Below are 113,961 nucleotides of genomic sequence, written 5' to 3'. Positions count from 1 at the left end.
CCACTCCCAGGTGGGCGATGAAACCCGCGGAGGCCGGGTCGACGCTGACCGGCACGGAGCGGGCGAGGGCGGCGTCCATCGCGGTCCGGGCGGCGCTGCGGCTCGGCTCGGCGAAGAAGAGGTAGCCGGAGAGGTGGAGATGGCCGGCTCCGGCGAGGAGGCCGTCGTCCCAGTCGGCGGGCGACAGCCGTACGACGGCACCGCTGTCGGTGAGGAACGTCCGCTCGCCGTCCGCGCCGACCAGGCAGACGACCGTACCGGTGGGGACCTCGGGATCGACCACCAGATGCGGCCGGACCCCGGCGTCGCGCAGCGCGCGCTCGTGCCCGGCCGCCGCGTCCGCGCCCACCCGGGCCAGGAGGCGGACGTCCGGCGTGCCCGAACGGGCCGCCCAGCAGGCCACGTTGGCGCCCGCGCCGCCGGGGAGGATCGCGATGGCGGCGGCCGTGTCGGTCGCGGGGGCGAGGGGGGTGCGGTGACGGGCGACGACGTCGGTCACCACGTCACCGACGACGAGCAGCGCCCCGGCCCGGACGCCCGTCACGAGGCGTACGCCACGGCGATCTCGGCCGCCAGCCGCGCATTGCCCCGCACCGCGGCCACGTTGGCCTCCAGGGACGCGCCGCCGGTGTGCCGGACGAGGTGGTCGAGGAGGAACGGCGTGACCGCCTGCCCGGTGACGCCCTCCCGCGCACACGCCGCCAGCGCCTCGGCGAGCACCCGGTCGTGCAGGGCCGGGTCGAGCTGCTGAGCCACGGGAACCGGGTTCGCGACGATCAGGGCCGACTCCGGGCCGCCGAGCGCGTCCTGCGCGCGCAGCACGCGGGCCACCTCCGCCGCGGACCCGGCCGTCCAGTCGACCGGCTCGCCGGAACCGCTGAGGTAGAAGCCGGGGAATTCCGCCGTCCGGTACCCCACCACCCCGACGCCCAGCGTCTCCAGGCGCTGCAGCGTCGCCGGCACGTCCAGGACCGACTTCACCCCCGCACAGACCACCGCGATCCGCACCCGCGCCAGCAGGCGCAGGTCCGCCGACTCGTCCTGGGTCTGCGCCCACTCGCGGTGGACGCCGCCCAGGCCGCCCGTCGCGAAGACCCGGATCCCGGCCCGGGCCGCCAGAAAGGCCGTCGCGGACACGGTCGTCGCCCCGCTCGCCCCCGCCGCGACGGCCGGCGCCAGGTCCCGGTGCCCCAGCTTGCGGACGCCGTCCTCACCCGCCACGCGCGCTAGCTGCGCCTTGTCCAGCCCCGCGTAAGGCCGTCCGTCCAGCACGGCGACGGTCGCGGGGACGGCGCCGCCCTCCCGTACGAGCTCCTCCAGTTCCTCCGCCACCTGCAGGTTCCGCGGCCGGGGCAGGCCGTGAGCGATGATCGTCGACTCCAGGGCGACCACCGGCCCGCCGCGCTCCAGCGCCTCCCGCACCTCGTCCGATACGACCGGCCACCGCGGCTGCCCGTCCGGCACCACCGGCCACCGCGGCTGCTCGCCCGACACCTCTGACATCGAAGGCCCCTCCCGTCGCGCCGGACACGGCGTTGCTCACCGGATCCCTGACGCACTCTGACGCACCCTGATGCACAGAGCCGTTCCCCGGCCCATGGCTTCGCAAGCCTGGGAGCACGACGGGTTGACCGGGCCGGGCCGGCCGGCCCGGCTTCCCTCAGTGGCGGCACCCGAGCCCCGGCCGGGCAGGCGGCCCGGCCCCCTCACCCGGACCTCCCGGAAGGCCTCAGGACCGCTTGACCGTGATGGCGCCGCTGCCGGTGCTCAGGTCGAGCCGGTGCGTGCCGGAGGGGTCGTCGTGGACGGCGAGGTCCTTGCCGCCGCTGTCGCTCTCGGCGGTCACGCGGTACCGCCCGTCGGGCGTGGTCAGAGTGAGGGCCCCGCTCCCGGCCTCGGCACGGACGTCCTGCGGCGCGGCCATGGTGAGGTCGATGGCCCCGCTGGAGGTCTTGGCGACGACGGGGCCGCTCTTGAGCCCTTGCCCGGAGATCGCGCCGCTGCCGGCCTGCACTTCGACCGGGCCGTTGACGTCGTCCAGGTCGATGGCGCCGGAACCGGTCCGCACCTTCACCGCGCCCGACTTGGACACGCTGACCGCGCCGCTCCCCGTCCGGCCGGTCACCGGTATGCCCGCCGGCAGGTCGACGGTGTAGGCCACCGAGCAGTCGTCGCCGCAGCCGCCGAGCACCAGGACACCGTTCTCGACGCGGTGCGTGGCACCCTCGGGGCGGTCTCCGCCGTACTCGACGTAGCGGTGCAGACCCACCGTGGTGGTGCCCTCCTTGCCGCGCAGCGTGACGCCGCCGGAGCCGGTGTCGAGCCGTACGGAGGTGATCTTCTGCTCGACGGTCGTGTCGTCGTTGAAGCTCTTCCGCAGCATGCCGCACGCGCTGATCCCGCCCGCGACGAGGGCGGCCGTCGTGACGGCAGTGAGCAGACGGAGGCGCGCACGCATGAAGGTATCCACCGTTCGTGATGAGAGGTCAGAAAATGATGAGACATCAGTGAATGCAGTGCGCTCCTGTGGAGGGAGGTGCCTGCTGAGACGAGGCTATGCACCGGCCCGGACCCCCACCATGGGGTAAACCCCCGGGCCGGGGAGCGGGCGATCAGCAGCAGGGCCGGCGGCGCCCGGTCAGCCCGGCAGGCCGGACACCCTGAGGATCACGAAGCAGCAAGCGCGAGCACCGCGTGGATGACGAACGCGCCCCGGGCGTCCTCGTCCCGGTCACCGGGCCCACCTCATCCCGGCCTCCTCGTCCCTCCTCTCCGGCCTCGTCGCGACGGCGGCCCGCGCCGGAGGGACAGCGGGAGCGGGGGGGGCATCTGGTCGTGCCCGCAGCCGGAAGCCATCATGGGAGCCCGCCGTCGCACTGGCCACCGGGAGGGGAACGCCCATGCAGGACGTGAGGGGCGCAAGGGACGCGAGGGACGCACAGCACCGGAGCCACGACTACATCGTGGTGGGGGCGGGCTCGGCCGGTTGCGTACTGGCCGCGAGGCTGAGCGAGGACCCCGGCGTCCGCGTCCTGCTGGTGGAGGCGGGCCCGCCCGACGACGCCGCGGAGATCCACGTCCCGGCGGCGTTCGCGAAGCTGTTCCGGACCAAGTACGACTGGGACTACACGTCGGAGCCCGAGCCCGGCCTGGGCGGCCGCCGCTGTTTCCTGCCGCGCGGGAAGACCTTCGGCGGTTCGTCGTCCATGAACGCGATGATCTACATCCGCGGCAACCACCGGGACTACGACGCCTGGTCGGACGCCGGCGCCAAGGGGTGGAGCTGGGACGAGGTCCTCCCGTACTTCCTCCGCGCGGAGGACCACCACGGCGGCGCCTCCGCCTGGCACGCCGCCGGCGGCCCGCTCACCGTCAGCCGGGGCCGCTCCCGCCACCCGCTCATGACGGCGTACGTGGAGGCCGCGCAGGAGGCGGGCCACCCGTTCACCCCGGACTTCAACGGCCCCGAGCAGGACGGCTTCGGCTACTACGAACTCACCCAGCGGAACGGCCTCCGGTGCAGCACGGCCGACGCCTACCTGCGCCCCGCCCTGGAGCGGCCGAACCTGACGGTGCTCTCCGGAGCCCAGTGCACCCGGCTGCTCTTCTCCGGCGACCGGGCCGTCGGCGTCGAGGCCGAACGCCACGGGGAGCTGGTGGAACTGCACGCCGAACGGGAGGTCGTCCTCTGCGCGGGCGCGTACAACTCCCCGCAGCTGCTGATGCTCTCGGGGATCGGCATCGCCGCGGAGCTCGAAGCGCACGGCATCACTCCGCGCGCCGACCTCCCCGTGGGCGAGAACCTCCAGGACCACCCGCACCTGCCCCTCATCCACCTCACCGACACCGAGTCGCTGATGACGGCGGCGACCCCGGAGAACCTCGCCCTCCTGGAGGCCGAGGGCCGCGGGCCGCTCACCTCGAACGCGGGGGAGGCGGGCGGGTTCGTCCGCACGCTGGCCGGGCTGGAAGCGCCGGACGTGCAGATCCACGCGCTGCCGGTCATGTTCCACCAGGAGGGCCTCGGCGTTCCGGCCGCCCACGCCTTCCACCACGGTGCGGTCCTGCTGGACACGGCCGGCCGGGGAAAGGTCTCCCTCCGCTCGGCCCTGCCCAGCGCCAAGCCGCGCATCGTGCACAACTACCTGTCCACGGAGGAGGACCGCGCGGCCGCGGTGCGCGCCCTGCGCGTCCTGCTCGACATCGCGGGCCGGCCCGCGCTGCGGGCGCACCGGCGGTCCGACTTCCTCGCGCCGCGCTCGGACAGCGACCGGGACCTCCTCGACCACGCCCGGCGGGAACTGCACACGCTCTACCACCCGGCGGGCACCTGCGCCATGGGGCCGGTCGTCGACAACGAGCTGAGGGTGCACGGGGTGCGGGGCCTGCGGGTGGCCGACGCCTCGGTCATGCCGACCCTGGTGCGCGGCAACACCAACGCACCCACCATCATGATCGCGGAGAAGGCCGCGGACCTGGTCCGGGGCGCGTAGCCCGGCGCCGGCCGGCGGCAGCAGTGGGGGAAACGTGAGCATCGCGCTGTTCGCGCTCGGGGGCACCATATCGGTGTCGGGGCGCGCCAAGGGGGAACGGCTGACCGGGGCCGAGATCACCGCGGCCGTACCCGGACTGGACGAGCTCGGCGTGCCCCTGGACGTACGGGACGTCCACGCCGTCCCCAGCGGAAGCCTGACCTTCGCGCAGGTGCTCGACGTCGTCGGCGCCGCCTCGCGGGCCGTGGCGGACGGGGCCGTCGGCGCCGTCGTCACGCAGGGCACCGACACGCTGGAGGAGACCGCGTTCCTCGCCGACCTCGTGTGGCCGCACGACGCGCCGTTCGTCCTGACCGGGGCGATGCGGCAGCCGGGGATGGCCGGCGCCGACGGCCCGGCCAACGTGCTCGCGGCCGCACGCGTCGCCGTTTCCCCCGCGGCGCGCGGGCTCGGCGCGCTCGTCGCCTTCAACGACGAGGTGCACGCGGCGCGATGGGTGCGCAAGGCCCACAGCACGAGCACGGCGGCCTTCGTGTCACCGAACGCGGGCCCGGCGGGCCGCGTCGTCGAAGGAGAGGTGCGGGTCCTGGCGCCGCCGCCGCGCCGCGCCGTCCTGCCGGCGGGCATCGGCAGAGCACGGCTCGACGCCGCCCGCGTGGCTCTGCACTGCGTCACGCTCGACGACGACCCCGGCCGGCTCGAAGGGCTCGCCGCGACGTACCGGGGCCTGGTGGTCGCCGGATTCGGGGCCGGGCACGTGCCCGCCTCCCTCGCGCCCGTGCTGGGTGCCCTCGCCGACCGCATCCCGGTCGTCCTCACCTCCCGCACCGGCAGCGGCCCGGTGCTCCGGCACACCTACAGCGCGCCCGGCTCCGAGACCGACCTCCAGCAGCGCGGACTGATCAACGGCGGACTGCTCGACCCGTACAAGGCGAGGGTGCTGCTGCGGCTGCTGCTCGCGGCGGGCGCGGGACACGACGAGATCGCCGCGGCGTTCGCCGAGCACGGCTAGGGCGTGTCCGATGGGGTCAGCCCGGTGGCGGCTGGCCGGCGCTACCAGGCGGGACGGATCGGCCCGGTGGGCGCGAGTCCCGTCAGGTCTGCGACGAGGGCGGCGAAGCGGCGTTCGCCGAGCGCCTCGCGCCAGGGGGCGACGGCCGCCCTGGCTGCTTCGTCGGCGGCTCGGGTGGCCGCCCGGCCGCGATCGGTGAGTGCCAGGAGCCTGGCCCGGGCGTCGTGCGGATGCGGGCGGCGTTCCACATACCCCTTGCGGACCAGCTCCTCGACCAGCTGGGCGGCGGCCTGTTTGCTCATGTCCAGGTGTTCGGCCAGGTCGGCGGTGGTGGCGTCGCGGCACGAGATGCGGGCGAAGGCAAAGCCGTGCGCGGGACGCAGATCGGCGAACCCCTGCTCGCGGACCCGAGTGTTGATCTCCTGAACCAGCTGCCCGGACAGGGCCAGCACGAGGGCGGAGAAGGCCAGGGCGTCATCCATGCCTTGACTATAACCGGACAAGGGGCTTGTCTATATGGACAAGGAACTTGTCCACTTCGAGATTCCCGGAGAATTCCATGCCCTTCGTTCGTGGAGACCAGGCCGTGGTCCACGAGATCCACGGCGCCCGCTTCGCCTCCTATGTCCGCCCGGCCACCGGAAGCCGCGATCTGGCGGCATGGCGTGGCGAGATCCCGGCCGGCACGGTGACCCCGGAGCATGTCATCAGCGCCGAGGAGATCTTCTACGTCCTGTCCGGCAGGATCCGTCTTGCCATCGAGGGCGAGACCGCCGAACTGGGTGTCGGCGATGCCGCGTTGGCCCCGGCAGGCGCCACCCTCGCCCTGACCAATCCGACCGACGAGCCCGCCCACTTCTGGGTCACCACCCGGGTCGGCCTCAGCGCGGTGCTGCCCGACGGCAGCACCATCACGCCGCCCTGGGCCAACTAGGGTGCGGATTGAGCGTCAGGCACGTTGACACGTAGCTCGCGGTGCCCATGCCTTACAGGTATCTGTGGGGTGTTCAGGCACGTAGGGCATGTGGGCACCGGCCGCTGCTTTCGGCTCCCACGAACCGAAAGCAGCGGAGCCGGACGTCCTGAAGTGCGCTGCCATGGTGGGGACGGCGGGCGGGATCTACGGGGCGGTCTTCGGCTGGGCCTTGAGGAAGGCGCGCGCGCCTTCAAGGACCGGGTCGGAGGAGCTGGGGACCCGCACCGGGAGCGTGAGCGTCTCGCCGAGTATCTGGGCCGCGCCGCGCGGGTGGGGCCCTGTGAGCACCAGTCCGTTGCTGCCCATGATGTCCCCGGCCAGCTCCGGCGGAGTCTCCTCAAGCACTTCGACGGCCAGATCGACCAGGCGCGCATAGGCGGACCTGAGGGCCTCACGGATCTCCTCCGGCTTGACCTGGATGTCCTTCGGCAGGCCGGTCACCGCGTCCTTGCCGTGCACCGTCAGCGGCCGCTCGTCCGCGTAGGGCGCCAGTGAGCCGGTCTCGGTGCGAATCCGGCGTGCGGTCGCGGCTGCGATCTGCGCGCCGTGCTGGGCACGAACATACTTCGTGATCTCCCCGTCCAGGGACTCCGTGCCCAGGCGCAGCGACTTGGACAGCACGACGCTGCCCGCGTCGATCACGGCGATGTCCGTGGTCCTGCCGCGCAGGAGAACGACCAGCAGTCCCCGGGCCCGGTCTACTTCCTTACCCGCCCCGCGCGCCGCAGCGAGGGCCTCGTCCATCCCCCAGACCGTGATCCCGGGCCACTGGCGACGGACCACCCCCCGAAGGCTTTCCCGCTCCAGTTCCGTCACTTCCTGCGCGGCGACCAGGACGAGCCCGGCCGGCGCGGGCACAGCCGCTATGCCCGGCACCGCGGCCAGCGAGCGCGCCACCTCTTGCAGCCCGTACGAGGACCAGCCCTCGCGCGGGGCCGGGCGGCGCAGCACCTCGCCCACTCCGTCCCCGTACAGCCGGAACTCCTCACTCCCGGCGATCAGCACCGCACCGGCGTTCCCACCCGGCAGCAGACCGCTCACCCGCCCCACCCCTTGCTCAGCCGGCCCCACGCCCTGCTGCACGGCGGCACAGCACATGAGCATCTCCCGGGAGTCGGCCACCAACAGCACCAGATCCGGCCAATGATCATCCGAAAAGGCCCGGCGTCCGCGGACAGTCACCCGGCGGCACCGCCCTGCTGCTCCCGCCCTCCAGCTCGGCCCGTGCAGCCGTCCGGCAACGAGCCGTGCTGCCGAGCCCCAGCCCGCCACGGCCGAACGGGAGTCCAGGAAGGCCTTGCGCCCAAAGCACCGTCCTGGACCACTACAAGCCACACATGCCTAGGGCGTGTCCGGTGGGTCGTGTGTGCAGCTCGATGGTGACAGTTGCGGCAGCGCTGACTGTGGAGCCGGTTCCTCCTCCGGGGGTACGAGGTGGTACGTGGCGAGTTGGCCAGAAGGAATATCGACGAATCCCCCCACGCATTGTCATGCTCTTTTCGGCCGTGTGGCTCCTGCTGCCGGGCCGTCCCCTGTACGTGCGGAGTGGATCTTCCAACCTGAAGACGTCAGTGAAGGGATCTCCCATGCGCAACAGACTTGCCGCGGTCAGCCTCGCTCTGGCTCTGGGTATCGGCGGCGTTGCCGTGGCCCCTGGCGCTGGCGCCGCCACCGTGCACTCCACTCCGCGACCAGTGGCCGTCGCGGCGCCCGGCTTCTATGCCGGTGGTACGTGGGAGCTCTATCAGAGCAACGGGCCTACGGTCACACTCAACCTGACTCAGGACGGCAGCGGGCACCTTTACGGGAGCGGATACTACGGCGGCACTTCCGGGACGGTCGAGTACGGCGCAGTGGTGGACGGCACGAGCATCTACTTCACCATTGGGTGGTCGAACGGCGCCAGAGGCCGTTACACCGGTTCCCTCGGCTCCGACAGGCGGCTATCCGGCCTTACGTATGACCTGAACAACCCTTCAGCCCAGGCATCCTGGTCCACTACCCGCGTCTTCTACTGAGGCATCCGTCGTAGGTCTCTGCTTGGCGCTTCATGCGCGAAGCCACAGGCGGAGCGCGGCAACGGTCACCGTGCCGTGGAAGATATACGCCCGCTTGTCGAAGCGGGTCGCCACAGCCCGGAAGCCCTTGAGGGCATTGATCGTTCGTTCGACTTCGTTGCGGCGCTTGTACATCGCACGGTCGAAGCCGGTGGGCCGACCGCCCGCGCTGCCGCGGCGTTGACGGTTGGCCCTCTGGTTGGCCGGTTCCGGGATGGTGTGCTTGATCTGCCGACGCCGTAGGTAACGCCGGTTGCGACGAGAACTGTAGGCCCTATCCGCACCCAGATGATCGGGCCGCGTGCGCGGTTGTCCACCACCGATTCCGGGGACCCGGACGTGGTCGAGGACGGGGATCAGCTGTGGGGCATCGCCCCACTGGCCCGGTGTGATGACGAACGCAAGGGGACGCCGCCCCCCTTCGCTCGCCAGATGAATCTTGCACGTCAGCCCGCCCCGGGAGCGGCCCAATCCCTTAGTTCTGTGGGTGCAGAGGCTGTAGCAGTGCGAGGATGCTGGTGTGCCTTCTGGGCCTCTTCCTGTTGTGTCCGAAGCTCCCGTTCCGCCGCTGACGCGGCCGCAGTTGGCTGAGGCCCGGCGTATGCGGGCGGTCGAGTTGTTCGAGCAGGGACGCTCTGATGCCGAGGTCGCACGGATGGTGGGGATCCACCCCGAGAGCGTGCGCCGGTGGAAGCGTATGTGGGAGGAGGGCGGGGCTCAGTCGCTGCGGCGGCGTCCGGCCACCGGTCGGCCGCCCAAGCTGGATGACACCCAAGTCGAGGCGGTTCGGACCGCATTGGAGCAGGGTGCCCAGGCGCACGGGTTCGAGGCCGATCTGTGGACCCTGGAGCGGGCAGGCGTCGTGATTGAACGACTGACCGGGGTGAAGCTGGCGCGCGCATCGGTATGGCGGCTGCTGACCGGGCGGTTGGGATGGAGCCTGCAGCGACCCAAGCGCCGGGCGGTCGAGCGGGACGATTCCGAGATCGCCCGGTGGGTCGCCCAGGAGTGGCCGCGCATCAAAAAGGGCGGTGAAGAAACGTGCCTGGATCGTGTTCTTCGACGAATCGGGCGTGTCCTTGCTGCCCCAGATCCGCCGCACCTACGCGCCCTGCGGCCGCACTCCCGTCCTGCGGCACCGGCTGAACTGGAAACGCGTCTCGATGGCCGCAGCCCCGGGCTACTACGCCGCCGACGCCGCCCGCGGTCCGCGGCTGTGCTTCCACCTCAAGCCCGGCAGCTACGACACCGCCTCCCTGATCGAGGTGCTGGAACAGGTCAGAACCTTCTGGGACGGACTGTCCGCGTACTGGAGCCGGGGCACGCGAGCCTGGGCGGCCGAACAGGACTGGCTCACCCTGGAACGGCTGCCCGCCTATGCACCCGAGCTCAACCCCGTGGAACTGCTGTGGTCAGCCATCAAGACCCGCGAGCTCGCCAACCTCGCCGGCGATCACCTCGCTGATGTCGCCGACGCCACCGAACGCGGCATCCACCGCGTCTGCTCCAACGCACAACTCCCCTGGTCCTTTCTCACCCACACCGGACTAACCATTCACCCCAAACCACCACAAAACTAACGAAAACCTCAGTAGGGCTGTGACCGGGAAGGTTCGCCGGGTCGGTGAAGGGTCTTTGGGTTGGTGGCTGATGGATGGATGCCGCTACTGGAATCGGGAGACGTAGTGGCGTTGCCAGGGTGTTTCCACGGCGCGTGGAGCGTAATGCTCCCGGACGTAGGCGACCGCGTGCTGGCTGGGTACTCCGTCGAGCACGGCGAGGCAGGCCAGGGCGGTGCCGGTTCTTCCGTGTCCGCCGGCACAGGCGATCTCGACGCGTTCGGTCTCGGCGCGTGCCCATGCCTCGCGTAGTGCGTCGGCGGTCGCCGCACGGTCGGAAGGCAGCCAGAAGTCGGGCCAGCGGAGCCATCGGCTCTCCCAGACGACGGGTGGCGGCTGGTGGCCCAGCAAATAGAGCGCAAAGGTGGGCCGTGGGCCCTTCGGCAGCGGCCGGCGCAGTCCCCGGCCGCGGATGAGTCGGCCCGAGGGCAGTCGAAGTACGCCTGCCGTCGTGGGCTCCCATATCGCGGTCACGTGGCGAGCGTAGACCTCCCGTCGGTGGGTGGTCAGCCGGCCTTCGGCTGTCGGCCGTCCCAGCAGATGCCCTTCTCGCTGCGGATGCGGGCGCGCTCCTTGCGCTGGGCGGCCAGCACGTCGGGGTGGCGGGCATTGGCGTTGCGCCAGCGCAGGTAGGCGTGCAGCGCGCGGGTCTGGACCGTGTGGTTGGGGTGGTGGGAGTGGGCGGCGGTGAACTGCCGCAGCGGTCCGAAGTGCGCCTCGATCGGGTTGGCCCAGGAGGCGTTGGTCGGGGTGAAGCACAGGAGGTGGACGTTGTTGTTGCTCGCCCAGCGGCGGATCTTCTTGCCGTTGTGTGCGGAGAGGTTGTCCAGGATCGCGTAGACAGGGGCGCCGTCGGGGCGGGCGGCCCGGATGGACCGGAGCGCGGCGAAGGTGTTGGGGCAGTGCCCTTGCGGCGCCGGTTGACGCCCCACAACGTGTCGTCGCCGACGGAGTAGCAGCCATGGAAGCAGGTCACACCGTAGGGGCGGTGATAAGTCGCGGGGAGCCGGTCGGGCCTGCCCTGCTCGGCCCAGCAGCTGCCGGCGGTGGGTCGGATTCCGAGCGGCCGAACTCGTCGAACGCGAACGTCCGGTCAGGGAAGCGTTCCAGGACGTCCTCGGTCCGGTCGAGTCTGGCGTCGTGCTCCGGGGTGGTGGACTCCTTCCACGTCTTGGTGCGCTGGAAGGTGACGCCGCGTCGAGCGAGCAGGCAGCGCAGGGCCTCGCGACCGATGTGGATCACCCGGCCGTGTACCCGCCGCAGGTAGGCGGCGAGTTCGCGGATCGACCAGCGAGTGAAGGGCTGCCCGAGCTTTGCCGGGTGTGTGGTGGCCGTCTGGACGACGAAGTCCTCGTCGTCAGGGCTGAGCAGGCGGGGACGGCCTCCCGCCCAGCGAGGGTCCAGGCAGGCCAGACCGATCTCGTTGAACCGGTGGATCACGTCCGAACAGTGCCCTCGTCGGCCTGGACCAGCCGAGCGATCACCGGTACGCGGTTGCCACCGGCCGAGGCCAGCATCATCGCCCGCCGATAGCGCACCGAGCTGGTGCTGCCCCGACGCACGATCCGCTGTAACTGCTGGCCCTCCTGATCGGTCAGCCTCCGCACCTTGACCGGCTCCGCCACCACGCCTCCCCAAACCGGATCAGATGTCCGCCCACATCCAACCGGCACCACCACCAACCCGGCGAACGTTGTCGGTCACAGCACTAGCGACCGGCGGCGGGGGAGGGGAGCGCAAGGCGCTCCCGGAACTCGGCCTGATCTTGCCGGTGCACCGGCCAATTCCCGCCAAGGGCAGCCGGAACATGATCATTTGGTCCGGGGGAGGGCGTAGGGTGGTCGCCATGCGTTCGACAGTGCTTGCGCCTCCCGCCGCCTGACGCGGGCCGCCACCTCTCCTCAGCGCGCCGGGCCCTTCGAGGCCGACGCGCTTTGTGGGTGTGCCCGCGCACGGGAGTCCCCTGACCATCCGCTCCGTCTGGAGAACGCACTGTGTCCGAATCCGTGTCCGCAACATCCATAGAGCCGTCGTCGGAGCCGTCGTCCCTGACCGGCGATCCCGGCGCGAAGGCGTCGCGTTCCGTGGGGCGCGGTCTCATCTACCTGGCCATTGCAGGCACCACCTGGGGAACGACCGGCGCCGCCGTGGACATCATCTACCGGTCCAGCGACCTGGGCCCCATGGCGGTGTCCTTCTGGCGGTACGTCAGCGGCCTGGCACTGCTGCTCGCCGCCCGTGCCTTCCTCCCCAAGCGGCCCGCCCCCTCCTCCGCACCCCGCGTCCCACAGCCCCGGCTGCGGGGGCAGCGGCTGCTGCTCCTGATCGGCACGGGCATCGGCCTGGCCGTCTTCCAGACCGCCTACTTCGGGGCGGTGCAGGAGACCGGGCTGGCCGTGGGCACCATCGTCACGCTCGGAGCCGGGCCCGTCTTCACCGCGATCGGCGGGCGGCTGCTGCTGAACGAGCGGATAGGCAGGGGCGGGGTCCTCGCCGTGTGCGGGGCCCTGGCCGGCCTGGCCGTGCTCGTCCTGGGCGACCAAGCGGGCACCGTCGACCCCCTCGGGGTGGGCCTGGCGCTGCTGTCCGCCGCCGGATACGCCGTGGCCACGCTTCTGGCCCGCTGGACGGGCCGCCGCGGCGGCGGGGGCGAGGACCCCTACAGCCTGACGATGTGGTCCTTCGGCATCGGTGCGGCGGTCCTGCTGCCCCTCGCCTGGGCCGAGGGCATCATCCCGCACACCGACCACCTCGGGCGCGTCCTGCTGCTCATGGCCTACGTCGCCGCCGTCACCACCGCCCTCGCCTACCCCCTCTACTTCGCCGGCGTCGCGGCCGTCCGCGCGACGACAGCGGCGGTGGTGATGCTGATCGAGCCGGTCAGCGCCGCCATCCTCGCCGTGACGCTCCTCGGCGAACACCTCACCGCGGCCACCATCGCCGGCACGCTCCTCCTGCTTACCGCAGTCGCCGGCCTCGCCGTGGCCGAATCCCGCCTCCCGGAGCCGGCGACCGCCTGAGCGGAGCCCCGCCGGGGCAACCGCAGCAACGAGCCGCCGCCTTCACGCGCACTGGCGGTGAAGGCGGCGGCGAACCGCCCCGGCCGGGGTTTCCCCTGTACGTCGATCCGTCTACGCCCGTACGTCTATGTCCGTACGTCTACGTCGATCCGTCTACGTCTGTACGTCCCAGAGCGCTCCGAAGGCCAGGAGCTCGTCGCGGTACTCGATCCGCCGCACCCAGTCCTGCGGCCCGGCGGAGCGCGGCGACCGGCTCGGTCACGGTCACCCGCCCCATCCAATCCGCTCCCTGTTGCCCGAGCCACTCCTTTACCACTGGACCTCAAGTGGGCTTGAGGTGACAGGGTTCCCTCATGGAGATCGCACAGATGCACCGTCAGCTGCAGGACCTGACCGACCGCGCGGAAATCACCGACCTGATGGACCGCTACCTGCGCTCGCTGGACGAGCGCGTCTTCGACGAGGCCTGGGCCCGTGCCTTCCACACCGAGGACGTCACCGCGGAGATGCCCATCGGCACGGTTCACGGCCGCGAGGCGGTGCTGGCCCACACCCGGCGCGGCATGGCGCTCTTCGACCGCACCGTGCATCTGGGGGCCGGCTTCGTCATCGGGATCGACGGCGACCGCGCCACGGTCCGAGGCGCCCAGCTGAGCACGCACGTCCTCGCCGGAGGTTCGGAGAACCCCTTCGTCTCGGGCGGCCGCACCCTCACCGAGCTGGTCAGGACGGTTGACGGCTGGCGGATCAGCGCCTCGGCGCTGCACGTGGCCTGGACCCGGGGCACGCCGCCGCGGGTGCCGGAGGAGTGGACGGCGCCCCCTGCCACCTGAGGCCGTTCGCCCCCGCCGGCCCGGATTCGGACCCTGACCCTGACCCGGACCCGGAGGTCAGGGAGACCTGTAGGGGATCGGAGCGCCATGATCATTCTTTGTCCTGATCACGCGCGGGGCCCGGACTTCTTACGGTGAGGACATCAACGCACCACGAAGGGAATCCGAACCATGCGCCGCCGAACCGCCGCCGCCTCAGCCCTGCTTGCTGCCGCAGCCGCCCTCGTCCCCGCAGCCGTCCCGGCCGCCGCGGCACCCGCCGGTGCCCACGGCGCCGACCGGGAGGCCGCGAGCCCGGCCGGCAAGGCCGCCGCGCTCCAGCGGGCCCTGGACGGCATCGTTGCCGCAGGCGTGCCCGGTGCGATCGCCGAGGTGCGGGAGGGAGATCGCACCTGGCGGAGGAGCAGCGGTGTCGCCGACCTCCGGGACGGGCGCCGGGCGCAGCCGCAGGACCGGTTCCGGGCCGGGAGCGTGACCAAGAGCTTCGTCGCCACGGTCGTGCTGCAGCTCGTCGCCGAGGGGCGGATCGGCCTGGACGACCCCATTGGGCGCCACCTGCCGGGCCTCGTACCCGACCAGGTCGAGGGCGCGCCCGTCACCGTACGCCAACTGCTCGGTCACACCAGCGGGATCCCCAACTACACCGACGTGCTCCGGCGTGACGGCGACGACCCGATACGCAAGCTCCAGCACTCCCACCACACGCCCCGTGAGCTGGTCGCGATCGCGACGAAGGAAATGAAGGAGACGCAGGGGACGGAGGGAACGCCTGAGGCGAAGGAGCCGCGCGTCCCCGGTCAGCCGAGGAAGTGGGCGTACTCCAACACCAACTACGTCATCCTCGCCATGTTGATCGAGAAGACCGCCGGGCGTCCACTCGGCCAGGAGATCGACCGCCGCATCGTGCGCCCGCTCCACCTCACCGGCACCACCGTCCCGACGACCGAGCGACTGCCCGGCCGGCACATGAACGGTTACGAGCGGCTGCCCGGAGAGACCGCACCGGCCGACTTCACCGACTTCAGCCCCACGGCCTTCTGGGGCCCCGGCAACATCGTCTCCACCACCTCCGACCTCAACCGCTTCTACCGCGCCCTGTCCGGCGGCAGCCTGCTGCCGTCCCATCTGCGGCAGGAGATGCGGACGTTCCAGGAGACCGAGCCCGGGTCGGCGCGGGCGTACGGCCTGGGCTTGGAGAGCAGGTCCGCCTACTGCCCCGGCGAGCAGCCGGTCTGGGGGCACACCGGCAGCGTTCCGGGCTACAGCACCTTCAGCTTCACGTCGGCCGACGGCGACCGGCAGATCACCCTCGCCGTCAACACCAGCCTCACGATCCCGGAGAAGGCCAACGACGCCGCGCTGAAGGCGTTCAGCGCGACGCTGTGCAAGAAGTAGCCGCTCCGAGCGGTCCAAGCGGTCCGAGCGGTCCAAGCGGTCCGAACGGTCCGAGCGGTCCGAGCGGTCCGTTCGGTCTGAGCGTGTTCATGGCGGTGACATCTCTGCGTCGCCCGGACGTCCTTCCGCGCTGCTGATCTTTCTGACCGACAGGTTGATCAGTGGACCACTGGAAGGAACGGGTCGATGTCCGTCAGGAAGTTCCGTATCGCCGCCCTCGCCGCCGTACTGACGGCAGTCGTGCTCCCGGCCGCGTCGCCGGCCGTCGCAGCCCCGGCGGTGGCCACCGCCTCGCTCATCGCCGAGGGGCGGGGAGCGCCGGACTACCGGACCTGGCAGGCCGACGTGCAGAAGGCCGTCGCCCCCGCCGTCCCGTGGCTGCGCGGCCGTTCCGCCGGGCACGGTGGGAAACCGGCCATCGTCCTGGACATCGACAACACCGCGCTGGAGACGTACTACCACCCGGGGCGGGCCGACAAGCCCGTGCTGGAGGTGGCCGAATGGGCGCACGCGCACCACATGGCCGTGCTGTTCGTCACCGCCCGCACCTCCTCGTCGTCCGCCCGGCAGCAACTTGAGGACGCCGGTTATCCGGTGGACGCCATGTGCGTGCGGGAGCACGGCGAGAGCAAGGGGGAGGGCAAGGCGCGCTGCCGGAAGGAGCTCACGCGGAACGGCTATGTCATCACCGCCAACATAGGAAACCGGTCGACCGATTTTGTTGGCGGCTACTATGAAAAGGGCTTCAAGCTGCCCGATTACGACGGCGGGCTTTCCTGACGGCAATTCGGCCGGCCGACCTGTCAAGAACGCCTTTTGCGACAACATTGCCGGGAGTCTTGCCCGCCCGGCAGGCGCACGCGTTGAATTCGATCACTCGATCGAAGGCCACCGCCGGTGAGGACACGCTCACCGCAACACCACCCGTGTCCCCCGGTGGTGGCCCCGCACGTCGCACAGCAAGAGGAGCACAACCCGTGACACTTGACGCAGTGGGCAACAGCGCGAACGAACACACTGCTCAGGCAGAACAGCCCGAAGGCCCCGTGTGTTCCTACACCGAGTGGGACCCGCTGGAGGAAGTGATCGTCGGCATCGTCGACGAAGCGAGCTTCCCGACCTGGCACATGGCCCTGCCGCCCGTACTGCCCGGCAACCAGCACGAGACCTTCCGCCGCAACGCCGGACAGCCCTTCCCCGCCGAGCAGGTCGCCGCGGCGCACAAGGAGCTGGAGGAGTTCGCCCACATCCTCACGAGCGAGGGCGTCAAGGTCCGCCGCCCCGAGCCGATCCCCCAGCGCACCGAGTACAGCACGCTGGACTGGAAGAGCACGGGCATGTACGCGGCGATGCCCCGCGACGCGCTCCTCGTGGTCGGCAACGACATCATCGAGTGCCCGATGGCCTGGCGCTCGCGCTACTACGAGACCCTCGCCTACCGCCCGCTGCTCAAGGAGTACTTCCGCGGCGGCGCCAAGTGGAGCTCCGGCCCCAAGCCCGAGCTGACGGACGAGCAGTTCGACCAGAGCTGGACCGACCCGGGCGAGGACGGCCCGCAGCGGCTCGTGGTCACCGAGTTCGAGCCGACCTTCGACGCCGCCGACTTCACGCGCTGCGGGCGCGACATCATCGCCCAGAAGAGCAACGTCACCAACGACTTCGGCATCGAGTGGCTGCGCCGCCACCTCGGCGACGACTACCGCATCCACGTCTTCGAGTTCAACGACTCGCACCCGATGCACATCGACGCGACGCTGGTCCCGATGGCTCCGGGCAAGCTGCTCATCCACCCCGAGCGCGTCCCCGAGGTGCCCGCCCTCTTCAAGGGCTGGGACGTCATGACCGCGCCCGCGCCGGTCATCCCCGACTCGCACCCGCTGTACATGACCAGCAAGTGGATCAATATGAACATCCTCATGCTGGACGAGGAGCGGGTCATCGTGGAGCGGCAGGACCAGCCGATGATCGACGCGATGAAGAAGTTCGGCTTCAAGCCCATCCCGGTCAACTTCCGCAATTTCAACAGCTTCGGCGGCTCGTTCCACTGCGCCACGCTCGACGTCCGCCGCCGCGGCACCCTGGAGTCGTACTTCTAATGACGACCGGGGGGATATGGAAACACACACCGCGGGACGCGATCCTGCTGGTGTTCAGCGTGGCCCAGTTCACCGTAACGATCTGGCTCGCCACCGCGTGGGACGGGGCTCCGGCCCCCTGGAAGGCCGGCAGCTACGCCCTCCTGGCGGTGATGATGGCCTACAACATCATCGTCATCTCCCACCTGTTCACGCACGTGCCGTGGTTCACCTCGTCCCGGCTCAACGGACTGGTGTCGCTCCTGAACTCGGTCAACATCGGCCAGTCGGTGCAGGCGTACCACCTCACCCACGTACGCAACCACCACCGGTTCAACAACGACCTCAAGGGCGCGGACGGCACGACGCGGGACACCTCGTCCACCTATCGCGACGGCAGGGACGGCGAACACGCGCCGCTGCTCCACTTCGTCGTGAAGGGCGCGCTGGACTCGCTCGTGGCCCGGGGCAGGGAGGTCCTCTACGTGGTGCGGTTGTGGCGCGTAGGGGCCGGCGACGCCAACCTGCTGTCGCTGGCCGCCCGCAGGGAGCCGCGCCGCAGCAAGGAACTGCGCCAGGTGCAGGCGGACCGCGCCGCGCACTGCCTGTCGCTCGTGCTGTTCGCGGTGATCTCCTGGCAGTGGACGCTCTTCTGCTACCTGCCGTCGTTCTTCATCGCCCTGGCGATGGTGAACGTGCAGAACTACTACCGGCACTACGGCGCCGACCCGTCCTCCAGGGCGACGGACTCGGTGAGTCACTACGGCCGCCTGTACAACGCGCTCACCTTCAACGACGGCTACCACCAGGAGCACCACCTCAGCCCGGCGACGCACTGGTCACAGATGCCGGTCGTACGGGAGAGGCGCCGGGGGGAGCTGGACAGCCGGCCGCGCATCATCAGCCCGGTCCCGGCCATGCTCGGCTTCCTCGACCGCAGGCGCCCCCTCCTCCACCACGGCACCGCGACCGGCGGCGCACCGTCCACCGCGACCGAGACCCGTCGGAGGAGCGCATGACCACCGGCACCACGGCACCGCAGATCACCGGCAGCGCCCTGCCGCCGGACCAGTTCCGGGTGCACGAGACGCACGGCAGCCTCGACGTCGAGGCCGTCCTCCAGGTGCTGCGCGGGGAGCTGGCCGCCTACCGGGTGACCGGCTTCGTCCCCGAGCAGGACCGCCGGCGGATCGTGGAGAACTTCTGGGCCTCCACGCACCGCACTCCCCGGTACGGGGAGGGGGAGGACGGCGTCGAGGGGTACATCGTCGGCGCGTCGCACATCGAGAAGACGACGGACGCCTACCTGACCGAGGTGGAACGTTCCGCCGACGCCGTACGCGCCCTGTACGAGGGCACGACCGACCCGGTGGCCGCACTGCGCGACCGGCTGGCCGGGCACGGCGGCCTCGCGGGGGTCCGCCCCGCGGTGCACGAGGGGCGTGCCGCCGGCGACTCGAAGGCCGTGCTCTGGAACAACACCGGCGCCTTCCTGCTCATGCCGCACGACGACCTCGCCCAGCTCCGGGACCCGCTGCAGGCGGGTTTCGAGATCCAGGAGCTGCGCCGGGTGATGGCGGTCAACGTCTACCCGCAGGTGCCCGGGGGAACGGGGCAGATCAAGCTGTGGAACGTCGAGCCCGACGACCGCTCCCGGGAGCGGCTCGGCCTGACCTACAGCGGCTTCCCCTACCCGCCGGAACAGCTGGAGGGCCACCCCAGTGTGGTCGTCCCGGTCGAGAGCGGGGACCTGTGCGTGATCAACGGCAACCTCGCGCACGCCGTCCTGGGCGGGGAGACGCCCGCCGGCGACGCCAAGCGGCTGCTGCTGACCTGCTTCACGGCCCTGAACGACGAGAACGAACTCGTCTGGTGGACGTGACGGCCCGCCTGACGGCGGACCTGGTCACGCGGAAGCGGTGAGGGCCGGGGGCGCGGGGAACGATCCCGCGCCCCCGGGCCCTTTTCAGGCGTTCTTGGCCGAGGCCTGCTGCACGACCTCGAAGGACAGCAGGCTGGAGCCCGTGGCCGCCGGCTTCGGGCGGGCGCCGTCGCCGCCCTGGTGGCCCTGCCGCATCGGGCCGTTCATCCAGTTCTGGTAGTCCTCCTCGCTGCGCCAGCGGGTGTAGACGAAGTAGTCGTCCGTGCCCTCCACGGGCCGCAGGAGCTCGAACCACTCGAAGCCGTCGCTGGACTCCACGAGCCCGGCACGTGCGGAGAAGCGCTCCTCCAGAACGGCGCGCTGCTCGGCGGGGACGGTCAGGACGTTGATCTTGACTACGCTCATGCCCCCATGGTGCCCGATGTCCCCGTTACGGGTGTGGCGGGGGTGGCGTGTGGCAGGGGTGGCGTGTTGCGGGGGCGCCGGCGTGGCGATCAAGCCGTGCCCGCCGCCCGTCACGTGCTGCGGGACCCCGCCGCTGCCGCCGTCGTCGGTCACGCGGACGGTGAGGACCTCCGGGCCGTAGTCCGGCGACAGGGCCACGTGCGCCGGCCCGGCGCGTTTGAGCACGTTCGTCAGCGCCTCCTGGAGGATCCGGTAGGCGCACAGGTCCGGGCCCGGCGCCGGGCAGCCCGCTTCGGGTCACGTCCGGCGCCGACTCTTGTGCCGGGCGCGGCGATGTAGTGCGCTGGCACGCATGGGGAAGCAGAGTGCTCTCGTACTGATGGCCGCAGTGGCGGTGGGGCTGGGGTCTCTCGTGACAGGTGTGCCGGGTGTGCCCGGTGCGGCGGGCGTTCATGCGCAAGCCGCCGAACGCGACGACGCCGGTGGCGCACCGCTGCCGGACGGTCCTCCACCGCCGCTGCGCGCCGACCTCGACAGGGTGACGATCCCGGAGCTGCAGGCCCGCATGGCGGACGGATCGCTCACCGCATCCGCGCTGACCGCCGCCTACCTGCGGCGGATCGCCACCGTCGGTCCCAGGATCAACGCGGTGCTGCGCACCGATCCCACCGCCATGCGCCAGGCGGCCGCCAGCGACGCCCGGCACCGGCGCGGCAGCGCCCGCGGACCGCTCGACGGCATTCCCGTCCTGCTCAAGGACAACATCGACACCCACGACATGCCCACGACGGCCGGATCGCTGGCACTGGCCGGCAGCCCGCCGCACACCGACGCGGCCCTCGTCACCAGGCTGCGGGACGCGGGAGCGGTGATCCTCGGCAAGACCAACCTGTCCGAGTGGGCCAACTTCCGTGCGGCGAAGCCGACGTCGGGGTGGTCGGCCGTGGGCGGGCAGACCAGGAACCCCTACGTACTGGACCGGAATCCGTGCGGATCGTCCTCGGGTTCGGCCGCCGCGCTCGCCGCGTCGCTCGCGCAGGTGGCGATCGGGACCGAGACGGACGGCTCCGTCGTGTGCCCGGCGGGGATGAACGGGGTGGTCGGCCACAAGCCGAGCCTCGGGCTCGTCAGCGGGGCCGGCGTGGTGCCGATCTCGGCCGAGCAGGACACCGCGGGGCCCATGGCGCGCAACGTCACCGACGCCGCCCTCACCCTCGCGGTCCTCCGCGGCGACGGCGCCCCGCGCCCCGGTGCCGTCCTCCCGGACGGGCTGACGCGGCGGCCCGGCGGACTGCGCGGCAAGCGGATCGGCCTGTGGCGGCTGCCCTCGCTCGGGCCGGAGGTCGACGCCCTGATGACCCGTACGGCGGGGAAGCTGCGCGAGGCGGGAGCCGTGGTCGTCGAGGTGACGCCCCCGTACCAGGAACGGCTCGCCCAGCTCGAGTTCCCGGCGCTGCTGAGCGAGTTCCACCGGGACATCGACGCCTACCTCGCCGGCCGCGAGGGGCCGCGCGACCTCGCCGGGCTGATCGCGTTCAACCGCGCCCACGCGGCGGAGCGGACCTGCTTCGCCGGCCAGGAACTGTTCGAGCAGGCCCTCGCCGCGCCCCCGGTCACCGACCCGGGGTACCGGGCCGTGCGCGCCGAGCTGAAGGACCTCTCCCGGCGCTCCGTGGACGAGACCATGGCCGCCCACCGGCTGGACGCCATCGCCGCGCCGGCCAACCCGCCCGCCTGGACGACCGACTGCGCGCGGGGCGACAACGACGTGATCCCGTCCTCGACGCCCGCGGCCGTGGCCGGCTACCCGTCGCTGTCGGTGCCCGCCGGATTCGTGGGCGAACTCCCGGTCGGCCTGCTCCTCATGGCCGGTGACCGGCAGGACGGCGAACTGCTGTCGCTGGGCGCCGCGGTGGAGAACAGGCTGAAGGCCTGGCGCGCACCGCGCTATCTGCCGACCGCGGGGTCGCCCGGCGCCTCCCGCTGAACGCTCACGGGGCCCGGCCGCGGCCCGGCCCCGTGCCGCAGGCCCGGCCCGCGCCCGGCGGCGACGGCTCAGCCGGCTCCGACGGGCAGCGGGCTGACCTGCGCCTCCAGCCAGGCGGGCAGGTCCAGCAGGCGCACGCCCTCCTGCTCGTCCGGATCCGTCCGCGCGACCAGGCACACCATGTCCTCGGTGCCGTTGTTCACCGGCATGTGCGGGGTGTCGGCCGGGATGTAGAGGTAGTCGCCCGCGTGCAGCACCACGTGCTCGGCCAGGCCCTCGCCGTGCCACACGTCGACCCGGCCGGACTGGATGAAGACGGCCGATTCATGGCCCTCGTGCAGGTGAGGCCGGCCCCTGGTGCCGGCGGGCATCACCAGCCGGTGGAGGCACAGCCCCGTGGCCCCCGCCGACTGCGCGCTGATGCCCGCCCCGAACAGACCGCCCTGGATGCCCTCGTACTGCCCGGTGCGGACCACCGTGCACTGCTTCTGATCTTCCATGCGCGCAGTACAACAAGTATGCCTGCGGCGTCCGATCGGTTCGGGCCAGGCACCGTACGGGAGTCCACAGCCCGGCGGCGTGTATGCGGATTGCGCATGGTCATTGGTAGGGTGTGCGGCATGAGCACGGGACTGGAGGAGTCGTTGCGCCTGTCGGTGGCCGCGTTGATGCGGACGACGGGGGAGTCGCAGCGCGTGGTCGCCGGTGTGCTGGGGCTGACGCAGGCACAGGTGTCGCGCAGGCAGTCCGGCACGGCGTCGTGGACGCTGGGCGACGTGGACGCCCTCGCCGTGCATTACGGCATCGGCGCCCTCGACCTGCTGGCCGGCCCGGCCCGCGCGTGCGAGGCGTTGCCGGCCGCCCGGCGCCGGGTCGCCACGACCACGCGGGGGGTGCGGTCCGGTGGCTGACTTCGACGCGATCGACTCGCTGCTCGCCGCCGTCGGCCCGGAGGCCGCCCTGCCCGCCCCCGGGGTGCGCCGGGAACTGCGGGAGCGGGCCCGGCTGTCCAAGGCCCAGGTTGCCCGGGCGCTCGGGGTGAGCCCGTCCACGGTGGCCGGCTGGGAAGGCACCCGGGATCCGTCCGGTGAGATCCGTACCAGGTACGCGTATCTGCTGGACGGACTGGCCGCCAAGTTCGAGGCCGGTGCCGAGCCGGAGGCGACGCCGGAGCCGGATAAGGCCCCCGCTGCCCCCGTCGTTGCACCGGACCCGGGCAAGGACGATGCCGGCGAGGGCGACGACGTCGAGTCGCTCGCCGTGCCGGAGCCGTGCGTGCTGTGCGGGCGTCCGGCCGGGAGCCGGGTGGCGGGCTTCGCGCAGCATCTGGACCCGGCGGACTGCCGAGCCGTGCCCCATGCCGTGACTGCTTCCGCCCCTCCCGCCCCTCCCGCGCCTCCCGCCCCTTCCGCCCCTGGGGCGGCCGAAGCCCCGGCGCGGCAGGACGGCACGCTGCGTACAGTGCGCCCTTCCGGCCGTTCGCAGGGCCCGGCCCGGCGCGCGTTCCAGGAGCCGTCCGGCCCCGTCGACCTGATCGGCGAGGCGGTCCGGGGCGCCCTCGCCGAGCACCAGGGCGACGTGGAAGCGGCCACGGCCGCCCTGCTGAAGCGGGCGATCCCGGATGCGATGCGGCTGCTGGACGAGACGCGCAAGGGCGCCCGCTACGACATCGTCGCCCACCCGTGGATCCCCGACATCCTGCGCAAGCAGACCTCGCGCGGCGCCGACCAGATCTGGGAGGCCCGCCCCAAGTGGACCCGCCACGAGCTGCCGCCGGGCCACCATGAGGTGACCGCGCTCGACATCAACGGCGCCTACCTCTCCGCCCTCAAGACCCACCTGCCCCTCGGGCAGCTGGAGCACTCCGCCGGCCTCGCCCACGACCGCCGCCGCGCCGGCGTCCACCTCATCACCCCACCCGCATGGGAGCACGAGGACGTGCTGCCGAACCCGATCGGCCGGCGCGACGAACCCGGCCCCCTGTGGGTCACCGAACCCACCCTCCGCCTCCTCCTGCGCCTGTCCGGCCCGAAGTACGGGCTGTGCGAGCCGCCCGTGATCCACGAGTCCTACACCTCCGGGGCGACGGAGAACCTGCTGGAGAAGTTCCGCGTCGCCCTCAAGGACGCCCGCGACGCCGCGATCGCCGCCGGGGACGAGGTCACCCTGGAGTACGTGAAGGCGATGTACTCCAAGTTCGTCTCCACCATGGGGGAGTCGAACTACAACCGGGAGCTCTACCGCCCGGACTGGATGCACATCATCCGCTCCCAGGCGTTCGCCAATCTCTGGATGAAGGCCCTCAAGGCCCACGACGAGGGGCTCACGGTGGTCCGTGCGATGGGCACCGACGAGCTCCACGTCATCGGCGACTGGCGCCGTGTCTTCGCCGAGGGCCGGGGCGTTACCGAAGTCAAGGTCAAGGACGCCTATACCGCTGCCGCCGGAACGGGGGAGGAGGAGTAGATGCCGCAGAAGACCATCGACTTCGGCAAGTACGGCGCCCGGGGCGTCAAGGGCAGCGAAGCCGTCGCCCGCAAGCTCGACGAACTCGCCGGCGGCATCACCACCCCCGTGACCGCCCGCCGCGGCCTCATGGCCCGCCTGCACTACCTGACGAGGACGGCCCACGCGCGCAAGGCCGCGCACGACGCCGGCCTGACCGTCACCGACCGCACCCTCAAGGCGTGGCTGGACGGCAGGCGCAGCCCGTCGAAGGCCAACCTGGAACGCATCGAGCGGGCCTACCGCACGGTGCGCCGCCAGAACGTCGCCCGCCACCTCCTGCGTCGCCTGAACGCCTCCGGCGGGACGCGCGTGGAGATCCACCCGCTCAACCAGTCCCAGGTGCCGCGGCCGCTGCAGCGCGTGGTCGAGTACCGGACGATGAACGTCCGGCGCTGGGACCGCATCGTCGCCGCGTGGGCCGCCGGAGACGACCGGGGGCTCGACGACGCCTGGGCGGACACGATCGTCGACCTGGGCTCTCAGTGGGGCCAGTACGAGTACGTCACGAACATCGGTTTCGCCGCCTGAGGACGGACCGGGCGATCGGCGGTCATGTCGTCCACGGCCGGCGCTCCCCCCTGTCGAGCGGGCGTACCGCGTCGGCGCCCTGCAGCTTGTCCGGGTTGCGCATGACGTAGAGGGCGGTGATCCGGCCGTCGTGGATCTCGAAGGCGAGCAGCCAGTCGAGCTCGCCGCCCGTGAGGGAGCGCGCCGCGGGCATGCCGTTGTAGGTGGCGTGTTCGAGGCGGGTCGCCGGGGTGATGCTCGTGCGGGCCACGCCGAGGACGTAGCGGGCGACGTCGACGCTGCCGGTGACCGGCCGGCGGGCGGCGGCCGCCTTCCCGCCGCCGTCGGAGACCTGCACGACGTCGGGCGCCAGCAGGTCCATCAGCGCCTGGACCTCGCCGGTCGCCGCCGCGAGCAGGAACCGCTGGACGACCTCCCGGGCCGCGCCGGAGTCGGGCTCGAAACGGCGGCGGCGCGCGTGGACGTGCCGGCGGGCGCGGTGCGCGATCTGCCGGACGGTCACCTCCGTCTTGCCGATCGACGCGGCGATCTCGCCGTGGGTGTAGCCGAACACGTCGTGCAGCACGAACACCGCGCGCTCGGCCGGGCTCAGCGTCTCCAGGACGAGCATCATGGCCATCGACACCGACTCGGCCAGGATCGCGTCCTCGCTCACCCCGGGCGCCGTACGGATCGGCTCGGGCAGCCACGAGCCGACGTACTCCTCGCGCCGCGCCCTGACCGTGCGCAGGTGGTTGAGGGCCTGCCGGGTGACCACGCGGACCAGGTAGGCCCGCGGGTGCTCGACCGTGGCCGGATCGACCGCGCTCCAGCGCAGGTAGCTCTCCTGCAGGACGTCCTCGGCGTCGGCGGCGCTGCCCAGCATCTCGTAGGCGATGGTGAACAGCAGCGGACGGTGCTCGGTGAAGGCGTCGTCCTCAGTCATGGCCTGCCTTCCTCATGAGGTGCACCGGGTTCCTCTCGTCGGATCGTTGGAACATCGGAGCCTTGGAGTATCGGAGTCTTGGAGCATCGGAGTGCCGGATGCCCATCGAGACACGCCGCACCGGCGGACCGTGACAGTCCGCCGCTGTGATCCCGTTCACCATGCGGGCGCGGTCCGGTGGCTCTGTAGAGTGACCGCCGTGAAATCGAAGATCGTCTCAGTGCTCATAGCAGGTGTGGTGTGTCTCGCGGCCGCCGGATGCGGAGGTGGGAAGTCCGGCGCGGACGGCGTCGGCGGCAAGCCGAAGCCGGCCGGCACCGTCCTGCCGCAGCGGCTGGACGAACCGCCCGCCATGCCCGACGAGAAGCCGCAGCCCTCCCCGGCCGCCGACGCCTCGTTCAGCGAGAACCTGGAGTACGAGCTGCGCCGCAAGACCCGGGACATGGCCAGTGCGACGGGCAGCATCACCGCCGAGTGCCCCGAGGACCTGGCGTCGAAGAGCGGGACGCAGACGACCTGCAAGACCACCTACGAGGGCCTCCAGGTGGAGTGGGACGTGCGCATCGGCGACAAGTCCGCCTGGTCCAGCAGCATGGTGACGTACACGGCGACCCCGCGTCAGGGGATCCTCACGCGCGACGGCGTCGCCCGCCTGCTCTACGGCAACTTCAGGGGCAGCATCGACTACGCCCTCTGCAACGACATCCCCAAGGCTGTGCTGGCACCCTTGAACGCCCCGTCCAAGTACGGCTGCGACGTGGTCATGAAGGGCCAGAAGCCGTCGGGCTTCGCCCAGCCCGTGCGGGCCACCGACTCCGGGCCGCGGTACTACTGATGGTGACGGAAGCGGCGTGGAACGCGGCGGTGCTGCGGCTCCTCGACGACCCCTACACCTTCGTGGCCACCGGCCCCCGCCGGCACGAGGACTGGGCCCACGACGTCCTCGCCGTGCTGTACCGGGCGGTGTCCGACCCGCGCGGCTGGATCCGGCTGGACGGGGAGATCAATGACATCGGGGGTCCCATGCTGCCCGCTTACCCCTTCGACCCGCCGGCCGCGGCGGAGTTCCCCGGCTGCCTGTACCGCCTGGAGGCGGAGGCGGCGGTCGCCGCGCTCGCCGTCATGACGGAGGAGTGGGGGTCGGAACCGGCCCCCGTCCGCTCCCGCCCGGACCGGGACGCCGTGCTGGCGGACGCCCGGACCCTGCTCAGCAGGTACGGCCCCGGCGCGCGGTACTGGACCAACGCGACGGCCGCCGCCTCCGACCCCGCCCCGGACTTCGTCGGGGCGGGCCTGCAGGGCACGCTTTCCCACAGCTTCCTCACCTCCGCGTACCTCTGCGGCCTCGACCTGTTCGACGACCTGGGCCTCATCGCGGTGAGCGACGACGAGGTGGGCGTCTTCTGGTCGATCGGGGCGTACTGACGCCCGGCGCCCCGGTCCCGCCGGTGCTCAGTGTCCCAGCCGGCTCAGGGCCTGCTCCGGGTAGCGCGCGCCGGCCACCGCCTCGGCGGGCACGGCGTCGCCGATCCGCGCCAGCTGCTCCGGCGTCATGACCAGGTCCACGGCCGCGGCGTTCTCTTCGAGGCGGGCGAGGCGTTTGGTGCCGGGGATCGGAATGATGTCGTCGCCCTGGGCGAGCAGCCAGCCGAGCGCCGCCTGCGCGGGAGTGCAGCCGATCTCCCCGGCGACGGCTTCGAGGGCGCGTACGAGCGCGAGGTTGCGCCCGATGTTCTCCGTGGAGAACCGGGGCCAGCGCCGCCGGTTGTCGTCTTCGGAGAGCTCGTCGCGCGAGGAGACGGCGCCGGCGAGCATGCCGCGGCCCAGGGGCGAGTACGCCACCACGGCCGTGCCGAGCTCCCGGCAGGTCGCGAGCATGTCGCCCTCCACCACGTCCCGGGTGGCCAGTGAGTACTCCATCTGCACGGCGCTGACGGGATGCACGGCGTGCGCGTCCCGCAGCGTCCGGGAGCTCACTTCCGACAGCCCGAGGAAACGCACCTTGCCGGCGGCGACGAGTTCCGCCATGGCCCCCACGGTCTCCTCGACCGGCACCTCGGGGGAGCGGCGGTGGACGTAGTACAGGTCGATGTGGTCGACGCCCAGCCTGCGGAGGGAGGCGTCACAGGCCCGCTTCACGTGCTCCGGCGAATTGTCGACCCGGTCGACCCGTCCGCTGACGGGGTCGTGCCGCAGCCCGAACTTGGTGGCGAGGAAGAAGCCCTCGCGCGCCCGGCCCCGCAGCCAGTTCCCCAGGAGTTCCTCGTTGGCGCCGCGCCCGTAGGCGTCCGCCGTGTCGAGGAAGGTGACGCCCAGCTCGGCGGCGCGGTCGAGGGTGCGCCGGGCCTCCGCCGGATCGGCGGGCCCGTAGGCGATGGACATGCCCATGCACCCGAGACCGACGGCCGAGACGGTCGCACCGCTGCCACCGAGTCTGCGGTTCTTCATGACCTGCTTCTCCTCACGCGTCCCATGGTTCACTGCCCCGCTGCGCCGGCCCTGGTTCGCTGCCCGCCGCCCTGGCCCTGTTTCACCAGGGCGGAATAGGCGCGGGCCACCCCGACCAGCCGGGAGACCTCGCCCGCGTAGTCCACGTCCGAAGGAACGAAGGACGTCACGGTCGGCGGCTCCTCGGACAGTTCGACTTCCCGCATCTTCGCATCGATCGCCGCCGCCACGAGGGCCGCCTCGGCATCCGCGGTCGCGCCGTCCGGCTCCTGCGGCATGTACGGGCGCAGGGCGAGGATCCCGTCCTGGATCTCGATGACGCGCCGGTAGAGCCGGTAGTTGATGTCGTACGGCGCGAAGCGGACGAGTCTCGAACGCTCCGGAGGGCTCAGCGCGATGTTCGGGCTGGCGGCGCAGAGGTCGCTCCACAGCCGGTGGAGCTTCTGGTGGGCCAGGAAGTGGTCCGTGCGCTGCCGGGCGGCGGAGAGCCGCGGGCCCCAGGACGGCATGGTGAGCCCGGCGGCGAGGAAGGTGATGCCGATGCCGTTGGCGACGGGGGTGACGGCTTCCCAGTCCAGCGGGGCCAGGCCCAGCTGCACCGCCACGACCGCCCAGGCCCGGTTGAGGCAGTAGACGAGGTAGGCGGCGGCGCCGATCGCCGTGCAGTGCAGACCACGGCGGAGCCACGTGCGGCCGGAGACCCTGCCGTACCGCAGGCTGAGCCGGATGATCTCGACCATGCTCGCACCGAACGCGGTGACGTACAGCAGCAGATAGGCGGCCGTGACGGGCTTGTGCGCGTTCTGCAGCAGGTAGTGCTGCGACCGCTGACCGGACCCGTCGTCACCGGCCCACCACAGGATGATCATGGCCGTGCCGCAGAGGGCGGTCGCGGTCAGGATCATGCGGATCCTGGCACGCGCCACGTCCCGCGGATGGACCCAGTGCACGATCGCGATCAGGAAGGCGGCGCTGGAGGAGGCCCCGCCCATGAGGTGGATGCCGAGGGCTCCCAGGTTCCGGACGCCGAGGCAGGCGTCGACGCCGGCCGACACCGCGGGGGTCGACAGGACGAAGGAGACGCCCTTGCAGAGGAAGGCGGCGAGGAGGGCGATCAGCGCCGGGTCCCGGCTGTCCCTCCGCACGTCGAGGAGCTTGTACAGGAAGGCGACGGCGCAAAGGGCGGCGCAGAAGGGGAAGATGACGCTCTTCAGGCCCAGCACTGCGCCTCCCCGGCGAGGAGCGGTGAGGTCACAGTGACCTCTCTATGCGGGCCACGGTTTCCGCGTCCACCGAGGGGACGGCCCACTTGCTCTCCAGCGGCGGGCGGGTGACGTGCTCCAGGATCAACGACGCCATGATCTCGGCTTCCTGCTCCTCCTCCGTCGAATAGCTGGTCCGGCCGAGGGCCTCGCGCACCCGCTGGGCGTCGAGGTGCGGGAACATCGTGAACAGGCCCGAGGTGCCGGCCGGATCGGTCTCCCCCCGGTGGCTGCAGATCATGTGCGCGAGTTCGTGCGCGATGATGTGGTCCTGGTGGAGCCGGCTGGTGTTGGCCTCGAAGATGACGATGTCGGCCGTGTCCAGCGCGACCCACATCCCGCACGGGTAGGACGCGCCCATGATCACCGGAGCGAGGTGGAGCGGCCGGTCCCGCTCGCGGCTCAGGTGTTCGCACAGCGTCACGATGTCGCAGTGATCCGGTAGTTCGAGCCCGGTCAGCAGGGCTTGGGCGCCTCGGCGTAACCGCCGCAGTGCCCGCCTGGATCCATGGCCGGCAGCCGCGGATCCGGAACTGCCGACGTGGACGTGATGTGCTCCCACTGACTCTCTTTCACCCGCTCGTTGCCAGAAGACCAGAAGACCAAAAACCCGGCGATGCCTGCCGTGCGCTACGCGTCGTCGGTGCGCGGCACCCGCGGCAGCCCCTCCAGCGAGCACACCCCCTCGGCGGGAGAATCTACTCGCCCACCGGTCGGCAAGTCGATACGGTCGGCGCCCCCGCGGAGAAGGGGCGGAGTCCTTGCCGGGGCAGCCGGTGACCAAGGCCCGCACCCCCCCACCACGGATCCTCGTGGAGCCCCGCCGAGGAACGGCGACAATACGGCCAGGGCGCTGACGCTGCTCTCCTATGCCGACGCCCGCAGCCGAGGGAGACGGTCACCTTGACGACCACCCACGGACACCCCGCCCCCGCCTTCCGGATCCGGCCCGCGACGGACGCCCGTCGGCAGGGCATCGGCAGCGCGCTCCTCGCCCGGGTCCGCGAGGCCGCGCCGGGCGCCTTTTCCCCGCACGTCTTCCAGCGCAACGATGCCGCCATCGCCTTCGAGCGGTGCGCGGTCCCGGCCGTTCCTGCCGGTGCTCTCTCCGGTGTCTCCCCGGCCGCCGAGACGTCGCAGGAAGCCCTTCTGCCGAATCTGGACCACAACGTGACCGGATAAACATACACAGCTACATACGGATGAATGTGTCCCGCAATTGCTGTGCAAGGAGCCTCCCGGCCCGTCAGTCTGCTGACCGGAGAACTCCGGTATCGCGGACCACCGTTCGCGATGCCCGCATGCGTAGCGAAGGGACCCCCGGATGCCCCAGCTTGACGGCGCCTCTCCGCTCCAGGCGGGAGCGCGCAGCGCCCTCCGCCCGCACGACGCCGCAGCCGGCGGGGCGGGGCCGGCCCTGGCGGAGGCGGTGCACGGGCTCCTCGCGGGGCCGACGGGGCTGGGGACTTCGGCGGTCCGCCTGTTCCGTACGGCCCCCGCGCCGGCCTCGCCGACCGACGGCGGCCTGCCGTCACAGGCTCCCGCCACCGCACCGGAATCCGCGCCCCCGGCCGAGCAGGACGCCGCCCGCCCCTCGGACGAGGGCTCGGAAGGGTCTTCCGTCGTCGTGCCGCCGCTCTACTGCCCGGACGCCGAGCGGGACGATCCGGCCCTCGGCGAAGAGGTCAACAACCGGCTCGTCGAGTGGGCCGAGGAGATCGGCATCTTCCGGGGCCGCCTCGAACGGCTGCGGTCGCACAACTTCGGGCGGCTGTTCATGCTCGCCCACCCCGACACCGACGACCCCGAGCGCATCCTCATCGCCGCCAAGTGCGGGCTCGCCGAATGGGCCGTCGACGACCACTGGGTCGACGAGGGCGAGGACACCAGCCCGGAGCTGATCGGCTCCCGCCTGGCCATGGCCCACGCCGTCGTCGACCCCGTCCGGCTCCCGGCCCGCTACCTCGGGGAGTTCGAGAACGTCGTCCGGAAGGAGCCGGTGCTGCGCGCCTTCCGCACCTGCCTCGACCACCTGGCGGAGATCGCGAGCCCCACCCAGGTCGCGCGGCTGCGCCACGAACTCGCCGTGATGTTCGTGGGCTACAACCAGGAAGCGGAGTGGCGCAGTTCCGGGCGGACCCCCGCCGTGTGGGAGTACCTGCTGCACCGCTATGAGAACGCCTTCTACCCGTGCATGGTCCTGATCGACCCGGTCGGCGGCTACGAACTCCCGGCCGCGGAGTTCGCCGACGCGCGCGTACGCCGGACGTACCTGTACGCCGGCACGGCCAACGTGCTGCTCAACGACCTGTATTCGATGACCAAGGAAGACCCCACCGACACCAACCTGCCCAACCTCATCGCCGCCGAGGACAACTGCTCGCTGCAGGAGGCGGTGGACCGCGCGGCGTGCATCCACGACGAGCTGATGCACACGGTGGAGGCCGAGTGCGCCGTCCTGAGCGCGGCAGGCTCACCCGAGCTGCGGCGCTACCTGACCGGGCTGTGGGCCTGGATGGGCGGCAGCAAGGAGTGGCACGCCACCAGCCCCCGCTACCGCGAAGCACCGGTCAAGTGACGCGGTGACTCCCGGCTGGCCCGGTGACTCCCAGCGATTTCCTTCCAGTTGAGTTCCTATCAGTTCACCAGCTATCGGAAAGAGAAGACACGGTGACCATTCAGGAGATCTCCGCCCCGGTCCTCGCCAGCGCGTACCAGCGGTCCGTCGCCGATTACTGGAACCGCGAGAAGAACCCGGTCAACCTCCGCCTCGGCGAAGTGGACGGCATCTACCACCACCACTACGGCATCGGCGACGCCGACTGGTCGGTCCTGGAGGGCCCGGAGGAGACCCGCGACGAGCGGATCACCGCCGAGCTGCACCGGCTGGAGTGCGCCCAGGCGGATCTGCTCCTGAGCCACCTGGGCCCCATCACCCCCGACGACCACCTGCTGGACTCCGGCTCGGGCCGCGGCGGCAGCAGCCTCGTCGCCAACCAGCGGTTCGGCTGCCACGTCGACGGCGTCTCCATCTCCGAGACCCAGGTGGCGTTCGCCAATGAGCAGGCCGAGAAGCACGGCGTGTCCGACAAGGTGCGCTTCCACCTCAAGAACATGCTGGACACCGGCTTCGAGACGGACCGCTTCCGGGCCATCTGGAACAACGAGAGCACCATGTACGTCGACCTGTCCCAGCTGTTCCCGGAGTACGCCCGGATGCTGCGGCACGGCGGCCGGTACGTGACCATCACCGGCTGCTACAACGACAGCTACGGCCTGCCCTCCCGGGCCGTCAGCGAGATCAACGCCCACTACATCTGCGACATCCACCCGCGCAGCAGCTACTTCAAGGAGATGGCGAAGAACCGCCTCGTCCCGGCCGCCGTGGTGGACCTGACCGAGGCCACCATCCCGTACTGGGAGCTGCGCGCCCAGTCGCCCCTGGCCACCGGCATCGAGAAGGCCTTCCTGACCGCGTACAAGGACGGCAGCTTCCAGTACCTGCTCATCGCGGCCGACCGGGTCTGACGGAGTGCGGCGCCCCCTGGTCCCCGGCGGTCCGCCGTCGGGGACCAGGGGGCGCGCCCGTTCTCACCCTCCGTCCCCCGGACCTTCCTCCCGCTCCAGGCTGTTGCAGGCGTCCAGGAGAGCGGCCAGCCGGTGGGAAGGGGAGTGGGGGCGGACCGCCAGGTACGTACGGACGGCGGGGGCGGGGGCGGTGAACGGGCGGAAGGAGATGCGGGGAGCCGGCTGGATGCGGGCTTGCGCCGCGTAGTAGACCGTCCAGCTCGGCCTGCCGGTGGCGATCGCGGCCAGAGTGTCCTGGTCGGTGGTGAACGCCGCACCCATGACCGGCTCGAAGCCCGCGGCGCGGCAGGCGCCGACGACCGTGTCGACCAGGTACGGGTTGGTGTCACGGGGCGCGATCCGCAGGGGCAGGCCGGCCAGGTCGGAGAGGGCCACCCGCGGCCCTGCGGCCAGGGGGTGGCCGGCGGGCAGGGCGGCGACGAGGGCGTCGCGCCAGAGGGGAAGAAGCTCCAGGCCAGGGTTGTGCGCGTCCGCGCCCCTGACGAAGGCGGCGTCCAGCTCCCCGTCGCGCACCTGCTGGAGCCGGGCCGCCCGGGGCGCGCTGACCAGCTCGACCATCAGCTGCGGGGCCCGTTCGGTCAGCGCGGTCAGCACCGCGTCCAGACGGAGGCCGAGCCCGGTGGTGGTGCCGACCCGCAGGGTCGATTCCTGCTCGGCGCGCAGCGCGGCCATGGCTTCGAGCGCCGAACGCTCGGCTTCCAGGACGGCGCGGGCGTGCGCCTGGAAGGTCTTCCCCGCGGCCGTCAGCGTCACGGTGCGGGTCGTGCGGTCGAACAGCTTGAGGCCGAGCTCGCGCTCGAGCCGCCGGATCTGCTGGCTGACGGTCGGCTGCACGATGCGCAGCCGCTCGGCGGCGCGTCCGAAGTGCAGTTCCTCGGCCACCGCTGCGAAGTAGCGCACCTGACGCAGTTCCACGCCGCCTCCCCCATTCATCACGTTTCCTGATCAGTCTAGGAGCGGACTGCTCCTTGGTCGTCGCCCCCCTGTCCACTGGAATGGGTCACGTCACAACAGCGCGGCACGGGCCGCTGATCCACCGGTCCTGCGGCTCCACCGGCGCTACGGCTCCACCGGGGTTACGGGATCCACTGACGCTACGGGCTCCAGCGGCGCTACGGGCTCCAGCGGTTTCACCGGCACCCACCGGCAGGCCCGCAGAGGAAGGGACAGGACGATGGCCTACGCGACCGTCAACGGCACCACGCTCCACTACCAGGACCTCGGCTCCGGCCGGCCCCTGGTGTTCCTGCACGGCTGGGGCACCAGCGGCCGCGTATGGGACGCCCAGGCCGCCGACCTGATGGCCGACCACCGTGTGATCACCCTCGACTGGCGGGGCTGCGGCCGGTCGGACCGGCCCGCCACCGGCTACACCATCGACGCCGTCACCCGCGACATCCTGCAATTCATCGACGCCTTGGCGCTCGACCGGCCGGTGCTGATCGGCTCGTCGATCGCGGGGGCGTTCACGATCGAGGCCGCGCTCGCCGCCCCGGACCGCATCGGCGCGATCATCCCGGTGGACGCCGGCATCCACCACTTCTCCGGGATGCGGGACGCGATGGACGAGCTGCTGGCGGACCTGCGCGCCGACAGGGCGGGCACCCTGGCGGACTTCGTGCCGCACTGGTACCGCCCCGGAGCGAGTGCCGCCATGGTCGACTGGACGGTACGGCAACTGCTGGACGCCACCTTCCTCATCGACCAGCTCGTCGTCGACCAGGCGGACTACGACCCCCGGCCCCGGCTGGGCCGCGTACGGGTCCCCACCCACTTCCTGCACGGCGAGCTGGACACCGAGGTCCCGCTGTCGGTTCCGCGCGAGTGCGCCGACCTGATCCCCGGCGCCCGCCTGACCGTCATCGAAGGTGCCGGCCACATGTCCCAGCAGGACCGGGCCGAGCGCTTCAACGAGGCGCTCCGCGCGGCCCTGGGCCGGACGGCCATTGCCCCGGCCGCCTGACCTGACCCACTGCCCGCTCTCTGAAACCAGCACTCTCCGAAACTGAAACCAGCACTCTCCCAAAGTCCGAAAGACAGAAAGTAAGAACACCATGCCCGTAGTCGACGTCGCCGTCTCCGGCGGCATCAGCAAGGCCCACTACCTCGTCACCGGAAACGGCCCCGGCCTGGTCCTGGTGCACGGCACCGGAGCCACCGGCCAGGCCAACTGGGGACCGCTCATCGAGGCCCTCAGCGACCGGTACACCATCGTCGCCCCGGACCTGCCCGGCGCGGGCGGAACCCGTGATCCCGGTGGGCCCATCACCCTCCACGACATGGTCGCCCACGTCGTGACGGCGGCCCGGGACGCCGGTCTCGAACGCTTCCACCTCGCCGGGCACTCCCTGGGCGCCGTCGTGGCCACGGCCACCGCGGGACTGCACCCTGATCTGGTCGACTCCCTGACGGTCCACGCCGGATGGGTCCGGGCCGACGCGCAGATGGCGTTCCAGTTCGAGCTGTGGAAGGAACTGGTCCGCACCGACCCGGCCGCGATGGCGCGGATGCTGCTGCTCACAGCCATCGGCAAGGACACCCTCCGTGCCTGGGACAGCACTGCTTTCGACCAGGCGGCCACCGCCTTCATGGGCTTGCTGGACGGGGACAGGGACCGGGACGGTTTCGCCCGGCTGTCCGAAGCCAACGCCACCATCGACCTCACCGGCCTGCTCCCGGGCGTCACGGCCCCGACACTGATCATCTCCAGCGCCGACGACCGCATCGTCTTCCCGCACCACCAGCTCGAACTTGCCGACGGGATACCCCACGCCCGGCTGCTGCGCGTACCCGGCGGGCACGGCCTCCCGGCCGAGAACCCGGAGCTGCTGACCGCCAAGGTCGCGGAACACCTCGCTCAAGTCACCCAAGCGAGCTGACCGCCGGGGGCGTCAGGCGAAGCCGTCAGGGGAGCCGGGGTGCGTCAGGCGAGCGGGATGACCGTCCGAGGGGGATGACCGTCCGGTATTTGCCGCCGGGTGTCTGCTGGGGCGGCTCCTCGGCCCGCTGAACGGTGACGTGGCCCAGGCCGTTGCCGGCGAGCAGGCGGGTCAGCTCCTGGAGGACGGTCCGCCACGCGCGGTCCGGGTCGGCGCCGGCGGCCGGGAGCATGCGTACGCGCAGGGTCGCCGGGGCGATCTGCTCGATCTGGAACAGTTCGATGCCGGGGGTGCGGTCGAAGAGCGTGCCGAAGGCCAGAGGGGAGAGGCTCACGTGGCCGCCGCTGCCGGTGGGGAAGGTGAGGACGTCACCGGCGCGGCCTCGCACGCGGATCGCCGGGAGCGGGCTGCCGCAGGGGCACGGGTCGGGCCGGAGCAGGACGCTGTCGCCGAGGTCGTAGCGGAGGAACGGCTGCACGCGGTTGGCGAGGTTGCTGACCAGGACGGTGTGGGAGAACTCTCCGGGAGGGGTGGGCCGGTGGCCGGCGTCGACCGGCTCCAGCACAGCCCAGTCGCTGTTGACGTGGTACCAGCCTTCCGCGCAGCTGTGGCTGAGGTAGGTGCACTCGGTCGCGGCGTAAGCCGTACGGACCGTGGCACCGAAGGCGCGGGCGATGCGGTCGGTGTCGCGCGTGGTCATCGTCTCGCCCGCGGGCAGGATGAGCAGCGGGTCGATGTGCAGGCGGCCGGCTTCCTGCTCGGCGGTGAGCAGCATGATGGTGCTCGTGTAGCCGATGACGACGGCGGGGCGGTAGGCGTTGAGCCCGGCGACCAGCCGCGGCATCGGCGTGTGCACGGAGAACGCGCGGAGCATCTTTCCGCGCCGGCCGCCCTCGCGGACCACGCGGGAGTATCCGGCGAAACTCGCGTAGTGCCCGCCGGTGGCCACCAGGTGGGCGAAGCGCCCGCCGCGGAGGGTGGCCCGGACGATGCCGGCCGGACCCAGCCAGGAGACGAGCGCGCGGGAGATCAGGGCGGAGCCGACGTCCATGTACCGGTCGTCGAGCACGAACAGGCCGCGCCGGCCGCTGGTGCCCGACGTGGTGGCCACCAGGTACTTCCCGGCGAAGCGCCGCCCGATCAGGTCCGGGTCGCCGGCGAACGCCCGTACCTTCTCCTGAGTGACGTCGCGGTCGGTCACCCAGTCGTCGAAGTGCCCCATCAGCGTCTTCTTGTCGGTGACCGGCAGCAGTGCCGGATCCTCCACCCGTTCGGGGAGGCCGCGGTAGAGGTCGCGGTAGTACGGCGACGCGGCGCGGGCGTGGGCGACCATGCCGGCCAGCCGGTCGCGCTGCCGCCGCATGATCGCGTCCGCGCCCAGCCTGCGTGCCCGGCGGATGTCCCGCCCCAGCCACCTCTTGCTCTCGCTCGTGGAGTTCATCGACCGGTACTCCTTCGGGGAGCGGGTACGGCTGACGGCCGGTAGCCGGCCTGACGGAGGACGGCGGTGAAGTAGGCCCTGACCTCGTCCGGGCCGGTGGTGTCGGGGTGCGTGGCGAGGTGCTGCAGCGCCGCGCCGCTGAGCATCTGCTGCAGGAGCTCCGGGTCGCTGCCCGGCGGCAGCCGCCCGGCCGCGCGGGCCCGTTCGAGTACGACGCGCACGGCCCGCCCGCGGTGGCGTCCGTGCGCGTCGTGATAGGCGCGGAGTAGTTCTGGGAGGTCGTCCACCGTGGCGTAGAGGCGGCGGGCCAGCCGGCGGGAGCGGGGGCTGCTGAGGTGACCGGCCCAGTCCGTGATCATGGCGTCGACGTCCGGCCAGTCCAGCGAGCCGGGGTCGAGATCGCGGTACTCCCACTCGATCGCCCGTACCAGCAGGCCGGTCAGGGTCGGGAAGCGGCGGTAGACGGTGGCGCGGGTGACCCCGGCGCGGCGCGCGACCTGCTCGATGCCGGCGGCGCCGGCACCCCGCTCGATCAGGAGGTCCAGCGCCGCCGACAGGATCGCCTCGTCCGCCTCCCGGCTGCGGGGACGGCCGGGAGGGCGCGTGCCCGCAGCCGGCGTGGTGGTGCTGCTAGTGGTGCTGATACTGCTGCTGGTGCTGGTGCTGGTGCTGGTGCTGGTGCTGGTGCTGGTGCTGCTGGTGCTGCTGGTGCTGCTGGTGGTGGTCCGCCGGTCGTTGTCGCCTCCAGGGCTCATGGATTTACGATACAGCGCACGTCTGTATTGTAAATACGTTTCGGGGGACGGGCGTTGCGGTGCAACGCCGGCGCCGTGCCGTGGCAACTGCTGTTGGCCAGAGGGCTCCGATCAGTAGGGACGGGGACGTCCAGGGGGGCGCGGAGCGGTGGCAACGGGTGGCATCGTTGCGGTACTTCCCGGATCGCGAAGCGCAACGGGTCCGCGGCCCCTCATCCTGTGAATCCTGACCGGCTGTGAACCCTGACCGGCTGTGAATCCTGACTGGTCGGTGCGACGGTGGGAGCCTTGGCGGCTGCCGGGCCGGCGCAGGGGAGAGAGGAGGAGGCATGGGCGAGCTTCGGCCGCTGGGCGACGACCTGACCGACACGTCCAGGGCCCTGGCCCAGGCGTTGCGGGAGCTGTTCGAGGGGATGGAGGTGTCCGTGCGGCGCTACGCGGCCCGCCGCCGGCGCGATCCGGGAACGTTCTCGCGCTACTTGAACGGGACGCGGTTCCCCCCGTGGCAAGTGGTCATGGACCTGTTCGCGGACCTCGCCGAACACCGCGGAACCGCAGTCACCCCCGAGGCCATCGAGTTCGTACGCGGCCTGTACGGGTCGGCCGTCGACGCCGGCTCCTCACCCAAGCACGCGGTGGAGATCCTGGAGCAGCAGCTGGCCGACGCCGACCGGGTCTCGCGGCGCTCGACCGTCCGCGGCGACGTGCTGGGCGATGCGCTGTTGGACCGTACGCACCGCATCGCCGACCTGGAAGTGCGCCTGAACCAGCTGGAGGCCGACCGGAGCGCCGAGCGGGAACGCGCGGACAGACTCGCGGCGGCCCACCCCGACGCCTCCGAACTCCTGCAGGAACGCGATGCCCTGGAGGCCGAAGTGTCGCGACTGGGGAGGGAACTCCGCGAGGCGCGGGAACAGCGCGCCGCCGCAGAGGCCCGGTGCGACCTGCTCGAACGGCAGCTGGAGGCCGTCGAGCAGCAGCACGCAGCCCCTGCCCTGCCCACGTCGCTGCCCTCCGGTGCCTCCGGGCGGGACTCCGGCTCCGGCTCCGGAGCCGGAGCCGGAGCCGGAGCCCGTGCCTTGCCCAGGATCCTCATCGTCGACGACCAGCCGGACAACCTGCTCGCGATGAGAGCCGTACTGGAGACGCTCGACCAGGAGCTGGTCACCGTCTCCTCCGGGCGGGAGGCGCTCAAGGCGCTGCTCGACCACGACGACTTCGCGGTCATCATCATGGACGTGCAGATGCCGGAGATGGACGGCTACGAGACGTGCGCGCACATCAAGCGCCGGCCCCGCACCCGCGACGTGCCGATCATCTTCCTGACGGCGATGGGCGTGGACCCGGAACACTCGGCCCGCGGGTACGCGGCCGGCGCGGTCGACTACATCAGCAAGCCCTTCGACCCGTGGGCCCTGCGGGCCAAGGTCGCCGTGTTCACGTCCATATACCTCGAACGGCATGCCGCCGGCCGGTAACGCGGCGGCTGGTGACACGTCGACTGGTGACAGGCCGGCTGGTGACACGCCGGCCGGTGCGAGGCGCGGCCCCGGTCACCGGAGGTCGGCGAGGTCAGCCCGGGAAGCCGGTGCGAAGGGCGGCCACGGGCTCGGGCCGTCAGGGGGTGTCGCCGGTTGCGAAGGGCGGGACTTTCGTGATGGGTGGCGCGGGGGCGCACGGTACGGGCGCGCCGTGCCCCCCACGCGCCGTTGCCCCGATGGTGAGCCGGGATGAGCGCACCCGGCCATCCCCGGAACGGGGAACGGCCCGCACCGCACCGCCGTTGGCGGAGACCGTACGGGCGCGGGGGTGCCGGTGGCGGCCGATGTGCGGGCCCGGCCGCCCGCTTCCGCGTCACCCGTTCCGGTGATTGAGGCGCGACGGCTCTTCGCCGACTCTGGGCAGGGAAGACCCGTACCCGTATAGGCGTAATGAGCGCATACGGGATGTAGATGTATGCGGGACGCATACGGGGGAGGGCGTCACCGATGCCGGCGATCGCCGACGGAGCCGGCCCCGTGCCGGTGACCACGCAGCACAACGACAACCGGCGCACCGGCGCCAACCTCCACGAGCACACGCTCACCACCCACACCGTCGGCCCCACGACCTTCGGCAAGCTGTTCACCCGCGCCGTCGACGGCCAGATCTACGCCCAGCCCCTCGTCGTCCCCAAGGTGGACGTGCCCGGAACGGGCCCGCGCGACATCGTCTACGCGGCGACGATGCACAACAGCGTCTACGCCTTCGACGCACATGACCCCGCCGCCACCGCCCCGCTGTGGCGGGCCTCCCTCGGGCCGTCCGTACCGCTGCCCGATCCGCAGATCGGACCGTCCGGCTACCGCGACATCGCCGTCGAGGTCGGCATCGTCAGCACGCCCGTCATCGACACCGCGCGGCAGGTCCTGTACGCCGTGGCCTTCACGAAGGACGCCGAGGGCTACCACCACACCCTGCACGCCCTCGACCTCGGCACAGGCCGGGAGTCCCTCGGCGGGCCGGTCCGCATCGCCGCCGAGGTCCCCGGCACAGGCGAGGGCAGCAGCGGCGGCCGGATCGCGTTCGCCGGCAGGCGCCACATCCAGCGGGCCGCGCTGACGCTGGCCAACGGCCGGGTGTACATCGCCTTCGCCGCCTACGGGGACCGCCGCCCCTACCACGGCTGGGTCCTCGCCCACGACGCCGCGACCCTCGCCCTCACGAGCGCCTACGTGACGACGCCGGGCACGCGCATGGGCGGGATCTGGCAGGCGGGGCAGGGCCTCGCGGTCGACGACAGCGGCTGTCTGTACTTCATGACCGGCAACGGCGGATTCGCCGCCGACGGCAGCGAACTGGGCGACAGCGTCGTCAAACTCACCCCCGGCCTCGCCGTCGCCGACTGGTTCTCGCCGTACAACAACGCCGCCCTCGATGCCCAGGACGCCGACCTCGGCTCGGCCGGCCCCCTGCTCCTGCCCGGCACGTCACTGCTGCTGGGCGGGGGCAAGGAGGGCAAGTTCTACCTGCTCGACACCGCGGACATGGGCCACTTCCACGCAGGATCCGATGCCCAGATCCCGCAGAGCTTCTACGTCGTGAACCCCGACGGCAACCGCCACCACATCCACGGCGGGCCGGTGTACGGCGACTTCCCGGGCGGCCCCCGGGCCTACGTCTGGCCCGAGAACGCCTTCCTGCGCGCCTACCGCTTCGACGGCCGGCGCTTCGCCACCACACCGGTCTCCACGAGCACCACCACCGACCCCACCGGCGTCCCCGGCGGCTCACCGGGCATGCCCGGCGGCATGCTCTCCCTCTCCGCCCACCACACGGACCCCGCCACCGGCCTGCTGTGGGCCTCCCACCCGTACAGGGACGACGCCAACCAGGCGGTCGTGGAAGGAATCCTGCGCTGCTACCAGGCGACGGACCTCACCCGCGAGCTGTGGAACAGCAAGATGAACGCCACCCGTGACGACGTGGGCCTGTTCGCCAAGTTCGTGCCGCCGACCGTCACGGGCGGCAAGGTGTACGCGGCGACGTTCTCCGGCGCGCTGCACGTTTACGGGCTGCTCCCGCACGTTTATGGGCTGCACCCGGAACAGCGTCCCCGGACTCCCCGGAAGTGATCACATCGGCGTCCGATGCCCGCCGGAAGCGGCAGTGCGCAGCGGCCGGACTCGGCACCATGCATGACACGGACAGCGCACGGTGGACGCGGTCACGCACACGTGGGACCTCGCCCGCGCGGTACGGCTCGACGAACGGCTCGACGCGCGTACGGTGCGCTGGATCCTCGGCAACTTCACGTGGATCTATCAAGGCGTCAGCGAGAGCCCGATCGCGGACGGCAACCGCTATTACGGCCCTCCGACGGAGACGTCGCCGGCGGCGGACGCGTCCGAGCAGGACCGATTCCTCCACATGATGGGACGTACGCCGTAAGCCCGGCCGACTGCCGCGGCGCCCGGAAGTCTCCGTCGCCGGATGATGTCTTCCCACGCCATGGAACCGGGCTGCAATGTGGCTGTAGACCACATCGGTCCGGCCGGGGCCCCGGCCTAGGGTGCGGACATGACCGCGCCCCACTCCCCGAACACGCCATTGAATCCACTGAACCCACCGAATCCACTGAACCCACTGAATCCATTGAGTGCCCGGAATCCATCAGCCCTGGTGGACTCTTCCATCGAGCTGAGCGGGCGCACCGCGCTCGTCACCGGCGCCGCAGGCGGCATCGGAGCCGCCTGCGCCCTGCGGCTGGCCGCCGCCGGAGCCCGGGTCCGTGCCGTGGACCGCGACGCCCCCGGCCTGGACGCCCTCCGCGCACGGACGGAGCACCTGCCCGGCGCCGTCGAGGCCGTGCTGCTCGACCTCACCGACCTCGACGCCGCCGAGCAGGCCGCCGCCGGTACCGACATCCTCGTCAACAATGCCGGAACCCAGCTCGTACGCCCCATCCAGGACTTCCCGCCGGAGGAGTTCCGCGCCGTCCTCACCCTCCTCCTGGAAGCACCGTTCCGCCTGCTGAGGGGCGCCCTGCCGCACATGTACGAACGCGGATGGGGCCGCGTCGTCAACATCTCCTCCGTGCACGGGCTACGGGCCTCCGCCTACAAGTCCGCCTATGTCGCCGCGAAGCACGGCCTCGAAGGGCTGTCCAAGGTCACCGCCCTCGAAGGAGCGCCGCACGGAGTCACGTCCAACTGCGTGAGCCCCGGCTACGTACGCACCCCTCTCGTCGAGAAGCAGCTCGCCGATCAGGCCGCCCTCCACGGCATCCCCGCCGAGAGCGTCCTCACGGAGATCCTCCTGGCGGACTCCGCCGTCAAGCGCCTCATCGAACCCGGCGAGGTCGCCGAGGCCGTCGTCTACCTGTGCGGACCGCACGCCTCCTTCATCACCGGCAGCACGTTGACCATGGACGGCGGATGGACGGCCCACTGACTGACGGCCGCCCGGTGACTGGTGGGCTGTCCGCCGCCGGAGGTAAGCCTGTGCGCATGTCCGCCGATCATGCCGATCACGCCCATCCGGCCGATCACGCCGAGACCCCGTACCTCGCGCTGCTCGCCCGGGGAGCCCCGGCCGCCGAGTACGAGCGTCCGGTGCTGCGCGCCCGTGCCGACGGGGCACCGCCGGACCGGCTCGCCGCCCTCGACCGCGCCAAGCACCTGGCTCTGCGCGTACGGGCGGAGCTGGAGGACCGGCGGCGGCGCGAGGCCGAGTTGTCGGCCCTCTTCGCGACCGCCCACGACCTGGCCGGCCTGCGCGACCTCGACGCGGTGCTCCGGGCCATCGTGGAGCGGGCCCGCTCCCTGCTGGGCACGGACGTCGCGTACCTCACCCTCCACGACCCGGCCGCCGGCGACACGTACATGCGCGTCACCGACGGCTCGGTCTCCGCTCGCTTCCAGCAGCTGCGGCTCGGCATGGGGGAGGGGCTGGGCGGGCTCGTCGCGCAGACCGCCCGCCCCTACGTCACCGACGACTACTTCGACGACCCCCGCTTCCAGCACACCCGGACCATCGACTCGGGAGTCCGCGACGAGGGGCTGGTCGCGATCCTCGGCGTGCCGCTCCGGCTCGGCAGCCGCGTCATCGGGGTGCTCTTCGCGGCGGACCGCCGCGCCCGTGCCTTCGAACGCGGGCAGACGGCGCTGCTCGCCTCGTTCGCCGCCCACGCCGCCGTCGCCATCGACACGGCGAACCTGCTGGCCGAGACCCGCTCCGCCCTCGCCGGCCTGGAGGCCGCCAACGAGATCATCCGTGACCGCAGCGCCGTCATCGAGCGCGCCTCCGACGTCCACGACCGGCTCACCGCACTCGTGCTGCGCGGCGGCGACGTGCACGACGTCGCCGCGGCCGTCGCGGAGAGCCTGGGCGGGCAGGTCACCTTCCTGGAGGCCGGCCAGTGCCCGGCGGCCGCCGTGGACAGCTCCCGCGCCGTACGTCACGGGGACGGCTGGTACGCCGCCGTCTCCGCGGGCGGCGAACTCCTCGGAGCCCTCGCCCTGTCCGGGCACCACGTCCTCGACCCCGTCGACCAGCGCACGCTGGAACGGGCGGCCATGGTCACCTCACTGCTGCAACTCGCGGGCCGTCAGGCCGGGGAGGCCGAACAGCGGGTACGGGGCGAGCTCCTCGACGACCTCCTCGACGCGCCCGGCCGTGACCCGCGCCTCCTGAGGGAGCGGGCCGCACGCCTGCGCGCGGATCTGGACACGCCGCACGTGGTGCTGGCGGCGAGAGTGGCGGAGGGCGCAGAGGCTACGGAGCCGGACCCCGGCCCAGGCCCCGGCCCGGACCCCGGTCCGGGCCCTGCGGAGGGAGCCCTGTCCGCCGACCACCGGCAGCGACTGTTGTCGGCGGCGTCCCATCTGGCGGCGACCCGGCACGGCCTGGCCGTGGCCCGGGACGGCGGCACGGTGCTCCTGCTGCCCCACGACGGGCGGCACAGCGCGTCCGAGGAAGCCCGCCGCACCGCCAGGCAACTGGGAGCCGCGGTCCCCGCCGGTGTCACCGTGGGCGCATCCGCGCCCGTACCCGCTCCGGCGGCCGACCCCGGGGCCGTGGCCGCCGCGTACGCCGAAGCGAGGCGCTGCCTCGACGTGCTGCACGTGCTCGGCCGGGACGGAGACGGCGCGGCGGCCGACGACTTCGGCTTCGTCGGGCTGCTGCTCGCCGGGGCGGACGGCGGGGCCGGGAGCGGGGACCGCATCGGCCGGTTCGTCGACCGCACCATCGGGCCCGTGATCGCGTACGACACGCGCCGCGGCACCGCGCTCGTGCCGACCCTCGACGCGTACTTCGCCGGCGGGATGAGCCCGGCCCGTACCAAGGACTCCCTGCACGTGCACGTCAACACCGTCGCCCAGCGCCTGGACCGCGTCGGCCGCCTGCTGGGCCCCGACTGGCAGACGCCCGCCCGGGCCCTGGAGATCCAGCTGGCGCTGAGGCTGCACCGCCTCGCGGCCCCTGTCCCGGCGCCGGAGCGTCGAGATCGCGACGGCGGGTCTCCGGCGCGAGACCGACCGCGACCAGCGTGACCACGGCGGCGGCGATCACGTACAGGGCGACCGGCGTGCCGCTGTCGTACTCCGCGAGCAGCGCGGTGGCGATCAGCGGGGCCGGTGCCCCGGCGGCCACGGATGCGAACTGCGCGCCGATCGAGGCCCCCGAGTACCGCATCCGGGTCGCGAACATCTCCGAGAAGAAGGCGGCTTGGGGCGCGTACATCCCGCCGTGGAGGACCAGCCCCACGGTGACGGCCGTGACCAGCCCACCGAAGCTCCCGGAGTCCGCGAGCGCGAAGAACGGGAAGGCCCAGATGCCGATGCCCGCGGCCCCCATCAGGTAGACGGGCCGCCGCCCGATCCGGTCCGAGAGGGCACCCCACGCGGGGATGGCCGCGAAGTGCACGGCGGAGCCGATGAGCACGGCGTCGAGCGCGGACTGCTTGGGCAGCTGGGTCTGCTCGGTGGCGTAGACCAGGATGAACGCGGTGATGACGTAGTAGCTGATGTTCTCCGCCATACGGGCACCCATGGCGACCAGCACGTCGCGCCAGTGGTCCCGCAGCACGGCGACGAGCGGAGGCTTCTCCGGCTCGCCCGAGGCGGCCCGCGCGAGGGCGGCTTTGAAGACGGGCGACTCGTCCACGGACAGCCGGATCCAGAGCCCCACGATCACGAGCAGCCCCGACAACAGAAACGGCACCCGCCATCCCCACGACAAGAACGCCGACTGGGACGTCGAGGCAGTGAGCGCGGACAGCACCCCGGTGGCCAGCAACTGCCCCGCAGGAGCCCCGGTCTGCGGCCACGCGGCCCAGAAACCCCGCCGCCGCGCATCCCCGTGCTCGGACACCAGCAACACGGCCCCGCCCCACTCCCCGCCCAAGGCAAACCCCTGCACAAGCCGGAGCAGAGTCAGCAACACGGGCGCCAGCGACCCGACGGCAGCATGAGTGGGCAACACCCCGATGGCACACGTAGCACCCCCCATCATCACCAGACTCACCACAAGCAACCGCTTCCGCCCGACCCGATCCCCGAAATGCCCGAACACCAGCGCCCCGACGGGCCGCGCAACGAAGCCCACGGCGTAGGTGAGGAAGGACAGCAACGTCCCGACGAGCGGATCGGAACCGGGAAAGAACAGCTTGTTGAAGACGAGCGCGGCGGCGGAACCGTAGAGGAAGAAGTCGTACCACTCGATAGTGGTCCCGATGAGGCTCGCGACGACGATTCTGGGGAGCGAGTTGGGAGTTGGGGTGGGTGGGGGAGGGGTGGCCATGGTCATCACTTCCGGGTGGGCGAGGGACGCGTCATTGCGTCGCCACACGGTAGGAAGCGGCAGGTCAGGGGCCTATGTTGTGGGGCTACACAGTTTGGGGGAGAGGTGTGCGTGACGGGACCATGAGGGAGAGGGCGTAGGACGCTGGAATGCCTCAACTCGATCCAGAAATCCTGGCGCGAAAATTGTCCGAAGTTTGCATGGTTTGCGGATGGGGGTGCTGACTCCTGTGCTGGTTTGGTGCTGACCAAAACCGCACGTCAGCACCCCTGCTCACACCTCCCGTGCTGGATTGGTGCTGGTTACGCAGCGTTGAAGTAGGGCATTCTGTGCGGATCGCCCTGCTGTGACGATGGCCGTGGCCTCGGGGGTGAGTGCGAGGGCCCCGGCACGTAGAGATGGGGGACTGGCGGATCGGCTGGCTCCGCTCAGCAGTCTTTGCGTTCAGGGGCTGCGGGAAACGCTCGTCCGGCATCGTCGATCGAGCGATTCGATCTGGCCTTGACGGAGCTCTCGCCTGCATCCAGGCGGAGGTGTGGGAAGCCAACGGCGGCATCCTGGGGGTTGCGCCACGGCGGAGGTGAAACGCGCCGTAGGGGCCCATGGTCTTGGGCTCCAGGTCGCGCATAGCCAGGCCCCACTCCAGCTCCCCGTACTCGGCGAGCGTCATCGTCGCCACTGCCGGGCTCACGCCGCGCTGTGTGACGCGTTCCATCCGGTCGACCCATGCCTGGGCCTCGTCGGAATTGGGCAGCATCTGCGAGCGCGACAGGCGTTCGCGTGATGGGGGGGCGAACCAGCGCACCCGGGCCCGGTACGGGTTGGGGTTGCCCTCGCGGTACTCGATGTCGGTGGACAGTTTCACGCCGATCGGCGGCATCTGCTTGATCACCGGACGACCGCAGCGGGGTCGATCCGGCGCTGGGCGAGCCACTGCCGGATATCTGAGGCGCTGTACATAGCCACCAGACCATTGACCAGCGACTTCAAGTTGGCGGAGGCTCAGTGCTACACACCACATGGCCGAAGCTAGTACGAACACAGGACCCTGACGCCGGAGCCCTTACCTCCCTGAACAGCGTCGGGTCGGAAGGAGCGCGCGACGGACGAGTGCCCATCGGGCCCGGATTCCGGCGTTTCCGCAGGAGCCAGTGCACACGAAGGCGCGGACCCTGCAGACGGACCGTGTGACCGATCCGTCGGCGAGCTTCAAGGCCTGGGAAGTGAGGGCGCTCCGCGGCCCCCGGAGCGGTGAGTGGGCCGAGCCTCCCTGGTCACTTGACCGGGGTGAATCGCCACCTCTGACTGTCCTCGAGGGAGCCGTCGCGCTGGATGACGTTGGCGCCGCGTTCTGTGCTGCCGTCCGCCACGTCGAGGTACTCGTTGCTGCCGGCGTTGACGGCGATGTAGCCGGTGCGGTCGAGCTTGAGGATCCACACCATCCCCGTCGGCGGGTCCTGGTTCACGGGCACCTCCAGCTGGACGACGCTTGCCCCGTCGTCATTGCTCCCGCCGGCCACGGCCAGCGCCTTGCCGCTGCACCGGGCACGCAGGATAGCACTCGCTGCCCTCGCCGATCTCGGTGACGTCCCATATCTGGGCGTCGGTTCCGTTCGCGTCCCACTGGTGGACGTTGGCGCCCTCGTCCTTGCTCGCTCCGGCGACGTCCAGCACCTTGCCACTGTGGGCGTTGATGACGGTGTAGGCGCCCTTGAGTCCGGCCATGCCAGTTTTCCTCTCGATCATGGAGTGTGCGGCGGGAAGGTATCCGTGCCGAGAAGGGCGAGCAAGCAGGTGGGGTGATATTGAGCCGCGTCGCATGCCCGGGCATTCGGCGGAGCAGGCCACCCCGACCCACCGGGCACGTCCTCCAGGAGGCGCGCTCTACCCGCCGAGCTACGGGGGCTGACCTGCGTAAACGCTGAGCTTTCCCGGGGGCCGTTGCAAGCATGTTGCACACGCCGGGGATGCCCTGTCCGGGTGTGCAGCGGACCGTCCCGGAAAACCCTGCGATATATGCATCCCCTGGGAACGAACCTTACTTCTGCTGCTGTTGCGGCAGGTGGGAGCAAGGGGGAGCAGGGTGGCGGGCCTGAAGCTGTTCAGCATCAGGCGAGCAGAGCGTGGAGGAGATCCCCGCGGGCAGCGCGGACTGTGAGCGTGATCTGCAGGATCTCGTCGAGGTGCACATGGAGGAACTGCTGGGGGTGCGGTTCCTGGCGACCGACTACAGCACCGGGCCGCGGTATCGCGGGCGGATCGATTCGCTCGGCTTGGATGAGAACGGCGCGCCGGTGATCGTGGAGTACAAGCGGGCGCGGGACGCGAACGTGATCAGTCAGGGGTTTGTTCTACTTGTCCTGGCTGGTTGATCACCGGGGTGAGTTCCAGCTGCTGGTCCGAGATCGCCTGGGGAAGGAGGCGGCGTCGCAGGTGCTGTGGTCCGCTCCGCGCGTGATCTGTATCGCGGAGAGCTTCACCTGGTACGACCTTCATGCCGTCCACGAGATGGGACGCACCATCGACCTGGTCACCTACCGGTACTTCGGCGGCGGCCTCCTTGCCCTGGAGACCGTCGCCTCCGTCCAGGAACACAGCCCTACCCGCCGCACCGTCGCCAAGCGGCCGGCGCAGCCCCCCGCGTCTCCGGACGCTGGGAAGCGAGAGGGGCCGCTGGCGGAGGTGCGGGAAGCGCTGCACGAGAAGCTCCTCGCGCTGGGGGAGGACACCCATATGATGCCTACCGGCGTCTGCGGAACTTCACCTGCGTGGTGAACACCCGCCGGGATGCGATCGTGGTGTACCTCAAGGCTGGACCGGACGAGTTCGGCCTCGTCGACGGCTTCAGCCGCGATGTCCGCGGGATCGGACACCACGGCACCGGCGATATGGAGGTCCGCCTGCGCTCCAGGGCGGACCTGGAGCGCGCCGATGCGATGATCCGGCGCAGCTACGAGGTGGCGTAGAAGCGTTGATAACAGCGCGGGGCGCCCGCTGTACCGCAGCCTGGCGGTGGAAGTGGCAGGCTCGGTGGAGCCCCGCCTCCACACCACGAGGGGGGCGCATATGCCCAAGGATAGAGGGAATCCAGCCTTAGCTTATTCTTCAACCTCCGAATCGGCTTGCAGTCAGGCTCCGGGGTGCTAGCGGTGCTTCGTTAGCTTGGTACTCGTCTGGATCTTTGTTGGGTGTCGGGAGTGGGTAGTGGGCAGCCGCAGGTTGTGCAGGTTCCGGTCCAGCACCGCAGCAGGTCCTGGAGAGCGTTGAGGACCTGGTAGAGGGTTAGGCCGGTGTGCGGACTTTTGGGTCGTGCCGGTGGAGGGTGAGGAAGGCCTGGGCGGCGGTGACGAGGGTGACATGGTGGTGCCAGCCCCGCCAGGTCCGGCCCTCGAAGTGGTCCAGACCCAGGCCGTGCTTGAGTTCGCGGTAATCGTGCTCGATCCGCCAGCGCATCTTCGCCCACCGCACCAGGTCCTCGACAGGTGTGCTTCAGCCTGCAGGCCAACGCCAAAACCATCGAGGGAAATCAGCACCCGGACCGCGATGCCCAGTTCCGCTACATCAACGAGCAGGCCAGGCAGCGCATCGATACCGGGCAGCCCGTCATCAGCGTCGGCACGAAGAAGAGGGAGTTGGTCGGCAACTACAGGAACAGCGGCCGCGAGTGGCAGCCGTCAGGTGAGCCGGTGAAGGTCAGGACGCACGACTTCCTTGACCAGCTCGGCTCCGGCAAGGCGATCCCGTACGGGATCTACGACGTGGCTGCGAACACGGGCTGGGTTAGCGCCGGCACCGACCATGACACTGCGGCGTTCGCTGTCGCCTCCACCCGGCGCTGGTGGCACGGCCGGGGCCGGCACGACTACCCGCAGGCCGCACGGCTGCTGATCACCGCGGACGCGGGCGGCTCCAACGGCTTCCGCACCCGCACCTGGAAGACAGAACTCGCCGCTCTCGCCGCCGAGACCGGGCTGGATATCACCGTGTGCCACCTGCCACCCGGCGCCTCGAAACGGAACAAGATTGAGCACCGCCTCTTCACGAAGCCATCCTCAACAGCATCGCCGCGACCACCACCGCAACCGGCCTGACCGTACATACCGAACTCGACACCGGGACCTTCCCGACCGGCATCACCGTGACCGTCGCGCAGATCGACGCACTGGCCATGCACAGACACCGCTTCCACGGAGACTGGAACTACACCCCTCCACCTCATAGCCCAGGGCCAGGCCGCCGACGGTGCAGACGAACCCGCGGGCCCACCATGGCAGTTACCGGTCCGCTCGCTGCAGGACCCCGAACTGACCGGCATGACCCACCTGACCACTGCCCTGGCACCTGAACTGGAGCGTCATCGTGAGCAGTCCCGGGCCACACGTCGTGGCGGCCGGCCGAGCCAGGTCCCCGGAGCAGGCCCCAAGGACAAGCTCACCCACGCCGACCGCATCCTGGCAACGGTCCTCTACCTCCACAAACTCGCCTCGCAGCACCTCTTGGGCCGGCTGTTCGGCGTCACTACCATGACCATCAGCCGGACCGTCCGAGAAGTCCGCCCCCTCCCCCTCCTGGAAGCCCACGGCTACCGCATCACCGCCTCGACAGCTCGCTTCCGCACACCAGCAGACGTCACAGCGTTCCTGACCCCAGGGATCACCTCGGACCACCCCAAACCGGCGTGTTAATCATCTGCAAGCCCTAGCGCCATTTTTAGGACGAAACAATCTTTAATGCGCCTTCGCTGCTAAAGTGGCTGCCGCATTGTTAACGCAGGTATGGAGGAACTCGTTACTTTTCGATATGATGTGTTTCGGTCCGCCGTATTCATGAGGGCGGCGCGTTGAGTGGCTAACGTCATTCCGCCGCCCCTCCGGCTTGCTGAGGAGGTATTCTTGCCTGGTCCTGAGTATGTGTTCCGGCACCCCCTCGCGCTGCTTAGGGTGTCAGCAGGATATTCGCAAACTGAACTTGCCTCGTTGGTGGCAGAGGTTCATGAGCGACTCGGCTTCGGTGTCATTGGGTCGTATCGCAAAAGGGTTTCACGGTGGGAGAGCTGGCAGGTCACCCCTTCTATTGAAGCCCAGTACTCTTTGGCGGCCATCTTTGGTGTATCCCGGGAGCAGGTGCTGATGCTTGGCTGGCCGCGATGGTTGCGCCTGGCAACGAGCGATGCGGGGAGTTCTGTCTACCCCTGGACCCCTGAGGGCACTGTCGAGTCCCTGTGCGCGGTGAGTCAGCAGACGCACGAGGCCCCCTCTGTCTTTCTGCCGATAAGCGGCCCAGATATAGTCTCCCTTGCAGACTCTTGGCAGAAAGCCGTAACTGGCCAGTCGCCCGTGCTGTCCCGGTCGGGTAAGCCGAGCGATCCCCGGGTGGTTGATGCTATTGAATCCCGCGTTCAGGGCCTCTGCGAATTGGTCGTTTCCGTCGAACCTGCAACTCTCGTCGCCGCCGTACGTGGTGAACTGCACCTGGTCACCGTACTTCTGCGCACTACTGGCTACGAACATCAGACAGGGGTTCGACTGTATGTGCTGGCCGCTCGGATCGCCAATGCTTACGCCGAACTCATGGAAAGTATCGGAGATGATCACCGGTCACAGAGCTATCAGCTGGTGGCGATCCGGGCAGCGACGACTGCTGGCGATGTGCAACTTGCCGCCACGCTTATGAGTGAGCTGGTCGGGCTGCACCTTGCTAGTAGGGAACCCAGCGACGCTCTTGCGCTGGCGGACAGAACGCAGGCGGTCGCGCGCGGTCAGAGCCCACGGTTCACCGCTCTTCTGTATGCGCGGCGTGCTCGCGCTCATGCATTACTTGGCGATACTCGAGGTGGCCAACAGGATCTGGAGACTGCTTTCGGTGCGCTGCCGGAGGGCAGGGGATGGCGCAACGCGGACGGCGAACACCTCCTGGGGGCGGTCGATCCAGGGCGAATGTCTTTGACTGCGGGCCTTGTCTGGTATCACCTGGGCCGCCCGCGGCGAGCTCTTGAATATCTTGCGCCGCTCTTCTCCGGCAGCTCGAATCCTGCGGGCCTTGCCTATCCCCAGCTTCGGGCGCCAAGATGGGCCCTGCATGCGCTCGATGCGTACCTGGCCGTCGCCCAACTTGATATGGCTCTGAACACCGCTCATTGGGTGCTCGACCTTGTCGGCAATCTACCTCCAGCGGTCGCGAACCAGTATCGCCGAAGATTCGTTCGTCACAATACGGCCCCCGCCGCCCGTGAGCTCCTGGCCCGCCTGACCGAGCAAACGGCTCCTGACACAAGCTCGGATCGCCCTATAGATCATTGAAGTCCGGTTGGCCTCCGGACACAAACGAAGCTGCTACCCCCACCCCACACTGGGTACCTAACCTCTTTGTTCGGCTATCCTCAGGTGCGTCTAGCAGTGTCAGCAGTGTTTCCGTGCCTACACAACACGCCCCCCGCCGTGCGTCAGCTACTCGGACACCTCCGTGAGCAGGGCGCGGGGCGGTCTCTGCTGGTCGGTTCCCCAAGAGAGGGACGGAGAGATGAACTTCCCTGCAGCCTTTCGCCCGATGCCTGGACCTGACGAGGGAGTTGCACTCCTGGAGGTAATGGAGACACGGCTGACTACCCTAGTCAGCCTGGACCGATCGCTCGGCCCCGATCTGCTGCAGGTCACCGCCGCATCCGACTTTGCGTTGATCAGAGGCCTGATAGCCGGCTCCGGACACAACAGCAGCACATTGAAGGCGCTTCGAGGCTTCGCGGCGTGCACTGCCGGAATGCAGGGGTGGATCGCCGTTGGAAGCGGCCGGTTAGATGAAGCGGAAGCATACTTGCGCACCTCGCTCCGACTGGCCGCCAGCATCCCGGACCCGGAGCTCAATGCGTACCTCACCATGCAATTGGCATATCAGCAATGCGAAGCGGGCGCACCCGCCGCGGCACTGAGCCTGCTGAGCGTGCCCGACCTTGACACCCGTGACGGACAGGCCAGCGCGCGGACAATCTCGGCCCTTCACGCGATCGCAGCACGCGCGTATGCCGATCTCGGAGACGCGAACTCGCACGGTCGCGCGATGGACGCTGCCCACTGCGCCCTTGCCGATGATCAGGGCACGCCGGGCACCATCCTCAACGCCTGGGTCAATCGCGCCGAACTCGAATTGGGGGCGGGCGCTGACATGCTCCGCATGGGTCAGCCGCAGCAGGCGCTGCAACGCTTCGAGGCCGTGCCGACCGGTGCGATCCCTCTGCATGATGATCTCACGTTTGCAGTCTCCTATTTTGCCCAACTCGCCACGGCGTACGTCGAGATTGGTGAACTGTCGGCGGCTGCCCAATTCGCGCACCGCGCTCAAGATTCCCTGAACCTTGTGCACTTTACCCGCGGTTCCAGGGAAGTGGCCCGACTGCGCAACACATTGATGTGTTATGCGAGTGTGTCTGAAGTGAGGGACTTCATAGACCGGTCGTCATCATTGTGAGGCAGTATTACCTGTCCTGAAGTCAGCCGTGGGGCGCTGCCTCTCAAATTGGAAGATCAGGCGTTCGGTATTCCTCCTTAATAGCCCAGCGATCAAGGAGTTCGCGCACCGACGGCACATTAAGGTGCTTCAAGAACCTGTGCCGGTACTGCGTGCAGAGGCCGGAGGGCATCCGGCTGAACATCTCTGTGGAGCGCGTGGCATATAGGATGGCCGACTCCACGTCACCCAAGGCCAGCTGTGCGTCGACGGCATCGAGCAGGGCCTTGGCGACGATGAGAGGAGGCTGCGTAAGGGTGGGAACGGCGAATCCGTTCCCCAGGATTGGGGCTAGCTGCTCGAGGGCGAGGCGGGGCTGCCGCATGTCTAGCCACACCTTGGCGAGGTTCATGGCGATCCAGGCCTCATCGATGGTGCGATGCAAAAGAGGTTCCCTGTCATGGAGCGGGTTGGATAGGACGGTGGCCGCGTCGTCCATGGCGCGGCGGCTCTTGATAGCCTCCCCAAGGCGACTGTTCGCACGTGCTTCGCGGGCGCTGAGAAGCGCGTGGAGATCGGGTGGAGGAGCGGGGAGCATGGCGCGCGCAGCGTGTATCACTGCGAGTGCATCCCGGGGATCACCTATGTCAATATGGCTCAGGGCCAGGTCGGCCAAGCAGACACAAGTCCGAACCAAACACCCCGTGCCGGCCGCGCTTCGCGCCGCGGTGAGACGATAGCGCTCCGCGTGGCTGCTCTCGCCGAGTGCCGCTGCGATCACTGCGCACAGTGTCGCGGACTGTGAGGCAACGAGGAGTAGTCGCCGTCCGGTGTTGTGGTCGTATGTGCCGCGAGCTATGAGCTCGGTAACCAGACGAAGTTCGTTCCGTGTGACGTGATAAAGATCAACCGGGTTGGTTGCCGATAGCAGTTGATGCAGTGACGTGGAGCGGCTTTCAATCAGGGCCGCGGTGCCGTGGGTGACACGTGAACCACCGTGCGGAGACGGGGGTATCGATTCGGCGATGCCGTCTTGGATTTGCCGGAGGAACAGTGAGAGGCCCTTGCCGATGACGCTCAGGGGGGCCGGCCTCGCGGTTGGCAGTCGGGCCTCGACAGACGTGGTCGACGCCCGCCTGTGCTGTGTACGTGCCCGTACGGAACGCGGGGGCGCGGCCACGCCCAGGTTGAGCCAGTCGGGCCACGCCAGGCGCTCGACTTCCTCCCAGGGAATCTGGTGTATGCGGGCGATCGTGAGTTGGGTGTTGTGATCGGGGGGGATGCCTTGGGTTTCCCAACGGGCGACCTTCTCCCGGCGACTTCCCAATGGGCCGAACCCTAAGGTTTCGTGGGTTTGCGACACGAGTTCCGCGTAGGAAGCCTGAGAGTCGCCGGTCAGTGCACGCAGGCGAGCCAAAGGGTGCGGCAGTGGTGTCATGGGGATACCTCCTCCTGTTGGCACATACGCGAAGGGCTGTACCTATGATCAGCTCGTGCGGCCACGGTGTGGCTCGCGCTCAGACGCTGGGCGCATGGTTCAGAAAAGCCGCTGCGGGGGGCGGCGAACAGGGGACAGGAGGGGACTCGGCGCCTGCAGTTGCCGGTGGCCTGGTCGCGTCAAGCGCACCGGTCCAGCTCTGCATATCGGGAAAGTGGCCCGCGGCTTCCAGCTCGTCATGATGCATGCCGCCCAACAATCAGGCGGTCCGAAGGAAACGAGCCAGAAGCGATCACGACTACGGCTAGGGCCGCCTTCAAAGGGGCTTTTGTCCAGGTCAGAAATGATTGTCTACGATCACGAACTTCCCCAGCTGAGACAGCCTGAGCGTCACGTAATTCCCCACCCCGCGCGGTCACGTTATTCCCCATGGGGATGACGGAGGCGGAAAGCGGGTGTCCTGGCTATCGAAAAGGCGGATGCTGCCCCTCGACCAGTGGATTCGAGAAGATCGGGAGCCAGCACCGGATGGCAAGGAGAACGTTCACCGTGGTCGACATCGCCGAGATCTACGTCCACTGGTATGCGGGCCGTTCCAAGAGCGAGCTGGCCACGTCACTGGGAGTGGACCGGAAGACCGTCAGGAAGTACCTGGCCCCGGCGGAGGCCGCCGGAATCATCCCGGGCGGCCCGCCGATGAGCCAGCCCGACTGAGGCAAGCTGATCAGAAGCTGGTTCCCCGAACTCGCCGAATCCAGGCTCCGACAGATCACCTGGCCGGAGATCGACAAACACCGCGACTACGTCAAGAAAATGCTGGGGACGGTGACCGTCAGCGCGATCCACCAGTGTCTTCGCGACGAGCACGGGCTGGAGGCGTCCATCTCCAGCTTCCGCCGCTGGGTCCATGCCCCCTGCCGGAGGAGACCCGAAGATCGCAGGTCCCGGTCCTGCGAGAGGACGTCGAGCTCGGTTCGGAGGCCCAAATCGCCTACGGCTTCCTGGGTCAGTGGATCAACCCCCGCAGCGGAAGGCGGCACCGGATCTGGGCTTTCGTGAGGGTGCTGCCCTGCTCGCGCCACATGTTCGTCCGGCCCGTGTTCACCCTCGACCAGCACGCATGGACAGCCGCCCACGTCGAGGCATCCCGGTTCTTCGACAGGGCACCGAAACGGCTGGTGCCGGACAAGCTCCGCACCGGAGTCAACAAGCCCGACCTCTACGACTCGAAAATGAACAAGGCCTATGGCGAACTCGCTGCCCATTACGGTGCACTGATCGATCCGGCCCGCGCTGGATGGCCGAAGGACAAGCCGCAGGTCGAATGGCCGATGCCCTATGCCCGCGACTCGTACTGGCGCGGACGGGAGTTCGCCTCCTTCGAGCACATGCAGGCCGAGGCCATCAAGTGGTGCATGAAAGTGGCCGGCTGACGGCAGTGCCGACCATTGGGCGGGGCTGCCCCGCTGTCGGTCTTCGAAGCGGTAGAGGCCCAGGCTCTGCTGCCTCATCTCAGAACTCTGTTCGTGCTGGCGAGATGGTCCTCCGCTGGTCGGGCCGGACATCCATGTCAAGGCGGGCTGCACCCTCTACTCGGTGCCCTGGAAACTCATCGGCAAGCGCGTCGACATCCGCTCCACCGCGCGGCCATGGTTCACATCTTCCACGACGGTGCACGGAGAGGATCCATCCACCGGTCAGTACTGCCACGAGCGGGCACACGACCAGCGGGGCCCGGCCTGGGGTCGGGCGGCGGATCGGGCGGTGGGTGGAGGCGCCACGGTGGCGCGAGCCTGCCTATGCCGAGTGCGGCGGCCGGACAGTCAGAGTGATCACCGCAGCGAGCAGTAGCAAGGCGGACGGCAGCAGTAGGGTTGAGTGCAGGGCGTCGATGAACGCGTCGCTGAAGGTGGCGCGGTACACCTCGTGCAATTGTGCTGCAGTGGTGGGGTCGGGGCCGGGTTGTTGCTGCGACCCTGCACTGACCAACCCGAGGCGATCAGCGAGGTCGCCGGGGTCCGAGAATGCCTGGTCGAGTGCTGGTCGCAGCTGGGCCGGCACGTCCCTGGAGTGCTCGTGTACCGCACTCGGGATCGCGTGCGCGAGGCGGTTTTCCAGGAGAGCGCCCACGGCTGCGACGCCGATCGTGGTCCCGAGTTGCCGGGAGGTGCTCACCAGTCCTGAGGCGGCACCGGCCAAGTGCGTGGGGATGCCGTGCATGGTGAGGGCGTTCATGGGGGCCAGCACCAGCGACATGCCCGCTCCCATGACCAGCAGTGCTGGCAGCAGTGCGGTGGCGTCCGTGTTCGTGTGTGTGATGGAGCGTAGCCACAGCAGCCCGCCTGTAACGACCAACAGGCCCAGTATCAGGGTGAGCTGGGTGTTGCGGCCGCGCCCAGTGGCCTGGCCGACCAGTGGAGAGAGCAGCACTGCGACCAGAGGGGTAGGGGAGATCGTCAGTCCGGCGGCCAGTGCGGACATGCCGCGCACGGACTGCAGGTAGAGCGTCATCATCAGCAGCAGCGCGGCAAGCGCGAACATCATCAGGGCCGTCACGAGGTTCATGATCGTGAAAGTGCGTTGGCGCCGGAGCTCACGTGGAAGGAGCGGATCGGCCGCCGCCGCTCGCTGCTCGGCCCACAGAAACACCGCCCACAGTGTTCCTCCCGCTGCGAGGAGGACGGGGATGGAGATCGGTCCGCTGATGGGGCCCCAGTGGTAGTGCTGTCCCTCGATGATCCCGAACGTGAGACAGAACAGCGCGGCCGAGGAGAGGCCAACGCCAAGAAGATCGGGCCGGGACCGCCGGCGCTTGCGGCCTGGGGGGAGGCAACGAAGCGCGAGCAGGATCGTGGCGCCGCCGACCGGGAGGTTTACGAGGAAGATCCAGCGCCAGTCCAGCCAGGTGACGAGAAGGCCGCCGATGGTTGGGCCCGCCACTAGGGCAACCCCAGCGATGGCTCCCCAGGTTCCGAACGCCCGGCCTCGCCGATCGAGAGGGGTCAGGGTGGTGAGTAGCGACAGGGTCTGTGGCATGAGGCAGGCCGCGCCGAGTCCCTGTACTGAGCGGGCCGTGATCAGCTGCCAGGGAGTGTGGGCTGCGCCGCAGGCGGCCGAGGCGAGGGTGAAGATCGTGAGTCCGCCGATCAGCAGGCGTCGTGGGTCGAGCAGGTCGCCCAGCCTGCCGCTGAAAAGAAGCAGAGCGGTGAACGTGAGGGTGTAGGCGTTGAGGACCCACAAGGTTTGACTGAAAGAGATGCTCAAGGAGTTGATCATTTCGGGGACCGCAACGTTGACGATCGTGACGTCCAGCACGGTCATAAAAAAACCGAGGCAGAGGGTCAATAGCACCAGACCATATGAGTGGGGATCTGAGTGTATCGGTTCTGGCGTGGTACCGGTACTCATGGGCCTTTACCTCATTTCGGGCGGCTCGGGAATGGCATGGCTGATGGGTGTTCATACGAGCGGCTTGGGTGGGGGATGTCAAGGGGATCGGAAGTGCGGAGGCGGCTGGTGGTCACAATTTCAGCAGGTAGTCGTGGGGATTCTGTCAGTCAGATGCGGCTGCTTAAGGAGTTGTGGCGGTAATGCTTGAGTCCTTGCGTGTAGTGTCGTTTTCGTGCCAGAGTTCCGGCAACTCGTCATGGCCGGGAGTGACGACAAGAGGGGCGGGATCACATGCTTCGTAAGGCTCTTGGAACTCCTGCGGTGGTGACGCCGCGCGCGGTCCAGTGGTGGCAGCCGCCGATACTGAAGGATGATTCCACGGTGGCGAGACAATTGGTGCATAAGCATGCCGTGGAACAGGTCTTCGTTACCGATGTTCGAGTGTTCGATGACCGTTTGGTCACGTCCGCCCAACTGCCTCGTCAGCACCGGTTCTATAACGACGGTCTGACGCCATATTACGATCTGCTGTTGGTCGGGGAGGTCGTTCGGCAGAGTTTAGAGGCAATTGCGCATCAGCTGATGGAGGTGCCGTTCGGGGCGCATTTCATCTTGCATGGCATGGGTATCGAGCTGCTGGATCCTGCAGCGTTCAGGATCTATTCCACCCCCACCAATGTGGTGTCGCAGGTGATTCCCGTAGAAACGCAGCGTCGACAATCCGACGGGTGGCTGCTCGGCTTGACCGGCAGCGGTGACTGCTGGGTCGCGGGACGCCTGGCCGCCCGGACCAGCTTCGAGGTGAGTTTCCTGTCTGAGGAGAGTTACCGCGGGTTGAGGCAGGGGGCCGAGGCCGGACCACGCGTCAGTGAGGCCGGGAGGCGATGGGCCGAGGCCGCGTTGGTCGGCAGGCATGATTCGGCCAACGTAGTGATCGGCGAACTGGATCTCTGCGAGGACTGCACCACCGCCGTCCTGATGATCGACATCAGGCACCCTGTCTTCTTCGATCATCCGCAGGACCACTTTTCCGGCTCGGCTGTCCTCGAAGGGTGCCGTCAGATCGCAGTGGCTGCCGTCGCATCGACCGCGGACGTCCCCCGTGGCCTCCTCATCACCTCCTGCCACACGCGCTTCCACAGCTTCGCCGAGCTCGCCGCGGACGTGCTCTACAATGCCGTGCCCGAACGGACACCGCACGGCACCCGTGTCATCGTGCGTGCCGAGCAGTGCGGGCGTCTCGTCTCGGAAGCAGAGTTCCACTTCGCGACGCTGACGGAGAACCCAGCATGAGCACCACCCCAATAGAAGGCGCCACGGCCGTGGTGGTGGGCGGCGGCTGGTCGGGCATTGCCGCCGCGTGGTACCTGGCTACAAGCGGGGCCGAGGTGACGCTCCTGGACGAGAACGCGAGTCTGGGTGGCCGTTGTGCGGAGGCCTCGCTGGGTGAGCGCGCCGTGACGCTGGGCGGCAAGAACATCGGCCGCGGGTACTCCAACTTTCGACAGTTCGCACGCGCGTTGGGGAGCGATGACTTCGAGCACTTTGGTATCAACTCATCATACGTGCGCGATGGGAAGCTTCACACGGTAGACAGCACTACCCGCTGGCGCAGCGTACGTGAGTCGCTGAGGACGGTGCCCGTGCGCGACGCGGCCCGGCTCTTGCGGCTGGCTTGGACGGTACGTCGTCACGACGCCGATGGCTATCTCGCCGGCCCTGGTTTCCGCCAGCTGGCCATAAGGAACGACGACCCCCCGCTGACCAGCTTCTTCGCGCCGCGGACGGCTTCTGGGCTCCTACGGCCAGTCACCGTCAGGATGAACGGCGCTGAGCCGGACGAGGCCCACTTGGGGAACCTCGGCTCCAATCTGCGGATGCTGATGGATACCTACGACCAGCTCGCATCGGGATTCAGCCCGCTCTACCGCGAGTTCGCTCGACGCGTCACCGTTCGGCTGCGCAGCCGGGTCACCGCGTTGACCACCGACGCGTCCGGTCGGGTCATCGGGGTTCTGACAGGCTCGCTGGGCCAGGGCTCCGTCACGTGTCCCGCCGACGCCGTGGTTTTGGCGCTGCCCGCGCCCGCCGCCGCCCACCTGCTGGCCCAGAGCCGCTGGCTGGCTCAGGACTTGCTCGCGATCCGCTACTTCCCAGCGTTCGTCGCGGTCGTGGAGTACGACCGGCCGGTGTTCCCGGAACAAGTTCGCGCCTTGGTCTTCGATGCCGACAGCCCTGTCAGCAACGCCGGCGCGTACGGCATCAGCGCCCGGCACATCGTGCGCTACACCTTCAGCGGTCGCACAGCACGAACGTGGCTGGACCGGGCCAGCACCGACGAGGAACTCCTAGCGGCCGCCGAACAGGCGTTGGCCCCCCACTTTCCCGACGTCCTACGTGGGCGCCGACACGTCGCCACCGCCCGCTGGGCAACCGCGTACTGCGCCTACAGCCGACATCATGCGACTCGCCTGGAGCGTATTGACGCCGCCACTCCCGCCGGGCTCACGCTCACCGGCGACTATTTTCGCGGCGCCTCCATCGAGGCCTGCTTCCGCGCTGCACGCGAGCGCATCGCCGTACTCACCTCACAGCTTGGGGAGCGCAAGTCTGCAAGGCGCTGACGGATTCCGCCCGGTCTAGGCCTGTCCGACGGGTCAGAGTGACTGTCGTATGTTGCGATCGTTTCGGTCGGCGTGGGGCGGGGTGACTTGTCGAACGAGGAATGGGGCGCGTCTGGCGCCTCACTTGCCGAAGAACGTTGGGCGCGGCGGGCGCTGGAAGAACCACCGTCGGGTGATCAACGCGATCCTCTTCCGGTAGTGGACCGGGATCCTGAGGCGGGAGACCGTCTCGGCCGCACCGGCGCCCGTGCCTCACATAGCGACGTCGGCCTCCAAGAGCGCGACCTGGGTCTTGGAAGCCGAAGTCGTGCTGGACCCGCAGAGCTCCAGACCATGTTCCGGGAGGTGTTCACCCTGTCGAGGTGGGCGCGAACTTCACTGTCCGGAAGTGGACCTTATCGGGCGCCCGCTCATTGACCTTCGGGACGGTCTTGGTGCTCTCACAGTTGTCATCCGAGTAGATCTCGGCCCTGGCCTGGTCGCTGACGTTCTGCGCCTCGTGCGCGTACGCGGTCTCGACAGGTGCAACTTTGGGGATGGGGATGCATCCGTTCAGGTTCTGTTCCGTGAAGGAGACATACGGATCGGTCGCCTCTCTACTGTGGGAGCAGTAGTTGATCTCGCCCTTGGCATCCGCGTGCACGGAAGTGGAGACCGAGGCAGCCAGGGCGAGAGTACTCGTGAGGGCGAGCAGCGCGGGGCGCAGGCATTCTCTTCAGGGGAGGGCCGGGCGGTACGCCCATGCTGCCGACACTCGAACGGAAAATACACCGATGGCGCGATTGGCGGCTTTACTTCACCCCACCGAGTGAACTCCCGCTTGACATCCGGTCGTCGGCCACTCAAAGCCTTGACCCCCGGAGCTCTCCAACGTGGTCGGTGGTGGGTCCACGCCACGGCGAGTCGGCAACGACAGCCACCTTGCAATACTCCCTCGTGGCGTGACCGAAAGTCCTCTTATCCGGTTACCGGCATGAAGCGATTGGACTCACAAGTTCCGGTCGCCTGGCTTCGGCCTTGCATTGCCCCCACTGAAATGAGGGCAGGCTAGGACGGAACGTATCCGCCCCCGCCTCGCCGCCGCCCTGGGCACCCTGGCCCTGGCCGCCGGAGGAGCGGTCATCACCGCCCCGGCCCGCCCACGCCACCGCGACCGACTGCGCCAACTACCTCACAGACTCCAAGCTGGCCCGCAACACCTTCGTCGGCGACCTCTCGTGCGCGATCGGCGGACTCGCCCTCCCGAAGCCGGGCAGTGGCACGGTGTGCAACACTCTGCTCACCAAGGCTGCCGCGGTCTCCGCGACGAGGAACGACAGCGCCTGCGCCCTAGTTGGCCGCTATCCCCAAGGAGGCGCTGTGAGCACGCCACTGCTCGCAGCGCCTCACGGCCCAATCCTCGTAGGGCACTCACCCAGTAGCCGCCGTACGCTCCACCGCCTTCGGCCAGGCTGAGAACTGTCCGGCGGGTCATGAGCGGCGCCAGAGCCGAACCGCGGCCACGGTCACCGTGCCGTGAGAGACGTAGGCCTGCTTGTCAAAGCGGGTTGCTATAGCCCGGAAGCCATTGAGCTGATTGATCGTCCGCTCGACCTCGTTCCTGCGGGCGCAGCGCGATGAGGTGAAGCTGGTGGGACGGCCTCCTTGGCTGCCGCGGTTCTGCTGGTAGGCCCGTTGATCGCGGCGGGAGCTGTACGCTTTGTCGTCGCTCAGATGGTCCGGCCGGGTGTGGGTGCCCGCCTGCTGGGCGGGGGACGCGGATCGAGTCCAGGACCGGGATCATGTGTGAGGCCTCGCCCCATTGGCCGGGCGTGACCAGCAGGGCCAGAGGTCGCAGTCCGCCTTCGCCAGCCAGGTGGATTTTTGTGCTCAGCCCACCGCGTGAGTGACCGAGGGTTTCGTCGGGGCGATGCTCGGCAGACCGGGTGACCTTGCCGGGTTTCCGTGGTGGCCGCTTGTGGGCGTCGGCGGCGTGCTGGTGGGCACGGCACACGGTAAAGTCCACACTCACCATGGACCAGTCGATGCGGCCGTCTCCATCGGCATCGGTCTGGACGGCCCGCAGAAACCTGTCCCACGTACCATCCGTGGACCACCTGTGATGCCTGTCATGAGTCGTCTTCCAGTTCCCGAATCGCGTCGGAAGGTCCCGCCACAGGATGCGGGTCTGTCAATCGAGCGGCTCTTCCAAGATTTTCGTAGCCGGTGATCGTTTCAGTCGAGCAGGATCCGGTGGCGGAGGAGTGGGAAGCCGGCGCGGCCGTAGGTCCGCCGTTTGATCAGCTCGTTCTTGGTGTTGGAGCCTTCGGTACGCCCGTTGTGGGGGGCAGGGTCAGCGCCGCGTCGACGGCGGCCCGGTCGCGTTCGAGGCCGGTGGCGAAGGACTGCAGAAGGGGCAGGTCGCCGTCCCTGACTCGGGCGATCCAGCCGGTCAGCACCTCCGCATTGTCCTGCGAGGGGGACACCAGTCGGGCGAACTGGCTCACCAGGGCGGACAGGGCGGTCATTTCAAGGCAGGCGGCGGCGAGTTGATCACGCAGAACACGTTGCTCGTCGCTTTGGTGGTCGGGATCGGAGAGGAGGAGCCCCGTGACCTTGCGTGGGGAGAGGGTGGCGTGGTCGGCCTCGATGCGGCCCTGGTTGATGTAGCGGACCAGCAGGTTCGCGCTGCCGGTGTAGCCCAGTTCATGGATCTCGTGCAGGAGGTGGGTGACAGGGACGGCCGGGCTCTCCGCCAGGCGCTGGCGCAGGTGGTCGCGGTAGGGGTCCACCAGGGTGGGCCGGCAGGCCGGGGCCCGGACCAGCTGCTCGGGTTCGGGATGGCGGGCATAGCGTTTTACGGTGTTCAGGGCTAGGTTCAGCCGGCGCGCAGTCGAGCAGGCCGACGCCCGCGTCCAGGAGCTGGTGCACCTGGTGCCACCGTTCGCGGGTGTTTGCCGCCCGTCGGCCCTCGGTCACCGGTGGGCCGGCCTTCGTCCAGCAGGTGCTGTGCGCGGCGACTTCTTTCAGAGCCGCCTCGCCGAGGCCGTGCCACAGGTGCCAGCGGTCCATGACCTGCACGATGGCCGGGTCGGCGCCGGTGACGGCCTGGGAGAAGCCCCCGGCCCCGTCCCGGCAGACGATCTCGACTCCGCTATGCTCCCGCAGCCACGCGGTGACCGTCTGCATCTTCCGGTCCGGCAGGACCTCCACGCGCTTGCCGATCTCCGCGTCGATCAGGACTGTTGCGTAGCGGTGGCCTCTGAGCAGGGCGAACTCGTCGATCTCTAGCACCCGGGGCACGGCCGCTCCGGCAGAGGAATGCGCATAAGACAGGCCAGCATGGTGGCCCAGCTGAGCACCTGGTGCAGGTGCAGCAGCAGGCGGGCCTCGGCCTTGCCCGCCAAGGCATGCGCCACCGCCTCGACGACGGCCTGTAGAGCCGGGGTTCGCCATTGGTAGCGCACCGTCAGGCCCTCGACCTGCTCGGCGAACGTCCGCTTCGCACAGGCCGGGTTCTCGCAGTACAGCCGGCGCACCGACAGGCCGATCACGGCCGGGCGCCCGCCGATGGCTTCGTCCGCGACATGGCGCACGTACCGGCTGTGTTCCCACCCCGACGCCTGCCGACATCCTGGGCAGTCGGCCGGGACCCCGGCATGCGTCCGCGCCGTGATCCGTACCAGCCCCTCACTGGCCTCAACTCGCTCGACTTGCACCCCGGCCAGCTGAGGAAGCGGCATCGTCAACGCGACCTCACACTGCCACAGCCTGCACCCACAGCGGCACCGCGTCACCAGGACCCGCGTAGATCATCGGCTACGAAAATCTTGGAAGAGCCGAATGATTTACACACCCTTCTTCGGCAAGTGAGGCGCCAGACGCGCGCTCTGCAGAGTCTGATCGCGGGGCCGCGAGCATTCCTGGGCCGAGTACGTCTGCCGGGACGGCGCGGGCTGCCACGTGAGGCGATCCGCCAAGCCTTCCCCGAGGCAGTGCAGGTCAGCGAGAGTCACGGTGGGGGTGTAGCGGTGTAAGCTCGAATGGGTGGGGACGCGGGGGCTCGAGTGCTGGTTCGCGGCGGAGTATGGCCAGGTGCAGCTGTTGCAGCGACGGACTGGGTTCCAGACCCAGTTCCTCGCGAAGACGAGCGCGGAATCTGGTGTAGCAGCGTAGCGCCTCTGCGGGTCGGCCCGAGCGGTAGAGGGCGAGCATCAGGTGTCGCTGAAAGCTTTCACGTAGGGGGTGTTCGGCGGCCAGCGCGGCCAGTTCTACACATACGTGTGCGTGTTCGCCACGCTGTAGGTCTATGGTGATGCGTTGTTCGACGGCGAGCATACGGGCTTCGTCGAGTTGCCAGGCAGCCGATTCGAGCAGCGGGCTGGTGCGGACGTCGGCGAGTGCCGGGGCGCGCCAGAGCGTGAGAGCTTGGGTGAGTAGGGCGGAGGCCTGGTCGAGTTGGCCGTCGGCGAAGGCCTCGTGGGCTTGGCGGCAGTGCTTCTCGAAGTCGGCGCTGTCCAGGCGGGCGTCGGGGCCGAGTCGGAGCATGTATCCGGGGCGGAGGGTGTCCAGGATGGCGGCATGGGGGATAAGGCGACGCAGTTGTGACACGTAGACCTGCAAGGCTCTGTCCACGGTGCGTGGCGGCCGATCACCCCAGATGGTGCGGATCAGGTCGTCCGTGGGGACAACGTGGCCGTGGCGGATGAGGAGACTGGCCAGGAGCATCCGCGGCTTAGGGGCGGTGGGGGCGCAGGGTCGGGCGCCGTGGGTGACCTCCAGGGTGCCTAGGATGCCGAAGGTCAGGGGGATCCGGTTGGCGTGCAGCGGCATCGAAGTCCTCCCTCTGCGGTCGGTCGGGTCCAGGCCACGCTCATGGTCTGGACCCCACCGGTGTGGTTGGCTATTAGGAGGCGGAGACGGCGGGTGTCTGGCCGAGACGGACGAGGACGCGGTGCGCCAGGGCGCTCACGCCGCCGCCGTTGACGATCTCCAGCGACGGGAAGTCCAGGCCGGTCCGGCGGCGCAAAGCTACCGTGAGTTCGGTAGCCATCAGTGAGTCGACGCCGAGTTCGTTGAGCGGCCGGGCGTGGTCCAGATTTTGAGCCGGATGGTGCAGCACGGTGGCGATCACGTCGGCGAGGATGTTACTGACGAGCCGATGTGCTTCGTCGGGTGTGACGTTGTCGAGCTTTCGCCGTAGTTCGTCGGGGTCGGCTGTTGCTTGGCTGGCTGTTTCCGGGAGCAGGAGGGCGGCAAAGCGCGGAGTGTCCACCGTGGGCATCATCTGGTGCAGCTTTTCCCAGTCGGAGCGTTCGATGAGGACCACGGGCGCGCGGTCGCCGTGGAGCCGGTGGAGGGCGGTGAGCGCCTCATGGGAGGTGATGGCGTACCAGCCGCGTTGGGCCATCGAGTCGGTCAGGTGTTCCCTGGCTACGTATCCGACGTCGCTAATGGGGCCGTAGGCGAGGGCGAGGCCGGGTTGGCCTGCCGCCTGGCGGGCACGGACCAGGGCTTCCAAGAAGAGGTTGGCCGCGCTGTAGGGTGCTTGCTGGACGTTGCCGACGGCGCTGGCACCGGAGGAGTAGAGGACGAAGAAGTCCAGTTCGCTGCCGCGGGTGGCCTCGTCGAGCAGGAGGCTCCCGAGCAGCTTGGGGGCGAGGACCTCACGCAGGTCGCGTTGGGAGAGCTGCGGCAGTGGGGCGTCTTTGAGCACCATGGCAGCATGCACGATGCCGTGAAGCGGGTGCCTGGAGGCGTTGATCTCCTCGACAAGGGCGTGTACTTGGGCTGGGTCGGTGATGTCGGTTGAGTGGGTGGTGACCTTGGCTCCGAGGGCCTTCAGTTGCTGGAGCAGCTGGTCGGCGCCCGGCGTATGGGCGCCGGCGCGGCCAGCCAGCGCCAGGTGCTTGGTGCCGCGCTGGGCCAGGTGAATGGCGGTGGCGGCGCCGAGGCCGCCGAAACCGCCGGTGACCAGGACGGTGCCGTCCGACTTGTCTTTGGGCGTGATCGGCTCGGGGCGGTCGGGGCGTGGCGCGGTGTCGAAGGTGATGACGACCTTGCCGAGGTGGCGAGAGCGGCGCATCGCGTGGAAGGCCTCGGTGACACGTTCGGCCGGGTAGGTCTGGTGGGGCAGGGGCCGGTAATGGCCAGCGGTGATGTGGTTGGCCATCTCGGCGAACTCGGTGTTGTGAGAGGGGTTCGCTAGGAGCTGGTGGGCGTCGACGCCGAAGAACGCGAGGTTGTTGCGGAAGGGGCGCAGGAGCAACGGGGTGGCTTGGTAGATGTCTTGTTTGCCGAGTTCGACGAACCGGCCTTTAGGACGTAGCAGTTCGAGGGTTCGTGGTATGGCTTCGCCAGCGAGGGAGTTGAGGACGACGTCCACACCCTGTCCGTTGGTCAGTTCGCTGACCTGGTGGGCGAAGTCGAGGGTGCGCGAGTCCAGCACGTGGTCGGCGCCGAGCATGTGGAGCATGTCCCGCTTGGCCGGGGTGCCAGCGGTGGCGATGACGTGACTGCCGCGGTGCTGTGCGAGTTGCAGCGCGGCCAGTCCGACGCCACCGGCTGCGCTATGGACGAGTAGGGTTTCGCCGGGTTGGAGGTGGGCGAGGCGGTCCAGGCTGTGCTGGACGGTGAAGAAGACGGCCGGAAGCGTGGCTGCCTGGGTGTAGGTCATGGCGTCGGGGATACGTCCGGTCTGGTCGGCGCGGGCGATCACGTGGGTGCTGAGGCAGTGGTGCGAAGAGGCGTAGACGCGCTGGCCGATCGTAAGGCTGGTGACGCCTGGGCCGACGGCGGTGATCGTGCCGGCGCATTCCAGGCCGAGGGCGATGCCGTCTTCGGTGATGCTCTCCCCGCCTGGCGGGTAAGTTCCGACAGCCATCATGACGTCGCGGTAGTTGAGGGCGGCGGCGCGCACGGCGATGGCGACCTCGCCGGGGCCCGGCAGGGCCTCGGCGAGGGCTTGCCAGTGGAGGCGGTGGTGGATGCCGGGAGTCTGGACACGCAGCACGCACGGCCCTGGGTTCGGGGCGATGTGCCGGGGCCTTGGTGTGTGGTGCAGGATTCGCGAATGGAAGCGGCCCTCGGGTGTGAGCAGCACCTCGGCCTCGGTGTCGCGGCGCAGGAGTTCTCGGGCCAGACGCCGGGCGTCGGTGGCCGGGTCGGTGCCGTGCTGCAGGGACAGACGACGTACGGTGACCTTGGGCTGTTCGTTGGCGAGGGTGCGGCAGGCGCCCCAGGCGATGGCGTCGCCGATCGCCTGGGGTGTTTCGGGGGCCGACAGTGCTCCGGTGGGCAGGGTGACCAGCGACAGGGCGGGGCTCACGGTGGTGGGCAGAGCCTGGCAGTCGACGGCGAGCGCGCGCACGTCGGCCATGCGGCGCATGGCCTGATCGAAGGTGTCTTGCGGCCGCTGGGGGGTCGGTTCGTCGAGGAGGAGGACTAGGTGGGGGGCCCGAGTGTCGCTGGGAAGGCGACTGCTCCAGAGACCGGCGGTGCCGTCCGGCTCGGCCACTGGGACGTCCCGGCCGCTCGCCTGGCTCAGGCTGGTGGCCAGGGCCCTGGTGAGCGGGGCGGTGGGGCGTTCGGCGAGGATCAGCCAGTGGTCGCTGGCGCTTGAGGGCAGCGGTTGAGGGGCGGGCGGGTCGATGTCGCCTCGGACGGCGAGCAGAACGGACTGATTGCCTACCGCGGACTGGTCGCTGGCCATCGTGTCGTCGTTGAGCCGGAGCGTGTCCGTGAAGCCACAGTCGGCCAGGAGGCGCTGCCACGCGTCGAGTAGGAGCAAGGGGCTGTCCGGGCGGAGCTCGCGGTCGGTGTGGGACCAGAAGCTGTCGAGCAGGCCGAAGCACGGGGCGAGCTGGGCGGTATCGTGACTCTCCACAGCCAGTAGCAGCCCGTTGGCGGCCAGCAGACGGTGGATGTATCCGAGCGTGCGCCGCAGGTCGCTTGTCGTGTGGAGGGCGTTGCTGGCGATGACCAGATCGTAGGTGCGGTCGTCGAATCCTTGCTCGCTGGGATTAGTGTCGAGATCCAGTAGGTGGTAGTCGACGAAGTCATAGGCTGCGAATCGGGCCTGGGCGCGGGTGAGGAAGGTAGGCGAGACGTCGGTGAAGAGGTAGGAGGTGCGTTCGGGGGGCAGCAGCGGCAGCAGGACGGCTGTGGTCGCGCCGGTGCCGGCACCGACCTCGAGGATCCGCAACGGCCGGTTGGTGGGCCATCGCGTGACAAGGGCGCGCACAGCCGCGGCGGTGTGCTGGTGGTTGTCGCTCAGCGGGGGGAAGTGGCTGTAGAAGTGTTCGACGAGGTGCTGGTCCTGCTCGGCGAACATTAGGTCCTGGGCGTCCTTTTCGCCGCGCAGCACGGCGGGCAGATGGAGTCCGCAGCGGGCGTAGAGGATGGCGACCATGGCGTGCGCCGGGTGTCGGTCAATGGCCGCGCGCAGCCTCGCTTCGGGCTGCGGGGTCGCGGTCAGGCGCCATCGTCCGGTGCCGGTCTGCTTGGCGAGGCCGAATCGGGTGGCGAGGGCCAGCAGGTGGGGGGCCAGTGGCTCGTATTGGGGTCGCATCCCGTGCGCGATGAGATCTGCGACGGTGAACTCGTCGTCTCGGCTGGTCAGTGTGGCCATGGCCCGTGCGGCGAAGTGTGCGCTGAAATCCTTCAGGCTGGTCACGAAGCCGTCGGCCGCTGTGCCCTCGGCTATCGGCTCTTGCCAGTGGCGTGTGGAGGCGTCACGCAGCACGGCGGGACGCAGTGCGGGTGCCGGGGTGGCCTCGAGGTCGGGTCCGGGGGCGGCGCGCAGGACCGGCTCTAGATACCTGACCGGTGGTCCGCTCAGGTCTTCGCCTGCCCAGCGGCGGACCCGGCAGCCCACTAGTTCCATGGAGACCTGTCCGTCGTGGTCGGTGATGGTGACGTCCCAGCAGGCCTCGTGGGCGCCTATTTCCCGGGCTACGACGTAGGCCACTCCTTCGGTGGTCGGGGCCCGCCACAGGCGCACCCGTTCGATTCCGGTGGGCAGAAACGGGATCGCGTCGCCGAAGCCGGCCAGCAGTGCGAGACCGGTTTGGAGAGCCCCGTCCATGATCACCGGGTGCGCCTGGTATCCCTCCCCGCTCAGGGCGCTCGCGTAGGAGGCGAGGACTTCGCCCTTGCCGATGTGCAGGGTTTGCAGCACTTGGAAGGACGGGCCGTAGGGCAGTCCGGCGTGTGCTGCGCGTGTGTAATGCTCGCTACTCTCCCACCGCTGGTCGCATCGGTCGCGTGCCGCGGCGATGTCAAGGTCCGACGGGGTGGGCGCGAGTAGGCGACGGACCCGCCCGCGGGCGTGGATGCGCCAGGGGCCGTGCTCGCCGGTTCGGCTCGCGATGCGCAGCTGCTGGTCACCCTCGGAGTACGACGTTTGTAGCCAAACCTCGCTCTCGTCGTCCTCAGGTAGGACGAGTGCCTGGGTGATGTCCAGGTAGTCGAGCTCAACCGGCGCTTCAAAGAGTCGGCGGCCGGCTGCCAGGGCGAGCTCCGCGTACGCCGTCCCGGGCAGTAGCACGCTGGCACCGACCCGGTGGTCGGCCAGCCAGGGTACCCGCGTGACCTCGAGCGGTCCGGCCCACACCGGTTCCAGTTCGGTGAGCCTGGTGCCGAGCATCGGGTGTACCTGGCCGTCTGAGGCTTCCTCTTCGGTGGTGCTGTTCCACCAGCTGGGCTCTCCGCGCCAGTGGCGCTCGCGCTGCCAGGGGTAGCCGGGCAGGTCGACGACTCGTCCCGGACGGGGGAAGTACCGCTCCCAGTCGATGCCAGCGCCGGCGGCGACGGCGTGGGCGACAGCCGTGCGTACCTCGGCCAGGCCGCCCCCGCCGGCCCGCTCGCGCTGGCAGGTCGGGATGACGGCGACGGGATCGGACTGCGAGACGGTCAGCCGACGCAGGTATCCGCACAGCACCGGATGGGGGCCGACCTCCACGAACACGTCGCAGCCCTGGGCGCGCAGGGTGTGTACGGCGTCCGCGAACCTCACTGGTTGACGGACGTTACGCACCCAGTGTTCCGCGTCCAGGGCGCGTCCGTCGGTGAGGGCACCGGTCACCGAGGACACCATGGCAAGGGTGGTCTCGTCGGGTCGCAGGTGGGCCAGAGCCGTGCGCAGTGGTTCGGCGAGGGGGTCCATGACGCGGCTGTGGAAGGCGTAGTCGAGGTCGAGCAGACGGAAGGAGTGACCCCGCATGCGCTGGCCGAGTTCGTCCAGTGCGTGCGGGGCGCCGGCCACGACAACGTGGCTGTCGCCGTTGATCACAGCCACCTCCAGCAGGCCCTCGAAGGAGCGCAGCTCGGCGCGAATGCGTTCCTCGGAGACGCTGATGGTTGCCATCCGGCCGGCTCCGGCAGTGGTGGCTTGTAGCTGGCTCCGTGTGGCGACGACGGCGGCGGCGTCGGCCAGGGTGAGGGCGCCGGCGACATGGGCGGCGGTGCTCTCACCCGCGCTGTGGCCCGTTACCGCGTCGGGGCGCAGTCCGTAGCTGTCGAGTAGCGCCACAAGAGCGATCTGGACGGCGAAGAGCAGTGGTTGTGCGACTTCGGTGGCTGCTAGACGCTGAGCCTCGGGCGGGCCGGCGAGAAGCTCCTGCACCGACCAGCCCAGGTGCGGTGCGAGCGCGGCGTCTGCTTGTTCGACCGCGTCGCGGAATATGGGCGTGGTCTTGAGCAGGTCGGCTCCCATGCCGGCCCACTGTGAGCCGTTGCCGGAGAAGATGAAGGCGACCTTGCCGGTGCGGACCTGCTCGGCAACCGCACTGGCGGGGTGTGCCCTGCCGTCGGCGAGGGCACGCAGGGCCTGGGCTGCCTGGTGGGGACCGTCTCCCAGGACGACGGCGCGGCGCGGATGATGCCCGCGGCGCAGGGCGGCGGTATAGGCGGTGTCGTAGAACGGGCGGTCGTGGCGGCTGTCTTCGAGGTGGTCGGCGAGCTGGGTCGCAGCAGCCCCCAGGGCGGTGGGTGTACGCGCCGAGACCACCATGGGCAGCTCATCCCTGTTGCCGTGCTGGTCGCTTTGCTCGGAGGGCTGGGGAGCTGGTCCGAGCAGGACGTGTGCGTTCGCGCCGCCGAACCCGAAAGAGTTCACGCCCACCGCCTGAGGTGGCGCCGACAGCGGCGTTAAGTCCAGGGCCGGGCGTAGTTTCAGCTGTGCGAAGTCGATGTCGGGGTTCAGCGGCTCGGCGTTGAGGGTGGCCGGTACGGCGTGCTCGCGCAGGACGAGGATCGCCTTGAGTAGGCCAGCCACGCCAGAGGCGGCCTCCAGGTGGCCAAGGTTGGATTTGACCGAGCCGATCAGGAGCTCGCCCTGGGTGCGATGCGTGCTCAGGGCAGCCCCGATGGCCCGGCATTCGATCGGATCGCCGACACGAGTGCCGGTGCCGTGGGCCTCCAGGTAGGCCAGCTCGTCAGGTGACACGGCAGCGCGCTCGTACACCTGGCCCAGCAAATTCTGCTGGGCGTTTTGATCCGGAACGGCTAGGCCGGGCGTCATGCCATCGCTGTTCGTGCCGCTAGCCAGGATCACCGCGTGCACCCGGTCGCCGTCGGTAATGGCGTCGGACAGCCGTTTGAGGAGGAGGAGGCCACCACCTTCGGCGCGTACGTAGCCGTCGGCTTGGGCCGAGAAGCTTCGGCAGCGTCCGGTGGGCGAGAGCATGTAAGCGGCGGAGAACCCAGCATAGGCGTATGGACTGATCAAGATGTTGATTCCGCCGGCGAGCGCAAGTCGGCTGCACCCGTTGCGCAGTTGTTCGCACGCCTCGTGCAGGGCGGTCAAGGCGGAGGAGCAGGCGGTGTCCACCGCCGTGCTGGGTCCGTGCAGGTCGAGAAGATGAGAGATGCGGTTGGCGGTGTTGGCCGCCGAGTTGCCAGTCAGGGCGTAGGGGCTCGATTGGCGGGTGCGGCGGGTCTGGAGGTCCATGTAGTCCCGGCTGGAGACCCCGACGTAGACGGCGGTGTCGGATCCTGCCAGGGTTGCGGCCGCCAGCCCGGCATCATCGACTGCCTCGACCGCGAGTTCGAGGAGGATCCGCTGCTGCGGGTCGAGCCACTCGGCCTCGCGTGGCGAGATGTGGGAGAAGAACCCTGTATCGAAACCGGTGATGTCGTCGAGAAATCCTCCGGCACCGGTGTAGCTCTTCCCGGGTCGAAGGTGCTGCTCGTCGACGAACCGGCTCAGGTCGAATCGGTCGCCGGGAACCTCGGTGACGAGATCCTTCCCCCGGGCCAAGGCATCCCACAGCCCGTCGAGCGTGGTGATGCCGCCCGGCAGGCGACACGCGATGCCCACGATGGCGATGGGCTCTTCCGTAGATGCTGTGGTGGTGTCGCTGATCATGAGTTGCCCTCCAGAAGAGAGTTGCGGAGATGGGGCCGTCGTAGCCACTGCCCTAGGGGCGTGGTCCGCCGCGATGGGCTCGTGGGGTGATCGATCGGCCACTCGCATGGTCTCCATGACTGGTTCTCGATGAGGTGCTCTGCTGAATCGAGGGCGAGCCCGATTTGGCAGTGCTTTCAAAGAGCCCGACCGGTCCGGCCCGTACCCGCGGCACACCCACGTCCGATCGGGTGTGTCGAAGAAGGATCTGGCGGAACCTCACCGCGTCCGTCTCCCGAGACGCGGCCCCGCCAGTGTTCTTCTGACCCGCAGGCCATGCTCCCCGCAAAATCCACCCACAGTGCGCAGGAAGGCGTGCCCTGAGGCAATCGTTAGCCGGACCGGCCGGACGACTCCATGAGAGCCGCGACCGCTATCCACCATCAAGGGAACCCGATGTGCGTTTGGCGTATCCCGATCGGACCCGCGATGCGCCGAACCAAGCCTCAGCTGAGGGCACGAGTTGTCGAAGTACCGCTCGGCGACTGCAATCGGCCCTGGATCCTTCGTCGGTAGCGCCGGCCAAGTCGCCGGGTGGTGTGGACATGCCTGAGCACTTCGGGGCTGCGGCAGGATGTTGGCGGTCGCTGGACCTGGATCTTTTGCAACGCCGTCAGCTGAGGCCGGTAGCGAGGCTGGAGGCGTGAAGGAGACGTGGTCGCAGGGCCGTGCCTGTCGAAGTACGGGCAAGGCACGGCGCTAGGTGTTGGCGTGACCAGCGACAACCACTTGAATGTTCGATGAGGCGGAGCGGTCTGGCGCCTGCGTGCAAGGTCATCGCAGTGGCGGCCGTTACCCGAGCGGCCGACTAGCGTTCCGGTGGCCACGCTCGGCATATGGCCAGATGATGCGCACCAGAATCCGGTCGGCTCAATGGTCACCGGACAAGGCTGGCGTCGGTCACCCTTCCCCAGGCCGACGCCGCCTCGTGATCGACACCGCGGTCCCTGGGTAACGTTCGCCAACGGAAGAAAGGTGGCATTCATCTCGGCTCGCGCAGTTACTCATTACAGCAGACAGGGCGGCTGCATCTGGCGATGCGTTCTTGTCCGTGCGCATCTCGGGCATCCGGCGCCCACGGGGCCTCGGCAGGTGGCTGTCGCATGGCCCCGCTCGTTGGTCTGACACGAGGGTCGGTGCTGTGATCGCGCCGATCAACGACCGAGCCGCTGGCACCACTGACCCCGAGCACAAAACCGGAAAGAGGGATGATGGGCGCGCGACACTTCAATTGTTTTCTGGTGGGCGAGAACTCCCTGCTCGTCTCGTGTGCGGAGCTGCTGCTCGAGCGCGGCCATCGGGTGCTCGGAGTGGTCTCACCGGTGGCGCGGATCCGCTCCTGGGCGGAGCGCGCCGGTCTGTCGGCGACCGACTTCGGGGCAGAGCTGGTGCCATACCTGTCCAACGAGCCGTTCGACTACCTCTTCAGCATCGCCAACCTGCGGATGCTGTCGGCCAAGGTGCTGGCTCTACCGCGCGCGCTGCCGGTCAACTTCCATGACGGTCCGCTGCCCCGGCATGCCGGGATGTACGCCACCACCTGGGCGGTCCTGGGCCGCGAGCGTTCCCACAGCGTCAGCTGGCACGTGATGACCGAACGAGCCGACGCCGGAGACCTTCTGGTGCAGCGGTCGGTCGCGGTGGACCCGATAGATACCAGCGCGTCGCTCAACCTCAAGTGCCTGCAGGCGGGCATTGACTCCTTCGGTGAGTTGGTCAGTGCGCTGGAGCGGGGTGTGGCTGTGCGGCGAGCGCAGGATCCAGTCGCCCGCATCTACCACGGCCGATTCGACCGGCCACCGGGCGCCGGGTTCCTGCGCTGGGACCGGAGCGCCGAGGAACTGGCGGCTGCCGTTCGGGCCACCGACTTCGGGCCGCACCCCAATACCTTCGGCACCGTGAAGGCGGTGGCGAACGACGAGCCGATGCTCGTCCGGGCCGCAACGGTGCTGACCTGTCGGACGGAGCAGGCATCGGGGACGGTGCTGGCGGTCGGAGCTGCGGGCGAGGTAACGGTCGCCACGACGGGCCGGGACCTGCAGCTCGCGGATCTGCGCACGGTGGGTGGTGACCCGCTGGACGCTGCGGCGTTGGCTGCCCGCGGGGTCCGGAGCGGATCTACTATGGTCATGCCCGATCCTGCTCTGCTGGCCGCGGCCGAGCAGGCCGAACGCCGCTGCCTGCCTGGTGAGGCGTCCTGGGTGAGGCGGCTGGCCCACCTGCAGCCGGCCGACCCGGGGTTCACGGTCAAACGCGGTGGCGGGCCGGTGCATATACCGATACCCACGCAGCTGGCCTCCGAGGGGCCGAAGCGCACCAAGTGGCTGCTGACTGCCCTGCTCGCCTTCCTGGTCCGGATCGGGATCACCCCGGGCGCGGATCTCGGACTGCGGTTACCCGCCCGCGACACCGGTCATCCGGTGGTCGACGCGCTGTACGCGGATTGGGTCCCCCTGCGAGTACCGGAGTTGGGGACGCGAAGCTTTGCCGAGCTGTACGCCGAGGTGAGTCGGCTGCTGCACGAGGAGGAGAGCCGAGGCCTGTTGCCGCACGACTTATGGACGCGTCATCCCCTGCTGCGCGCCGCCCCGCGCAGCCTTCCGGCCGTCGTGGAACTAGCCGCGTCAGAAGTCGATCTAGCGGCCCCGATGCCCGGGTCCACGCTGCTGATCCAGATCCCTCGAGAGCCGGGCCCCTGCCAGTGGGTCAGCTCCGACGACCGGTTGGCCGAGTATGCGGCCGCGTTCCTGCAGGCGCTCGCCCGTGATCCGCAGTCGAAGCCGGCCCAGGTCCCGCTTGGTACCACCAGGGCCCGGCGGGCGGTAACCATCTGGAACAACACCGCAACCGACTTCCCGCTCGACCAGCCGGTGCACCGGCTGATTTCCCGTCAGGCCCTGATGCAGCCCGATGCTCCGGCTGTTGTCTGCGGTGGCGAGACCACCAGCTACGGCGAACTTGAGCTCCGCTCGTCGAATCTGGCTGGCCTACTCCGGGCGAGGGGGGCCGGGCCAGGGCGTCTGGTCGGGGTGTATCTGGAGCGGACGGCCGATCTGGTGGTGGCCCTGCTGGGGGTGCTGAAATCCGGCGCCGCCTACGTGCCGCTGGCCGGGCTCTACCCGTCCGGGCGAATCGCCGAGATGATTGCCGACGCGGATCCGGTACTGCTGATCACCGAACCGGGTCTGGCTGGCAGCCTGCCCGCCTTCGGAACCGAACTCCTGGTTCTCAGGCAGGAGTCGTCCGTGGTGGCCACCTCCTACGACGGTGCGGACGTGCCGCCCTCGGCCGACGCCTACGTTATCTACACTTCGGGCTCTACTGGCAGGCCTAAGGGTGTGCGGATCGGCCACCGGGCCCTGACGAACCTCGTGTGCGCGATGTCCCGTTCCCTCAGCTTCACCCCCGGGGACCGGCTGCTCGCGATCACTACAGTGTGCTTCGACATCGCGGCACTGGAGCTGTTCGTCCCGCTCGTCACTGGCGGGCAAGTCGAGCTCGCCTCGTCCGATACAGCCGTTGACGGCTTCGAACTGCGGGCTCATGTGGAGCGCAGCCGACCTACCGTCATGCAGGCGACCCCGGCAACCTGGCGGATGCTAATCGAAGCGGGCTGGCCGGGGCCGCCGAAGGATGCGCCGCTGCGGATGCTGTGCGGTGGCGAGGCCATGCCACCGGATCTCGCCCAGGAACTGCTCACCCGGGGCAGTCAAGTATGGAATATGTACGGGCCCACCGAGACCACCATCTGGGTGGCCGTCAGCCGGGTACGACCCGGGTCGCCCCCGCTGATTGGCCCGCCGATCGCCAACACTCGCTTCCACGTGCTAGACGACGAGCTGCGACCGCTGCCGCCCGGCGTTGCGGGTGAGCTTTTCATCGGCGGTGAGCAGGTCGCCGCAGGCTACCTAAACCAGCCCCAGCTGACCGCCGAGAGGTTCGTCCGGGTGCCGGGCCTGGCTGGCGTGTTGTACCGCAGCGGCGATCTTGTCCGGCAGACGGACGAGGGACACCTGGAGTTTCTGGGCCGTCTAGATGGACAGGTCAAGGTCCGCGGCCACCGGATAGAGCCCGGCGAGATTGAGGCCGTGCTGTGCGCCCACCCTCTGGTGCGGGAAGCGGTGGTGGCGCTGCGCGGGTGCCGGTTGGTGGCCTACATCGTGCCGCACGAACTCCCCGCCCTCCCGGAGCAACTGCGCGAGCACTTGGCCACCGTCCTGCCCGACTACATGGTCCCGGCACGGTTTGTGACGATGGAGCGGATCCCCCTGACCGCCAACGGCAAGACCGATCGCATGGCGCTGCCCGATCTGCCACTCCAGGCGGGAGCAGCGGGCGCGCTGAATGGCACCGAGCGAGCCATCGCACAGGTCTGGCGGGAAGTGCTGGGTCTGAAACGGGTGGCGGCGGAGGACAACTTTTTCGAGCTCGGCGGCGACTCGGTGCTGCTGATCCGGGTCATGGCCCGGCTGCGTGACAGGGTGCGACTGCCGCTTACCCGTGTGGAAATGTTCGAGTACCCGACGATCCGTGCGCTGGCCCGCCGCCTAGATGCGCCGGCTCCCACCCAGGCCGTACGGCGGCGCACCGTCCGCAGCGAGCAATCCGTGCTGAACGAGCTGCGAAGGCGCCGCACCGTCTAGACCATCGCAACCGACGAAGCAACAGGGAGGACCACCGTGAGCATGTGCAGCATCTGCGCGCTGAAAGACACTCATCCCGGCGTCACGCTGGGAGCCGACGGGGTTTGCAGCGTATGCAAACTCGACACGGCCGGCGAACTGCTGGCGAACTTTTCGTACACCAAGCGGGTGTTTGAGGAGTTCGCCTGCAGTGGACCCGATCCGCGCAGCGACTACGACTGCCTGTTCCTGTACAGCGGCGGCAAGGACAGCACCTATCTGCTGGACAAGTACGTCAACGAGCACGGCAAGCGGGTGCTGTCCTATACCTTCGACGTGCCGTTCGAGAGCACGTACGCCGCGGAGAACATCAAGCTGGCTCGCGAACGGATCCCGGCGACCTTCGTCGTCGACTCGGACGACGACACCCTCAAGGCGGTGATGCGTGAGGTATTCAACCGGCCGGTCGATCGGCCCGGAAAGTACCTGGACGAGAAGCTGCCCTGCGTCTCGTGCCGCACCTTTTTCGTGATGAGGGCGATCCTGCACGCCTTCCGGCTGCGCATCCGGTACATCGTGCTGGGCGCCGACCCGCAGCAGATCCTCACCATGACATCCGATGTACGAGAGATCGTGCGGGGATTCTGGCAGGCCTTCGGACAGCAGCTGGCCGACGGCCCCATGGGCAGTGAGTTGGAGGACATCCTCTTTGCACCGGAGGACGACCTGCCCAGGATCGTCTTCCCGTTCATCGCGGACCGGTACAGCTACGACCCACAGCGGATCGTCGCCGAGCTGAAGGAGAAGGGCCTGTACGCCTCCTCGCCCCTGGAGACGCACTGCACCCTGTTCCCCCTGTTGAACTACTACTCGTACGCCAACTGGGACTGCATGTTCTACAAACTCAACGCTGCCAGTTACCGCCGCTCGGTGCGACGCAACGCTGGCCATGGGCGCACCACATTCTCCCTTGCCTTCCCCCGCGCCGCCGAGCTTCCAGACCTCGAGGAGCGATTGAAGGGCCTGGTGTTGGACATCGCCGCCGGGCATGGCGATGCGGATGAGCAAGAGCGCGAGCTTGTCGATGTCTTCACTCGGCTGGACGCGGGCGAGGAGGCGGCCCGATTCGTGGCCCGGCAGTTCCTCGACATGCGTCGGACCGCGGCCGAGCTGGGCATCGAACTGCCAGCCGCAGGGGTGGCGGGGGCGGAGGTGGGACAGTGACGGACCTCGACATCGCGATCATCGGTCTGGCCTGCCGCTTCCCGGGGGCCGGGGACGTGGAGGCGTTCTGGTGCAACCTGCGGGAAGGCCGGGAGAGCGTCACTTTCTTCACCGACGAGCAACTGCGCGCTGCCGGCGCCGACCTAGCTGAGGCGGCCGACCCACAGTATGTGCGGGCCGGTCAGGTCCTCGACGGCGTGGAGCTGTTTGATGCCGGTCACTTTGGCATTCCGCAGGACGAGGCCGAGCTCCTCGACCCGCAGCACCGCCACTTCCTGGAGTGCGCGCTGGCCGCTCTGGAGAACGCCGGCTACGACCCGTACCGCTACCCGGGCGAGATCGGGATGTTCGGCGGTGCGGGGATGAACACCTACTTGCTAGCCAACCTCGCCCACCGGTACCGCATAGGTTCGGCGCTCACGCGCTACCGGCTGATGCTGGCTAACGACAAGGACTTCCTCACGACCCGGGTCTCCTACAAGCTGGATCTGCGTGGGCCGAGTATCAGCGTCAACACCGCCTGCTCCACCTCCCTGGTCGCCGTGCACCAGGCCTGCCTGAGCCTGCTCGCCGGCGAGTGCTCGCTCGCTCTGGCCGGGGCAGTGCACATACGGCTGCCGCAGGACGAAGGCTACCTGCACCAAGAGGGGATGATCTTCTCCCCGGACGGCCACTGCCGCACCTTCGACGCCGCCGCCCGCGGAACGATCATCGGTAGCGGGGTCGGCGTCGTAGTCCTCAAGGCACTGGAGGCAGCACTGGCCGACGGCGACACGATCCACGCGGTAATCAAGGGCACCGCGGTCAACAACGATGGCGCCGCCAAGGTCGGCTTCACAGCCCCGAGCGTCGAGCGCCAGGCCGCGGTGATCCGCGAGGCGCAGCGGGTGGCCGGCTGCGGGCCGCAGACGATCGGCTACGTCGAGGCGCACGGCACCGGAACGCCGTTGGGCGACCCAATCGAGGTGGCCGCGCTCAACCTGGCGTTCGGGCCGATTGGTGCCGGGCGTATAGTGCTGGGCTCAGTGAAGACCAACGTGGGACATCTGGATGTGGCCGCCGGGATGGCGGGGTTGATCAAGACGGTGCTGATGCTGCGGCATCACACCCTGGTGCCCAGTCTTCACTTCTGCACGCCCAATCCGGATATCGATTTCGCGGCGGGCCCGTTTCGGGTCGGCACCGAGCTGACCGAGTGGCCGGCCGGTGACGGGCCCCGGCGCGCGGGGGTCAGCTCGTTCGGGGTCGGGGGCACCAACGCCCATGCGGTACTGGAGGAGCCACCCACCCCCGCTGAGCACCCCAAACCCCGTGACGCCGAACTACTGCTCGTCTCGGCACGCAGCAGCCAAGCGCTGGAGCGAACCACCGGTGAGCTGGCCCGCTCGCTGCGCCGGCGGCCGGAGCTAGCCCTGTCCTCGGCGGCATACACCCTGGCCGCCGGGCGGCGGGCACACGCTCATCGACGGGCAGTGGTCTGCACCGACACCCGGGAGGCAGCGCTTGCACTGGCGGCGCAGGACCCGGACCGACTGCACACCGGGCAAGTCACGGAGCACCCGTCCGGGTTCGCCGTCCTACTGCCACACGTGTCCGGTCTGTTGGGTGTGGCGCGGCTGTACGAGGAACCAGGGGGGTTTCGCGACGTGATGGACGAGTGCTGCGACATTCTCGGTGTGCGGCCCGCCGCGCTGCTGGCCGATGGTGCCACGGACGCGGTGGGGGCTTTGGTTGTGCCGTACGCGCTGGCCCGGGTGTGCCAGGAGTGGGGGGTTGTGCCGGCCGCGTACGTGGGATGGGGTAGAGGCTGCCTGGTGGCCGGTTGCCTGGCTGGAGTGTTCGGCCTGGCCGACGCACTCGATCTGGCCGCCGGGCAAGACAGTGCCCTGGGATGCGTGGCGCCTCGGGTGCCGGTCAGTCTGGGATCAACTTGGCTGACGCCGCGTCAGGCAACAGATCCGGCAACCTGGCTCCGCGCGCAGACGTTGACCCATGACAGGCGGACGATACCCGTCCTAGTGGAGGAGGCAGGGCTGGTCGCGGTCGAGCTCGGCCTCTCCGAAGGGCGGTCGGCCACCCAGGTGCTGCTGGAAGCGGTGGGCTTGGCCTGGACATGCGGCGCCGAAGTCGACTGGACCCACTGGTACGAGCCCGCCCGGCGACGCCGGGTGCCGCTACCCACTTACCCCTACGAGCGCCGACGCCACTGGGCGCAGGCACCCGGCCCCCGCCCGATTGAAGACCCGCCTGCCGTGAGCGCGGCATCGACAGACCTAATACGCCAGCAGGTCGAGCAGGCAAGCGAAGACGAACGCGCCCGGCTGCTCCAAGAATTCTTGCGCCGACACATCACTTCGCTCCTCGAGCCGAACAGTGACCGGCTGCTCGACGTGGACGAAAACCTCTACCTTCTCGGCGCCGACTCGTTGATCCTCATCGACGCGATCGCCACCCTCGCCACCGTGCTCGGCCGTTGCCTGCCCACGGCGATCGGGGACCCGCCCACCATCCGCAAGCTCGCCGGCCAGGCGGCCGCATTCTGGCAGCAGCCATGAGCCCCTGCCCCAGCCCGGTGTCCACACATTCGGAGATCCGATCGCCGAGACCCAATGATCGTCGGTCTCGCCCCGTCTCTGTTCTGGTGAGGAAGCCCTTTGTCTGGCCTCGCAGATCGTGCGGGTGAGCAACCCGGCGGTACGACGGCGATGTGGTGAGAGGCTGGCTGCACGGGCTGTGGTGCCTGCCGCGGCCAGTTCCCGGTGGACGGTGGGGTCGTGGAGGAGGTCCTGGTGGCCGATGCTCACGCGGTGGGCGGGCAGTCCGGCACTGGTGAGCAGTTCCAGCTGGGCCGGGCCGCCCTGGCCGAGGTGCGCGTGGGTGGCGACGGACAGGCCGGTGGTGGCCGCCGCGCGGGCGGCGGCGGTCAGCACGCGTCGTTCGGCCTGGCTGGGCCGGGCCTGGTGGCTGCCGACCTCGCCGATGACGCCGGGGCGGATACCGGTATGGGCGATGCCGTGCTCGATAGTAGGTCGGTGTCGGCGGCGGCGACTTCGGGAGGGTGGAAGAACTGGTGGTACCAGCCCGTGGCGGCGACCACCGCCACCCCCGACGCCCGGGAGATGCGCGTCAGCGCGTGCGGGTCCCGGCCCATGCCCGGGCAGGTCAGCTCGATCACCAGGGCCAGGCCGTACTCCTTGCGAAGGCGTGCCAGCTCGGCGGCGACCGGGGCCGCGCGTGTGCCCGGCAGCAGCACGGCATCGCGGTCGTTCTCCCGTCTGAGGTCCAGGACCAGGTGTTCGTGGGCCAGCACCGGCCCCCGGACGCACGAGGCCGGGAGCGGACCAAGAACGGTCTGCACAGGGCGCATGACCGAATCGATTCCCTCCCACCGGCCTTGTGTGCCACCGGCGTGAAGGACACGCCCACTGGTCGGTCCCGACCACCCAAAACGCTCGCCGGCCACGGCCGGGGTGGGTAGATCTCCCACTATGGCAGTGAAGCCCCAGCAGATCCACCGCATCGTGGCCGCCATCACCGCCCGCGCGGTGCACGACACAGCCCTGGTGGCGCTCGACGGCCGGGCGGGGGCCGGGAAGACAACGCTGGCCACCATCCTGGCCGAACACCTGGGCGGTCCACAAAGGGCCACCGTCATCCACGGTGACGACTACCTGCTGCCCAGGTCGCTTCCCGAACGCCTGGCCATGGACACTGTGGCAGGCTACGCCGGCTACTTCGACTGGCCGCGCCTGCGCGACCACGTGCTCATGCCGCTGTCCGGCCGACCGCCGGCCGACCGCGCATCCCGTCCAGCCACGGTGGGCACCGTCCCGCGCGGCAAGATTGTCATTGTCGAAGGCGTCCAGACCGCTCGTCCGGAACTGGCCGCCTACTACGACCTGCGCTTCTTCGTCGACACCTCCGCCGACCTGTGCCTGCGCCGCCTGCACGACCGTGGCCGCACCCCCGAATGGGAAGCCTGGATCACGCGCTGGCGCGCGGTCGAGGAGTACTACCTCACCACCACCCACCTGCACACCCGCGTTGATCTCACCGTTCACGACGGATACCTGACAGACCCCACACCACCCCTTCGCACCACATGACCACATCGCGGCCATGGAAGCGACTGCACCCACGGCTGTTCACCCAAAGCGGACCAGCGACTTCATGCACATCAACACTGTGGTCATGGCTGGCGATGGGGCCTTGCAGCAATACCGGTGACTTTGTGTGGTGTGGGTCGTTGGGTGTGGTGCGCCGAGGCCTGGTCAGGTGAAGTCGTCGTCGGGTGAGTGTCCGTCGGACCGGATTGCTCTGGGGGTGCTGACGCGGGTGTTCCCGCCGGAGCTGGTGGATGAGGTGGTTGCCAAGTGCGGGCGCGTGGAACAGCGGTCGCGTCTGTTACCGGCTCGTGTGGTCGTGTATTTCGTGCTGGCGATGTGCCTGTTCTCCGGGCAGGGGTATGAGGAGGTCGCCCGGCTGCTGACGCAGGGCTTGGAGCGGGTGGGCACTGACCCTGGAGCTTGGACACCGGAGAGACTTGGATCCTGATGGTCCAGGAGAACGGAGTCCCTGTGGGGATGAAGCACTACCCCGCCGAGTTCAAGGCGGACGCGGTCGAGCTGTACCGGTCCCGTCCGGGAGCGACGATCAAGTCCGTCGCCAGCGACCTCGGAGTGAACACCGAGACATTGCGGAACTGGATCCGGGCCGCCGACGGACGCCGCTCCGGTGCCCACTCCGCTCGAGTGCAAGAGGCCCAGCAAGCAGTCCAAGACATCGGCCCGGAGGACCATACGCACGTCAGGAGGACCGTGGGGGCGCGCGTGGCGTCGGCCGAGCGCACGCGGGGGCCCTACCTGAAGGACCACCGACGCACGGGGCAACTCGCCGACCCCACCCCGCGTCCCGTAACGGATAACGCCACCGGCGCAGCCGACGCGGCCGGAAAGCGGTGCGGAATGCGGCGCGGAATCATTATCTGAATGTTTCACTCACCTGAGTGAAGCTCGCGTCCGGTCCCTGGCCAAGGTTGACGCCCCGCGCTTCCCTGATACTGACTTCCGGATATGGAGGCTCCCGTTCGGCGAGGAACGTGCCGAATCCGGGGAACACCGTTGCCGCACCGACGGCGACGCGATCGCAAGGCGCGCGCGCACTTCCTTTTCGCATTCGCCCTTTTCGCATTCACCTTCTTCGCCTTCTTCCCCTTACCGCGCCCCCATGGGTCCGCTCCCAAAACCCGCGCACCACACCCCTCCATTCCCTTCACGAGAGGGCAGGACAATGAGCAGAAAAAGGATCGCAACCACCGCGACCGCTCTGGCACTCGCCGCGGCGGGGTGGACGGCAGCCGCCGTCGGCACGGCTCACGCCGGTGCCTACGACGACATCAGCATGCAGAAGCAGGAACAGAGCCAGTGGTGCTGGGATGCCTCGGGCAACACCGTCGCCAGCTGGTGGGGCTACAACTACAGCCAGACCGGCTTCTGCAACCTGGCCAACCGGGCCACGGGCGTCAGCTGCAACAACCAGCCCGCGACCCCCAACGACGTCGCCGGTGCCTGGCGCCTCATGGGCTTCGCCCACACCGGCACTCTCCAGTACAGCGCGGCCTCGTTCAGCCAGACCCGCACCGAGGTCGACGGCTTGCGTCCCTTCCTGGCGCGCATCGGCTGGAAGTCCGGCGGTGGCCACTTCAACGTCATCTACGGCTACGACGAGACCAACAACACCATCGCCGTCGCCGATCCCTGGCCCGCCACCCAGACCTACACCTGGTGGAACTACAACGACTACGTGAGCAACAGCTCGTTCAACTGGACCCACACCCAAATCGGCGTCTCGGCCACGTGAGGCAGACATCATGTCCATCACCAGAACGTCATCGGCGCCGAATTCACATCGGCGTACCCAGCGTCGCCCGCTCGGTCTCGCGCTCACCGCGACGGCGCTGCTGTCCGCCCTGACCGCGCTTCCGGCCCACGCCGCCGCGCGGCCCCCCGACATCCCGGATCTCCAGAACGCGGTGGACACACTCAAATCGACCGGCGTCCACAATGCCGTCTGCCGCTTCCTGAGCGTCCCCGTTCCTCAGAGCGGCCAGCGGACGCCGCATCCCATTCCCTCCACGGCCGATCCGTGTCAAGGCCAGCCGTCCTTCACCGTGGGGCAGACCCCGTTGGCCGTGTTCGAGATCACCTCGGACTTCGTGTCCGGCAAGGCCCTGCCCACGGCCGCCACGGCCCTCCAGCTCTCCTACGTGGCCGCCCCGGTCAACGTCGGCGAGGCGCGCAGCGCCACGGTCCTGCTCGGCGCCACCCAGGGCGGCGGCTGGCACCTGGCCGCCGTACGCGAGAGCGACAGCGACGCCGGCTACGCGGGCAAGGGCACGGCTACCAGCCCGGTGTTCTCCGAGCCGCAGCTCCACGCTTGGTACCAGCTGGCACTCGACCAGGTCACACCGCTCAACGACGCGGCCAAGAGCGGTCTCGACGGCAAGTCGTCGGTGTCCCTCGCCGATTACCAGAACCTGGTGAAGGGCCGGTACGCCGACAAGATGGCGGGCTCCGACTACGCCACCAAGGGCTTCTCCAGCGGCTACCAGCCCGCGGCCCGCCCGTCGTCCTCGTCCCCGACCCCGGCGATCCTCGGCGGCTCCAGCGCCGCGGTCGCGCTCGCCGGGGCTCTTCTCGCCCTCCGCCGCCGCAGGCGAGGGGCATCCTGAAACCGGTCCGGGCCGTCGCCGCCCCGCCTGGGCGGCGGCGGCCCGGAGCGTCCCCGCGCTCCTCCCGACCGGACCCGGCGGACGGAGCATGGGCTGCGGTCTCCCGCCGGGACGCTCAGTCCCGCCACGTCCGGTGACGGCGATCCCACTCCTCCGCGCTCACGGAGTTCAGGTTGCAGTCCCGCCACGCGCCCCTTGATGAACTGGTGCCTGCGCGCCACACGGTCGGTCGTGAACCCCAGCCTCGCGAGGGATCTCTCGATCATGGAGTGTGCGGCGGGAAGGTATCCGTGCCGAGAAGGGCGAGCAAGCAGGTGGGGTGATATTGAGCCGCGTCGCATGCCCGGGCATTCGGCGGAGCAGGCCACCCCGACCCACCGGGCACGTCCTCCAGGAGGCGCGCTCTACCCGCCGAGCTACGGGGGCTGACCTGCGTAAACGCTGAGCTTTCCCGGCGGCCGTTGCAAGCATGTTGCACACGCCGGGGATGCCCTGTCCGGGTGTGCAGCGGACCGTCCCGGAAAACCCTGCGACATATGCATCCCCTGGGAACGAACCTTACTTCGGCTGCTGTTGCGGCAGGTGGGAGCAAGGGGGAGCAGGGTGGCGGGCCTGAAGCTGTTCAGCATCGGCGAGCAGAGCGTGGAGGAGATCACCGCGGGCAGCGCGGACTGTGAGCGTGATCTGCAGGATCTCGTCGAGGCGCACATGGAGGAACTGCTGGGGGTGCGGTTCCTGGCGACCGAGTACGACACCGGGGCGCGGCATCGCGGGCGGATCGATTCGCTCGGCTTGGACGAGAACGGCGCGCCGGTGATCGTGGAGTACAAGCGGGCGCGGGACGCGAACGTGATCAGTCAGGGGTTTGTTCTACTTGTCCTGGCTGCTTGATCACCGTGGTGAGTTCCAGCTCCTGGTCCGCGAGCGCCTTGGGAAGGAGGCGGCGTCCCAGGTGCTGTGGTCCGCTCCGCGCGTGATCTGCATAGCGGAGAACTTCACCCGCTACGACCTTCATGCCGTCCACGAGATGGGACGCACCATCGACCTGGTCGCCTACCGGTACTTCGGCGGCGGCCTCCTTGCCCTGGAGACCGTCGCATCCGTCCAGGAACACCGCTCCGCCCGCCGCACCGTCGCCAAACGGCCGGCCCAGCGCACTGCATTCCCAGACGCCGGGAAGCGAGAGGAGCCGCTGGCGGAGCTGCGGGAAGCGCTGTACGAGAAGCTGCTCGCGCTGGGGGAGGACACCCAACGGGTGGAGCGCCAGACCTACGACGCCTACCGGCGTCTGCGGAACTTCGCCTGCGTGGTGAACACCCGCCGGGGCGCGGTCGTGGTGTACCTCAAGGCCGGCCCGGACGAGTTCGACCTCGTCGACGGCTTCAGCCGCGATGTCCGCGGTATCGGCCACCACGGCACCGGCGATCTGGAGGTCCGCCTGCGCTCCAGGGAGGACCTGGAGCGCGCCGATGCGATGATCCGGTGCAGCTACGAGATGGCGTAGAAGCGTGGATGACAGCGTGGGGGCGCCCGCTGCACGGCAGCTTGGCTGTAGAGGTGGCGGGCTCGGTGGATCTCCTCCTGCTCCTGTGCCTCCACAACATGGGGGGAGGGGCATTTATCCAATGAGGAACCCAGCGCCAGGACTTGAGTGCGACTCCGGGCGTTGCTCGGTGGGCCCTGCGAGGTGTTCTGCGGGCGAGGGCTGTGGAGGGGTGCCGTCTAGTGGGTGGCGAGGTGGCGTTCGAGGGGGGTGCGGTAGCAGGGGGTGACGCGGGTGCCGTCGAGGAAGGCGGTCAGCCGCTGGATTTCGGTCTCGATGGCGGTGCGGGCCTGGTGGCCGGGGTCGGTGAGGAGATGGTGGTTGATGTGGCCGTCCGTGCGCTGGGCCCAGGCGCCGATGATGCGGCCGTTCCACCAGATGGTGGGGCCGATGTTGCCGTTGCGGTCGAAGAGGGCCTTGACGTGTTCGGGGTCGAGGTACCAGCCGCGGTGGCGCCAGCCCATCGCGGTGGGGTCCAGACCCGGCAGAAGAGCGGCCGCGGATTCGAGAGCTGAGCCGTTGCGGAGGTCTTCGAGATCTTCGAGGTCTTCGAGGTCTTCGGGCAGGAGGTAGCCGGTGCCTTCGTCGAGTGCGACGCTCCGGGCGCTGGTGGCGGCCAGGGCTTTGCGGGTGTCGGTGAGGGTCCAGCCGGTCCACCACTTCAGGTCGTCGACCGTGACGGGGCCGAACGTCTTCAGGTAATGGCGGGCCAGTGAGGTCTTCGCCTCGGCCACGGGTATCCGCGCTAGGGGCCGGGCGGGCGCCCACCGGAACTGGGCGGAGGTCCACGTGCCGGCCGGACGGGCCCGCCGGATGCGGCCTTCGGCGGCGAGGACCCCCAGGACGCAGGCGCTGGCCCGCTGCCGGGACTCGTACGGCTTGCCGGGGGAGGTGACGATCTGCTCGCGCAGCTCGGGCACGTCGACGGCGAGCTGGGCGGCGGTGGCCTCACCGCGCGCCGCCAGGGCCGTGAGGGTGGCGTGTTCGGCGGCGGTGTAGCGGTGTTCGTCCCAGCCGAGGTTGTCGCGGACCTTCGCCATGGCGTCGGTGCGGTGGCCTGCGGTGTCGCGGACGGTCGCCGACCGTATGGCGGGGGCCATGTGTGCGGGGAGGACGAACATGGTGCGGCGCATGCACCGGATGCGCTCCAGCGCCGGTATCCCGGCGCGGGTGTCGTAGAGGGGGCGTTCGATGGCGGTGGCGGTCGGGGCGTGCATGCGGGCGGCCGCGGTGAGGAAGACGGTGGCGGGGTCGGTGGCGTGCAGGCCGACCAGAGCCTCCGTCACCGCCTCGGCCGTCCTCTCGCGTACGGCGGGGGCGAGGAGGTGACGGTGTACGAGGCGGGCGCGGCGCTGGCCGGCGGTGATGCGGGGCAGGGCGTTCATGCGGGGTCCGGGGGCTGCTTTCAGTGGGCTGCGTGGATGCAGAAGGGCTGGCCGGAGGGGTCGAGGAGCACGGTCCAGTAGCTGCCGCCGGGCTGGTGGCCGGGCTTGGTCGCGCCCATCTGCAGCAGGTGTTTCTCCGCCGCCTGCACGTCGTCGAAGGCGAGGTCCATGTGGAAGGGCAGGTCCTCCTCGGGCCAGCGGGGGGCGGTGAAGGCGGGGGAGGTGTAGAAGAGGTGCATCGTGGTGCCGATGTGGAAGGCGAAAGCGGTCTCCTCGCCGTTCTCGCCGGAGAAGGTCTGGGTGACGGCGGTGCCCAGGGCGGTGGCGTAGAAGTCGGCGAGCTTCCTGCCGTCGGGGGCCCACATCGCCTGGCACATGATCGTGCCCGACAGGGGTGTGCTGGGGTGGCTGGCCATGGGGGACGTTCCTTTCGTACGGGGCAGCGGGTCAGTGGTTTGAGCCGATGCGGCTGACGGCGCGGCGCGTCAGCGGGGTCAGCGGACGACCTTGATGCCGAAGCGGGTGCCGAAGCCGAGGGCCAGGCCGATGGCGAGGTGCATGTGCGCGTACATCTCCATGCCGCGGGCGGCGACCAGCGGGCCGAGATCGAGGACGTCATCCCAGCCGTAGGTCTTCAGCAGATCGGTGACCTGCTGCTTGGCGGCGTCGTCGTCGCCCGCGATGAACATGGTGTGCTCGCCGCCGATGGACTTGGGGTCGGTGACGGTCTCTTGTTCCTGGGTGACGAAGGCCTTGACGACCTTCGTGTGCGGCAGGGCACGCTGGATCTGCTCGCCGAGGCTGTCGCTGTCGCAAGGGTCCAGGATCGGGTTGACGCCCCACGGGGTGGGCCAGGGCCGCTCGATGTCCGGGTTGTAGATGTAGGGGACGGCGTAGTCGGCGAGGGTCTTGCCGGCCAGCGGGTCGGCGATGGCGGACAGTGCGGCCACCGCGTTGTGGCCGTCGATGCCGTTGATGACCAGACCGTCGGAAGCCGCCGCAGCCTCGCCGAAGGTGTGCAGCTGGATGCCGGGATGCTGGGCGAGGAAGTCCTTGAACGGCGGCGTGCCCATGGGGTCGGGTCCGGTGCGGGCGAGGGTGACCTTGGGGTCGCGGGTGCCGACGTGGACCTCGTGACCGAGCCCGGCGAGCCGCGCGATGTGGGCGCGGGCTCCGCCGCCGGTACCGAGAACAGTGATTTTCATGAAGATCCTCCCGTTAAGATCCCATTGCTCCTGCGGGCGATTTCCACAGTAGGAGGACTTCAGGACAGCCTGTGTCCTTTGACGCGGGCGGAGTGGAACCCATGACGACTGACACGACCGCCCGCGTACTGCGGCTGCTGTCCCTGCTGCAGACCCGCCGGGAATGGTCCGGCGCCGACCTCGCCGACCGCCTGGGCGTCACCGTGCGCACCATCCGCCGCGACATCGACCGCCTCCGGGCCCTCGGCAACCTGATCGACAGCGCCCGTGGGCACACCGGCGGCTACCGCCTCGCGGCCGGCACCGGCCACATCACCGACCCGGTGCCCACCGGCAGGCGGTCCCACCGCGCGAGATTCCCGGAGCCGACCCGGCCGCGTTCGTCGCGAACCGCCTGTCGGCCGCTCCGACCCGCTGCCGCGCCATCGCCACCGTCCACGCCCCTGCCGGCCACCTCCGCGCCCGCATCCTGCACCCGGGCACCCGCATCCAGCCCCTCGACGACGCCACCTGCCTCCTCGACGCCTCCGACGACCATCTCCCCCGCATCGCCCAGACCCTCGCTGGCCTCGAGGCCGACTACACCCTCGACGCCGACCCCGCCGTCCTCGACCCACCTCCGCACACCGCACCCTGCGCGCCCTGCACACCGCGAACTGGCCTGCCCAGCCCGCCGGCAGTACGCACTCCGGGAAGAGGAGGTCGTGATGCCGTACGGACGGTGGGGTTCCGCCGGGCGTGCCCCTGGGCGGGCACCCATAGACTTGCACCTGCGCACCGTCTCCTGCCCAAGAGCGCAAAGGGCGTCGTCGTCCTTCCCCACCTAGCCGGCGTGTCGAACCCACCCTGGGCCGGCTGATGAAATCCCGCCGCAACGCCCGCGGCTAGGAATGTCTGCCCTAACACGCTGAAGCGCACCTGACCTGGTCACTGATCACCATCATGCCCCGCCGGCTCGCCCGGAGAAGCCGGCCCCGCGCGGGCACCTGGGACAGCGTGCGTCACTCTGACGGGTGACGCACGCCGGGCTCACAACCAGGTGATCACGGCCAGCCCCGTTACCCCCGTCCCCGCCATCACCACTGGTAAGAGGCGTCGCTGACGGGCCCTCCGCCGTCCCCGCCCGAGCCTCCCTTGCCGTGGACGACGGCAGAGCCGAGGAACCTCAACCGTCGTCGCTCCCCCTGCCCCGCCCCCTCCCCCTGAGGAGGGCCCTTCCCAGGGCTGCCTCTCTTCAGGGACGGCCTCGTACCGGCCTCAGCGTTCAGTCGGGTCTGGGGCATTGAGCCTATGGGGGTGCGGTGTTCAAGCGTTTCGGGCTGCTGGCCGCAGCGTGTGTCCTGCTGGTCGTGGCTCCAGCCGGGTCGGCGTCTGCGGATCCCGGAGGGCGGCGGTGGCCTGGAATCGGTAGGACTCGGTGCCTGTCTGGATCAGCGTGCAGTGGAAGGTGATCCGGTCGGCGATGGCCGCGCAGAGGCGGCGCGGCTGCCGCTGCCGTGGCGACCGCTGTGGCCCGGGTGCCGGGCGACGACGTCGCGCCTGTGTGCTCGCGCCGGGCCGTCGCGGCCACACCGTGCTTCGGACCGACGAACAGAGGCACCTGCGTGGACCTGGGCGCCCGCCCGTCGCCGCCTGCGTCCCGACCGCGCACTGAGCCGGCCCGCACGGCTCTCACCTCCTGGCCCCACCCATGCGCCGAGACCGTCCCCCTGGTGACTGACCTGGGTGATGCTGGAGTGCTGGACGAAGAGACCTTGGACGACGAGATCCTGGACGAGTGGCTGAGGTAGGCCATGGAAGTCACCGCGGAGCTTCCGCCCACGTGAACCGGTACGTCCGCGCAGCGGCGTCGCGACAGCACGTGTGTCACCGGCCCGCGGCGCCGTTGCTGTCCGCCCCCGTCCCGTTCTGGCGGGTGAGGGCGCGTGCGGCGCGCAGCAGGCGTTGTCCGAGTTGTTCGAGGTGGGGGGCGAGTTCGGGGGTGCCGTGGATGGTGTCCTCGGGGCCTAGGTCGATGCCGAGGAGTTGTTCGGCGATGTGCTGGGGGTTGTCGGCGGCGAGGTCGAGGGTGCTGGTGGTCTCGTCTAGGGGGTGTACGCGGTCGTGGAGGGCGTAGGTGCGGGCGCGGACGGTGGCGGCGTCGGCGGGGACGGTGGCGTGGAGGGTGTAGCGGGTGGGGGCTGCGGCCAGGCGGGCGGCGACGTAGGCGGCTGCGTCGGGGGCGGGTAGTTCGCGTGGGGTGGTGGTGCGGTGGCCGGTGGGGGTGGGGTCGGTGAGGCGGTCGACGCGGAAGAGGCGCCATGTGTCGAGGCCGGTGTCGTAGGCGACGAGGTACCAGACGGGTGCGGCCGCGACCAGGGCGTGCGGTTCGGCGCGGCGCGGTCCGGTCTCGCCGGCGCCGGTGCGGTAGGTGAAGGTGATGGTCTCGTGGTCGCGGCACGCGGCGGCCAGGGTCGCGAGGACGGTGGGGTCCGCCTTGGGCCCGGTGCTCCAGGGCACGGGGAGCGGGGCGGTGGTGGCCTGGATCGCGGCGACCTGGGGACGCAGCCGGGCGGGCAGGACTTGTTCGAGTTTGGCCAGGGCGCGGACGGCGGTTTCCTCGATGCCGGTGACGCCGCTGGTGGCGGTGCGCAGGGCGACGGCGATGGCGACGGCTTCCTCGTCGTCCAGGAGGAGCGGGGGCATGCCGGTGCCGGCGGCCAGGCGGTAGCCGCCGGCGGTGCCGGTAGTGCCCTCGACCGGGTAGCCGAGGTCGCGGAGGCGGTCGATGTCGCGGCGGATGGTGCGCAGGGTGACGCCGAGGCGCGTGGCGAGCTCGGCGCCGGACCAGGTGCGGCGCATCTGGAGCAGGGAGAGCAGGCGCAGCATCCGGGCAGGCAGGTCCTGGGACATGTTTTCCACATTGCCAGGCATTGGTGACGCGAGATGTCCTCAAGGGTGCCTAGTGTCGGATTTGTGAGCGGCCACCCACCGCTCCGGGGGACCCCTCCAAGGGGCCGCTCTCCCCTTCGGAGGGGTTACGGGTACCGGGGCGTTGCCCGGTACCCGTAACACTCCTCATCCCGTGCGTTGTGGAAGGAATACGTGTCATGACTGCGTTTTCGCCCGGCAGTGTCGTCTGGTTCGAGATCGGCACCGCTGACCCCGAGGCTGCCCAGGGCTTCTACGGCTCGCTGCTCGGCTGGACCTTCCAGGCGGTTCCTGCCGCCGGTGGCCACCCGTACACCCTGATCACCGCCCCGGGTGCGGCCTTGCCGATGGGCGGGATCCGGGAGCCCGCCCCGGACGGCGAGGAGACGATGTGCCTGTCGGTGCGGTCCACGGACGTGGAGGCCGACATGGCCCGGCTCACGGACCTGGGCGCGAAGCCGGCCGGCTCGGTCGGTCCGGCGACTGACGGGGGCCCCTGTGCCCGCCTGCGGGACCCGCGCGGCACCCTGTTCTCCGTCTGGCAGGCCGCCGGTAACGCTGCTGACGATCCGGCCGGCGCCGGTGGCGCTGCCGGTATCCCGGGGCCCGGTTCGCTGGGCTGGTTCGAGATCGGCACCACCGACATCGAGGCGTCCAAGACCTTCTACGCCAAGGCCTTCGGCTGGGACTACATCCGTGACACGGGCGTCAGGAGCAGGCCGTACTTCGCCGTCGTCGCCCCCGGCCACGAACGCGGCAGCGGCGGCCTGGTCGACACCAGCGGGACCAAAGATGCCGAGGGGGCCCGGGACTACGCCGTCCCGCAGTTCCTGACCGCGGATGTGCCCGCCACGATCGCGAAGGCGAAGACACTTGGCGCCACCGTGGAGGCCGGACCGGAAACCACCGCCTACGGCCTGACCCACGCCCGCCTGACCGACCCTCGGGGCCTGCGCTTCCTGGTCTTCTCTCTGCCGCAGCAGAGCTGAACGGCTGGACACGCCCTGATCGCCCCCGGGTCCAGGTGCCACGCAGAAAGACGTCGGCCGGACGTCCCGGAGGGGTAGCCTGGCCCTGTTTCCACCGAGGGCGGGACCTCTGAGGCCGTCTCGGGTGCCTAACCGCAGACCTCCGGGGTGCTTGCGGGCTGACCGCAACGCCCCCGGCACCGGATACGCCAAGGCAGCCGGTGATCGGCACTGGAACGACCCCGGTCAATCTCGCCTCGGGGAGGAGAGGGCCGGAGACGGTGACGTCGGCGCTGGCCCCTGACGCGCAGGCCAGGACCAGCACAGCCGCCGCGCAACCGGTGAACGCTGCCCGGACCATCCTCACGAACCCTCCCCGAAGGCGCCGTGCCCCACCCGACACACCGGACCGTAGCCCCCCGGACGCCCGCGTGGCAGCGGCGTACAGCGGCCCGCTCCCCGCACACCGGTCCCTGACGCGCCTGTTCCCTGCCGGGGCCGCACCCTTAAGAGAAACGACGACGCACCCGGAAACCCGGCCCTGCGGGACCGCCTGAGAGAAGGGCGAGGTTATGGCTTACGACGAAGTACTGGCGGAACGCATCAAGGAGCGGCTGGAGCCCGAGGGCGTGGTCGCGAAGAAGATGTTCAGCGGCTTGACCTTCCTCCTCCAGGGAAACGCGCTGGCCAACCTCTACGACGAAGGCCTCATGGTCCGCGTCGGCAAAGAAGGAACCGACGAGGCCCTGGCACGCCCCGGAGCCAGTCCCCTCGTCATCCGGGGCAAAGAACAAAACGGCTGGGTCGTGCTGGCCGAGGAAACCCTCGACGACGACATCCTGGACGACTGGCTGAAATGGGCTATGGACGTCACTGCGGAACTCCCGCCCAAGTGACACCCCGGACCGGGTCACACTGGTCAGGCGGGAGCCTTCCCGTGCCCAGGTGTGGTGGGGTGCGGTGCGGCCGGTCGCTAGATCTCCGGCGGCCCGGCGCGGTGGCGTTCGTGGTGGAGGTGGTGGCTGGTGGCATTCTGGGCGAGGGCGAAGCCCAGGATGAAGACTTTCTGCCGGTCGAGGCCGTAGGAGATCATGTGGCGGTTCCACAGACTGGCGTCGAGCTGGCTGTGGAGGGACTCGGTGTCGCTGCGGTAGGGGTAGACCAGGCGGTAGGGGTAGACCAGTTGGTGGGCGCGGGTGTCCTGAGGGGTCTGCTGGAGATGCTCGGCGCGAGCTTCGCCGGCTTGGGGCGAGGGGCTCGCCGATGCGCCTCCTGGTCCGCGGCGGTGGCCCGGTAGTGCTCGTGCCCGCCGTTGCGTGCGATCTCTCGTGAGATGGCCGACGGCGCCCTCCCCAGCCTGCCGGCGATGCGACGGGCAGACTTGCCGGCCGCGACGGTGGCCCAGTGGCTCACCGACCATTCCGGCGTCGAGGTGACGGCCGTACGCATCGGGCTGGACGCCGATCGTGCGTGGAGTACTCGCCGAACCGGTTGATGTGCTCGGTCAGGTACGGCGAGATGTGGACGTCAGATCCTCCGGGGCGATCTCCCAGCCCTCCTCCGGCAGCTGCCGGACGATCTCCGCGATGTCCAGGGCGTTGTGAAAGATCACCGCTTCTGTGAACTATCGGCTCGCTCCTGCCGAATGAGCTGTCGAGCTCAGTCACGCCGGTAGTCATGGGCATGGCGACCTTCAGTGCATCTTCCCGATCTTCAATGCTCGCGCCCGCTCTCCGGTGTTGTCTGGGCGGATTCGTTCGGCCAGGCAGTGCCGGTGGGAGATTATGGTGTGGCTTCCTGGACCGTCATTGCTCCGCGAGTCCAGGACGAGGGCGTCTCCACCTGGGCTCACCGTGATCCGTTCACCACAGAAGTCGCAGCTCCAGGTCAGCGACTCAAGGTCGGCAGGTCGGATGCTGAGCCGCACTGACACCGGCGGATGCCAGCGGTGGATTTGCTCGATCACTGCATCGATCTGAGAACCGATGGGTGGAAAGAGCGCGAGTAGTTCCTCATAGCTGCTCGTGGTCCGGGAGAACTGCTGGGTCATGTCGATAGAGGCCGACAGGCCGGCGTTCTCGTAACCGACGATCTCAACGACCACACCCCATGGGTGATGGCTGAGGACCGTGGCCTGAACCTTCTGGCCAGGCATGAGCGCCAGACTCTCCGTCTCGAACCTTTCCATGAGGCGCTGCCCCTTCCTTTAGCCCAGCAGGCCGTGCCTGGTAGCGCTCATGCGCGCGTGTCGTCGACGTCGGAGCCGATAGCCGCGCTCAGGGCGCGCAAGGCGTCGTCGTATTGGTGCCGGTCGAACTGGAACGGACCGAATGCCACATAGTCGCGGGTCTCGCGGTGCGGTTGCTCGAAGGCGTCCCAGGCCACGAGGTCGGTTGTCGCGGTGATTCGGGCCATGAGAGGCCAACATCCCCACTCGCCGCATTCACAACCGAGAACAAGTGTCTTCGACCCCATCGCGTTGGTGGACCGTCCGAGGAAGTGGTCCTGCATCGGGCCGAACCGGAAGAACTCCGGGATCAGACCGCCGTAGGCGTCACCTGCGGGCTGCATCCCGGCCGCGATCTCGAACCCGTCGATCAGTTCGGTGAGCGGTGCTCCGTCGATGTGTGGGACGATCACGAGCGGGCCGCCTTCGCCCCGGTGCCGGCAGTCGAACCGGATCTCATTGCTGGTCATCCAGGGATTGTCTCAGCAAAGTCGTTCCCTCCTCCCGCATAGGTTGAGCTGCGGCTATGCCTGGCATGCCGAGGTTGATCACCGTGCTGCCGCCGGAAGCTAGTCGGTCCATTTGAGCAAGCTTGTCGAGCCGGTCACGCTGAGCAGGATCGGGCAGAGCACCGGACAGCGGACGCAGGCATGCTCATGGATGCAAGAGGGTGCCGAACGCGCGGCCGCATGCACCGATGGAGACCTTTCGCCGCTCGAAGTGGCCGAGGAACTCCTGCCATTCCTCGTCGGTGGGGACACGGTATTCCTCGCTGGGGCGGAGGGACCGGCGGCGGGCCAGGAAGGCCATGTGCGCCTGGATCGCCTCCCTCGGGGTAGACGGCCTTGTAGCCGAGAGTCACTTTGATGTCCTGGTGGCCTGCGATCACCTGGGCGATGTGCGGCGGTAGTCCGTTGAAGATGGCATCGGTGATGAACAGCCGTGGGAAGTCGTGTGGTGTGTAGCGGAGTGGTTCGTCGGTGGCGTCGGTCAGTCCGGTTTCGATGAGGGCCTGGTCCGGCACGGTGCGGACGGTTTCGTCAGTGAACGCGCGGTTCTTGCCGCAGATGCGCCGTGGGAACAGCAATGGGGCGGGCTCCTGCCACTCGCATTCGCCGCGGTCGTGGGAGCGGACCAGGGAAACAGCACCGGTAGTGTCCCGGACTCGGCGGATGATCGCGCTGAGCACGTCGGCGAGCTCGGGGCTGACCAGCAGGAGCCGCTCGATGTCCGTCTTGGACGGAACGATCTGGAGAAGGGGGACGAGTTCACCGGTGGTGGGCAGCCGGTATCGGACCAGGCTGTGGTGACTGAGTTCTAGCAGGTTCGGCGAATGCTCCACACACGAGCTCGGTATCCAGCCCGGGCCGTACGACCCGAAGCTGGATGTCGACTTCACCGGCTTCGCGACCAGGGCCTGGCCGCGGCAGGCATCGGCCAAGCCGCCTGAGCCGGCCACGGCCAGTTTCAGTGTCATAGGCCGTGGATGTGACGCACGAGCTCGTTGAGGGCAAGTCCGCCGCTGTTTCGAGAACAGAGGCCGCCTCAGCGGGTTGATGCGGTTATTGCGGGGGTGGAGGCTGGGGTGCTCGGCTCCGGCTTCTGTGCGGGTGGGGTGTGGCGGCGGGCGGGGAGGATCAAGGTGACCAGGATGGTTCCGGCGGCGAGGATGATGCCGCCGATGAGGCTGGTGTGGGCGATCACGTGGTCGGCGGCGGTGGTGAGGGTTTGGGCGGGCTGGGAGCCGAGGGCCGGGTCGTGGGCGATGCGCTGGGCGACGGCGCGGGCACCGCCGATGGAGTCGGTGGCGGTGTCCAGGGCGGCGGGCGGCAGGTGGCCGGTGAGGGTGGTGGTGAGGGTGTCCTTGTAGGTGGTGGCCAGGATGGAGCCGAGGGCGGCGATGCCCAGGGAGCCGCCGAGTTCGATGGCGGTGTCGTTGATGCCGACGCCGACGCCGACGCCGACGCCGACGCCGACGCCGACGCCGACGCCGACGCCGACGCCGACGCCGACGCCGAGGTCGGCTTCGGGGAAGGCGCCCATGATCGTGTCGGTGCACGGCGAGGTGCTCAGCCCGATGGCCAGGCCGAGCAGCAGCAGGGTGGGCAGGAAGTCGGTGTAGGCCGAAGCGTCGTCGATGCGGGTGAGCAGGAACACCGCGACGGTGCCCAGCACCATGCCGGCCGTCACGACGTACCTGGTGCCCAGCCGCGTCGTCAGCGGGCCGGTCAGCGCGGCGCCCGAGAACACGGCGGCGCCCAGCGGCAGCAGTCGTACCCCGGTGGTCAGCGGGCCGTAGCCGAGGACGAATTGCAGGTGCTGGGTGGTGTAGTAGATGGTGCCGAAGGTGCCCAGGAAGAACAGCAGCACGGCCAGAACGGCGCCGGTGACCGCTCGGTTGCGGAACAGGGCGAGGTTCAGCAGCGGGCGCGGGTGGCGCAGTTCCCAGGCGATGAAGGCGGCCAGGCCGGTGGCGGCGACCGCGGCGGCGGTGAGGGCGGGTGCGCCCCAGCCGTGGTGCGGGCCCTCGATGATCACGTAGACGAGGGAGCCGACGGTCACCACCGACAGCAGCCCGCCCATCAGGTCCAGCCGCCCCATGCCCGCGGCCTTCGACGGCGGCACCAGCACCAGCGCGGCGACGAGTGCGACGGCGGCGACGGGCACGTTGATCAGGAACGTCGAGTTCCAGGCGTGGTCCTCCAGCAGCCATCCGGCGAGCAGCGGGCCGGCGGCGATGGCCAGCCCCGAGGTGGCAGCCCAGACGGTGATGGCCCGTGCGCGTTCGGCGCGGGGGAAGGTAGCGACCAGCAGCGACAGGGTGGCAGGCATGACCACCGCCGCGCCGATCCCCATCACCGCGCGGGCCGCGATGACCGCCCCGGCGCTGTGCGCCAGGCTGCCGGCCACCGCCCCGCCCCCGAAGACCAGCAGGCCTGTGACCAGTGCGCCGCGGCGGCTGTACTTGTCGCCGAGAGCGCCCAGCACCAGCATCAGCGCGGCGTAGGGGACGGTGTAGCCGTCGATGACCCATTGCAGATCGCTGCTGCTCAGGCCCAGGTCCTCCGTCATGTCGGGCGCGGCGACGATCAGTGAGGTGTTGGCCATTACCACGATCAGCAGGCTCAGGCAGAGCACCAGCAGTGCCCACCACCTGCGGGCGTAGGGGCCGTCCATCCGGTTCACCGGGGTGTTGGCTATCAGCGGCATCGGATGCCCTTCTTGTCGTGCGAGGGGGGGCGGGCCGTGCCGGGCCCGCGAACGTGCTTGTCCGTGTGCGGTGGCATGCCGGCGACGCGGTCAGACGGTGAGGGTGAGGACCAGCAGGGCGAGGGCGGTGACGACGGCGGGGGCGATGGCCTTCGCGGAGTCCCGGGACTTGAGGTGGGAGCCCGCGGCGCCGATCATGAGCAGGCAGATCGCGGCCGCGGTCACCGAGGCGAGGGGGGCGATCGCGAGTCCGGCCAGCAGGCCGATGACGGCGGCGAGTTCGGCGGCGCCGACGATCCGGCTCAGCTGGGGGCCGATGCCCAGGTGAACGGCGTGTTTGCGGGCGGTGGCGGTGGCGAGCGCCTTGCCGGCTCCGGAGAAGCCGAACAGGACGGACAGCAGGATGGTCAGGGTGACGATGGCGGCGTGCATGGGTGGTTCCTCGGGGGTGACTTGGGGGCGTTCTTGGATGGGCCCGGTCAGGGTGCGCTGCCGCGACCGGTACTGGTGCAGCGGTTGCGGAGCTCGCCGAGCCGGGTGATGGCCGTGCGCAGCGTGCTGCCGGGGGTGAGGTAGCGGGCGGGGGTTAGGGCGTAGCCGACGCCGGAGGGGGTTCCGGTGAAGATCAGGTCCGCGGGACGCAGTGCGCACACGCGGGACAGGTGGCTGATCAGGGGCGGGACGTCGAAGATGAGGTCGCGGGTGCGGCCGTGCTGGACGGTGTCGCCGTCGAGGGTGCAGGTCAGGGTGAGGTCGGCTGGGTCGTCGAGTTCGTCGAGGGTGGTGATCCAGGGGCCGATGGGGGCGAAGGCCTGGTGGCTTTTGGCGAGGCTGAACTGCGGGGGTGTCCCCGTCATCTGGCCGGTGCGTTCGGAGATGTCCTGGCCGACACAGAATCCGGCGAGATGGCCGGGGGCCTTGTCGGCGGGGATGTCGCGGCCGCCTTCGGCGATGACGACGACGAGCTCGGCTTCCCAGTCGCAGGTGGCGGTGGGCAGCGGGACGTCGGCTAGCGGGACCGGCCAGGCTGGAGGGGAACTTGGTGAAGACGAGAGGCGAGTCGGGCAGGGCCAGGCCGGTCTCGTCGCTGTGGTCGCGGTAGTTGAGGCCGATGGCGAAGACCTGCGACGGGGTGGTCACGGGCGGTCCGAGGCGTGTGGGGTCGGCCTCCAGCGAGGCCGGGTCACCGTCGGGTCCTTGGCCGGATGGTCGGTGGCGAGCCAGTGGCGGATCTGCGCGACGTGCGCGACGCAGGCGTCGGGGGAGGAGGGGAAGCGGCCGCCGGAGGCGGCTGCCACGTCGATCACACCGTCCGCGGTGACGACGACGGCCCGTCCATCGAGGTTGGCGAGTTTCATCGAGAGGACTTTCTGCTTGCGTGCCGGCCCGCGGCGGCGAGGGGCCGTGGGCCGGGACAGGGGTCAGACGTGCGGTGTGACGGGGGGCCGGGTGTCGCTGAGCATCGCCCGTACCTGTTCGTCGGAGGCCGTGGCGAGCACCTGGTAGACCTCGTCGGGTAAGTTGGGGTGCGGCTTTCCGCGGTCCAGAGCGGGCTGGGCAACCGGTACGCCGGGCCGCCGGTCCGGGGCCGGGTCGCGGTAGCGGGCGAGTTCGTCCGGAGTGATGCCGGCCAGCGCGACGACCTCCGGGTCGATCCACGCGGTGTCGTCGATGGCTTCGCCGGTGGTGAGTTCCAGGGCGAGCCCTTCGGGTCCGCCGAAGTAGAGGGACTGGCAGAACCCGTGGCCGACGGGGCCGAGCACCATGACGCCGCGGCTGCGGATCCGGTCCCGCAGCGCCAGCAGATCCTCGACGCCGTCCAGGTCGAAGGCGACATGCTGCATGGCGCCCGCCGCGACCGGTCCGGTGGGCGTGCCGGCGTGGGTCAAGCCCCATTGGAGTGTGTCCGGGTTGTCGGGGTGCTGGACGAAGGCGATGCAGGAGTGCGGGTTGAGTTCGAGGAAGGCGTGCCAGGCACACTCGGCGCCGTGCATCCAGTAGAGGGCCTTGGGCTTGCAGCCCAGGACGTCGGTGAAGAAGTCGATTTGGGTCTTGATGTCGCGGGTGGCGATGGCCAGGTGGTTGACTCCGCGCGGGTGGACGATCACGGCTGGTCCTCCTTGGTCGCGGTGGAGAGGGTTGTGCGGCACCACGTGCTGACCACGCGGGCGTAGTCGGCGGTGTGGAAGAGCATCAGCTGGTGGACACCGCCGGGGTGGACGTACAACTCGACCGGCCCGGCCGTGGCGGCGGCGACGCCGCGGGCGGTGGCCCTCCGACATGGGCCGGCCGAAGCAGGCCCCCGGGGGGGGCCGCGTGAGCAAGACGGATGCCCAGGGATGACGACGAACAGCCGGCTGCCGTCGGCGGCGGGTGGTGGCGTGTTCTCCAGGTCACCACGGTCCAGCCGGCCTCCAAGTCCGGAGGCACCTTGTCGGGTGGTTGTCGGGGCGGTCGGCGGTGGTCGGTGATCTGTCGGTGGCCTGTCGATGACCTGTCGACGGCCACCTGGACATTGGAGCCCGCTGGCACCGGGCCATTAACGGCACCGGAACCGGCACCGGCCACCAGCAGCGCATCGTCCCGGCTTACTGGAGCGGCGATCCCGGCGAATCCTGCCGGGCATCGTCCGCACAGCAGCCCAAGATCAAGAAGGAACCCCCATGACTACTGACGTCACGATCATCGGCGCCGGGCTCGGCGGCCTCACGCTCGCCCGCGTCCTGCACGTCCACGGAATACCGTCCACGGTTTATGAGGCGGAGGCCTCCCCGGCTGCGCGTTCGCAGGGCGGGATGCTCGACATCCACGACTACAACGGACAACTCGCCCTCGCAGCAGCCGACTTGATGGACGAATTCCGCGGCCTCATCCTGGAGGGCCGTCAGGCCATGCGGGTCCTCGACCCGGACGGGACCGTCCTGTTCGACAAAGCCGACGACGGCACGGGCGGACGCCCCGAGGTGCAACGCGGCGACCTGCGACAGATCCTGCTCGACTCGCTCCCGTCCGGCACCGTCCAGTGGGGGCACAAGGTCACCGGTGCCCGTAACCTCGGCGAGGGCCGCCACGAGGTGACGTTCGCCGACGGCGGCACCGTCGTCACCAGCCTGCTGGTCGGCGCGGACGGCGCGTGGTCACGGGTCCGGCCGCTGCTCTCCACCGTCACACCCGAGTACACCGGCAAGTCGGTCGTCGAAACCTACCTGTTCGACGCCGGCACCCGGCACCCGGCCGCCGCAAAGACGGTCGGCGGTGGGTCGCTGATCGCGCCCACGCCGGGCAGGGAGATCTTCGCGCACCGGGAAAAGGGCGACACCCTGCACGCCTACATGGGGCTGTCCGAGCCGCTGGACTGGTTCGCCGCCATCGATTTCGCCGATGCCGCCGCGGCCACCGCGCGGATCGCGCAGGAATTCGACGGCTGGGCGCCGGAGCTCACCGCCCTGATCACCGAGAGCGACGTCACGCCGGTCCTGCGCCCCCTCTACGCCCTGCCGACCGGGCACCGCTGGGACCGGGTGCCGGGGGTGACCCTGCTCGGCGACGCCGCCCACCTCTCGGCCCCGAACGGCGAAGGCGCCAACCTGGCCATGCTCGACGGTGCCGAACTCGGCAAGGCCCTCGCCGCGCACCCCGACGACATCGAGGCCGCGCTCGCCGAATACGAGCAGGCCATGTTCCCCCGCAGTGCCGGGGCTGCCGTCTTTGAAGGTGGCGAGGGCCCCGGGACCGACTCCGACAACCACGCATTCCACGACCTGATCGCCGCTGTCACCCGGCACGAGCAGTCCCGATAAGGCGGCATGCGCCGCCGTGGGGCGCAGCGCCCTCTGGCCGGCCCCGCTGCACGGGGGGCACGGTGCCTATAGCGGCTTTCAGTGGCCTACAGCGTCAAAAGGGGCTCCAGGGAGCGCAGCTGCCGGCGGATCTCGTCCAGAGGCAGGGTTTGGTCACGCTCCAGGACGAGGTAGATGAAGATGCCGCCTTCGCGCAGCCGCGGCAGGGGCCGGATCATGTGCAGTTCTCTGTCCAGCGTGATCAGGATGTCTTCCACGCTGTCCGGGGGATAGCCGAGCAGCTCGAGCGTGTACAGCTTGGCACGCATGACGTCGCTGTCCCCGTAGGCGACCTTGTCCATGTCCAGCCCGCTGCCGCGGTCGAGCCAGCCCAGGACGCTGCGTTGGCGGAAATCGACTATCGCGACACCGGTGGCTCCGCTGATCGCCAATGCCTTCTCCAGGGCAGTCTCAACGGTGTCCATCGGTGCACGACCTCCTTCGACCAGGAACCCGAGAGGGCGCAGTGACGCCCAGGCTTCCCGGCTTCTCAGAGCATGCACGCTAGCGGAGATGTCGTACATCATGCATGCACCGCCTCAAGCCTCACCGTGCATGAGCCCATCGGGTCTGCCGGCTGGGCACGGCCCGGTCGACCGTGACTTCGCCCTACCTCGCCGTGCAGCCGTCGGCCCGGCACGACCGGCTGCCGGCGTGGGCTCCGCTTCGACCCCAGGTCAGCGGACCTGCTGTCCCGTCCGGGCCAGGCTGCCGCAGTTCGCCTTGGAGCGGGCCACGACGTAGCCGTCGATCTCGCCGCCCCAGTCGACGCACTTGCCCTTGGCGTCCAGATGGAGCGGCCCGGCGTACGAGGTGTAGAAGCCGTACTGTTCCTGCTTCGACTTCAGTTCATTGTTGCGCTGGATCCAGGAGCCCACCCACAGCCGCGAGCCGGTCGAGGTGTTCCGCTTGGTGACCACGCAGTTCTTGCCGGTGGCGGCGTTGTAGGCCGGCAGGACCGCCCCTCGGCCAGGGATCGGGATCTGGTTGACCTGCACGTATCCCGTGCCGCACTCCCCGTTGTACGTGGTGGCGGCGGGGGCCGGAGCGGCGACGGACGTTCCCGTGCTCACCACCAGGGCGGTGACGGTGGTGGCGGCGAGCAGCGCAGCTCCTGCAACGCGGTTACGTTCAGCACGCTTCACTGTGTACTCCGTGGACGTCGCATGGTGCCGGTTGATGGTTGATGGTTGATGGTTGACGGGTGTACGCGGGACGGCCGTCTCCGTGCCCACACAGACACGCCGCGCCCCGAAGGGGGTGTGCGCCCCTTCATCCCCACAGCGCAGAACCGGCCACCCGCTGCACCGCGGCGGTGCGCGCCCGATGCCGGCGCGCGATGGTTCGGACGGCTCGGTGGTCAATCCGGTCAGGGGGCAATCCCGACTACCGCTACCTGCGGCAGGTGTACCAGGTGCTGCAGTACGGCCGGGTCCGTCGGAAGGTGTGCGCGCCCGCGGCGTCCGCCGATGGGTGCACCGGGGACGCTCGTGGCAGTCACGGCGGTCGGCCATCCGCCTTCGACCGTGAGGCCACAAACAGCACAACACCGTCGAACGCTGCATCAACCGTCTCAAGCAATGGCGCGGCACCGCCACCCGCTACGAGAAGACCGCCACCGTCTACCCCGCCGGACTCCACCTCGCAGGCATCTTTCTCCGGTCGGCACGCTGATCCAAAAGAAACGGCCTAAAGATCTTCTCGTAACTCTGCAACTGGGCTGCTCCGCCAGCAGCGTTGCCCGCGCACCCGGGGGCCGAACAGGGGGTCTCCGTGGCATGGGGGTACCTCCTCCCCGGATGGGGTCTGTTGCAAGATGGGAGGACTTGTATGGCAAACGGTGCACTCGGGCACGGTGTGTGCCGGTATCACTATGCGCCCCGTGACACCACCGCGCACCGGAACGATTCCGCATGCGGGGTCACGGCCATGGACATGTCTCCTTCTGGATGGTCAGCCGCCGGTCAACATCCGCCACACAAAGGAAGCTCCATGCGCCTCCGCCACACTGTCGCCGCTGCCCTCGGCGCCCTCACACACACCGTCACCCTGCCCACGTCCGCCAACGCGGCCGTCGGCGAGTTCGCCTACACCTACCGCAACGCCAGCGGCGTTGGGGTGCCCGGCGGTCTCACCGACCCGCGCAGCGGGCAGTGCATCAACGTCCCCGGCGCGACCGAGGAAGTGCCCGCGTACGCGCCCAAGAACCTCACCCCATCGGTGGCGACGGTGTTCGTCGACCCGGACTGCGACGGAGACACCTTCTACGTCATGAACCCGGGCAAGATCCTGGGCTGGGTGCGCGGACAGTGGCGTTCCCGGCGATCTCCACAGGCGTCTATCGGTGGCCCGTGGAGGGCGCGGCCCGCATCGCGGTCGAGACGGTGTGACAGACGGAGACGTCGGTGGAAGAGGCCCCCGATGGCAGCACCGTCAGGACCAGGACGGGCAGCATCAGCGGATGCAGCGCGGTCACGACACCGAACGCCGCCACCGGCTTGATCAGCGCCGACATGAACGACTGCACGTCGTGGATCAGCCGGTCACAGCGCACCGACCCCGTCTCGGCCGCCTCATGCTCTTCGGAGGACTCCGGCCGCAAGAACGCCGACAGCTCCACCCGCAGCATCGCCTCGACCACCGCGACGTCCGCCGCCGTCATCAACCGCGGCTTCAGCCGCCCGACCGGCCAGGACGCCAGCCCGTACGCGACCCTCCCACACCGGCCGCGACCGCGATCACGACCAGCGCCGGCAGTGCCTGGTGCACCGGTGCGACGCCGAACCGGACCCGAGAACTGGCACCATGGCCCGAGCCGTCGCCGCCAGCGCCACCGCCGACCCGATCCCGTAGACGACCTGCGCACCGACCATGGCGAGCACGTCACGGCGGTCGATCCGCCACGCCATCCTGAACACCTGCGTCAGCACGGCCGGGATCGTCGTCACCAACTGCCGGACGCCGTGCCGGTCGAACGCCGACTTCGTCCACTGCGCCTTGCGCTCGATATCCACCGGCTCCGGATACGGCGGCCGTGTCCGGGCCTGCTCGTCCCCTTGCACACCCTTCATGAACGTCCTTCCTCCCCTTGAAGGCATTTCAGAAGATCAGTGAGCTCTGCTCCGACAGCGCGTACACCGTGGCCGCCCGGCGTCGCGGAAGGGCCCGCCCGTCGTCGCGGCGGCCAAGTCCTTCCTGATCATGTTCGAATCGCAAACGCACCCCCGTGGCATTTGCGGACCGATCCTGGTGGTAATGCATCACGCCTCCTCGTTGACGAGCGGGTCGGACAAATGATCGGAAAATGGCCCTCGGATGGATGTGGTCACGGCCATTCGAGGGCGTTTCGTCGTACGAATTCGGATATCCGTCAATCGGCCTGCGATCGCTGGGCAGGCGGGCCGCGGGGTGGTGTGCGATTCACCCGGCCGTGGCCGCTCACCCGATCCGGGCCTTGTGTTGCTCCCGGAAGCGGCAGGCCTCCGCCCGCCGACCGGTGGTTGCCGGTCGGCGGGTGCTGCCTCTTTTTTGCAACTGACCGGGTGATGCCCGGCAAGGGGCGGTCACATGGCGTCCTCGGCTTCCTGGTCTCGGCCGGTCGTCTGCGGCAGGCGGTCCCGTACAGCGTGCGTCTTCCGTACGATGTACACGCGCCCGTACACCGTGCCGCCCGGGGGCCGTCCCGGGCTCGAGAAAGAGGAGGCCGCATGCCGGTCGACGATGATCAGCCGAAGCAGACGATCCCATCGGTGTGGACCCGGCCCCAGCGCCGCAAGCGGGAGCAGCCCACGCTCAGCCGGGACCAGATCGTGTCTGTCGCCCTGGAGCTGCTGGACGCCGACGGCATCGACGCACTGAGCATGCGCAAACTCGGCACCCGCCTGAACGCCGGGGCCACCTCGCTGTACACGCACGTGGCCAACAAGGACGAACTGATCGAATTGGTCGTGGACGAGATCTACGGCGAGATCGAGGTGCCCGGCGTCGACACCGCGGACATGCGGACCGAGTGGCGCTCGGCCGTCACGAGCTGCGCCCAGAGCCTGCGGTCCGTGTTCCACCGGCACCCCTGGATCGTCTCCGCGCTGGGTGAGGCGGGCGTGGTCTCCCTGGGGCCGAACGCGATGCGGCTGTCCGAGGGCATGCTCGCCGTCTTCGAGGAAGCCGGCTTCTCGCTGGAGCAGGCGGACCTCGCCGTGAACGCGGTCGTCTCGTACGCCATAGGGGTGTCCACCACCGAGGCCGCGTGGCTGTCCAGGCTCGCCCGCAGCGGTCTGAGCGAGCAGGAAGGCGTGGACAGCCTGTGGCCGGCGGTCGAGCAGGCCGCGCAGGCGTACCCGCGGCTGCGCCGGCTGTACGCCACGCAGCACCTCCAGGACTCGGTCGGCACCCGCAACGACAACTTCGGCGACGGGCTCGACTGCGTCCTCGACGGCCTGGAGATCCGGCTCCGCCGTACGCGAGGCGCCGCGGACTGAAGCACACCGCCGCCGGGACTGGCCGGGGCCCCGGCCCCCGGGGGCGCGGGGGGGCGGGGGGGCACGGGTGGGAGTGGGGGCACGGGTGGGAGTGGGGGTGGCGGCGGGCGGATCCCGGCGGACTACCAGCCGGTGCCGATCCGGGCGCGGTCGCCCAGGGCGTTGGTGCCGGTGCCCGTGCCCGTGCCCGGGTAGAAGTAGAGGCTCCCGGTGGCGCCGGCGGGTGCCTCTACGGCGTCGACGTCGCCCTTGCCGTCGCGGTTGAAGTCCGCGCCGACCAGCTGTCGCATGGTGTCCCAGCCGGTGCCGATCCGGGCACGGCCGCCCAGGGCGTTGCCGCCGTCGAGCGAGCCGGAGCCGGGGTACGCCCAGAGATCGCCGTCCCGGTCCACGGCCACGAGGTCGGCCTTGCCGTCGGCGTCGAGGTCGCCCGGGCTGGTGAGTTCGGTCATCGTGTCCCAGCCGGAGGCGATGCGGACGCGGCTGCCCAGGGTGTTGCCGCCGTTGACCGAGCCGGAACCGGGGTAGGCCCACAGGACGCCGTCCTTGTCGACGGCCAGCAGGTCGGGCTTGCCGTTCCGGTCGGCGTCCATCGTGGTCAGCTCCCGCATGGTGTTCCAGCCGGTGCCGATCCGGACCCGGTCCCCGAGGGTGCTCATGCCCTTGGCGGCACCGGTGCCCGGGTACGTGTACAGGATCCCGGTGTCGGAGTCGACGGCGAGCAGGTCGGCCTTCCCGTCCCCGGTGAAGTCACCGGCGGTGAGCTTGCTCAGACCGCCCCAGCCGGTGCCGATCTGGACGCGGTCGCCGAAGGTGCCGCTGCCGGTGCCGGGGTAGAGCCACAGCTTCCCGGTGGCGGTCTCGATGCCGACCAGGTCGGGCTTCCCGTCGCCGGTGAAGTCGGCGGAGGCCAGCCGGGCCATGCCCACCGGGGCGGGGTCGTCGGGCCAGGACGCGTGGACGACCATCCGCCGGTCGCCGGCCTCGTTGGCGATCCACAGCTCGTCACTGCCGGGCCAGTAGGAGAGGTTCTCGATGTTCACGCCGGTGCGCGTGACGAGGCGCACCGGCTCATCGGGCCTGGCGTGGTAGAGACAGCTGGGGATGTCCACGCCACCGTTCTTGGCGTCGACGAACTCCGGGCACGGGCCCGCGATGGCGAACCGGCCGTTGTTCATGGCGATCCCCTGTGTGCCGCCCATCGGGGAGGCGAAGGCCTCCGACGCCTGGACGCGTCCCGAGGCGTCGGCTTTCAGCCGGCCGGTGACCGGGTCGATGGGCCAGCGCACGACCGGCGCCGTGGCCTTGCCGAACTTGTCCTCCACGCTGTACGGATCGCCCTCCGCGGTGATCAGGGCGGGCTGGGACCCGCTGAGGTCGAGTGATGCCGCGGTCAGGCACGGGCGCTGCTGGACGTTCGCCGGCGGGTATGTCCCGCAGCCTTCTCCTCCCACGCCGGTGTACGCGTAGCTGCCGGTGCGCGGCAGGACGTAGTCGAAGCCGCCCCCGTGCGTCCGGCCGGACGCGTCCACGCCGACCGAGGCGTCGGCGGTCGTGTCCATCTTCCAGATGCCGTTCAGGTCGAAAACGTCGAAGCCGCTGCCGATGGACGCGACATAGAGGCGGCTTCCCGCCCAGACCACGCCGTTGGCGTGCCCGCCCAGGGCCGCGAAGTTCTTGCTGTCGTCGGAGAGCCCGACCAGGAGGACGTGCCGATAGGTGACATGGGACGGATCGGTGACATCGGCGAAGGTGATCCGCTCCCGCTTGTCGCCGGACGCGCTCCAGCCGGCGATGAGCACCTTGCGGCCGTTCACCAGGGTCTGTGCCTGGGGCGATTCACCGGATCCGGCGAGGCCCTGCGGATACCAGGCCGTGGTGCCGTCGTCCTCGGACGACCAGCAGAAGCCCTGTGCCCCGGCGATGTTGGACGGGTGGCACAAGGAGCGGGCCGAGGTCACGTTCGAGGTGTCGGCCAGGACGCCGTTGATGCCGGTGCGCTTGAGGGAGGAATGGGCGGACTGGAACGTGGACACGCGGCTCGCGTCGCGGCCGTTGTCCCACTGGAAGCCCAGACCGTCGGTGCTGATGCGGGTGACGGCGTTGTAGGTGGCGATGCCCCCGTCGGGGACAGCGGGGGCGGTGGGCGCGGGGGCGGGGGCGGCGACGGCCGGGCCGCCGGTGGCGAACCCCACCGTCAGGGACGCCAGCGCCCCCAAGGCCGCGGCGATGCCTCGGGCTGCGGCGCGGGTTCCGCGGACTGGTCTGGTCATGGCGATGACTTGCCCTTTCCGGAGAATGAGGAGGGGCCGCCGCCGCGTCATGGGTGCGGCGGCGGCCCGTGGACCGCGTCAGGAGTAGGCGTTCCAGCCGCCGCCGAGGTCGGTCGGGTCGGTGTACGTGCCGTCGCCCTTGCCCCAGTAGATCAGGGCGTGGCCGTCGGACTTCCGGCGTACCATCAGGTCCGGCACGCCGTTCTTGTTGATGTCACCCACTCCCGTGATTGCGTCGTAGTTGTCCCAGCCGGCGCCGAGGTCGGTGGGGTTGGTGTATCCGCCGTCGCCCTTGCCCCAGTACACCAGCGCGTGGCCGTCGGACTTTCGGCGCACCATCAGGTCGGGCACGCCGTTGCCGTTGATGTCGCCTACAGCTGTGATCACGTCGTAGTTGTCCCAGCCGGCGCCGAGGTCGGTGGGGTTGGTGTATCCGCCGTCGCCCTTGCCCCAGTACACCAGCGCATGGCCGTCCGACTTTCGGCGCACCAACAGGTCGGACACGCCGTTCTTGTTGATGTCGCCGATGCCGGTGATTGCGTCGTAGTTGTCCCAGCCGGCGCCGAGGTCGGTGGGGTTGGTGTAGCCACCGTCGCCCTTGCCCCAGTACACCAGCGCGTGACCGTCCGACTTACGACGTACCAACAGATCCGACACGCCATTGCTATTGAGGTCACCGGCACCCGTGATCACGTCGTACCCGTCCCAGCCGGCGCCGAGGTCGGTGGGGTTGGTGTACGTGCCGTCGCCCTTGCCCCAGTACATCAGCGCATGGCCGTCCGACTTACGGCGTGCCAGGAGGTCCGGGACCCCGTTGCTGTTGATGTCACCGGCGTTGACCAGCGGCGACATCGCGGGGCCGGCTTCCTCGTCCGGGTAGGGATCGGGCCCGCCCTTGCTCAGGCCGGTCCCGGGAGCGCATGTCCACGCGCCCGGGCCCTGCTCTTTGAGGATCTTCTCGGCTATGAGTATCTGCTGCTTCTTCGTGGCCAGATCGGGGCGCGCCGCGTATGCGGTGCCGCCGTAGTGCTGCCAGTTGTCCATATTGATCTGGAGGCCGCCGTAGTACGTGTGGGTGGGGTCGATGGCGCTCCAATTGTTGGTGCTCTCGCATTGGGCGACCTTGTCCCAGGTGGCGACCGACGCCGCGCTCGCGGGAGTGGCGCCGAGGGCGCCCGCGGCGAGGGCAGTGGTGAGGGAAAGGAGCACGGCAGCCTTACGGAGCCGCTCGGTGGTGGGGACGCGGGTGTTCACGGGCGTGGGGATCCTCGCTGTGCGGGGTGATCGGGTGAGGCGGTGCTGAGGTGGTGCTGACGGCCGGGGCCCGGGTGGGTGTCCAGCGACCAGGCCCCGCTGCCGATGGGGGCCGGGGGTCAGGAGTAGTTGTCCCAGCCGGCGCCGAGGTCGGTGGGGTTGGTGTATCCGCCGTCGCCCTTGCCCCAGTAGACGAGGGCGTGGCCGTCGGACTTTCGGCGTACCATCAGGTCGGGCACGCCGTTGCTGTTGATGTCGCCGATGCCGGTGATTGCGTCGTAGTTGTCCCAGCCGGCGCCGAGGTCGGTGGGGTTGGTGTATCCGCCGTCGCCCTTGCCCCAGTAGACGAGGGCGTGGCCGTCGGACTTTCGGCGCACCATCAGGTCGGGCACGCCGTTGCCGTTGATGTCACCCACACCGGTGATTGCGTCGTAGTTGTCCCAGCCGGCGCCGAGGTCGGTGGGGTTGGTGTATCCGCCGTCGCCCTTGCCCCAGTACACCAGCGCGTGGCCGTCGGACTTTCGGCGCACCATCAGGTCCGGCACGCCGTTGCCGTTGATGTCGCCTACACCTGTGATCACGTCATAGGCGTCCCAGCCGGCGCCGAGGTCGGTGGGGTTGGTGTAGCCACCGTCGCCCTTGCCCCAGTACACCAGCGCGTGACCGTCCGACTTTCGGCGCACCAACAGGTCGGACACGCCGTTCTTGTTGATGTCACCCACGCCGGTGATTGCGTCGTAGTTGTCCCAGCCGGCGCCGAGGTCGGTGGGGTTGGTGTAGCCGCCGTCGCCCTTACCCCAGTACACCAGCGCATGGCCGTCGGACTTACGGCGCGCCAGGAGGTCCGAGACGCCGTTGCCGTTGATGTCACCGACGTTGACCAGCGGCGACATGGCGTTCGCGGACGAGTCGACGATCTTGTCGTAGCGGCGTGGGGAGAAGCCGGACCTGCCGAAGTAGGGGTAGTCGACCGTGCGGTGAACGGCTCTGCCGGTGCTGCCGCCGGCCTCCTCGAAAGCGTCGTACTGCGTGTGGGCCGCGTCCTTCCAGCCGTTGAATATGACGACATGGCCGTCGTTGCCCGCGGCGGGGTTGAGCAGGATGTCGCCCGGCTTGAGGTCCTCCTTGCCTATGGAGGACGTGAATTCGGTCAGGGTGGGAGTGGTCTCGCCCCAGTTGTTCGCCGAGGAGGTGGCGAGGTTCCAGGCCATGGAGACGAAGCCCGAGCAGTCCGTGCGGTACTTGTGACCGTACTGCGTGCGGTAGGAGACCTGGCTGTACGGCACGGCATCGTCCGTCCAGGTCTTGGCTCTGGTGATGACCTCCTCGCGGCTGATCGGGCCGCCGACATTCGAGTCCGTGAACAACGAGCGGCCCTTGGCCGCGGGAGCGGCCGCGTCCAGCTGGGCCCGGGTGGCGGTCGTCGGGTTCGGCACCGTCGGGGTGAAGCGGGTGATCGTGTCCAGGCCCACCGCGCTCTTGGTCCGCGTGCTCTTCGTCTGCACGCTCTTGGTGGGTGCAGCGGCAGGCGAAGCGGCCGCTGCGAGGTCGAGGTTCGTGAGGGTGACCGCGCCGACGACGGCGGTGGCCAGGGCGATGCGGACTGGCAGGTTCATGACAGTTCCCTTGTGAGGCGTGAAGTGTGAGGCATGGGCAGGGCGCGCGGGAGATCCGCGCGGTCACTGAAAAGAGGCGATGCGCACAGCCGGCCCGGAGGCGGGGTTCGGCGTTAGAGGCGGGTCGGGCCCGGCGCTTGGGCCAATGCGGGCTTCGGTGCTCCCCGATCCGGACCCTTCGACATGACACCCCCCGGTCATCAACGCCGTGCGCTTCTGAGAACACCGTACGCCTGTCCGTACAGTGTTCGCAACATCCGTACGCCGTGCGCTCAAGGGGCTTCCCGGCCGCTTGGCGTGGGTGGCGGTCCGACGCCGAGCGGCCACGACTGCCTCGCCGCTTGACATGCAGGTATTTGCCTGCATGATTGAGATGTGAGTAGCGAGATGGACCGGGTCTTCAAGGCCCTGGCCGATTCGACCAGGCGGTTCGTGCTGGACAGGCTGCGCGAGAACAACGGCCAGACGCTGGGCGAACTGTGCGAAAACGTGCGGATGGCCCGGCAGTCACTGACCCAGCACCTGGGCGTGCTGGAGGCCGCGAACCTCGTCAGCACCGTCCGCAGGGGCCGCGAGAAGTTGCATTACCTCAACCCCGTGCCGCTCCACGAGATCCAGGAGCGATGGATCAGCGCCTTCGATCAGCCGCGGCTGGACGCGCTGAGCGCACTGAAACAGAAAGCGGAATCCTCCATGAACACCGAGAACGAGCCTCGCCCGGAGTTCGTCCACACCACCTACATCGCCGCCACCCCGGAAAGGGTCTGGCAGTGCCTGATGGACCCGGAGGCGACGGCGGCGTACTGGTACCACCACAACGTCTCCGACT

96 protein-coding genes and 13 pseudogenes (2 of these 109 only partly in view) are annotated in these 113,961 nt (G+C 69.5%); 58 read left to right on the top strand and 51 right to left on the bottom strand.

Translation table 11 applies throughout. The features are described from left to right. From ACOTKD_RS13340 to ACOTKD_RS13330, 3 genes are all read right to left on the bottom strand, one after another. Positions 1-544, bottom strand: partial view of a carbohydrate kinase family protein gene (locus tag ACOTKD_RS13340; RefSeq protein WP_424889110.1) — the 5' portion only. The gene continues 374 nt to the left of window position 1, outside the view; the window shows 544 of its 918 coding nt (coding positions 1-544); its start codon is at positions 542-544; its stop codon lies beyond the left edge, outside the window. Further along, complete coding sequence (locus ACOTKD_RS13335; protein WP_424889109.1) at positions 541-1,503, bottom strand: pseudouridine-5'-phosphate glycosidase; 963 nt, start codon at positions 1,501-1,503, stop codon at positions 541-543. The genes ACOTKD_RS13340 and ACOTKD_RS13335 overlap by 4 nt, the downstream gene beginning before the upstream one ends. A 226-nt stretch (positions 1,504-1,729) precedes the next feature. Beyond that, positions 1,730-2,458: a DUF4097 family beta strand repeat-containing protein gene (locus tag ACOTKD_RS13330; RefSeq protein WP_424889108.1), complete on the bottom strand. Its 729-nt coding sequence runs from the start codon at positions 2,456-2,458 to the stop codon at positions 1,730-1,732. Positions 2,459-2,900: 442 nt separating this feature from the next. Between ACOTKD_RS13330 and ACOTKD_RS13325 the strand changes: the two genes are divergently transcribed. Further along, the gene (locus ACOTKD_RS13325) at positions 2,901-4,493 is read left to right on the top strand and encodes a GMC family oxidoreductase (RefSeq protein WP_424889107.1); all 1,593 of its coding nucleotides are present in this window, start codon (positions 2,901-2,903) and stop codon (positions 4,491-4,493) included. Positions 4,494-4,527: 34 nt separating this feature from the next. After that, entirely contained in the window at positions 4,528-5,505 is a 978-nt protein-coding gene (locus ACOTKD_RS13320) for an asparaginase (protein WP_424889106.1), read from the top strand. A gap of 41 nt (positions 5,506-5,546) precedes the next feature. On the opposite strand, the gene ACOTKD_RS13315 is transcribed toward ACOTKD_RS13320, so the two are convergent. Further along, positions 5,547-5,987: a MarR family winged helix-turn-helix transcriptional regulator gene (locus ACOTKD_RS13315; protein ID WP_424889105.1), complete on the bottom strand. Its 441-nt coding sequence runs from the start codon at positions 5,985-5,987 to the stop codon at positions 5,547-5,549. Between the two features lie 77 nt (positions 5,988-6,064). On the opposite strand from ACOTKD_RS13315, the gene ACOTKD_RS13310 reads away from it, so the two are divergent. Further along, positions 6,065-6,439 carry a cupin domain-containing protein gene (locus tag ACOTKD_RS13310; protein ID WP_424889104.1) on the top strand — a complete coding sequence of 125 codons (375 nt, stop codon included), beginning with the start codon at positions 6,065-6,067 and terminating at the stop codon, positions 6,437-6,439. Positions 6,440-6,625: 186 nt separating this feature from the next. Here the strand turns inward: ACOTKD_RS13310 and ACOTKD_RS13305 are convergent, their stop codons facing one another. Further along, entirely contained in the window at positions 6,626-7,603 is a 978-nt protein-coding gene (locus tag ACOTKD_RS13305) for a rod shape-determining protein (protein ID WP_424889103.1), read from the bottom strand. Positions 7,604-8,067: 464 nt separating this feature from the next. Between ACOTKD_RS13305 and ACOTKD_RS13300 the strand changes: the two genes are divergently transcribed. Then, a complete protein-coding gene (locus ACOTKD_RS13300) occupies positions 8,068-8,499 on the top strand; it encodes a hypothetical protein (RefSeq protein WP_424889102.1) in 432 nt (143 codons plus the stop codon). A gap of 30 nt (positions 8,500-8,529) precedes the next feature. Here ACOTKD_RS13300 and ACOTKD_RS13295 read toward each other — a convergent pair. Next, positions 8,530-9,018: pseudogene (locus ACOTKD_RS13295) on the bottom strand (IS5 family transposase); the annotation flags it as partial. A gap of 121 nt (positions 9,019-9,139) precedes the next feature. On the opposite strand from ACOTKD_RS13295, the pseudogene ACOTKD_RS13290 reads away from it, so the two are divergent. Next, a pseudogene (locus tag ACOTKD_RS13290) lies at positions 9,140-9,532 on the top strand (winged helix-turn-helix domain-containing protein); the annotation flags it as partial. A 37-nt stretch (positions 9,533-9,569) separates the two neighbouring features. Further along, positions 9,570-10,118: a transposase gene (locus ACOTKD_RS13285; protein ID WP_424889101.1), complete on the top strand. Its 549-nt coding sequence runs from the start codon at positions 9,570-9,572 to the stop codon at positions 10,116-10,118. A gap of 84 nt (positions 10,119-10,202) precedes the next feature. Here ACOTKD_RS13285 and ACOTKD_RS13280 read toward each other — a convergent pair whose 3' ends face one another. Both ACOTKD_RS13280 and ACOTKD_RS13275 read right to left on the bottom strand, forming a co-directional pair. Then, a complete protein-coding gene (locus ACOTKD_RS13280; protein WP_424889100.1) occupies positions 10,203-10,631 on the bottom strand; it encodes a protein-tyrosine phosphatase family protein in 429 nt (142 codons plus the stop codon). A gap of 32 nt (positions 10,632-10,663) precedes the next feature. Next, positions 10,664-11,782, bottom strand: a pseudogene (locus tag ACOTKD_RS13275) (IS630 family transposase). 423 nt (positions 11,783-12,205) lie between these two features. On the opposite strand from ACOTKD_RS13275, the gene ACOTKD_RS13270 reads away from it, so the two are divergent. The 7 genes from ACOTKD_RS13270 to ACOTKD_RS13240 all read left to right on the top strand — a co-directional run bounded on the left by ACOTKD_RS13270 (position 12,206) and on the right by ACOTKD_RS13240 (position 19,362). Continuing rightward, complete coding sequence (locus ACOTKD_RS13270) at positions 12,206-13,177, top strand: DMT family transporter (protein WP_424889132.1); 972 nt, start codon at positions 12,206-12,208, stop codon at positions 13,175-13,177. A gap of 353 nt (positions 13,178-13,530) precedes the next feature. Further along, the gene (locus ACOTKD_RS13265; RefSeq protein WP_424889099.1) at positions 13,531-14,010 is read left to right on the top strand and encodes a nuclear transport factor 2 family protein; all 480 of its coding nucleotides are present in this window, start codon (positions 13,531-13,533) and stop codon (positions 14,008-14,010) included. 171 nt (positions 14,011-14,181) lie between these two features. After that, complete coding sequence (locus tag ACOTKD_RS13260; protein ID WP_424889098.1) at positions 14,182-15,405, top strand: serine hydrolase domain-containing protein; 1,224 nt, start codon at positions 14,182-14,184, stop codon at positions 15,403-15,405. Between the two features lie 186 nt (positions 15,406-15,591). Beyond that, entirely contained in the window at positions 15,592-16,185 is a 594-nt protein-coding gene (locus ACOTKD_RS13255) for an HAD family acid phosphatase (protein ID WP_424889097.1), read from the top strand. 197 nt (positions 16,186-16,382) lie between these two features. Then, positions 16,383-17,501, top strand: a complete 1,119-nt coding sequence (locus ACOTKD_RS13250) for an amidinotransferase (RefSeq protein ID WP_424889096.1) — start codon at positions 16,383-16,385, stop codon at positions 17,499-17,501. Next, positions 17,501-18,499: a fatty acid desaturase family protein gene (locus ACOTKD_RS13245; protein ID WP_424889095.1), complete on the top strand. Its 999-nt coding sequence runs from the start codon at positions 17,501-17,503 to the stop codon at positions 18,497-18,499. The genes ACOTKD_RS13250 and ACOTKD_RS13245 overlap by 1 nt, the downstream gene beginning before the upstream one ends. Continuing rightward, positions 18,496-19,362 (top strand): hypothetical protein, encoded by an 867-nt coding sequence (locus tag ACOTKD_RS13240; RefSeq protein WP_424889094.1) that lies wholly within the window; start codon positions 18,496-18,498, stop codon positions 19,360-19,362. The genes ACOTKD_RS13245 and ACOTKD_RS13240 overlap by 4 nt, the downstream gene beginning before the upstream one ends. Positions 19,363-19,446: 84 nt before the next feature. Here ACOTKD_RS13240 and ACOTKD_RS13235 read toward each other — a convergent pair whose 3' ends face one another. Further along, positions 19,447-19,767 (bottom strand): antibiotic biosynthesis monooxygenase family protein, encoded by a 321-nt coding sequence (locus tag ACOTKD_RS13235; protein ID WP_359095820.1) that lies wholly within the window; start codon positions 19,765-19,767, stop codon positions 19,447-19,449. A gap of 352 nt (positions 19,768-20,119) precedes the next feature. Here ACOTKD_RS13235 and ACOTKD_RS13230 point away from each other — a divergent pair, with 352 nt between their 5' ends. Next, a complete protein-coding gene (locus tag ACOTKD_RS13230; protein WP_424889093.1) occupies positions 20,120-21,754 on the top strand; it encodes an amidase in 1,635 nt (544 codons plus the stop codon). Positions 21,755-21,822: 68 nt separating this feature from the next. Here ACOTKD_RS13230 and ACOTKD_RS13225 read toward each other — a convergent pair whose 3' ends face one another. Beyond that, positions 21,823-22,254 carry a cupin domain-containing protein gene (locus ACOTKD_RS13225; RefSeq protein ID WP_424889092.1) on the bottom strand — a complete coding sequence of 144 codons (432 nt, stop codon included), beginning with the start codon at positions 22,252-22,254 and terminating at the stop codon, positions 21,823-21,825. A gap of 120 nt (positions 22,255-22,374) precedes the next feature. On the opposite strand from ACOTKD_RS13225, the gene ACOTKD_RS13220 reads away from it, so the two are divergent. The 3 genes from ACOTKD_RS13220 to ACOTKD_RS13210 are packed head-to-tail and all read left to right on the top strand — an operon-like array spanning position 22,375 to position 24,790. Next, positions 22,375-22,665 carry a helix-turn-helix domain-containing protein gene (locus ACOTKD_RS13220; RefSeq protein WP_424889091.1) on the top strand — a complete coding sequence of 97 codons (291 nt, stop codon included), beginning with the start codon at positions 22,375-22,377 and terminating at the stop codon, positions 22,663-22,665. Beyond that, positions 22,658-24,220, top strand: coding sequence for a helix-turn-helix domain-containing protein (locus ACOTKD_RS13215; RefSeq protein ID WP_424889090.1), 1,563 nt, complete (start codon positions 22,658-22,660; stop codon positions 24,218-24,220). The genes ACOTKD_RS13220 and ACOTKD_RS13215 overlap by 8 nt, the downstream gene beginning before the upstream one ends. Further along, positions 24,221-24,790, top strand: coding sequence for a transcriptional regulator (locus tag ACOTKD_RS13210; RefSeq protein ID WP_424889089.1), 570 nt, complete (start codon positions 24,221-24,223; stop codon positions 24,788-24,790). It begins immediately after the preceding gene. A 22-nt stretch (positions 24,791-24,812) separates the two neighbouring features. Here ACOTKD_RS13210 and ACOTKD_RS13205 read toward each other — a convergent pair whose 3' ends face one another. Then, positions 24,813-25,715, bottom strand: a complete 903-nt coding sequence (locus tag ACOTKD_RS13205) for an RNA polymerase sigma-70 factor (protein ID WP_424889088.1) — start codon at positions 25,713-25,715, stop codon at positions 24,813-24,815. Positions 25,716-25,914: 199 nt separating this feature from the next. Between ACOTKD_RS13205 and ACOTKD_RS13200 the strand changes: the two genes are divergently transcribed. Together ACOTKD_RS13200 and ACOTKD_RS13195 are read left to right on the top strand one after the other, a co-directional pair. Then, positions 25,915-26,550: a hypothetical protein gene (locus ACOTKD_RS13200; RefSeq protein WP_424889087.1), complete on the top strand. Its 636-nt coding sequence runs from the start codon at positions 25,915-25,917 to the stop codon at positions 26,548-26,550. Next, complete coding sequence (locus tag ACOTKD_RS13195; RefSeq protein WP_424889086.1) at positions 26,550-27,140, top strand: hypothetical protein; 591 nt, start codon at positions 26,550-26,552, stop codon at positions 27,138-27,140. Before ACOTKD_RS13200 ends, ACOTKD_RS13195 begins: the two co-directional genes overlap by 1 nt. Before the next feature lie 27 nt (positions 27,141-27,167). Here ACOTKD_RS13195 and ACOTKD_RS13190 read toward each other — a convergent pair whose 3' ends face one another. The 3 genes from ACOTKD_RS13190 to ACOTKD_RS13180 are packed head-to-tail and all read right to left on the bottom strand — an operon-like array spanning position 27,168 to position 29,849. Beyond that, positions 27,168-28,163, bottom strand: coding sequence for an aldo/keto reductase (locus tag ACOTKD_RS13190; protein ID WP_424889085.1), 996 nt, complete (start codon positions 28,161-28,163; stop codon positions 27,168-27,170). A gap of 29 nt (positions 28,164-28,192) precedes the next feature. Beyond that, complete coding sequence (locus ACOTKD_RS13185) at positions 28,193-29,386, bottom strand: MAB_1171c family putative transporter (RefSeq protein WP_424889084.1); 1,194 nt, start codon at positions 29,384-29,386, stop codon at positions 28,193-28,195. 28 nt (positions 29,387-29,414) lie between these two features. Further along, positions 29,415-29,849 carry a toxin gene (locus tag ACOTKD_RS13180; RefSeq protein ID WP_424889083.1) on the bottom strand — a complete coding sequence of 145 codons (435 nt, stop codon included), beginning with the start codon at positions 29,847-29,849 and terminating at the stop codon, positions 29,415-29,417. Between the two features lie 479 nt (positions 29,850-30,328). Here ACOTKD_RS13180 and ACOTKD_RS13175 point away from each other — a divergent pair, with 479 nt between their 5' ends. The 3 genes from ACOTKD_RS13175 to ACOTKD_RS13165 all read left to right on the top strand — a co-directional run bounded on the left by ACOTKD_RS13175 (position 30,329) and on the right by ACOTKD_RS13165 (position 32,953). Further along, positions 30,329-30,607, top strand: a complete 279-nt coding sequence (locus ACOTKD_RS13175; protein ID WP_424889082.1) for a hypothetical protein — start codon at positions 30,329-30,331, stop codon at positions 30,605-30,607. A 142-nt stretch (positions 30,608-30,749) separates the two neighbouring features. Then, the gene (locus ACOTKD_RS13170) at positions 30,750-32,003 is read left to right on the top strand and encodes a family 2 encapsulin nanocompartment cargo protein terpene cyclase (RefSeq protein ID WP_424889081.1); all 1,254 of its coding nucleotides are present in this window, start codon (positions 30,750-30,752) and stop codon (positions 32,001-32,003) included. Between the two features lie 92 nt (positions 32,004-32,095). After that, a complete protein-coding gene (locus ACOTKD_RS13165; RefSeq protein ID WP_424889080.1) occupies positions 32,096-32,953 on the top strand; it encodes a geranyl diphosphate 2-C-methyltransferase in 858 nt (285 codons plus the stop codon). A 63-nt stretch (positions 32,954-33,016) separates the two neighbouring features. Here ACOTKD_RS13165 and ACOTKD_RS13160 read toward each other — a convergent pair whose 3' ends face one another. Next, on the bottom strand, positions 33,017-33,928 hold the full coding sequence (locus ACOTKD_RS13160; protein ID WP_424889079.1) for a LysR substrate-binding domain-containing protein: 912 nt from the start codon (positions 33,926-33,928) through the stop codon (positions 33,017-33,019). Positions 33,929-34,187: 259 nt separating this feature from the next. Here ACOTKD_RS13160 and ACOTKD_RS13155 point away from each other — a divergent pair, with 259 nt between their 5' ends. Continuing rightward, a complete protein-coding gene (locus ACOTKD_RS13155; protein WP_424889078.1) occupies positions 34,188-34,976 on the top strand; it encodes an alpha/beta fold hydrolase in 789 nt (262 codons plus the stop codon). A gap of 91 nt (positions 34,977-35,067) precedes the next feature. Continuing rightward, positions 35,068-35,892: an alpha/beta fold hydrolase gene (locus tag ACOTKD_RS13150; RefSeq protein ID WP_424889077.1), complete on the top strand. Its 825-nt coding sequence runs from the start codon at positions 35,068-35,070 to the stop codon at positions 35,890-35,892. A gap of 25 nt (positions 35,893-35,917) precedes the next feature. Here the strand turns inward: ACOTKD_RS13150 and ACOTKD_RS13145 are convergent, their stop codons facing one another. Then, positions 35,918-37,333, bottom strand: coding sequence for a phenylacetate--CoA ligase family protein (locus tag ACOTKD_RS13145; RefSeq protein WP_424889076.1), 1,416 nt, complete (start codon positions 37,331-37,333; stop codon positions 35,918-35,920). Next, the gene (locus ACOTKD_RS13140; RefSeq protein WP_424889075.1) at positions 37,330-38,088 is read right to left on the bottom strand and encodes a TetR/AcrR family transcriptional regulator; all 759 of its coding nucleotides are present in this window, start codon (positions 38,086-38,088) and stop codon (positions 37,330-37,332) included. Before ACOTKD_RS13140 ends, ACOTKD_RS13145 begins: the two co-directional genes overlap by 4 nt. Before the next feature lie 329 nt (positions 38,089-38,417). Here ACOTKD_RS13140 and ACOTKD_RS13135 point away from each other — a divergent pair, with 329 nt between their 5' ends. From ACOTKD_RS13135 to ACOTKD_RS13115, 5 genes are all read left to right on the top strand, one after another. Beyond that, a complete protein-coding gene (locus tag ACOTKD_RS13135; RefSeq protein ID WP_424889074.1) occupies positions 38,418-39,566 on the top strand; it encodes a response regulator in 1,149 nt (382 codons plus the stop codon). 510 nt (positions 39,567-40,076) lie between these two features. Beyond that, complete coding sequence (locus tag ACOTKD_RS13130) at positions 40,077-41,702, top strand: hypothetical protein (protein ID WP_424889073.1); 1,626 nt, start codon at positions 40,077-40,079, stop codon at positions 41,700-41,702. Between the two features lie 82 nt (positions 41,703-41,784). Then, complete coding sequence (locus tag ACOTKD_RS13125; RefSeq protein WP_424889072.1) at positions 41,785-42,018, top strand: hypothetical protein; 234 nt, start codon at positions 41,785-41,787, stop codon at positions 42,016-42,018. 129 nt (positions 42,019-42,147) lie between these two features. After that, positions 42,148-43,020 (top strand): 3-hydroxybutyrate dehydrogenase, encoded by an 873-nt coding sequence (locus ACOTKD_RS13120; RefSeq protein WP_424889071.1) that lies wholly within the window; start codon positions 42,148-42,150, stop codon positions 43,018-43,020. A 56-nt stretch (positions 43,021-43,076) separates the two neighbouring features. Further along, positions 43,077-45,122, top strand: coding sequence for a helix-turn-helix domain-containing protein (locus ACOTKD_RS13115; RefSeq protein WP_424889070.1), 2,046 nt, complete (start codon positions 43,077-43,079; stop codon positions 45,120-45,122). Between the two features lie 7 nt (positions 45,123-45,129). On the opposite strand, the pseudogene ACOTKD_RS13110 reads toward ACOTKD_RS13115, so the two are convergent. From ACOTKD_RS13110 to ACOTKD_RS13100, 3 genes and pseudogenes are all read right to left on the bottom strand, one after another. After that, a pseudogene (locus ACOTKD_RS13110) lies at positions 45,130-46,371 on the bottom strand (MFS transporter); the annotation flags it as partial. Between the two features lie 1,274 nt (positions 46,372-47,645). Next, positions 47,646-47,891 (bottom strand): RICIN domain-containing protein, encoded by a 246-nt coding sequence (locus ACOTKD_RS13105; protein WP_424889069.1) that lies wholly within the window; start codon positions 47,889-47,891, stop codon positions 47,646-47,648. Continuing rightward, entirely contained in the window at positions 47,872-48,096 is a 225-nt protein-coding gene (locus ACOTKD_RS13100) for an RICIN domain-containing protein (protein ID WP_424889068.1), read from the bottom strand. The genes ACOTKD_RS13105 and ACOTKD_RS13100 overlap by 20 nt, the downstream gene beginning before the upstream one ends. 398 nt (positions 48,097-48,494) lie before the next feature. Between ACOTKD_RS13100 and ACOTKD_RS13095 the strand changes: the two genes are divergently transcribed. The 3 genes from ACOTKD_RS13095 (at position 48,495) to ACOTKD_RS13085 (ending at position 49,337) form a co-directional block, all read left to right on the top strand. Further along, positions 48,495-48,743 carry a hypothetical protein gene (locus ACOTKD_RS13095; protein WP_424889067.1) on the top strand — a complete coding sequence of 83 codons (249 nt, stop codon included), beginning with the start codon at positions 48,495-48,497 and terminating at the stop codon, positions 48,741-48,743. A gap of 82 nt (positions 48,744-48,825) precedes the next feature. After that, on the top strand, positions 48,826-49,146 hold the full coding sequence (locus ACOTKD_RS13090; RefSeq protein WP_424889066.1) for a hypothetical protein: 321 nt from the start codon (positions 48,826-48,828) through the stop codon (positions 49,144-49,146). Continuing rightward, positions 49,140-49,337, top strand: a complete 198-nt coding sequence (locus tag ACOTKD_RS13085) for a hypothetical protein (RefSeq protein WP_424889065.1) — start codon at positions 49,140-49,142, stop codon at positions 49,335-49,337. The genes ACOTKD_RS13090 and ACOTKD_RS13085 overlap by 7 nt, the downstream gene beginning before the upstream one ends. Before the next feature lie 316 nt (positions 49,338-49,653). On the opposite strand, the pseudogene ACOTKD_RS13080 reads toward ACOTKD_RS13085, so the two are convergent. After that, positions 49,654-49,845, bottom strand: a pseudogene (locus tag ACOTKD_RS13080) (transposase); the annotation flags it as partial. Between the two features lie 14 nt (positions 49,846-49,859). Between ACOTKD_RS13080 and ACOTKD_RS13075 the strand changes: the two are divergent. The 3 genes and pseudogenes from ACOTKD_RS13075 to ACOTKD_RS13065 all read left to right on the top strand — a co-directional run. Further along, positions 49,860-51,056 (top strand): annotated as a pseudogene (locus ACOTKD_RS13075) (ISAzo13 family transposase); the annotation flags it as partial. 207 nt (positions 51,057-51,263) lie between these two features. Further along, the gene (locus ACOTKD_RS13070; protein ID WP_424889064.1) at positions 51,264-52,670 is read left to right on the top strand and encodes a hypothetical protein; all 1,407 of its coding nucleotides are present in this window, start codon (positions 51,264-51,266) and stop codon (positions 52,668-52,670) included. Between the two features lie 286 nt (positions 52,671-52,956). After that, positions 52,957-53,832, top strand: coding sequence for a hypothetical protein (locus tag ACOTKD_RS13065; RefSeq protein ID WP_424889063.1), 876 nt, complete (start codon positions 52,957-52,959; stop codon positions 53,830-53,832). A 43-nt stretch (positions 53,833-53,875) separates the two neighbouring features. Here the strand turns inward: ACOTKD_RS13065 and ACOTKD_RS13060 are convergent, their stop codons facing one another. Beyond that, a complete protein-coding gene (locus ACOTKD_RS13060; RefSeq protein ID WP_424889062.1) occupies positions 53,876-55,249 on the bottom strand; it encodes a hypothetical protein in 1,374 nt (457 codons plus the stop codon). 528 nt (positions 55,250-55,777) lie between these two features. On the opposite strand from ACOTKD_RS13060, the gene ACOTKD_RS13055 reads away from it, so the two are divergent. Together ACOTKD_RS13055 and ACOTKD_RS13050 are read left to right on the top strand one after the other, a co-directional pair. After that, the gene (locus ACOTKD_RS13055) at positions 55,778-55,963 is read left to right on the top strand and encodes a hypothetical protein (RefSeq protein WP_424889061.1); all 186 of its coding nucleotides are present in this window, start codon (positions 55,778-55,780) and stop codon (positions 55,961-55,963) included. 383 nt (positions 55,964-56,346) lie between these two features. Further along, a complete protein-coding gene (locus ACOTKD_RS13050) occupies positions 56,347-56,682 on the top strand; it encodes a hypothetical protein (RefSeq protein ID WP_424889060.1) in 336 nt (111 codons plus the stop codon). A 364-nt stretch (positions 56,683-57,046) separates the two neighbouring features. Here ACOTKD_RS13050 and ACOTKD_RS13045 read toward each other — a convergent pair whose 3' ends face one another. After that, the gene (locus ACOTKD_RS13045; protein WP_424889059.1) at positions 57,047-58,657 is read right to left on the bottom strand and encodes an MFS transporter; all 1,611 of its coding nucleotides are present in this window, start codon (positions 58,655-58,657) and stop codon (positions 57,047-57,049) included. Positions 58,658-58,930: 273 nt separating this feature from the next. Between ACOTKD_RS13045 and ACOTKD_RS13040 the strand changes: the two genes are divergently transcribed. The 3 genes and pseudogenes from ACOTKD_RS13040 to ACOTKD_RS13030 all read left to right on the top strand — a co-directional run. Next, positions 58,931-59,932, top strand: a complete 1,002-nt coding sequence (locus tag ACOTKD_RS13040) for a ScbA/BarX family gamma-butyrolactone biosynthesis protein (protein WP_424889058.1) — start codon at positions 58,931-58,933, stop codon at positions 59,930-59,932. Further along, positions 59,929-61,263 carry an FAD-dependent oxidoreductase gene (locus tag ACOTKD_RS13035; RefSeq protein WP_424889057.1) on the top strand — a complete coding sequence of 445 codons (1,335 nt, stop codon included), beginning with the start codon at positions 59,929-59,931 and terminating at the stop codon, positions 61,261-61,263. Before ACOTKD_RS13040 ends, ACOTKD_RS13035 begins: the two co-directional genes overlap by 4 nt. A 72-nt stretch (positions 61,264-61,335) precedes the next feature. Continuing rightward, positions 61,336-61,459: pseudogene (locus tag ACOTKD_RS13030) on the top strand (transposase); the annotation flags it as partial. A gap of 153 nt (positions 61,460-61,612) precedes the next feature. Here ACOTKD_RS13030 and ACOTKD_RS13025 read toward each other — a convergent pair. The 7 genes and pseudogenes from ACOTKD_RS13025 to ACOTKD_RS12995 all read right to left on the bottom strand — a co-directional run bounded on the left by ACOTKD_RS13025 (position 61,613) and on the right by ACOTKD_RS12995 (position 73,609). Further along, positions 61,613-61,906, bottom strand: coding sequence for a hypothetical protein (locus tag ACOTKD_RS13025; protein WP_424889056.1), 294 nt, complete (start codon positions 61,904-61,906; stop codon positions 61,613-61,615). An 827-nt stretch (positions 61,907-62,733) separates the two neighbouring features. Then, a pseudogene (locus tag ACOTKD_RS13020) lies at positions 62,734-63,433 on the bottom strand (IS5 family transposase); the annotation flags it as partial. Positions 63,434-63,542: 109 nt separating this feature from the next. Continuing rightward, positions 63,543-64,034, bottom strand: a complete 492-nt coding sequence (locus tag ACOTKD_RS13015) for a hypothetical protein (protein WP_424889055.1) — start codon at positions 64,032-64,034, stop codon at positions 63,543-63,545. After that, a complete protein-coding gene (locus tag ACOTKD_RS13010; protein ID WP_424889054.1) occupies positions 63,949-64,536 on the bottom strand; it encodes an ISL3 family transposase in 588 nt (195 codons plus the stop codon). The genes ACOTKD_RS13015 and ACOTKD_RS13010 overlap by 86 nt, the downstream gene beginning before the upstream one ends. Further along, a complete protein-coding gene (locus ACOTKD_RS13005) occupies positions 64,530-64,838 on the bottom strand; it encodes a hypothetical protein (RefSeq protein WP_424889053.1) in 309 nt (102 codons plus the stop codon). The genes ACOTKD_RS13010 and ACOTKD_RS13005 overlap by 7 nt, the downstream gene beginning before the upstream one ends. 406 nt (positions 64,839-65,244) lie before the next feature. After that, positions 65,245-66,075, bottom strand: coding sequence for an AfsR/SARP family transcriptional regulator (locus ACOTKD_RS13000; RefSeq protein ID WP_424889052.1), 831 nt, complete (start codon positions 66,073-66,075; stop codon positions 65,245-65,247). Positions 66,076-66,148: 73 nt separating this feature from the next. Then, positions 66,149-73,609 (bottom strand): SDR family NAD(P)-dependent oxidoreductase, encoded by a 7,461-nt coding sequence (locus ACOTKD_RS12995; protein ID WP_424889051.1) that lies wholly within the window; start codon positions 73,607-73,609, stop codon positions 66,149-66,151. Between the two features lie 1,280 nt (positions 73,610-74,889). Between ACOTKD_RS12995 and ACOTKD_RS12990 the strand changes: the two genes are divergently transcribed. Genes ACOTKD_RS12990 through ACOTKD_RS12980 form a run of 3 tightly spaced genes read left to right on the top strand, consistent with a single transcriptional unit; the run spans position 74,890 to position 82,049 of the window. After that, positions 74,890-78,291 carry an amino acid adenylation domain-containing protein gene (locus ACOTKD_RS12990; RefSeq protein ID WP_424889050.1) on the top strand — a complete coding sequence of 1,134 codons (3,402 nt, stop codon included), beginning with the start codon at positions 74,890-74,892 and terminating at the stop codon, positions 78,289-78,291. Positions 78,292-78,333: 42 nt separating this feature from the next. Next, a complete protein-coding gene (locus tag ACOTKD_RS12985) occupies positions 78,334-79,494 on the top strand; it encodes an OzmP (RefSeq protein WP_424889131.1) in 1,161 nt (386 codons plus the stop codon). Beyond that, on the top strand, positions 79,491-82,049 hold the full coding sequence (locus ACOTKD_RS12980) for a type I polyketide synthase (RefSeq protein ID WP_424889049.1): 2,559 nt from the start codon (positions 79,491-79,493) through the stop codon (positions 82,047-82,049). Before ACOTKD_RS12985 ends, ACOTKD_RS12980 begins: the two co-directional genes overlap by 4 nt. A gap of 183 nt (positions 82,050-82,232) precedes the next feature. On the opposite strand, the pseudogene ACOTKD_RS12975 reads toward ACOTKD_RS12980, so the two are convergent. Next, positions 82,233-82,861: pseudogene (locus ACOTKD_RS12975) on the bottom strand (phosphotriesterase family protein); the annotation flags it as partial. Between the two features lie 121 nt (positions 82,862-82,982). On the opposite strand from ACOTKD_RS12975, the gene ACOTKD_RS12970 reads away from it, so the two are divergent. From ACOTKD_RS12970 to ACOTKD_RS12940, 7 genes are all read left to right on the top strand, one after another. Then, positions 82,983-83,600, top strand: a complete 618-nt coding sequence (locus tag ACOTKD_RS12970; RefSeq protein ID WP_424889048.1) for a uridine kinase family protein — start codon at positions 82,983-82,985, stop codon at positions 83,598-83,600. A gap of 127 nt (positions 83,601-83,727) precedes the next feature. Further along, positions 83,728-84,048, top strand: a complete 321-nt coding sequence (locus tag ACOTKD_RS12965) for a transposase domain-containing protein (RefSeq protein ID WP_424889047.1) — start codon at positions 83,728-83,730, stop codon at positions 84,046-84,048. Positions 84,049-84,077: 29 nt separating this feature from the next. Next, positions 84,078-84,482: a transposase gene (locus ACOTKD_RS12960; protein ID WP_424889046.1), complete on the top strand. Its 405-nt coding sequence runs from the start codon at positions 84,078-84,080 to the stop codon at positions 84,480-84,482. 301 nt (positions 84,483-84,783) lie between these two features. Then, a complete protein-coding gene (locus ACOTKD_RS12955) occupies positions 84,784-85,353 on the top strand; it encodes a papain-like cysteine protease family protein (RefSeq protein ID WP_424889045.1) in 570 nt (189 codons plus the stop codon). A 331-nt stretch (positions 85,354-85,684) separates the two neighbouring features. Continuing rightward, complete coding sequence (locus tag ACOTKD_RS12950; protein ID WP_424889044.1) at positions 85,685-86,224, top strand: hypothetical protein; 540 nt, start codon at positions 85,685-85,687, stop codon at positions 86,222-86,224. A gap of 603 nt (positions 86,225-86,827) precedes the next feature. After that, positions 86,828-87,115 carry a hypothetical protein gene (locus ACOTKD_RS12945; protein WP_424889043.1) on the top strand — a complete coding sequence of 96 codons (288 nt, stop codon included), beginning with the start codon at positions 86,828-86,830 and terminating at the stop codon, positions 87,113-87,115. Next, positions 87,099-87,728: a DUF5655 domain-containing protein gene (locus ACOTKD_RS12940; RefSeq protein WP_424889042.1), complete on the top strand. Its 630-nt coding sequence runs from the start codon at positions 87,099-87,101 to the stop codon at positions 87,726-87,728. The genes ACOTKD_RS12945 and ACOTKD_RS12940 overlap by 17 nt, the downstream gene beginning before the upstream one ends. Positions 87,729-87,946: 218 nt before the next feature. Here ACOTKD_RS12940 and ACOTKD_RS12935 read toward each other — a convergent pair whose 3' ends face one another. The 3 genes from ACOTKD_RS12935 to ACOTKD_RS12925 form a co-directional block, all read right to left on the bottom strand. Next, positions 87,947-89,152: a winged helix DNA-binding domain-containing protein gene (locus tag ACOTKD_RS12935; RefSeq protein WP_424889041.1), complete on the bottom strand. Its 1,206-nt coding sequence runs from the start codon at positions 89,150-89,152 to the stop codon at positions 87,947-87,949. 20 nt (positions 89,153-89,172) lie between these two features. Next, positions 89,173-89,568, bottom strand: a complete 396-nt coding sequence (locus ACOTKD_RS12930; RefSeq protein WP_424889040.1) for a VOC family protein — start codon at positions 89,566-89,568, stop codon at positions 89,173-89,175. Between the two features lie 78 nt (positions 89,569-89,646). Continuing rightward, a complete protein-coding gene (locus tag ACOTKD_RS12925) occupies positions 89,647-90,357 on the bottom strand; it encodes an NADPH-dependent F420 reductase (protein WP_424889039.1) in 711 nt (236 codons plus the stop codon). Positions 90,358-90,458: 101 nt separating this feature from the next. On the opposite strand from ACOTKD_RS12925, the pseudogene ACOTKD_RS12920 reads away from it, so the two are divergent. Next, positions 90,459-90,659: pseudogene (locus tag ACOTKD_RS12920) on the top strand (helix-turn-helix transcriptional regulator); the annotation flags it as partial. A 1,564-nt stretch (positions 90,660-92,223) separates the two neighbouring features. On the opposite strand, the gene ACOTKD_RS12915 reads toward ACOTKD_RS12920, so the two are convergent. After that, the gene (locus ACOTKD_RS12915; protein ID WP_424889038.1) at positions 92,224-93,249 is read right to left on the bottom strand and encodes a helix-turn-helix transcriptional regulator; all 1,026 of its coding nucleotides are present in this window, start codon (positions 93,247-93,249) and stop codon (positions 92,224-92,226) included. Between the two features lie 197 nt (positions 93,250-93,446). Here ACOTKD_RS12915 and ACOTKD_RS12910 point away from each other — a divergent pair, with 197 nt between their 5' ends. Together ACOTKD_RS12910 and ACOTKD_RS12905 are read left to right on the top strand one after the other, a co-directional pair. Next, a complete protein-coding gene (locus tag ACOTKD_RS12910) occupies positions 93,447-94,256 on the top strand; it encodes a VOC family protein (RefSeq protein ID WP_424889037.1) in 810 nt (269 codons plus the stop codon). A 551-nt stretch (positions 94,257-94,807) separates the two neighbouring features. Then, on the top strand, positions 94,808-95,131 hold the full coding sequence (locus ACOTKD_RS12905) for a TfoX/Sxy family protein (protein ID WP_424889036.1): 324 nt from the start codon (positions 94,808-94,810) through the stop codon (positions 95,129-95,131). A 193-nt stretch (positions 95,132-95,324) separates the two neighbouring features. Here ACOTKD_RS12905 and ACOTKD_RS12900 read toward each other — a convergent pair whose 3' ends face one another. From ACOTKD_RS12900 to ACOTKD_RS12855, 10 genes and pseudogenes are all read right to left on the bottom strand, one after another. Then, positions 95,325-95,684 (bottom strand): helix-turn-helix domain-containing protein, encoded by a 360-nt coding sequence (locus tag ACOTKD_RS12900; RefSeq protein ID WP_424889035.1) that lies wholly within the window; start codon positions 95,682-95,684, stop codon positions 95,325-95,327. A 244-nt stretch (positions 95,685-95,928) separates the two neighbouring features. After that, a complete protein-coding gene (locus tag ACOTKD_RS12895; RefSeq protein ID WP_424889034.1) occupies positions 95,929-96,423 on the bottom strand; it encodes a hypothetical protein in 495 nt (164 codons plus the stop codon). A 47-nt stretch (positions 96,424-96,470) separates the two neighbouring features. Continuing rightward, positions 96,471-96,932 carry a hypothetical protein gene (locus tag ACOTKD_RS12890; protein WP_424889033.1) on the bottom strand — a complete coding sequence of 154 codons (462 nt, stop codon included), beginning with the start codon at positions 96,930-96,932 and terminating at the stop codon, positions 96,471-96,473. A gap of 134 nt (positions 96,933-97,066) precedes the next feature. Continuing rightward, entirely contained in the window at positions 97,067-97,939 is an 873-nt protein-coding gene (locus ACOTKD_RS12885) for a hypothetical protein (protein ID WP_424889032.1), read from the bottom strand. Between the two features lie 68 nt (positions 97,940-98,007). Continuing rightward, on the bottom strand, positions 98,008-99,672 hold the full coding sequence (locus ACOTKD_RS12880) for an MFS transporter (RefSeq protein ID WP_424889031.1): 1,665 nt from the start codon (positions 99,670-99,672) through the stop codon (positions 98,008-98,010). Positions 99,673-99,762: 90 nt separating this feature from the next. Beyond that, positions 99,763-100,104, bottom strand: coding sequence for a DoxX family protein (locus ACOTKD_RS12875; RefSeq protein ID WP_424889030.1), 342 nt, complete (start codon positions 100,102-100,104; stop codon positions 99,763-99,765). Positions 100,105-100,151: 47 nt separating this feature from the next. Continuing rightward, positions 100,152-100,676, bottom strand: a pseudogene (locus tag ACOTKD_RS12870) (fumarylacetoacetate hydrolase family protein); the annotation flags it as partial. 132 nt (positions 100,677-100,808) lie between these two features. Then, complete coding sequence (locus ACOTKD_RS12865; protein ID WP_424889029.1) at positions 100,809-101,030, bottom strand: hypothetical protein; 222 nt, start codon at positions 101,028-101,030, stop codon at positions 100,809-100,811. Positions 101,031-101,093: 63 nt separating this feature from the next. Next, positions 101,094-101,780 (bottom strand): VOC family protein, encoded by a 687-nt coding sequence (locus tag ACOTKD_RS12860; RefSeq protein WP_424889028.1) that lies wholly within the window; start codon positions 101,778-101,780, stop codon positions 101,094-101,096. Beyond that, complete coding sequence (locus tag ACOTKD_RS12855) at positions 101,777-101,899, bottom strand: hypothetical protein (protein ID WP_424889027.1); 123 nt, start codon at positions 101,897-101,899, stop codon at positions 101,777-101,779. Before ACOTKD_RS12855 ends, ACOTKD_RS12860 begins: the two co-directional genes overlap by 4 nt. Before the next feature lie 436 nt (positions 101,900-102,335). Between ACOTKD_RS12855 and ACOTKD_RS12850 the strand changes: the two genes are divergently transcribed. Continuing rightward, on the top strand, positions 102,336-103,472 hold the full coding sequence (locus tag ACOTKD_RS12850) for an FAD-dependent oxidoreductase (protein WP_424889026.1): 1,137 nt from the start codon (positions 102,336-102,338) through the stop codon (positions 103,470-103,472). Between the two features lie 86 nt (positions 103,473-103,558). Here ACOTKD_RS12850 and ACOTKD_RS12845 read toward each other — a convergent pair whose 3' ends face one another. Then, positions 103,559-103,936 (bottom strand): hypothetical protein, encoded by a 378-nt coding sequence (locus tag ACOTKD_RS12845; RefSeq protein WP_424889025.1) that lies wholly within the window; start codon positions 103,934-103,936, stop codon positions 103,559-103,561. 252 nt (positions 103,937-104,188) lie between these two features. Beyond that, positions 104,189-104,656: a spore-associated protein A gene (locus ACOTKD_RS12840; protein WP_424889024.1), complete on the bottom strand. Its 468-nt coding sequence runs from the start codon at positions 104,654-104,656 to the stop codon at positions 104,189-104,191. A gap of 344 nt (positions 104,657-105,000) precedes the next feature. Between ACOTKD_RS12840 and ACOTKD_RS12835 the strand changes: the two are divergent. Then, positions 105,001-105,185, top strand: a pseudogene (locus tag ACOTKD_RS12835) (IS5/IS1182 family transposase); the annotation flags it as partial. A 620-nt stretch (positions 105,186-105,805) separates the two neighbouring features. Continuing rightward, a pseudogene (locus ACOTKD_RS12830) lies at positions 105,806-105,898 on the top strand (macro domain-containing protein); the annotation flags it as partial. A 351-nt stretch (positions 105,899-106,249) separates the two neighbouring features. Here the strand turns inward: ACOTKD_RS12830 and ACOTKD_RS12825 are convergent. Further along, the gene (locus ACOTKD_RS12825) at positions 106,250-106,582 is read right to left on the bottom strand and encodes a hypothetical protein (protein WP_424889023.1); all 333 of its coding nucleotides are present in this window, start codon (positions 106,580-106,582) and stop codon (positions 106,250-106,252) included. 636 nt (positions 106,583-107,218) lie between these two features. On the opposite strand from ACOTKD_RS12825, the gene ACOTKD_RS12820 reads away from it, so the two are divergent. Further along, the gene (locus ACOTKD_RS12820; protein ID WP_424889022.1) at positions 107,219-107,989 is read left to right on the top strand and encodes a TetR/AcrR family transcriptional regulator; all 771 of its coding nucleotides are present in this window, start codon (positions 107,219-107,221) and stop codon (positions 107,987-107,989) included. A gap of 122 nt (positions 107,990-108,111) precedes the next feature. Here ACOTKD_RS12820 and ACOTKD_RS12815 read toward each other — a convergent pair whose 3' ends face one another. From ACOTKD_RS12815 to ACOTKD_RS12805, 3 genes are all read right to left on the bottom strand, one after another. After that, entirely contained in the window at positions 108,112-110,262 is a 2,151-nt protein-coding gene (locus ACOTKD_RS12815; protein ID WP_424889021.1) for an FG-GAP repeat domain-containing protein, read from the bottom strand. A 78-nt stretch (positions 110,263-110,340) separates the two neighbouring features. Next, a complete protein-coding gene (locus ACOTKD_RS12810) occupies positions 110,341-111,516 on the bottom strand; it encodes a transglycosylase family protein (protein WP_424889020.1) in 1,176 nt (391 codons plus the stop codon). A gap of 119 nt (positions 111,517-111,635) precedes the next feature. Further along, complete coding sequence (locus ACOTKD_RS12805) at positions 111,636-113,132, bottom strand: FG-GAP-like repeat-containing protein (RefSeq protein WP_424889019.1); 1,497 nt, start codon at positions 113,130-113,132, stop codon at positions 111,636-111,638. A gap of 387 nt (positions 113,133-113,519) precedes the next feature. Here ACOTKD_RS12805 and ACOTKD_RS12800 point away from each other — a divergent pair, with 387 nt between their 5' ends. Continuing rightward, positions 113,520-113,961, top strand: the 5' portion of a protein-coding gene (locus ACOTKD_RS12800) for an ArsR/SmtB family transcription factor (protein WP_424889130.1). 326 nt of this gene lie beyond the right edge of the window; the window shows 442 of its 768 coding nt (coding positions 1-442); it begins with the start codon at positions 113,520-113,522; the stop codon falls past the right edge of the window.

The sequence above is a fragment of the Streptomyces sp. XH2 genome (assembly GCF_049725035.1).
Classification (GTDB): Bacteria; Actinomycetota; Actinomycetes; order Streptomycetales; family Streptomycetaceae; genus Streptomyces; species Streptomyces roseoverticillatus.
Note: the sequence above shows the minus strand (reverse complement) of the source record. Positions and strands in the feature narration are given on the sequence as shown.

What these genes read in the sequence shown, in the direction of transcription:
- ACOTKD_RS13240 (WP_424889094.1), top strand. Translation starts at nt 18,496, where the DNA reads ATGACCACCGGCACCACGGCACCGCAGATCACCGGCAGCGCCCTGCCG.
- ACOTKD_RS13155 (WP_424889078.1), top strand. Translation starts at nt 34,188, where the DNA reads ATGGCCTACGCGACCGTCAACGGCACCACGCTCCACTACCAGGACCTC.
- ACOTKD_RS12895 (WP_424889034.1), bottom strand. Translation starts at nt 96,423, where the DNA reads ATGGAAAGGTTCGAGACGGAGAGTCTGGCGCTCATGCCTGGCCAGAAG.
- ACOTKD_RS13255 (WP_424889097.1), top strand. Translation starts at nt 15,592, where the DNA reads ATGTCCGTCAGGAAGTTCCGTATCGCCGCCCTCGCCGCCGTACTGACG.
- ACOTKD_RS12910 (WP_424889037.1), top strand. Translation starts at nt 93,447, where the DNA reads ATGACTGCGTTTTCGCCCGGCAGTGTCGTCTGGTTCGAGATCGGCACC.
- ACOTKD_RS13310 (WP_424889104.1), top strand. Translation starts at nt 6,065, where the DNA reads ATGCCCTTCGTTCGTGGAGACCAGGCCGTGGTCCACGAGATCCACGGC.
- ACOTKD_RS13120 (WP_424889071.1), top strand. Translation starts at nt 42,148, where the DNA reads ATGACCGCGCCCCACTCCCCGAACACGCCATTGAATCCACTGAACCCA.
- ACOTKD_RS12885 (WP_424889032.1), bottom strand. Translation starts at nt 97,939, where the DNA reads ATGACACTGAAACTGGCCGTGGCCGGCTCAGGCGGCTTGGCCGATGCC.
- ACOTKD_RS12995 (WP_424889051.1), bottom strand. Translation starts at nt 73,609, where the DNA reads ATGATCAGCGACACCACCACAGCATCTACGGAAGAGCCCATCGCCATC.
- ACOTKD_RS13325 (WP_424889107.1), top strand. Translation starts at nt 2,901, where the DNA reads ATGCAGGACGTGAGGGGCGCAAGGGACGCGAGGGACGCACAGCACCGG.
- ACOTKD_RS13210 (WP_424889089.1), top strand. Translation starts at nt 24,221, where the DNA reads ATGCCGCAGAAGACCATCGACTTCGGCAAGTACGGCGCCCGGGGCGTC.
- ACOTKD_RS12890 (WP_424889033.1), bottom strand. Translation starts at nt 96,932, where the DNA reads ATGACCAGCAATGAGATCCGGTTCGACTGCCGGCACCGGGGCGAAGGC.
- ACOTKD_RS13335 (WP_424889109.1), bottom strand. Translation starts at nt 1,503, where the DNA reads ATGTCAGAGGTGTCGGGCGAGCAGCCGCGGTGGCCGGTGGTGCCGGAC.
- ACOTKD_RS13260 (WP_424889098.1), top strand. Translation starts at nt 14,182, where the DNA reads ATGCGCCGCCGAACCGCCGCCGCCTCAGCCCTGCTTGCTGCCGCAGCC.
- ACOTKD_RS12935 (WP_424889041.1), bottom strand. Translation starts at nt 89,152, where the DNA reads ATGAACGCCCTGCCCCGCATCACCGCCGGCCAGCGCCGCGCCCGCCTC.
- ACOTKD_RS12880 (WP_424889031.1), bottom strand. Translation starts at nt 99,672, where the DNA reads ATGCCGCTGATAGCCAACACCCCGGTGAACCGGATGGACGGCCCCTAC.
- ACOTKD_RS13035 (WP_424889057.1), top strand. Translation starts at nt 59,929, where the DNA reads ATGAGCACCACCCCAATAGAAGGCGCCACGGCCGTGGTGGTGGGCGGC.
- ACOTKD_RS13150 (WP_424889077.1), top strand. Translation starts at nt 35,068, where the DNA reads ATGCCCGTAGTCGACGTCGCCGTCTCCGGCGGCATCAGCAAGGCCCAC.
- ACOTKD_RS12925 (WP_424889039.1), bottom strand. Translation starts at nt 90,357, where the DNA reads ATGAAAATCACTGTTCTCGGTACCGGCGGCGGAGCCCGCGCCCACATC.
- ACOTKD_RS12865 (WP_424889029.1), bottom strand. Translation starts at nt 101,030, where the DNA reads ATGAAACTCGCCAACCTCGATGGACGGGCCGTCGTCGTCACCGCGGAC.
- ACOTKD_RS13235 (WP_359095820.1), bottom strand. Translation starts at nt 19,767, where the DNA reads ATGAGCGTAGTCAAGATCAACGTCCTGACCGTCCCCGCCGAGCAGCGC.
- ACOTKD_RS12970 (WP_424889048.1), top strand. Translation starts at nt 82,983, where the DNA reads ATGGCAGTGAAGCCCCAGCAGATCCACCGCATCGTGGCCGCCATCACC.
- ACOTKD_RS12825 (WP_424889023.1), bottom strand. Translation starts at nt 106,582, where the DNA reads ATGAAGGGTGTGCAAGGGGACGAGCAGGCCCGGACACGGCCGCCGTAT.
- ACOTKD_RS13265 (WP_424889099.1), top strand. Translation starts at nt 13,531, where the DNA reads ATGGAGATCGCACAGATGCACCGTCAGCTGCAGGACCTGACCGACCGC.
- ACOTKD_RS13140 (WP_424889075.1), bottom strand. Translation starts at nt 38,088, where the DNA reads ATGAGCCCTGGAGGCGACAACGACCGGCGGACCACCACCAGCAGCACC.
- ACOTKD_RS12930 (WP_424889040.1), bottom strand. Translation starts at nt 89,568, where the DNA reads ATGGCCAGCCACCCCAGCACACCCCTGTCGGGCACGATCATGTGCCAG.
- ACOTKD_RS13245 (WP_424889095.1), top strand. Translation starts at nt 17,501, where the DNA reads ATGACGACCGGGGGGATATGGAAACACACACCGCGGGACGCGATCCTG.
- ACOTKD_RS13170 (WP_424889081.1), top strand. Translation starts at nt 30,750, where the DNA reads ATGCCCCAGCTTGACGGCGCCTCTCCGCTCCAGGCGGGAGCGCGCAGC.
- ACOTKD_RS13130 (WP_424889073.1), top strand. Translation starts at nt 40,077, where the DNA reads ATGCCGGCGATCGCCGACGGAGCCGGCCCCGTGCCGGTGACCACGCAG.
- ACOTKD_RS13045 (WP_424889059.1), bottom strand. Translation starts at nt 58,657, where the DNA reads ATGAGTACCGGTACCACGCCAGAACCGATACACTCAGATCCCCACTCA.
- ACOTKD_RS13000 (WP_424889052.1), bottom strand. Translation starts at nt 66,075, where the DNA reads ATGCCGCTGCACGCCAACCGGATCCCCCTGACCTTCGGCATCCTAGGC.
- ACOTKD_RS12845 (WP_424889025.1), bottom strand. Translation starts at nt 103,936, where the DNA reads ATGGACACCGTTGAGACTGCCCTGGAGAAGGCATTGGCGATCAGCGGA.
- ACOTKD_RS12820 (WP_424889022.1), top strand. Translation starts at nt 107,219, where the DNA reads ATGCCGGTCGACGATGATCAGCCGAAGCAGACGATCCCATCGGTGTGG.
- ACOTKD_RS13195 (WP_424889086.1), top strand. Translation starts at nt 26,550, where the DNA reads ATGGTGACGGAAGCGGCGTGGAACGCGGCGGTGCTGCGGCTCCTCGAC.
- ACOTKD_RS12815 (WP_424889021.1), bottom strand. Translation starts at nt 110,262, where the DNA reads ATGACCAGACCAGTCCGCGGAACCCGCGCCGCAGCCCGAGGCATCGCC.
- ACOTKD_RS13330 (WP_424889108.1), bottom strand. Translation starts at nt 2,458, where the DNA reads ATGCGTGCGCGCCTCCGTCTGCTCACTGCCGTCACGACGGCCGCCCTC.
- ACOTKD_RS12805 (WP_424889019.1), bottom strand. Translation starts at nt 113,132, where the DNA reads ATGAACCTGCCAGTCCGCATCGCCCTGGCCACCGCCGTCGTCGGCGCG.
- ACOTKD_RS13100 (WP_424889068.1), bottom strand. Translation starts at nt 48,096, where the DNA reads ATGGCCGGACTCAAGGGCGCCTACACCGTCATCAACGCCCACAGTGGC.
- ACOTKD_RS13145 (WP_424889076.1), bottom strand. Translation starts at nt 37,333, where the DNA reads ATGAACTCCACGAGCGAGAGCAAGAGGTGGCTGGGGCGGGACATCCGC.
- ACOTKD_RS13190 (WP_424889085.1), bottom strand. Translation starts at nt 28,163, where the DNA reads ATGAAGAACCGCAGACTCGGTGGCAGCGGTGCGACCGTCTCGGCCGTC.
- ACOTKD_RS12850 (WP_424889026.1), top strand. Translation starts at nt 102,336, where the DNA reads ATGACTACTGACGTCACGATCATCGGCGCCGGGCTCGGCGGCCTCACG.
- ACOTKD_RS13205 (WP_424889088.1), bottom strand. Translation starts at nt 25,715, where the DNA reads ATGACTGAGGACGACGCCTTCACCGAGCACCGTCCGCTGCTGTTCACC.
- ACOTKD_RS13135 (WP_424889074.1), top strand. Translation starts at nt 38,418, where the DNA reads ATGGGCGAGCTTCGGCCGCTGGGCGACGACCTGACCGACACGTCCAGG.
- ACOTKD_RS12955 (WP_424889045.1), top strand. Translation starts at nt 84,784, where the DNA reads ATGAGCAGAAAAAGGATCGCAACCACCGCGACCGCTCTGGCACTCGCC.
- ACOTKD_RS13315 (WP_424889105.1), bottom strand. Translation starts at nt 5,987, where the DNA reads ATGGATGACGCCCTGGCCTTCTCCGCCCTCGTGCTGGCCCTGTCCGGG.
- ACOTKD_RS13220 (WP_424889091.1), top strand. Translation starts at nt 22,375, where the DNA reads ATGAGCACGGGACTGGAGGAGTCGTTGCGCCTGTCGGTGGCCGCGTTG.
- ACOTKD_RS12960 (WP_424889046.1), top strand. Translation starts at nt 84,078, where the DNA reads ATGAAGCACTACCCCGCCGAGTTCAAGGCGGACGCGGTCGAGCTGTAC.
- ACOTKD_RS12985 (WP_424889131.1), top strand. Translation starts at nt 78,334, where the DNA reads ATGTGCAGCATCTGCGCGCTGAAAGACACTCATCCCGGCGTCACGCTG.
- ACOTKD_RS13115 (WP_424889070.1), top strand. Translation starts at nt 43,077, where the DNA reads ATGTCCGCCGATCATGCCGATCACGCCCATCCGGCCGATCACGCCGAG.
- ACOTKD_RS12900 (WP_424889035.1), bottom strand. Translation starts at nt 95,684, where the DNA reads ATGCGTACGGCCGTCACCTCGACGCCGGAATGGTCGGTGAGCCACTGG.
- ACOTKD_RS13300 (WP_424889102.1), top strand. Translation starts at nt 8,068, where the DNA reads ATGCGCAACAGACTTGCCGCGGTCAGCCTCGCTCTGGCTCTGGGTATC.
- ACOTKD_RS13040 (WP_424889058.1), top strand. Translation starts at nt 58,931, where the DNA reads ATGCTTCGTAAGGCTCTTGGAACTCCTGCGGTGGTGACGCCGCGCGCG.
- ACOTKD_RS13230 (WP_424889093.1), top strand. Translation starts at nt 20,120, where the DNA reads ATGGGGAAGCAGAGTGCTCTCGTACTGATGGCCGCAGTGGCGGTGGGG.
- ACOTKD_RS12875 (WP_424889030.1), bottom strand. Translation starts at nt 100,104, where the DNA reads ATGCACGCCGCCATCGTCACCCTGACCATCCTGCTGTCCGTCCTGTTC.
- ACOTKD_RS12915 (WP_424889038.1), bottom strand. Translation starts at nt 93,249, where the DNA reads ATGTCCCAGGACCTGCCTGCCCGGATGCTGCGCCTGCTCTCCCTGCTC.
- ACOTKD_RS12905 (WP_424889036.1), top strand. Translation starts at nt 94,808, where the DNA reads ATGGCTTACGACGAAGTACTGGCGGAACGCATCAAGGAGCGGCTGGAG.
- ACOTKD_RS13055 (WP_424889061.1), top strand. Translation starts at nt 55,778, where the DNA reads ATGGCAAGGAGAACGTTCACCGTGGTCGACATCGCCGAGATCTACGTC.
- ACOTKD_RS13065 (WP_424889063.1), top strand. Translation starts at nt 52,957, where the DNA reads ATGGAGACACGGCTGACTACCCTAGTCAGCCTGGACCGATCGCTCGGC.
- ACOTKD_RS13225 (WP_424889092.1), bottom strand. Translation starts at nt 22,254, where the DNA reads ATGGAAGATCAGAAGCAGTGCACGGTGGTCCGCACCGGGCAGTACGAG.
- ACOTKD_RS13060 (WP_424889062.1), bottom strand. Translation starts at nt 55,249, where the DNA reads ATGACACCACTGCCGCACCCTTTGGCTCGCCTGCGTGCACTGACCGGC.